Source organism: Blastochloris viridis, assembly GCF_001402875.1.
Taxonomy (GTDB): Bacteria; Pseudomonadota; Alphaproteobacteria; order Rhizobiales; family Xanthobacteraceae; genus Blastochloris; species Blastochloris viridis.
Genome location: NZ_CP012946.1, coordinates 2,053,701 through 2,169,043, shown reverse-complemented (window position 1 = coordinate 2,169,043; position 115,343 = coordinate 2,053,701). Strand labels below are relative to the sequence as shown.

Here is a 115,343-nt window from a genome sequence, read left to right as displayed (position 1 = left end):
TACGACCTTCCCATGTACGGGAGCTCTCACTTTCTGCGGGCGCGGGCGCTCAAATTGGTTCGGCGGACGTTCGGCGCGGACGTTTTCCTGATGTGGGCGCGGAGACGTGCCCGCGACAAGGGCTATGCCGCCGCCAACGATGGTCTGAAGGGCGTGCTCGATTCCCTGCCGGCACCTCAGCACCTCGTCGATTTTTTGCGGGCGTCAAAGCCTGATGTGATGATCATCTCGCCGCTGACGCCGATCGGGTCGGAGCAGAGCGGGTTCATTCTGGCGGCGCGCCAGTGCGGCATTCCCTCTTTGTACAGCATGTACAGTTGGGACAACCTGACCAACAAGGGCATGCTGCGACCGACGCCGGATTTCGGTCTGGTGTGGAACCAGTCGCATCGCACCGAAGCGTCTGAGTTGCATGGTCTGGACCAGGACCGGGTGGTGCTGACCGGTGCGCCCGGCTACGACATCTGGTTCGAATCCCAGCCGGTGCGCGAGCGGGGCGAGTTCTGCCGTTCCCTCGGCCTCAATCCGGACGAGCCGTTCATCCTTTACACCTGTTCGTCGGGCTCGATCGGCGGGCGTAAGGAGGCCAGCTTCGTCGAATCCTGGCTGACAGCGATCCGCACGAGTGGCGACGCTCGGCTGGCGCGCGCCGGCGTTCTGGTGCGCCCCCATCCGCAGAATGCGCAGATCTGGGAGACCAACGATCTGTCGAGATATGGCAACGTGGCGATCTATCCGCGTGCCGGTGCGATACCGTTCTCCGGCAATGCGCGCGAGGATTTCTACCTCTCGATCCACCACGCCGCCGCCGTGGTCGGGATCAACACCTCGGCGATGATCGAATCGGCGATCATCAACCGACCGATCGTTGCGTTCGAGGATGAGAAATTCGACGACGGCCACCTCGGGACGCCGCATTATTGTGAACTGCTGAAGCACGATTTCATGATCCGGACCCGCGACCTCGCGGCAAACATTTCGGTTCTGAGCCGGCTGGTCGGGAACGACGAGGCGCTGCTCAAGTGCAGCCGCGAGGCCAACGCCCGGTTCATCGACAACTTCATCCGCCCGCTGGGCCGCGATCAGTCGGCGACGCTGTGCTGGGCGAATGCGGTCGAGGCGGTGTCAGCGCGCGCCACCGCGGCGGTGTCGGCGCGGCCGAACCCGACCGCTGCGTGGTGGCAGGTCCGCCTTGCGTTGACGCTGGGGTGGCTTCACCTGTTCGTCGTGCATCCGACCGCAAAGTTTTTGCGGAAACGAGTCATACGGCGACGTTCGTTCCGCGGCTTGGTCTCGGGCGTGCTGCGACGCAGCGGACCGCTCTATTCGGCTGCGGTGTGGGGCCATCGAATGGCGTGGTGCGTTTTGAACGTTCGCCGTCGCGGTCTGCACAGCGTCCGCACTCTTGGGATTTTCGCCCTGCCGATTCCCATTCCGATGTTCGTCGAGGGGAAGAAAAGGCGTCTGCACGCGCTGGCAGAGCGGGGCATAGTGGCGCGACGCTACCATGACGGCGAATTTCGCCTTCTCGCAGAAATCGAGAGGGCGTTCGGCGTCGGCGGAACGACGCCCGATCATCTGATCCTTGGCGATTCGGTTCATTACCGCGTCCGCGGCGAGGACAAGGATGGCCGAACGCTGGCGGCGATGCTGGTCGATCAGCTCGGTGCAGGCAGATGCCTTGCGCTCAACGGCTCGGCGTTCCCGCCGACGCTGTTCCTGGAAATTCTCCGCTGCATCCAGCGGATGCCGCATCGGCCCCGCTATGTGGTGCTGCCGATCAACATGCGGTGCTTTTCGCCGCAGTGGCATCTGCGCAACGACAATCAGTACGAGAACGAAATCGCCGCGCTGCGGGCGCATCGGCCGGGAGCGCCGATACCCAGTCTTGAGCCCACTCCGGCGGATCTGGCGGCATTTCGCAAGATTTCCGTCCGCTACCCGGATTCACCGTTTGAGACCGTCGACGATTTTCTGAAGGTGATCGACGACCGTGCCGCAAAGGCGTCCGATGATTCCTGGCGAAGCCGGCAGATCGCCATTTTCCATTACATGCATCCGCTGACGGCGGATCATCCTTGGCTGGCGGCGCTGCAAGACACGGTGGATGCCGCTGCCAGCATGGGCATCACGCCGCTGCTCTACGTCACGCCGCTCAACCACATGTGGGGCGCGCGCGTGGTCGGCCCGCGGTTCCTGGAGGTGCTCGCAAGCAACATCGCCATCGTTCAGTCGGCCCTGCAACCACGGGTGCAGCGCGCTGGCGGCATGTTCGACGATCTCAGCCTCTCCTTTGCGGACAAGCTGTTTTTCAGCAAGAATGAGAAAACGGAGCATCTTGCCGATGCCGGTCGTGCCGAATTGGCCAATGCCATCGTGGCCGACCTCCTGGCGCTGGCGGCAACGCAAGACTCCAGCAATAAGGTCAAGGTGGTGGCGCGGTGAATGCACCATTCGACGCGCGCCGCTCGAGCGCTGTCTGCGTAAATTTGACGCTCCGAACCTCGGCGCGCAAGCGGACAGCGCCGCTGCAGAGGTGATGGCATTGTGAACGTTGTTGCTCTTGTGCCTGCGCGGTCAGGCTCCAAGCGGGTGCCCCACAAGAACATCCGCGTGCTGAACGGTCATCCCGTTCTGGCTTATACGATCTGCGCCGCGCGCGCGTCGGGGGTGTTCGACAGCGTCATCGTCTCGACCGACTCCGAGCTTTACGCCGACATCGCCCGCCATTACGGGGCGGAAGTGCCGTTTCTCCGTCCGGCTGAAATCGCCGGCGACCGCTCGCCCGATATCGAATGGGTCAGGCTGACCATCGAGCGGCTTGAGCAGGCGGGACGGAGCTTTGATGCCTTCTCAATCCTGCGGCCGACCTCGCCGTTCCGCAAACCGCAGACCATCCGGCGCGCCTGGGACCGGTTCCTGGGCGCGGAGGGCATCGACTCGCTGCGCGCGGTCGAGTGGGTCGAGCAGCACCCCGGCAAGATGTGGGTTGTGCGCGGCGACCGCCTGCTGCCGCTGCTGCCGCTGTCGCCGGACGATGCGCCCTGGCACAGCCAGCAGATGGCGGCGTTGCCCGCGGTCTATGTCCAGAACGCCAGCCTGGAAATCGCTTGGACCCGCGTGGTACGGGCCTCCACCATTTCCGGCACCGTGATGCTGCCGTTTTTTACCGAGGCTGACGAGGGCTTGGACATAAATCGGTCGAAAGACCTATGGTATGCCGAGCTCCTGATCAAAACCGGCGAGGCTCTGTTGCCGGAGGTTGATCGCGACCCGTACCCGATTGACCGATTGTCCGTTGACGCGTGAAAAATCCATTTCCTGAGGAGCTATACAGTGGGTGATCTTATCGGGTCGGTTGTCGACTCTGAGCTGTATTATATTCCGCAATCCGAGTTTGGCCGGGTTCGTCGCCTCAACAGCGCGAAGGCGACCATTGTTTCACTGTTTGCCGACATGGCGCGGCTCAATGCGCTTTATATGATCGCGCGGGCAGGCTCCGGCCACATCGGCTCCTCGTTCTCCTCGCTCGACATCCTCAGCCAGCTCTATCTCGCTGAGATGGCCGAGGGCGATCTGTTCTTTTCCTCCAAAGGCCACGACGCGCCGGGGCTTTATGCCGTGCTGATCGGGCTTGGCCGCATGGCCGAGGATAAGCTCCACGTGCTGCGGCGGCTGGGCGGGCTGCCCGGCCATCCTGACGTGTCCATCGCCGGTATGGTCACCAACACCGGCTCGCTTGGCATGGGCATCTCCAAGGCCAAGGGCATGCTGATGGCCGACCACCTGCTTGGCCGCCGGCGCCGCATCTTCGTGATGACTGGCGACGGCGAGTTGCAGGAAGGCCAGATCTGGGAGTCGCTACTCTCGGTTCCCAAGGACATTGCGGCAAACCTCACGGTGGTGGTCGACCACAACAAGTTCCAGTCGGACTTTTCGGTGGAGCGGACCTCCAGCCTCGGCGATCTCGCGGCCAAGTTCGCGGCGTTCGGCTGGCACGTGGTGCGCGCCGACGGCCATGATCCGCAGGTTCTGGCAAAGACCTTCGCCGAACTCTGCGATGTCACCGATAAGCCCAAGGTTTTCATCGCCGACACCGTGAAGGGCAAGGGTGTGTCGTTCATGGAGGGCACCTCGATCGACTCCGACGTCGAGATGTTCCGCTACCATTCCGGGGCGCCGAAGGCCGACGAATATCGGCAGGCGATCGAGGAGATCGAGGCGCGGCTGATCAAGCTCACCGCGGAGGTCGGGTCTGGCGCGATCGAGGTCCGGCGCACCGAAAAACCGGTGGTGACGCCGGTGCCGGCCGAGAGCGTGCGGCTGTTTCCGGCCTATACCGAGGCGCTGCTGGCCGCCGCCGGCCGCCACCCCGAACTGATCGTGCTCGACGCCGACCTTAGTCTCGACATGGGCCTTCTGCCGTTCCGGGAAAGTCACCCGGGTCGCTTCGTCGAATGCGGCATCGCCGAGCAGGACATGGTCAGCCGGGCCGGCGGCATGGCCCTGGCGGGCGCGTTGCCGGTGGTGCATTCGTTCTCGTGCTTCTTGTCGACCCGGCCCAACGAGCAGATCTTCAACAACGCAACCGAGCGCACCCGCATCGTTTATGTCGGCGGTCTGTCCGGGGTGCTGCCAGCCGGTCCCGGCCATTCCCACCAGAGCGTGCGTGAAATCTCCGCCATCGGTGGCATTCCCAATCTGGTGATGGTCGAGCCGTGCTGTCCGGAAGAGGTGGGACCGCTGTTCGACTGGTGCCTCGCCTATGACGGCCCGAGCTTCCTGCGGCTGGCGTCGATTCCGTTCGTCACCGCGGCCAGGCTGCCGGCCGGCTACCGGCCTGGGCTCGGAGCTGGCGTCACGCTGCGCGGCGGCCGTGACGCGATCATCGTCGCCGCCGGCCTGGTGGCGGTGGCGCAGGCGCTGGCCGCGGCCGAGCGACTGGAGAACGATGGCCGCTCGATCGGCGTCGTCAACCTGCCGTGGCTGAACCGGGTCGACGCTGGATGGCTCGCCGGGCTGGTCGCCGACGTGCCGGCGCTGATCACGCTCGACAATCACTTCCGGCCGGGCGGCCAGGGCCAATATGTCCTTGCCGCGCTCGCCGCCGCCAATGTGGAGCGGATGCCGCGCTGCCTGCAGATCGGTCTTGAGGACGTGCCGCCCTGCGGTCGCAACGACGAAGTGCTGGGCGAAATCGGGCTCGATGCTGCCGGGCTTGCCGATCGGATCGCCCACTTCCTCGGCGAGGCTCCGGCGCGCCGATGAGCCTCGACCTGCGCGCCTTCCTGCGGTCCTCTCCGAAAGCGCTCGGCGCGCGATTGTCGCGCCTCAACCTGCTGGCGCGCACCGGGCTGCATCAGGATCTGCGGCCGATCCTCGCCACCGACGCGCCCGGATGGCAGGCGGCGCGCGATCGGGCCCGAACCGGACCTCGGGTCGTGATCGCCACCAACAATGGCGGACAGTTCGGCCTGTCGGCGATCGACCGGCTGCTGGCGGTGGCGCTGACCCTGCGTGGCGCCTCCGTTCACACCGTGCTGTGCGACCGGGCGCTGCCGGCCTGCATGATGTGCGAGCTGAATTTGCAGCCCGATCCGGCGCGATTGGCCGCCAGGGGGCCGTCCCGGCTGTTGTGCGGCTATTGCCACGACCCCGCCGCCACCCGCCAACGTCAGTTCGGCCTTGCCGCCGAGCGGCTGGGGGACTTCATCACGCCGGAGGATCGCCGGAAGGCCGAACAGATCGCCGCCGGGCTCGACATCGACGCGCTCCGGAACTGGAGCTGGGATGGCCTGCCGCTGGGCGAGCACGCCTATGCCGGCACGCTGCGTTATTTCGCCCGTGGCACCCTCGACGATGAGCCGCACGGCCTGACCGTGGCGCGCCGATTCCTGGCGGCGGCGGTGGTGACGGCGGCGGCCTATCGGCGTCTGTTTGAGCGGCTGAAGCCGGACGTGGTGGTCGCCCATCACGGCATCTATTCGCCGCAGGGTGTGGTCGCCGCGGTGGCGCGGGCGCATGGCATCCGGGTGGTGACCTGGAACCCGGCCTATCGCCGGCATTGCTTCATCTTCAGCCACGACGACACCTACCACCACACCCTGATGAGCGAGCCGACCGGGCGCTGGGCCCAGACACCGCTGAGCGAGGCGCAGCGCTCACGGATCATCGATTATCTGGTGAGCCGGCGGGAAGGGCGGGAGGACTGGATCCGCTTCCACAAGGATCCCGATTACGCCACACGGGCGCGGCTGGCCGAGTTCGGCCTTGAGCCGGACAAGCCGCTGGTGGTGGCGTTCACCAACGTGTTCTGGGACGCTCAGCTCCACTACCCCACCAACGCCTTCGCCAGCCAGATCGACTGGCTGGTCGCCACCATCGCGTTCTTTGCCGGGCGGCCCGATTTGCAGCTCGTCATCCGCGTCCACCCGGCCGAAGTGTCGGGCAGCCCGGCCTCGCGCCAGCGCGCCGCCGATGAGATCGCCCGCCGCGTTCCGGACCTGCCGGCCAATGTCGCGATCGTGCCGCCCGAGAGCCCGCTGTCGTCCTACCAGCTCGCCGATCTTGCCAACGCGGTGCTGATCTATGCCACCAAGATGGGGGTGGAACTCACCGCCATGGGCATTCCGGTGGTCGCGGCCGGGGAAGCGTGGGTGCGCAACAAGGGCATCACCGAAGACGTTACGTCACCGGAGCACTATCAGGCGATTCTCAACCGGCTGCCGTTCGAGCGGGTTGACGATCCGGACCGGCGCGAACGGGCGCTGCGCTACGCTCACCATTTCTTCTTCCGCCGCATGATCCCGCTGGTATTCGTAATGCCGGAGCACGGGCCGCGGCGCTTCACCATTTCCGCGCGCGACCTGAGCGTGCTGCGTCCGGGAGGCGATCCTGGGCTCGACACGATTTGCAGCGGGATTCTCGAAGGTTCCCCGTTCGAGGCTTGATCAGGCCCGGCGAGGCTCCTATCAGCAAAAGTGTCTGCCAGTGGCAGGGAGGAAAGCCGTTGGAACGGGTTTTCGTGTTTGGCGACAAGAAGATCACGGATGATAGTTCTCCCTTCGTCATTGCCGAAGTGGGGCACAACCATCAGGGCAACCTCGAGCGTTGCAAGGCCATCTTCCACGCTGCTGCCGAAGCAGGGGCAGATGCGGTCAAGATCCAGAAGCGGGATAACCGAACGCTGTTCACTCGGGAAATGTACGATTCTCACTATGACAGTGAGAACGCTTATGGACCGACCTACGGCACCCATCGCGAGTTTCTGGAATTCGATGCCGCGCAGTATCGTGAATTGAAGGAATACTGCGACAAAATCGGAATCCTGTTCTTTTCGACCGCGTTCGACGATGCTGCGGCCGACTTTCTCGCGGAACTCGATATGCCGGGCTACAAGATCGCCTCGGGCGACTTGGCCAATATCGCGCTTCTCAAGAAGGTCGCCGCATTCGGCAAGCCGATCATCGTTTCGACCGGCGGCGCGACGATGGAGGATGTTCGGCGCGCCTATGATGCGATCATGCCGATCAACTCGAACCTTTGCATCATGCAGTGCACCTCGGGCTATCCGCCGCCGCACGAGGAGCTCAATCTGCGGGTGATCGAGACCTTCCGGAACGCCTTTCCGGACATCGTCATCGGCTTTTCCTCGCACGATTCCGGCATCGCCATGCCGCTGGTCGGCTACATGCTGGGCGCGCGGGTGTTCGAAAAGCACTTCACCCTCAACCGCGCCTGGAAGGGGACCGACCAGGCGTTCTCGCTGGAGCCGGCCGGCCTCAAGCGGGTGGTGCGCGACCTCGAACGCGCCCGCATCGCGCTCGGCAATGGCATCAAGACGCCATATCCGTCCGAGACCTCGCCCCTCAACAAGATGGTCAAGCGGGTGGTGGCGGCGCGCGAGCTTCCGGCCGGAACGGTGCTGAGTGCCGACGATCTCGCCTTCCGCATTCCGGTGAGCGCCAAGATCACGGCGGCGACGTTGCGACCGTTCGAGGCCGAGCAACTCGTCGGCCGCCTGCTGACGCGTAGCGTGTCGGCCGAAGAACTCGTCACGCTGGCCGATGTCGGGATCGGTGAGGGTGATGCAGTCGCCGTTTGACGTTCAAGGTCGGGTGATCGTGGTCACCGGCGGGCTGGGGCAACTCGGGCGCCGGTTTGCCGCGGCTCTGCTTGCTGGCGGCGCCCGCGTCGCGCTGCTTGACCAGACCGCCCCGGATGATCTGTCGCTCGGCGGCGCGGTGCCCGATGCGCTGCAGGCCAATCTCTTGGGGATCGCCTGCGACGTCACTTTGCGATCGGCGCTGGAGACTGCGCTGGCCGAGATCGAGCGGCGCTGGGAGGCGCCGTTCGGCCTGATCAACAATGCGGCGATCGACTCGCCGCCCAATGCGCCGGCCACCGAGAACGGCCCGTTCGAGACCTATCCGGAGGCCTCGTTCGATCGCATCATGGACGTCAACGTCAAGGGCGTGGTGCTGTGCTGCCAGGTTTTCGGCGGCCGCATGGCGGCGCTCGGCCGCGGCTCCATCGTCAATATCGGCTCGATCTACGGGGTGGTGGCGCCGGATCAGGCGCTCTACCAGTACCGGCGCGACCAGGGCGAGGTGTTCTTCAAGCCGGTGGCCTATTCGGTCTCCAAATCCGCGCTCTACAATCTGACGCGCTATCTCTCGGTCTATTGGGGGCCGAACAACGTGCGGGTGAACACGCTCACCTTCGCCGGCGTATTCAACCGGCAGGATCCGCGCTTCCTGGAGCGCTATTTGCCCAAGGTGCCGCTCGGCCGTATGGCCGAGGCGGAGGACTACACCGGACCGATCATCTTTCTGCTGTCCGATGCCGCTCGCTACATGACCGGCGCCAATCTCGTGGTCGATGGCGGCTTCACCGCCATGTGAGACCGATTGCGGTGGGCCGGCCGGACGTTCGGCGTCCCCTCGCCGAAATTCTGATCCAAGCCGGGATCTTCGGCGAGATCGCGTGCGGGATCACGGCGTGATCCTCCGGAAACCGTATGACGCAGGACGCAACCGATGACCCTGTTTCCCGACTTCGTGCCCAACCGCATCGGCGGCGTCGAGCCGCCGCGCGGCACAACGGCGGTGATCGATGTCGTCAATCCGCATGACGCCAGCATTCTTGCCGCCGTTCCGCGCTCTGGCGCCGGCGAGATCGACACCGCGGTGGCGGCGGCGCGGATGGCGCAGCCGGGCTGGGCGGCCACGCCCGGCGTGCAGCGCGGCGAGGTGCTGCACCGCATCGCCAACCTGATCGAGGCGAGGAAAGACGACCTCGCCCGCATCGTCGCGCTGGAGGCGGGCAAACGCCTGCCGGATGCGCAGGGCGAGGCCGCCGCCGCCATCCAGTGCGCGCGGTTCTTTGCCGGCGAGGGGCAGCGGCTGTTCGGCCGCACCACCACCAGCGGCATGGCGCTGCGCTGGGCGATGACGGTGCGCCGCCCGTGCGGGGTGGCCGGCCTGATCATCGCCGCCAACACGCCGGCCCCGAACTTCGCCTGGAAGGTGTTCCCAGCGTTGATCTGCGGCAATGGCGTGGTGCTGAAAACCGCCGAGGACACCCCGGTCTCGTCGTGGTTCCTGGCGCGCCTGTGCGAGGAGGCTGGGCTGCCCACCGGTGTGCTCAATGTCGTGCATGGCCTCGGCGCGGAGGCCGGGCAGGCGCTGGTGGAACACCCTGACGTCGACGTGCTGAGCTTCACCGGCTCGACGCGGGTCGGACGGATGATCGCCGAGGTTGCCGGCCGGCAGCTCAAGAAGGTGTCGCTGGAACTCGGCGGAAAGAACCCGTTGGTGGTGTGCGACGACGCCGACCTCGACAACGCCGTGCGTTGGGCGACGCTGGCGGCGTTCTCGAACGCCGGCCAGCGCTGCGCTGCGGCCAGCCGTATCATCGTGTTCGACAGCGTCTATGACGCCTTCGTGGCCAAGCTGGTCGCCGCCGTCGACGGCCTCAAGCTCGGCGTCGAGCCCGATTGCGACCTCGGCCCGGTGATCAACGCCCGTCAGCTTGCCAACATGCTGGCGGCGATCGAACGCGCCAAGGCCGAGGGCGCGGAGATCGTGTGCGGCGGCCGTCGGGCGGCGTCTCCGGACCTGGCGGCCGGCTTCTATCTGCAGCCGACCGTGGTTGCCGGAGTGGCGCCGGACGCGGAGATGTCACGCACCGAGCTGTTTGGGCCGATCACCACGCTCTATCGCGTCGCCGATTTCGAGGCAGCGGTCGCGCTGGCCAACAACACGCCCTACGGCCTCACGGCGGCGATCCACACCCGCGACGTCGACCGGGCGCTGACCTTCGCAAGCCGGGTGCGCAGCGGTGTCGCCACTCTCAATGGTGGCACGCACGGGTCGGAGCCGCACATGCCGTTCGGTGGCGTGAAGGCATCAGGCAACGGCACACGGGAACCAGGGACCGAAGCGCTCGACGTTTACAGCGAGTTGCAGGATGTCTATCTGAATGTTCGGTTGCCGCTTTAGAGTTTCTTCGATTCGATTGAGCAGACTGAAAATCCGATGTTTTTGGTCTGCTGTTTTTCTTGCCAATAACCGGCTTGCGCGTCTGCGGAACATGCACGAGTCCAATGGACAGCCGCTGATCGCGGGCTGCGCAGCTGCGAGGATGTCACGATGGTTCGGCTGACGGGTGGGCAGCGCTTGCGATCCGGCGAGGGGTGATGTCAGCGACGCACCGGGTTCTGTTTCTGTATTGGGGCCGCAAGGGAGCCTTGTCTCGCCTCACCCTTGAGGCAGCAAAGGCGGCCGAGGCGATGCACGATGTCGTCTCGCGTGTCAGCGTCTCCACCAGCAATGAGATCTATCGCGACTTCGAGCGGTCCGGTGTGAAGCTGGTGCCGGTCAGGACGTTTGAGTCCGCGGCGGGAACGTTTCGGCTCGACCGCTTGCTTGCGGCGCGCCGGCAGATCCGCGAGGTGATCGAGCGCGACCACATCAAATCTGTCGTCGTGCTGATGTCGCACATGTGGACGCCATTTCTCGCCGGAATGGTTCGGGCCGCCGGGGCAACCTATACCGTCGTCGTCCATGATGCCGACTCTCACCCCGGTGACGCTAAGGCGGTGGTGACCGACTGGCTGCTGCGCGACGCGAGGCGCGCGTCCCACGTCGTGACACTGAGCAAGCACGTCGCACGGCGGCTGGTTGCGCGCGGCATCGCGCCTCCGGATGCAATCACCACGCTCGCGCACCCGACATTCAATTACCAGCCGAAGGCGATGGCAGCGCCGGCTGTGGCTGGGTTCGGCTTTCTCTTTTTCGGCCGGATTGCCCGCTACAAGGGCCTCGACCTGTTCGTCGCCGCGGCGGAGCTGCTGCGCCAACGCGGAGCGAAGTTCCGCATCGGTGTGGTTGGTGAGGGCAACCTCGAACCGTACCGGGAGCGACTGGTGGCGCTAGGTGCGGAGATCGACAATCGCTGGGTTGGCGACGACGAGATCCCCTCGATACTCGCCCGGTATGACGCCGCCGTTCTCAGTCACCTTGAGGCCAGCCAGTCGGGTGTCGCCGTCGCGGCGTTCAATTGCGGGCTGCCCGTGATTGCGACAGCCGTTGGCGGGTTGATGGAACAGGTCCGCCACGAAGAGACCGGCCTTGTGGTCAAGAACATCAACGCCTCCGATATCGCCGACGCCATGGAACGGATGATGTCCGACCCGGAGCTGTATGCGAGATTGAAGTCCGGAATGTCAGAATATCTTGCCGATCTTTCGATACCGACTTTTGTCCGGAAAATGATCTCCGTTGCCGAGCGGTGATTTTCATCCTCGGCTTTGATGCCAATCGATAAATAATCGGCTCGCCGGCCTGATCGGCCGGAAGCCCTGGCCGCATGCGACCGTACTCTGCCAGCCACGGATGAAACCTCACCGCGTCAAGGCGCAAGCTCAAGTCCGGAAGGCCCGCGCTTGATGCGGGCATGCATTGCGGAGGGGCAGGGGGCTGGTTTTGTTTAGACGTGCTGGCCGCCGTTGATCATGATCTCCGCGCCGTTGACGTAGGACGACCATTCCGTGCACAGCATGTAGACGATCTTCGCCACCTCGTCGGGCGTGCCGAGCCGCTTCATCGGGATTTGTTCTTCGACGATCTTCTCGGTGCCCGGCGACAGGATCGAGGTATCGATCTCGCCGGGCGCGATGGAATTGACCCGCACCCCGAGCGGGCCGAAATCGGCCGCCATCTCGCGGGTGAGCGCCGCCAGCGCCGCCTTCGAGGTGGCGTAGGCCGCCCCGGCAAACGGGTGGACGCGCAAGCCGGCGATCGAGGTGACGTTGACCACCGCGCCCTGGCCGGCCTTCAGCTCCTCGACCAGGCCGCGCGCCAGCATGATCGGGGCGAAGAAATTGACCTGGAACACGCCCCGCCACATGTCGAGCGCGGAGTCCATGGTGCCGAGCCGGGCGCCGCCCGGCCCCTTGGGCGAGATCGCAGCGTTGTTGACCAGGGCGTGCAGTTCACCCAACGGCAGGCGGGCGCGAACTTCCTCGATCGCCTTATCGGTGTCGTCGGGGTCGGCGAGATCGACCTGGATGTGGTCCTCGGGCCCCATCGCCCACGGGCACTCCTCGGGGAAGGGCTGGCGCGAGCAGGTAATGACGCGCCACCCGGCAGCGCCAAACCGCTTCACCGTGGCGTGGCCGATACCGCGCGAGGCGCCGGTGAGCAACAGGACCCGGTTCGGCGGCTGGTTGGAGTGCGAGAAGCTCATCGGGCGCTCCGAGTGATGGCGATCGGCGAATCGACCGCGACGCTTAACCTGACCCTTAGCCTATTTGCCGAGCGCGCTGTGCGCGCGGCCGGCAAACACCGGTAACGCCTACGGGTAGAGGCGGGCCTTCTGCCAGCCGCGGCCGGACTCGCGGCGGAACTGGACGCGATCGTGCAGGCGGAACGGCCGGTCGTGCCAGAACTCGATCGAGACCGGCAGGATGCGGAAGCCGGTCCAGTGCGGCGGCCGCGGCACCGCGCCGAGGGCGTAGCGCGCGGTCGTGGTGGCAACCGCGGCCTCCAGCGCGAACCGGCTTTCCAGCGGTCGCGACTGCGCCGACGCCCAGGCGCCGATGCGCGAGCCGCGCGGCCTTGAGGCGAAATAGGCGTCGGCCTCGGCGTCGCTGACCTGCTCGACCGGTCCGCGCACCCGCACCTGCCGGCGCAGGCTCTTCCAGTGGAACACCGCGGCCGCCTTGGGCTGCCCGGTGAGCTCGCGGCCCTTCTGGCTTTCGGTGTTGGTGTAGAACACGAAGCCGCGGGCATCGATGCCCTTGAGCAGCACCATGCGCACGTTGGGCAGCCCGTCGGCGTCGACGGTGGCGAGCGCCATGGCGTTGGGATCGTTCGGCTCGCTGGCCTCGGCGTCGGCAAGCCACGCCTGAAACAGCCGAAACGGCTCTTCGGCCTCGGTGAAATCACCAGACGTTAACCAGGATGGCGTTTCCATCAGCAGCGGTCTTGTGGGGTTGAGGTGACTCGTGGGTGCCAGCCGTGCCTATCAGCCGACGCGGTCTTATAGTCGAGCGCGCCGGGGGAGCCAAACCGCACGTGCGATCGCCGGCCTCAGCCGGTGCGTGCTCGGCGTCGGGCTTGCGCTGCTGGTGTCCGGCTGCGCCGCGATCTCGATCCCGATGGGCGGCCTGTTCGGCGACGACAGCGACGACGAGATCGTCACCAAATCGGTCAAGCCGCTGCCGGTCGTGCCGGTCGCCACCGTGCCGGACGCCGACTGGCGCGCGGCCAAGGCGCCGTTCTCGCTGGCGATGAACCGCACCGACGCCGGCGCCAGCGTGATGTGGGACAACCCCGCCACCGGCGCCCACGGCAGCATCACCCCGCTGTCGAAGGCGGCCGCCTCCGACGCCGGCCGGACCTGCCGTACGTTCCTGCTGTCGCGGGTGGAGGGCGACACCGAATCCTGGCACCAGGGCGAAGCCTGTCTCGCCGGCAAGGCTGGCTGGAAGGTGCAGATGGTGCGTCCGCTCGCCGCCAAAACCTGACCATCGAGACCGAGCGGCCGAACTCGGTCCACCGGCGAGGCGCTGCCCGACCGGGCGGGCCGGGCCGGGCGCTGTGCCGTCGGCAGGATCGCCGTAAATCATTGTAAACCTGTCTGTCGCTCCCCACTTTGACGGTGAGCGACGCGGGACGGCGGCGGGCCGGTGGGGCGCGGCCGTTCCGGCAAGGAAATCGCGGGAGAAGTGTTTCGATGCGCGACCCCTATGACGTGCTCGGCGTCGGCCGCAAGGCGACGGCGGACGAGCTCAAGAAGGCGTATCGCAAGCTTGCCAAGAAGCTGCACCCGGACGCCAACAAGACCGATGCCAATGCGGCGACGCGGTTTGCCGAGCTCAACGGCGCCTACGAAATTCTCGGCGACGAGACCAAGCGCGGCCAATTCGACCGCGGCGAAATCGACGCTGAAGGCAAGCCGCGCTTCCACGGCTTCGAGGGTGCCCACCCCGGCGCCGGTGCGCGCGGCTTCGGTGGCGGTCCGGGTGGGTTTTCCGGCTTCGAGTCCTTTTCGTTCCGTCCGGAGGGCGTCCGCCGTCCCGGTGGCCGCGGCCCTGCCGGTGGTCCGGCCGGCGGCATGGACGATTTCCTCGGCGATATCCTCGGCGCCATGGGCGGCCGCGCCGCTGGCGGGCAAGAGCGCGGCTTCCACCCCGGTTTTGGCGCGGCCAGCGGGCGTGGCGACGACGTCAACGCCCAGGTCACGGTGACGCTGGCCGAGGCCGCCAAGGGTGCCAAGAAACGGGTGTCGCTGCCGACCGGCCGCGAGGTCGAGGTCGCCATTCCCGCCGGCATCGCCTCCGGCCAGACCGTGCGGCTGCGCGGGCTCGGCCATCCCGGCCCGTTGCGCCAGGGCGCGCCCGGTGACGCGCTGGTGACGGTGGAGGTAGCGCCGCACCCGACGCTGAAGCCCGATGGCGAAAACCTGCGGACCGAGGTGGCGGTGCCGCTGGCCGACGCCGTGCTCGGTGGCAAGGTGCGGGTCGAGACGCTGGAGGGCGCGGTGGACCTCTCCGTGCCGCCGATGAGTTCGAGCGGGCGCACCTTCCGCATCCGCGGCCGTGGACTGCCCAAGGCCGGCGGCGGCGTCGGCGATCTGTTCGTCAGCCTCAAGATCATGCTGCCCGAGACCGCCGATCCCGAACTCGACGCGGTGATGCGCAAGTGGCGCGCCCGCGCGGAGTAAACCGGCGATGACTCCGGGCCTCGGCCCAGGGTCTTAGGGTGGCCGGGGTTGGTGCCCCGGAGAACAGCCGGTGCGTGCGGTCCCACCATAGTCTATCCACCGCTACGCCCTGGCCGTTCGATGGTGGCTTGCTGCCGCCCGAGCGGCCGTGTCATAGGAAGCCAAAATTTCGGGCGGAGGCTGAGACGATGACTGTTTCGGGCGTAATGAATGGCCGACGTGGCCTCGTGATGGGGGTCGCCAACAACCGGTCGATCGCCTGGGGCATCGCCAAGGCCTGCCGAGATCAGGGCGCCGAACTGGCCTTCACCTTCCAAGGCGAAGCGCTGGAGAAGCGGGTGCGGCCGCTGGCGGCCGAACTGGACGCGGCGGTGGTCGGTCACTGTGACGTCACCGATCCCGCCACGATCGACCATGTTTTCGAGGAAGTGAACAAATTGTGGGGCGGGTTGGACTTTCTGGTCCACTGCATCGCCTTCTCGGACAAGGACGAGCTGACGGGTCGTTATATCGACACCACCGCGGACAACTTCACCAAGTCGCTGTTCATCAGCTGCTATTCGTTCACGGCGGTTGCCCAGCGCGCCGAGAAGCTGATGAAGCCCGGCGGCGCCATGCTGACCCTGACCTATTACGGCGCCGAGAAGTGGATGCCGCACTACAACGTGATGGGTGTCGCCAAGGCTGCGCTGGAGGCCTCGGTGCGCTACCTTGCCGCCGACCTCGGCCCGAAGGGCATCCGCGTCAACGCCGTCTCGGCCGGCCCGATCAAGACGCTGGCCGCCTCCGGCATCGGCGACTTCCGCTATATCTTGAAGTGGAACGAATATAACTCGCCGCTGCGTCGTACCGTGACCATCGAGGAGGTCGGCGACGTCGGTATGTACCTTGTGTCCGATCTGTCGCGCGGCGTCACCGGCGAGATCCATCACGCCGACGCCGGCTACCACGTTGTCGGCATGAAGAACCCCGACGCTCCCGACATCTCGAAGGCGAAGGACTGAATTCGCAGTGACGGCTCCGTCCGCGCCGGCCCGCACGGCGCCGGTTTCCGACTTCCCGACGCTCTATCTGGTTCGCCACGGCGAAACCGACTGGAACCGCGCCGGCCGCCTGCAGGGCCGGCGCGACATCCCGCTCAACGACACCGGCCGCAAGCAGGCGGCCGAGGCCGCCCGCCGGCTGCTGCGCGTGGTCGAGCCTGAGCGGCTGGCGGCGCTGTCGTTCGTCGCCAGCCCGCTGGCGCGGGCGCGCGAAACCATGGAACTGATGCGCGTGGCGCTGGGGTTGCCGCCGACCGGCTATGCGGTGGACGCGCGGCTGGCCGAGCTATCGTTCGGCCGCTGGGAAGGGCTGACCTGGTCGGAGGTGCGGCTCGCCGATCCCGTCGGCGCCGCCGCGCGCGACCGCAGCATCTGGGCCGCCACGCCTCCGGGCGGGGAGAGCTACGCCGACCTTGCCGACCGGCTGGAGGACTGGCTCACCGAATTCGCGCGCGACGCCGTGGTGGTCGCCCACGGCGGGGTGACGCGGGCGATGATGGTGCTGTCCGGCAGTCTGGCGCCGGCCGAGGCCTGCCGCTTCAGCATCCCGCAGGGGCGGGTGTGCGTGGTCGGCGACGGCTGGACCGAATGGCGGTAACGCATTGAGCAGGGTCGGGCGGCAGAGACCGCCGGCATGATGTGCCCCACGCCGACCGCCATCCGTTGAGGTTCCCACCGCCCCGGCGGTGCTCTATAGGAAGTAGGTCCCTTCGCCCCGGCTTGCCGGCCCGGATCCGGCTCATCAAGCGCATGTCCTTCAACACCTACGGCCACCTGTTCCGCGTCACCACCTTCGGCGAGAGCCACGGCCCGGCCATCGGCTGCGTCGTCGACGGCTGCCCGCCGCGCATCCCGCTCACGAGCGCCGACATCCAGGCCGACCTCGACCGCCGCCGGCCGGGTCAGAGCCGCTTCACCACCCAGCGGCGCGAGCCCGATCAGGTGCGCATCCTGTCCGGCACCTATGTCGATCCGGCCGACGGCATCGAGCGCACCACCGGCACCCCGATTGCGCTGCTGATCGAGAATGTCGACCAGCGCTCGAAGGACTATTCCGAGATCGCCGCGAAATACCGGCCCGGTCACGCTGATTTCACCTATGACGCCAAGTATGGCATCCGCGATCCGCGCGGCGGTGGCCGGTCGTCGGCGCGTGAAACTGCCTGCCGTGTCGCCGCCGGTGCCATCGCGCGAAAAGTGGTGCCAGGCATCACCATCCGCGGCGCCCTGGTCCAGGTCGGCCCCCACGCCGTCGACCGCGGCCGCTGGGACTGGGAGGAGACGGCGAACAACCCGTTGTTCTGTCCGGATGCCGAGGCCGCCCAGCTCTGGGAGAGCTATCTCGACGGGATTCGCGAGGCCGGCTCATCGATCGGCGCCATCGTCGAGGTGGTGGCGGAAGGGGTGCCGGTCGGCCTTGGCGCACCGCTCTACGGCAAACTCGACGCCGATCTCGCAAGCGCGATGATGGGCATCAACGCGGTCAAGGGTGTCGAGATCGGCGCCGGCTTTGCTGCCGCCGCGCTGACCGGCGAGAACAACGCCGACGAGATGCGCATGGGCCGCGACGGCGCGCCGCAGTTCCTGTCCAACAACGCCGGCGGCATTCTCGGCGGCATCTCCACCGGCCAGCCGGTGGTGGTGCGGTTCGCGGTCAAGCCGACCTCGTCGATCCTGACGCCGCGCCGCACCATCGACCGCGCTGGCCAAGACACCGAAATCCTCACCAAGGGGCGGCACGACCCTTGCGTCGGCATCCGCGCCGTCCCGGTGGGTGAGGCGATGATGGCGGCCGTGCTGGCCGACCATTTTCTGCGACACAAAGGACAAATCGGATGAGCCGGGGACGACCGGACGCCAAATTGGACGTCAGCTTGGAGGGCGCCATGACCGACAGCCAGGAGCGGGTGCGCACCGCGATCGAAGCGTTCCGCGCCGGGGCGATCGTCTTGGTCACCGACGACGACGACCGCGAGAACGAGGGCGACCTCATCGTCGCCGCCTCGCTGTGCACCCCGGAGAAGATGGCGTTCATCATCCGCAACACCTCCGGCATCGTCTGCGCGCCGCTGACCGCGGCCGACGCCCGCCGCCTCAACCTCGATCCGATGGTGGCCCGCAACGACGCGCCGCTCGGCACCGCCTTCACGGTGTCGATCGACGCTCGCCACGGCGTCACCACCGGCATTTCGGCCGAGGAGCGCACCACCACCGTGCGCGCGCTCGCCAACGGCAACATGGGCGCCGGCGATTTCGTGCGCCCGGGCCACATCTTCCCGCTGATCGCCCGCGACGGCGGCGTTCTGATGCGCTCAGGCCACACCGAGGCCGCGGTCGATCTGTGCAAGCTCGCCGGGCTGCCGCCGGTCGGCGTCATCGGCGAACTGATGAACGACGACGGCACCGTGATGCGCGGCGAGCAGATCAAGGCGTTCGCCGACCAGCACGGACTGAAGCGTCTCGCGGTTGCCGACCTGATCGCCTGGCGCCAGCGTCGCGACAAGCTGGTGCGCCGGCTCGCCGAGTTCCCGGTCGAGACCGCCTACGGCCGCGCCACCGGCATCAGTTACTGGACGCCGTTCGACAACGTCGAACACCTGGCGCTGGTGTTCGGCGATATTGGCGATGGCCGCGACGTGCTGGTGCGGCTGCACCGCGAGCACATCCTGCGCGACGTGTTCGGCGGCGACCGCTCGCTCGACCGCGCGCTGGAGCGCATCGCCAAACTTGGCCGCGGCGTGCTGATCTACCTGCGCGAGGGCACCGCCGGCGTGCCGCACGAGTCGCTGGGCGGGACGGAGGATTCCGAATCCGCCCGCAAGCGCGAGGAGCAATGGCGCGAGATCGGCCTCGGCGCCCAAATCCTCAAGGACCTCGGGCTGGTGTCGATCCGGCTGCTGGCGTCGAAATCGCGCACCTATGTCGGTCTCGCCGGCTTCGACATCGAGATCGTGGCGACCGAACTGGTGTGATCCGAACTCCGGCCGATCCGGCCGGAGTTCGTATTCCGGGGGGCTGAATCAGTGACCGGCCGAACGCCGAATGGTCGGTGTCCGGCTGATCGAGCCGGCACCGCCTAAGCGGCCGTCATCGGCCGCCGCTGCCGCCGACCTCGCCTCAGCGCTCGAACCGCGCCACCACCTCGACGTGCGGCGACCACGCGAACTGGTCGACCGGCACCACCCGCGTCAGCCGGTAGCCGCCGGCGACCAGCAGCTTGGCGTCGCGGGCGAAGGTCGACGGGTTGCAGGACACCGCGCCGATCGCCGGCACGGCACTGTCGGCCAGCCGCCTGGCCTGGGCTTCGGCGCCCTGGCGCGGCGGATCGAACACCACCACCCGGAACGGCTTCAGCTCGGCCGCCACCAGCGGCCGGCGGAACAGGTCGCGCGCCTCCGTCGTCAGCGGCTTCAGGCCCTGGGTGGCGCGCACCGCGGCGTCAAGCGCGGCGATGGCGGCGGCATCGCCGTCGACCGCGGTAACCCGCACCGTCTCCGCCAGCCGCAAGGCAAAGGTGCCGACCCCGGCGAACAGGTCGAGCACCGCGGCCTTGCCGGCGAGCTTGCCGGCCATCTCCCGCACCAGGGTGGCAAGTGTGATGTCGCCGGCGTCGGTGGCCTGCAGGAAGGCGCCGGGCGGCAGCTCGACCGACGCCCGGCCGATGGCGATGGTGGTCGGTCGGCGCTTGACGATCAGGTCGCCGGCCAGGGTGAGGCGTGCAAGGTCCTGCGCGCCGGCCATCCGCACCAGCGTCTGGCGCAGGCGCTCCGGCAGCCGGCTGCAGCCGCTCACGTCGACGTCGAGCCCGCCATCGGTGGCGGTGACCTGGATGTCGAGCGGCTTGCCGGTGGCGGCCAGCGCCTCGGCCACCGCCCAGCACGCCGTCACTGCGCCGGCGAGGCCGGGATCGAGGATCGGGCAGTCGTCGATCGGCACCACGCGGTGGGCGCGCTGGGCCATGAAGCCGACCGCCAGCACGTCATGGGCGGTGCTGCGGGCGTGGAAGGTGGCGCGGCGGCGGCCGCGGCCGTGCGCCGGCACGATGTCGGCCACCTCGACGTCGAGGCCGGCGTCGGCCAGCGCCGAGACCACGATGCCATGCTTGAAGGCGCGGTAGGCCGGCTCGGCCATGTGCTGCAGCGCGCAGCCGCCGCACACCCCGAAATGGGGGCAGAACGGCTCGACGCGGTCGGCGCTCGGCCGGATCACCTGGACGAGGTCGGCGCGGTCCTTGCCCGGCACGCGCTGCACCTCGACCTCCTCGCCCGGCAGGGTGAAGGGCACGTAGAGCGGGCCGTCGGCGGTCTGGGCGCAGCCGTCGCCGCGATGGCCCAAGCAGGCGATGGTCAGGCGTTCGGTCGTCATGTATGCGCCACCAGCAGGAACTCGCGGTTGCCGTCGCCGCCGGCGATCGGGGAGGGGATGATGCCGTCGACCGTCCAGCCCAGCCTGGCGACGGCGGCGGCGACCTTATCGCACACCTCGGCATGAATGGCGGCGTCGCGCACCACGCCCTTCTTCACCCGGTCGCGGCCGGCCTCGAACTGCGGCTTGATCAGGGCGACCAGCCGCGCGCCTGGCGCCGCCACCGCCAGGGCGGCGGGCAGCACCAGCGTGAGCGGAATGAAGGCGACGTCGATGACGATGAGGCCGGGCGCCGCGCCGAGCAAATCCAAGGTGACGTCGCGGGCGTCGACGCCCTCGCGCGAGACCACCCGCGGGTCGGCGGCGATTTTCGGGTGAAGCTGGCCGTGGCCGACGTCGACGGCATAGACGCGGGCGGCGCCCCGGCTGACCAGCACGTCGGTGAAGCCGCCGGTCGAGGCGCCGAGGTCGAGGCAGATCAGCCCGGCCGGATCGACCCCGAAGGCGTCAAGGGCGTGGGCGAGCTTGACGCCGCCGCGCGACACCCACGGGTGCGGCGCCTCGGCGATGATGTCGGCGCCGGGGGCGATGGCGTCCGACGCCTTGGTCAGAACGATGCCGTCGGCCTTGACCAGCCCGGCCTCGATGGCGGCCTTGGCGCGGGCGCGGCTTTCGAACAGGCCGCGCTCGACCAGCACGACGTCGGCTCTGCGGCGCGGCGTGGTCACCGTTACATCTCCGGACTTCGAGTGGACAAGCGGGCAAAATGGCCCAACTCTGCCGCAGGGAATCGCGCGTCAGGGGGGCTGTCGTGCAGCAGACCGTCGAGACCACGATCACGTCGGACGCTGCCGCCGCGCCGGTGGTGCGGCAGTTCCGCCAGATCCTGATCTGGCCGCTGCAACTGATGCCGCTGAAGGAGGACGCCGCCGTCCGGGCCCATTGGGAATTGCTCGAGCAGCAGCAGGACGCCGACGCGCCGGTGTGGACGGCGCTGACCGACGAGTTCCCCGACGATCCCGCCGCGGTCCAGGAGCGGCATTACCGCGAGTTTGTGACCTTCCTGCCGCACGCCCAGCGCTTCCTTTACGGCGAGCGCGCCTCGCGCACCACCCGCACCTCCTACGGCGACTCGCCCATCAAAATCTACCGTCGCCGCGACGTGCGGGAGGTGCGGGTGACGATGACGGCGGGGGCGCCGCCGCTGACGCTGACGATCGCCCACATCGACCTTTATTTCTTCTTCGACGTCGACGTCGTGATGCTGGTGTTCGAGATGGCGGGCGCCGACCTTCCGCTCAGCACGGCGCACGACCTCATCCACCGCTTCGGCCGCGCCTATCCGTCCGGCTGGGCGGCGAGCGGGGAGGGCGCCAACTGTCCGGCCAAGGTGGAGTGGCTGGATGAGCGCGGGAAGGTGCTGGCGGTCTCCGACTTCGATGACCGCGCCAAGTTCACCGCGGCGGTCTGCCGCTCGATCGCACCCGCCATTGCTGCGCACTGGGAGTTTCTGCTCAAGCCGCTGCGGCTCAACCACGAGGACATCACCGGCACGCTGCGCTATCGCCAGCTTGAGCACTACCGCATGCCGATGATGGTCTATCTCGCGGTCGACAATCCTCGCGGGCTGACCCGCGCCGACTACGTTCGGCTCGGCCTTGCCGTACCGGCCTTCAACCGCACCGGGCTGCCCTATTCCGAGGCCTTCCTGCGCGATTTCGAAACGCGTTACTGTTACGACCGTTACCACGATCCTGCCCGCGGCGGCGATTGGGTCGATACCCGCGTCATCTGCACCGGACACACCCTGGTGGCGGTGGGCGACGTCGGCGAGGCGGTGTTCACCGACCCCGAGCGCGGCTTCCTCGCCCAGTTCCGCCACCAGATCTTCCTGGTCGGCATGATCGCGCACTTCCACCGCGCCGCGCTGCTGATGATGTCCGACCGGCTGGTCAGCATCATCACCCGGCTGGACGTGCGCGACCACGACTCGGTGCGGAGTTTCCGCCGCGACATTCGCGAGATGCAGGAGGTGTTCCTGCGCTTCAGCCATCGCTACTGGTTCTCGGAGGTGTCCGACCAGGCCATGGTGCGCGACCTGTCGCGGATGTGGTCGGACCACCTGGCGCTGAAGAGCCTTTATGCCGGGCTGCGGGACGAGATCGGCGACATGAGCCACTACCTCGACTCCGACATGCTGCGCCGGCAGTCGACCACCATCGTGCGGCTGACGGTGGTGACCATGCTCTCGATCCTCGGCACGGTGTCGACCGGCTTTCTCGGCATGAACCTGTTTGCGATGGCCGACCAGCCGGCGTCGTTCCAGCTCTCGGTGTTTTTCGTGGTGCTCACCGTCACCACGCTGCTCACCTATGTGGTGCTGCGGCGATCGCAGCCGCTGTCGGAGTTTCTCGATGCGGTGTCCGACCCCCGCGCCGGGGTTCGGGCGCACCTGTCGGCGCTGGTCCGGGTGTTGTGGTCGAAGCGGCGGCGATGACGCCGTCCGCTGCAAGCTGCCGACGTTGGCCTTACGCCGTCCGCGCCTCGGTGAAGTCGCGGCCCAGCGCCTCGAACACCTTCGCGACGATGCCGCGGGAATCCAGCCCGGCCTGGGCATATTGGCGCGGAATGGCGTCGTGGTCCTGGAACAGGTCCGGCAGCGTCATGGCGCGGACCTTGAGCGTGCCGTCGAGCAGGCCCTCGTCCGACAGCGCCTGCAGCACGAACGAGCCGAAGCCGCCGACTGCGCCTTCCTCCACCGTGATCAGCACCTCGTGGTGCAGCGCCAGCCGGCGCAGCAGCGCGCGGTCGAGCGGCTTGGCGAAGCGGGCATCGGCGACCGTGGTGGAAAGGCCGTAGCGCTCCAACTCGTCGGCCGCGGTGAGGGCCTCGGCGAGGCGGGTGCCGAGCGTGAACAGCGCCACCTTGGTGCCCTCGCGCACGACGCGGCCGCGGCCGATCTCGAGCGGAATGCCGCGCTCCGGCAGCGGGATGCCGATGCCGTCGGCGCGCGGGTAGCGCACCGTGCACGGCCCATCGTCATGGGCGGCCGCGGTGGCGATCATGTGGACCAGCTCGGCCTCGTCGGCCGGCGACATCACCACCATGCCGGGCAGGGCGCCCATATAGCCGACGTCGAACGCGCCGGCGTGGGTGGCGCCGTCGGCACCGACCAGGCCAGCCCGGTCGATGGCGAAGCGCACCGGCAGCTTCTGGATGGCGACGTCGTGGATCACCTGGTCGAAGGCGCGCTGCAGGAAGGTGGAATAGATGGCGCAGACCGGCTTCATGCCGTCGGCGGCGAGGCCGGCGGCGAAGGTCACCGCGTGCTGTTCGGCGATGCCGACGTCGAAGCAGCGCTTGGGATGGGCCTTGGCGAACAGATCGAGCCCGGTGCCGCTCGGCATGGCGGCGGTGATGGCGACGATCTTGGAATCTCGGTCGGCCTCCCTGATCAGCGCCTCGGCGAACACCTTGGTGTAGGACGGCGTGGCCGGCTTGGCCTTGGCCTGGGAGCCGGTGGCGACGTCGAACTTGACGACGCCGTGATACTTGTCGGAGGCACACTCCGCCGGGGCGTAGCCCTTGCCCTTCTGGGTGACGACGTGCAGCAGCACCGGGCCGACGCCGGCGTCGCGCACGTTCTTCAGCACCGGCAACAGGCTGTCGAGGTCGTGGCCGTTGATCGGGCCGACGTAATAAAAGCCGAGCTCCTCGAACAGCGTGCCGCCCATCAGAAAGCCGCGGGCGTGCTCGACCGCGCGGGTGATGGTGCGGTCGATGGTGCGGCCGAACCGGCGTGACAACTGCTTGCCGATGTCGCGCAGCGACAGGTAGGTCTTGCCCGAAAGCAGGCGCGACAGATAGGCCGACATCGCCCCGACCGAGGGCGAGATCGACATGTCGTTGTCGTTCAGCACCACGATCAGCCGCGAATCCATCGCGCCGGCGTTGTTGAGCGCCTCGTAGGCCATGCCGCCGGACATCGAGCCGTCGCCGATCACGGCGATGACGTTGTTGGGCTCGCCCTTGAGGTCGCGCGCCACCGCAAAGCCGAGCGCGGCGGAGATCGAGGTCGAGGTATGGCCGGCGCCGAACGGATCGTACGGGCTCTCGGTGCGCTTGGTGAAGCCGCTGAGGCCGCCGCCCTGGCGCAAGGTGCGCATGCGGTCGCGCCGGCCGGTCAGCATCTTGTGTGGATAGGCCTGGTGGCCGACGTCCCAGATCAGCTTGTCGAACGGGGTGTCGAACACATAATGCAGCGCCACCGTCAGCTCGACCACGCCGAGGCCGGCGCCGAGATGGCCGCCGGTCTCCGATACCACCTCAATCATCTCGTCGCGGACTTCCTGCGCGAGCTGCGCGAGCTGGTCTTCGGTCAGCTGGCGGAGGTCGGCGGGGGTGCGGATGCGATCGAGCAGGGGGGTTTTCGACACGGTGGACACCAGAAGCGACAGATTGGCGCCGTAACGGCCTCGCCTTGGCCGCAGGGCACCGAGTTCCCGCCGGAACCGACGTTTCCGGCGAACGGACGACAAAACACCATCCCGCGCGGCCAGAGACCGCTCGAGGCGACGGATCTCGCGAGGCAGACTTAGCGGGCTCCACCGGCCGGCGCAATGCGGGGTGGCCCCTTAAGCGTGCTGCGGTTCTAAGGAAAACGCCGAGGCGGACTAAGCAATTGGCCAAACGGAGTGTTTTCGTAAAATCCAACGCCGCTTCCGCCCCTCGCGCGGCAAGGCCGCAGCAGCCCGCCGCCCGCTCCGGCAAGTGGGCCGTCAGTCGAAAGTGTTATGCCGACGACGCGCAACATTGGCCGTCGGGCCGCGGAACCGGGCGGGCTCCGAACAGCCACGTCATTGTTTTGTCATGGGAATAGCGAGCGGCCCGCCGCGTTCGTCCCCTCCAAGTCCCAGCGTCGCCGCCCTCGTGCGGCGCGCGGGCCAGCGCGCACGCAGTCGTGACCACGGTGGAGAACGACGGGCCGGCGGCGCGGCCGCCCGCATCGCCCAACTGCGGCGTTAGGCCCCAACGGGTTGGACCGGCCGATGCCCCGGACTTGCGCCGGCGCCGGGTCGAACGCGCTCACTCAGGGTCGAGCGGGGCGGTGCCGGTGGGCTTGCCGTCGGCGTTGAGCGTGATGCGCTCGACCCGCGCCTCGGCCTCCGCCAGCAACTGGCTGCAGCGCGCCTTCAGCGCCTCGCCGCGCTCATAGATGGCGATCGATTCCTCCAGCGGAACATCGCCGCGCTCCAGCCGGCCGACGATCTTCTCCAATTCGCCGAGCGCCGTCTCGAACGACAGGGTGGTGATGTCGGCATGCGGCTGGGTGGTCACAGGCGCCTCCTGGGGATGCAAGAGCCGCGAGTGATAGCGGGCGAGAGGGAGGGGGGCAATGGCGGGGGGATGTGTCGATCGGGTGGTTGAAACGTCAAGCGCGCTGGCCGAGCGACGTGCTCGTCGTCGCCACCTTCTCCGCCGGCACCTCGTGCACCGCGCGGCCGGTGGTCTCGAATGCGGTGAGGTTGGCCATCGTGGTCTCGGCGATGTTGCGCAGCGCCTCCGCGGTGAAGAAGGCCTGGTGGCCGGTGATCAGCACGTTGGGGAAGGTGAGCAGGCGCGCGAACACGTCGTCCTGGATGACGCGGTTCGACCGGTCGTCGAAGAACAGGTGCGCCTCCTCCTCGTAGACGTCGAGGCCGAGGCTGCCGATGGTGCCATTCTTGAGGCCGCGGATCGCCGCCGCGGTGTCGATCACGGCGCCGCGCGAGGTGTTGATCAGCATCATGCCGCGCTTGGTCCGCTTCAGCAGCGCATCGTTGACGAAGTGGCGCGTCTCGGGCGTCAGCGGGCAGTGCAGGCTGACGATGTCGGACGACGCGAACAGCGCGTCGCGCTCGACGTAACGCACCCCCATCGCCTCGCAGGCCGGGTTGGGGCGGACGTCGTGCGCCAGGATGGTGCAGCCGAACCCGATCAGGATGCGCGACACCAGCTCGCCGATCTGGCCGGTGCCGACCACGCCGGCGGTCTTGCCGGCGAGATCGAACCCGAGCAGGCCGTCGAGGGCGAAATTGCCCTCGCGCACCCGGTTGTAGGCGCGGTGGGTTTTGCGGTTCAGCGTCAGAATCAGCGCCAGCGTGTGTTCGGCAACGGCGTGCGGCGAATAGGCCGGCACGTGGGCGACCGGCAGCTTCAGACGATGGGCCGCGGCGAGGTCGACATGGTTGAAGCCGGCGCTGCGCAACGCGATCAGGCGGACACCGAGCCCGGCCAGCGCCTGCAGCGTCTCGGCGTCCAACTCGTCGTTGACGAACGCGCACACCGCATCCGCACCCGTGGCGAGCGGCGCGGTCTCGGCCGACAGGCGGGCATCGAGGTAGCGCAACCGGTGGCGCCCGCCATTGGCGGTGTCGAGAAAGCGACGGTCGTAGGGCTTGGTCGAGAACACTGCGACCTGCATCAGCCTGCCTCAAGCGCCGGGCCGGCTCGGCGCAGTTGGGGGTGAGGGCGCGGCGCCGGTGCGGTCGCATCGGCGCTGCAGGCGATCCGCTCCGGCGGGCGGGCGGCGAAAATTCCGGTCCGGCGATGATTATCGCCCCGATTCTCCGATCGTGAAGAGTGGCGCCGTAGCGTCCCGGCACTGGTCTGCAACGCGCTGCCGGACACGGCGGGGCCAAGCTGTTGCTGAGGCGGCAAGGATCGCGTACGGCAGAATAAAACCAATTTTCGGAAACAATAATTAATAACGTAAAATATATTCCTATACATCAAAGGCAAAATCGGAAAAGCAGCGTTACATGGGAAGTTACCTGCCATCGAAGATAACGCCGCCGAGGTAACCTCAGTCCATACATCATCCAAACTGGGGATGACGCCGAGTTGGCAAGCTCACACAGTCAGCCTTCATGCAAAAGCAGCGGATGGCAGCGATGATGCGGGCTGACGTTACGCAAATTGTCTTAGAGGCCTATGACCGATGGTGGCGAGGCGACACCGCCGGCGCGCGGCGGTGTTTTCACGCCAACGCGCGGATTACGGTGTCCGGCGACCCTGAAACGGTGCCGCTCGCCGGCGACTATCGCGGCGCCGCCGGAGTGATGGCGTTTCTCGCCCGGCTCGACGCCACCGCTCGGGTCCTGATGCCGACCTTGCAGGATCTGCTGATCGACGGCGATTGCGCGGTGGTGCGGTGGACGATGCCGGTCCGCAGCGGCTCGGTCCAGGCCGAGTTGCAGTGCGTCGACATCCTGCGGCTTCGTCAGCACCGGATCATGGCGCTGGAACAGGTGTTCGACACCAGCGCTGCCGCCAAGCTGTTCGGGACGCAAACGCTGCCGCGTACGCTGCAGCCGGACCCGGTGTGCCAGAACGGCGCCGCCGCTTCGGCCGTGGCCCGCGACCGGCCGGGCGACCCCGGCTCGTAGGCGCGCCGCCGGCGTTGCCGTCCGTCTTGGTGCGCCAAACGCCAGTGGCTGCTCAGTGCCGGAGGGTCTCCGGCACCATCTGCCGGACGCCTCGCGATCCTCCGCAGGTCCGATCATGTGTCGACGTCGTCCTTGGTGCGCTTTGCGCTGCCGGTGGCCTGTCGCTGCACCCGGGCGACGAATTCGATCTGGCCGCCGACCTCGGCCTTGGCGAAGATCGCCTTCAGTTGCGACCGCACGGTGCTGATCGACACCCCGCGCTGCGCCGCGATCTGCGCGGGCCGCTCGCCACGCAGCAGCGCGGTGGCGATGTCGAGCTCGGCCGGCGTCAGCGCCGGCAGCAGCGGCCGGACGGCTGATGGCGCCGGACCACCTTCGAACACCACCAGCGTCGCGGCGGCAAAACCGGCGGAGAACCGGTTGCGTGGAAGCGCCGTCACCCGCAGGCGCAACGCCCGTCCGACGCCTTGCAACTCGGCCGCGACCGGCGGCGGCGGCGGCGTCATGGTCTGGAACGGCGCGAGCAACGTCTCCAGCGCGCGCTCGGCATGAACGGTGGCGCCGTGCAGCCGCCGCTGCCGCGTGCCGATCACGCCGCCGTCGCGCAGCACCGCTTCGGCGGCCGGCGAGACCGCGATGACGCACCCGAACCCGTCCAGCGCCACCGCTGCAATCGCGAGCGCATCGAACGCGCCCGCCAGCACCCGGCCATTCTCGCGGCCGATCATCTGCGACAGCAGCACCGCCTCGCGCCAGCCGCGCGCGATTGCGAGGAACGCGGCGCGATCCTCTGCCCCGACCGGGCCGGCCCGCGCCGACCGCGTAACCGCGAGCGTCAGATGCGACATCGGCACATGCCGGTCGCGCCACACCGGTGTGAAGCAAACATGCGGCATGTCGTAGGGTTCATAGAACTCTTGCCAGATCGGCAGCGTCCTGCGGGCGTCGGCCGACACCACCTCGTCGTCCGTGACCACCCGCAGCTCGGGCGTCCGCACGCCGACCCGCACCAGTGGGTTGATGTCGGGGTTGGCGCCGCCGAGTTCGACCCAGCGCTCGATCATGCGGTCGGGCTCGTTCCAGCTCAGGTTGGCCGGCAGCCGGGCCGGGTTGGTCCAGCCCACCAGATGAGCGAACGTGCCGCCCGTCGCCGCCGCCAACAGCCGCAGCGCGTCGTGCCACTGGCCGTCGGCAAATGGCGCCTCGGCCAGTCGCGCCAGCGCGGCTGCAATGTCGGTCCGCCGGTTCATCCAGGCCTCGGGGAGCTTTCGCCGGATCACTCAATCCGCCGGACGTCGCCATCTGCGGGCGACGTATCGTCGCGGTTTCACGGCGGGAGCGACCTTGTGCCCTCCGTTGTTGCAACCGTATTCCGCCACGGTCTAGCCGAGCTCCCGTAAGTTGTCTTGCAAATATTTCGGGTGGGATCGCTAAATCGCTGGTTTAGTGCGCTGGCGCTGGCGCTCGCCGCATCTTCCGGCGCCAACGCCGTCCCCGCGCCGGACGCGCGTGCCCCGGCGCGGTCCCGGCCCAAGCCCGCGGCCCTATCTGGGCCGGCACGCCATGGTTGCGCAATTTTCGCGATAGATCGGTGGTTTCGGGGGCCACGCCGCTGCCATTGCTCGCGGCGAGGGCCGCAATGGGCGGCTCGCCGAAAGGGCTCGTCGCGCCGCGCTCACCTTGGCAAGGACGCGGCGGCGCGGGCCGCGCCCTCGGCCCTCAGCTTCGCAGGCCCGGCGCTTCGTGGCCGGTGCGCGCCACATATTCGCTGTAGCCGCCGCCATACTGGTGGATGCCGTCCGCCGTCAGCTCCAGCAAACGGTTGGAGAGAGCCGCCAAGAAATGGCGGTCGTGCGAGACGAACAGCATGGTGCCCTCGTAATTCGAGAGCGCGGCGATCAGCATTTCCTTGGTCGCCATGTCGAGGTGGTTGGTCGGCTCATCCAGCACCAGGAAGTTCGGCGGGTCGAACAGCATCTTGGCCATGACGAGGCGCGCCTTCTCGCCGCCCGACAGCACCCGGCAACGCTTTTCGACGTCATCTCCCGAGAAGCCGAAGCAGCCGGCGAGGGTGCGTAGCGCGCCCTGGCCGGCGTGCGGGAAGGCATCCTCCAGCGACTCGAACACGGTGCGCTCGCCGTCGAGCAGATCCATGGCGTGCTGGGCGAAGTAGCCCATCTTGACGCTGCCGCCGATCGTCACCGTGCCGGCGTCGGGCTCGGTCGCGCCGGCCACCAGCTTCAGAAGAGTCGACTTGCCGGCGCCGTTGACGCCCATCACGCACCAGCGCTCGCGCCGCCGCACCATGAAGTCGAGACCGTCATAGATGCGCTTCGAGCCATAGCCCTTGTCGACGTTCTTCAGCGCCACCACGTCCTCGCCCGAGCGCGGCGCCTGGGGGAAATCGAACGCCACGCTCTGGCGCCGCCGCGGCGGCTCCACCCGCTCGATCTTCTCCAGCTTCTTCACCCGGCTTTGCACCTGGGCGGCGTGGGAGGCACGCGCCTTGAAGCGCTCGATGAACTTGATCTCCTTGGCCAGCATGGCCTGCTGGCGCTCGAACTGCGCCTGCTGCTGCTTTTCGGCCAGCGCCCGCTGCTCCTCGTAGAATTCGTAATTGCCGGAATAGGTGGTGAGCGCGCCGCCGTCGATCTCGACGATCTTCGAGACGATGCGGTTCATGAACTCGCGGTCGTGCGAGGTCATCATCAAGGCGCCCTCGAAGCCCTTGAGAAAGCTCTCCAGCCAGATCAGGCTTTCGAGGTCGAGGTGGTTCGAAGGCTCGTCGAGCAGCATGACGTCGGGGCGCATCAACAGGATGCGGGCCAGCGCCACCCGCATCTTCCAGCCGCCCGACAGCTTACCGACGTCGCCGTCCATCATCTCATCGGAGAAGCCGAGCCCGGCCAAGACCTCGCGGGCGCGGCCCTCCAGCGCGTAGCCGTCGAGCTCCTCGAAGCGGTGCTGCACCTCGCCGTAGCGGGCGATGATGTCGTCCATGTCGTCGGCCCGGTCCGGGTCGGCCATGGCATGCTCAAGCTCTTTCAGTTCGGCCGCCACCTCGCTCACCGGGCCGGCGCCGTCCATCACCTCGGCCGCCGCGCTGCGGCCGGCCATCTCGCCGACGTCCTGGTTGAAGTAGCCGATGGTGAGGCCGCGATCGACCGACACCTGGCCCTCGTCGGGCTCGTCCTGGCCGGTGATCATGCGGAACAGCGTGGTCTTGCCGGCGCCGTTGGGGCCGACCAGCCCGATCTTCTCGCCCTTGAGCAGCACGGCCGAGGCCTCGATGAACAGGATCTGGTGGCCGTTCTGCTTGCCGATGTTGTCGAGGCGGATCATGGGCTTCCGGGGTTTCGATCTTGGCGCACGAGCTTCGTCCGCCGCCGGCTTGGGGGCGCGAAGGTCCTGCAGGGACGGGGAGGGGCGCAGCGTCACGGGCGCCGCGCGTCGGATGGTCGCGTCCGCTTAGGGCATAAGGGGCGTCGGCGGAAGGGTGTTCCGCACGCCACCAAGAGGATTGCAGTCTTCCGCGGGGGAGGCGACGAAGGCGCCTAGAGGTGGCCCCGCTTGTTTGAACAGTGTGGGCTGGTCCGATAAGAGGGTTTCCGCCTCGTCGATCAAGCGCCGCGAGGAGCGGCGGGTGGTTGAAGTACGCATGGTCCGGCGTGCGCCGGTCAAGGCTCGAATGGGGACGGGTCCCGTTGTACCAGGCCAGATACCGGCCGATCGAGGCCCGCGCCTCGGCGACGCTGTCGTAGGCCCTGAGGTAGACCTCCTCGTACTTGACCGTTCGCCACAGCCGCTCGACGAAGACGTTGTCCCGCCAGGAGCCCTTGCCGTCCATGCTGATGGCGATCTTGGCCTCGGTGAGCACGGCGGTGAAGGCCTGCGACGTGAACTGCGATCCCCCCGCCTTCGCGGGGGCAGGCTCTGGTCGGTGTTGAAGATTTCGGGCCGGCCGTGGCGGGCCAGCGCCTCCTCGATCGCCTCGATGCAGAACGCGGCCTCCATCGTGATCGAGACGCGCCAGCTTAAGATCCGCCGGGAGAACCAGTCGACCACGGCGGCGAGGTAGACGAAGCCTCTCGCCATCGGGATATAGAGCCTGTCCTCGGGCTTGACCCGAGGATGATGTCCATCGCCCAGACCTGGTTCGGCCGCTCGATCGTCATGCCCCGCAGACGGTAGGGATAGATCGTGTGGTTTGGCGCGGGCTTGGAGGTGTTCGGCTTGCGGTAGATCGCCTCGATCCCCATCCGCTTCATCAGCGTGCCGACGTGACAACGACCGATCGCGACGCCCTCGTTCCTCAGAAGGGCCGCCATCATGCGGCTGCCGGCGAACGGGTGGTCGAGGTGGAGTTCGTCCATCCGCCGCATGATCGCCAGATCGGCGGCCGGCACCGGCCGAGGCGCGTAGTACACGCTGCCACGGCTGATCCCCAGTGCCCTGGCCTGCTGGACGATCGGCAAGGCGTGGGTCCGGTCGATCATCGCTTTGCGCTCGCAAGGCCGGCCTTGGCGAGCGCGCCGGCTAAAAAATCGTTGGTGAGCGTCAACTCACCGATCTTGGCGTGCAGCTCCTTCACGTCGACCGCCGGCGTCGCCGCATCGGCCTTGCCGTCCGGACCGAACACCCCGGCAGCGCCTTCGAGGAGTTAAGCTTTCCAGGCCGTGATCTGGTTGGCGTGGACGTCGAACGCTTGAGCCAACTCGGCGAGCGTCTTCTCGCCCTTGACGGCGGCCAGCGCCACTTTCGCCTTGAAAGCCGGGGTGTGGTTCCGGCGCGGTCGTCGGGGCATCGTCTCTCCTGTTCGCCAAGCCAGCTTGGCTGTTCACAGGCGAAAACGCCACTTATCGGACCTGTTCAGATTGCCGGAGCCACTTCTCTGGTCGAGGGTGTCAGATTCGCCGACGGGTACGAGGTCACCGACACGTCGTCCACAAACGCCGCCTGATCGCCCATCACCCCAGTTTCCAGCATAGCTCTACTTGGCCGCGCTACATGCGTACCGTCGGTCGGCCACGTTCGGCCAGTTTCGCAAGCGTCTCGAAGCCGCGGGTAAACCGGTGAAGGCCGCCCGCATGGCAGCCGCCCGAAAGCTGTTCACCGTCTCGAACGTCATGCTTGCAGCCGGCGCCGACTTCGCGCCAGACGCCCATGCCTGAATACAGTTGCCGGCAAACCCAGGGCGGGTCAGACGATACCCGTAAACGCCCGACCGCTGCCTAATCAGACACATCTCGGGCTTGCGTTAGGCCACATCGTGCGCCAATTGTCGGCGGTTGGACGGGTGGCCGAGTGGTTGAAGGCAGCGGTCTTGAAAACCGCCAGAGGTGCAAGCCTCTCGTGGGTTCGAATCCCACCCCGTCCGCCACTTCAGTCCCTGAGTGGGCACTGAGTTTACGCTGCTTCCTACCACGAGCGTCTGAAGCAGCCGGGACTTCGATCCCATGATCCTGACCTCGCCATCGGCAACTCGACGCGCTGCGCCAACGCGCGCAGATGGTCGCGGCGATAGCCGCCGCCCTCAAGCCGAATGTGCTGGCGGGCGGTGTCGGCGAAGGCGCGGGCCATTTGCAGCGTGACCGCCTTGGCTCCCGAGTTGTCGAGCATTGCCTGTGCCCGTTCGGCGTCGGCGCTGGCCTGATCCCGGATTGCCTTGAGACCGTCGATGCGGTCTTTCAGCGCCGGATCGTGAATATCGGCAACGCTCGCCTCAATGGCGTCATAGAGCCGCTTGAGGCGCAGTTCCGATTCGGCGGCGCGCTTGTTGAGTTCGGCGATATGGATATGCTCGCGGCGGCGCTCGCCCTGTTCCTGCCTGCGGTCGAGGACGTTGCCCAGGATGGCTTCCAGCCGCTCGGGCCGTAGAAGCTGGCTCTCAAAAGATGGTCGGACCAGAGCCGCGATCCGCTTGGCTTCACAAGGAGGTAGAGCCCACCGCCGTCGGAGAGCTTGTATTTGGTCTCCCGACCCTTGGCGACGCGGCACACCGTATCTGTCAAGGCCATTGATGCCTCCCGCTGTTGGCCTCAGGCCAGCAGATACCGGGACGAGGCCAACATCAAGGCCAACAAATCCGTCGGATCGGGCGATATCCGATGATGCAGACTGAGACGGCAGCAGGCGTCGCAAGCCAGTTTTGTGCCGCCTTTTCAATACTTTATGAGGCTGTGCGAGACATCCTGGAATGCTAGGACATAAGGGTAATGGTGCCCAGGGGCGGAATCGAACCACCGACACCGTGATTTTCAGTCACGTGCTCTACCAACTGAGCTACCTGGGCTCGCATGGCGCCGGCCGGTGCCGGGCATCGCGAAGTGGTCGGGTTATACGGGCAGGTTTTCGCGCTGTCCAGACGCTGTGTGAAGGTTCGTACACGGGGTGTGGATAGATGACGGTACGACCGCTTCGCCTCTTGATGAGCGAAGGTCGGATCGGATCGACGGGCCGATCCGCTGGCGCAAATGATACGAATTCCGGGAGGTCCCTTCGTGATTGCGGAAGGCTCAATTCGCGTTAGCTTGGGATGGCGACCCTGAGCTGTGGTCCGATGGCGGCATTGAGGCAAACGCGTGGTGTGGGGCCATTTCCGATGCCGGCGAGGTGGAACCAACGCAGGTAGTTGGCGAGATATACCGCGACTCCGAAGGATTTGGATTTTTCGGTTTTCCTGGCGCGGGTTTGGTGATTCCCTGTCGGCATGGCAGGGCTGGTTCTGACGGCTGAGGACCGATCGTATTTCTTGAAGCTGATGCGCCGGCAGATCAACAGCGCGGTGCATCGGCGCGTGAACGTGCTGCTGCTGCTCGACGATGGCTGGACGCCGGCTGAGATCGCCGCCGCGCTCTATCTGAACGAGAGCACGGTTCTGGAGCACCGGGCGCTTTATGCCGAGCGCGGCCGGGCCGGGGTGGAGGCGCTGGCCTATGTCGGGCGGCGCTCGCCGCTGGATGCGGACCAGCAGGCGAAGCTGGGGATGGCGACGATCCCGCTGGGAGCCCACCAGGCTGGCTGATTTCTCGTCGGCAGCGCTGTCCTAATCCGATACCGGTCGCCACCACGACCTGTGCGGCCGCCGCCGGACTGCTCTTTCTTTTGGGGAGGGTGAGCCCCACGCTGCAGTCTAGCGGCGCGTTTAGTCCATCCGGGATCGCGCCAGGAGGGGCTGAGGGCCATCGCCTGGCTGTTGGCGTGGCCAAGCTGCCGCGGGGGCAATCGTGCACTACGGATTCGCCCGGGGCATTTTTCGACTGTTGGCTGTTGCCCTGGGCGTTGCCTCGAGCACGCCAAGCGCTGGGCAACATCTCCAATTTTGGGCTAAGTGCCTGAAAAGAATGGCTCCCCGGGCCGGATTCGAACCAGCGACCAACCGGTTAACAGCCGGTTGCTCTACCGCTGAGCTACCGGGGAATGGCACTCGTTGCGCTTCGAGGCGCGGGATATAGCAAGCACTTTGGGCGTTGCCAAGAACCGTGTGACAAATCCCACAGGGGTTTTTCCGAGACAGCGAGGAGCAATGGCACGAGAAATCCGACTGGCTGGCCGCCGCATCCGGCTGCCTGACGACCACCGCCTGCGGATTGGCCTGGGGCTGGGGTTGATCGGCGGCGGCATTCTGGGATTCCTGCCGGTGCTCGGCTTCTGGATGATTCCGCTCGGCGTGCTGGTGCTGTCGCAGGATGTGCCCGCGGTCCGTCGCCTCCGCCGCCGCGTCCAGGTGTGGTGGGAGCGCCGACGGCGTCGGGGCTGAGGCCACGCCGGAGTTGCGAGCCCGCCGCACCGGAACTCCAAGAGGCGCGACTGTGAACCGTCCCGAGTTTCCGGAGGCTCCAATTCCTGAGAAGGCGGAGCCATGAGCAAGCCGGCGAACAGGGTTTCATCCGAGGTTCGCGAGCGTACGATCTTGGTGGTATTTTAGTGCCAAGTCGAACGCGCCTCGCAGTGGGCGGCGATCGCCTCGATCGCACTGAAGTTCGGCTGCGCTGCGGGCCGTAGCCCTCGTTCGAGGCCGTCGAGTTCGCCACGCTGGATGGGTCGGCTGGTCCAACACCCGGTGGCTGCTGAAGCCGATCGGCTACGTCCCATCCGCCGAGGCCGACGCGAACGATTACGCGCCCCTTGAACACTCCAAAATGGCCGCGTAGGACTCAAACATAGCCGCCTCCGGAAAACCCGGCACGGTTCAGTGCGTCTCTGGGCTTGGACGTGAGGCGCGGAATGCAGCCGGTGGCGTATGCCGAAGACCACGTTCGAACTCGGCTTTCGACGTCTCTGCAACGGCGTGGATAGCCGGGACGAGCCATGACGACGGCAGGTCATCGGCTCGCCGGTCGCCTGATGCGTGGGACTGCGACCTTTGGAATTTGTCCGTGCAGCTTGCCGAATTCGACTATGATTTACCGGAAGGGCGCATCGCGTTGCGCCCGGCCGAGCCGCGCGATGCGGCGCGGCTGCTGGTGGTGCGGCCCGGCAGCGGTCTTGAGGACCGTGCGGTGCGCGACCTGACGGAGTTGCTCCGGCCCGGCGACGCGCTGGTGTTCAACGATACCAAGGTGATTCCGGCGGAACTGGTCGGCGTGCGGGTGCGGAGCGAGGCGGTCGCGACCGTCCATTTCAATTTGCACAAGCGCATCGCGCCCGACCGCTGGCTCGCCTTCGCCCGGCCGGCCAAGCGGCTCAAGATTGGCGACCATGTGCGGTTCGGCACCGTGTCCGAGGCCATCGTCTGCGAGATGGCAGGCCTTGACGCCGAGGTGGCGACCAAAGGCGACGGCGGCGAGGTCGAGTTGCGCTTTGCGTTTTCCGGTGTCGCGCTGGACGAGGCGATCGCCCGCCACGGCCACGTGCCGCTGCCGCCCTATATCGCCTCCAAGCGTTCCGAGGACGCCCGCGACCGCGCCGACTACCAGACGGTGTTCGCCCGGCACGACGGGTCGGTGGCGGCGCCGACCGCCGGGCTGCACTTCACGCCGGAATTGCTGGCGCGGCTGGACGCACGCGGCATCAGCCAGCATTTCGTCACGCTGCACGTCGGCGCCGGCACCTTTCTGCCGGTGAAAACCGAGGACGTGCACGCGCATCGCATGCACGCCGAATGGGGTGAGGTCTCCGCGGCCACCGCCGAGGCGCTGGCGGCGACGCGGGCGCGGGGCGGGCGCATCATTGCGGTTGGCACCACCTCGGCCCGGCTGTTGGAGACCGCGGCGAGAAGCGGCACGCTGCAGCCCTTCGCGGGCGAGACCGACATCTTCATCACGCCGGGCTACCGGTTCCGCGCCGTCGATGCCCTGATGAGCAATTTTCACCTGCCGAAATCGACGCTGTTCATGCTGGTGTCCGCCTTCAGCGGCCTTGCCACCATGCGCGCGGCCTACGCCCATGCCATTGACACCGGCTATCGCTTCTATTCCTACGGCGATGCCAGCCTGCTGTTCCCAGCCCGAGCCTGACCCATGACCGCCTTTTCCTTCCGCGTGCACGCCACCTGCGGCACCGCGCGCCTCGGCGAAATCTCGACGCCGCGCGGACGTATTCGCACGCCGGCCTTCATGCCGGTCGGCACCCAGGCCACCGTCAAGGCGATGTACCCCGAGCAGGTGCGCGCGCTTGGCGCCGACATCATCCTCGGCAACACCTACCACCTGATGCTGCGGCCGGGGGCGGAGCGGGTGGCCAAGCTCGGCGGCCTCCATGCCTTCATGGACTGGCCGCACCCGATCCTGACCGACTCCGGCGGCTTCCAGGTGATGTCGCTGGCCTCCTTGCGCAAACTCGACGAGGGCGGCGTCACCTTCCGCTCGCACCTCGACGGCTCCGAGCACCGGCTGACGCCGGAGCGGTCGATCGAGATCCAGAGCCTGCTCGGCGCCGACATCCAGATGCAGCTCGACGAGTGCCTGAAGCTGCCGGCGCCGCGGGAGGACATCGCCCGGGCGATGGAGCTGTCGCTACGCTGGGCCGAGCGCTCGAAGAAGGCCTTCGAGGGCCAGCCCGAGGGGCGGGCGCTGTTCGGCATCGTCCAGGGCGGCGACCAGCCGGACCTGCGGGTGGAAAGCGCCCGCGCGCTGGCCGCCATGGACTTTCACGGCCTCGCCGTCGGCGGCCTCGCCGTCGGCGAGCCGCAGGACGTGATGCTCGCGATGATCGAGACCGTCGAGCCGCACCTGCCGGCGGCCAAGCCGCGTTATCTGATGGGGGTCGGCACCCCCGACGACATCCTGGAGGCGGCCTCGCGCGGCATCGATATGTTCGATTGCGTGATGCCGACCCGGGCGGGCCGCCACGCCACCGCCTTCACGCGGTTCGGCAGGATCAATCTGCGCAACGCCCGCCACGCCGAGGACACCCGGCCGCTCGACCCCGACAGCCCGTCCGAGCCGCTCCGGCGCTGGAGCCGGGCCTACCTCCACCACCTGGTGCGGGCGGAGGAGATGCTGGCCGGCATGATCCTGACCGCGGTCAACATCGCCTATTACCAGGAACTGATGGCGGGCATCCGGGCCGCCATCGCCGAGGGGCGGCTCGCGGCGTTCCGCGATGAGGTCAAGGCCGGGTGGGCGGCGGGCGATTTGCCGGCGCTGTGACCGCAACCGAGTCGGCGGACCATCATCCAGGGCCGGCTTGCCGGGGACCGGGGAAGGCGTCTTTAATGGCAACGACCATTCCCCAGGCCGGCGCGGCGCGCCTAAAGTCCGGTTTCCGGGTGATCAAGCCTTTGAAGCGAATGCCGATCGTCGAAAAACCGTCTTCCAGACAAGGATATTCGACGAGGCTGTTTCCTGAGATCACAGAGGGGATCTGCCGGAAACTGTATCATCGTCAAGACATGGAATGGTGCGAATGATTCGCGGTCTCGACCACGTCGTGCATTGCGTCCGCGATCTTGAGGCCGCCGGGGCGACCTACCAGCGGCTCGGTTTCCAGGTGGGCGTCGTCAACCGTCACCCTTGGGGCACCTGGAACCGGGTGGTGCAGATCCCGGGCTTCTTCATCGAGCTGCTCAGCGTCGGCGAGTCCGACAAGATCGTGCCGCCGCAGCCGCGCCATGTGTCGTTCGGCGCCTACAATCGCGATTGGGCGCTTCGCAACGGCGAGGGGCTGTCGTGCCTGGTGCTGGAGACTGACAACGCCCGCACCGCGGCGCAGGGGTTCCGCGCCTCGGCGGTGGGCGATTACGAGCCATTCCACTTCAGCCGCCAGGGCCGGCGGCCCGACGGCAGCGCGGTAACGGTGGCGTTCACGCTGGCGTTCGCCGCCGACACCGGCTCGCCGGACGTCTGCTTTTTCGTCTGCGAGCAGCACTTTCCCGAAAATTTCTGGAACCCGGCGTTCCAGGTGCATCCCAACGGGGCCACGGCGGTACGCGGTATCGTGCTGGTTGCCGACAACCCCAGCGATCACCATGGCTTTCTCGGCAGCTTCAGCGGCCGGCGCGAGATGCACGCCACCAGCCTCGGCATCGTCATCACCACCGCGCGCGGCGAGATTGCCGTGATGGAGCCGGCGGTGTTTGCAAATGTGTTCGGCTTCCCGCCGCCGGCTTCGCGTGGCGGGATGCGGCTGGCGGCGATCCGCCTCGGCGTCGCCGATCTGGCGCAGGCCCGCGCCGCGCTGGGGCGCTCAGGCGTCGCGGTCGGTCGCGACCGTCTCGCCGTGCCGCCAGCCCACGCCCACGGCGCGGCGCTGATCTTCGAGGCGGAGTGACAAGGGTGGACGAAGCGCCACGCCGTCCCGGCCGAGCCGGGAGAGCCGGGCGATTCCTGGTCTTTGCGCTGCTGGCCGTCACCGGCGTGGTGATCGCGTTCGGCATGTGGCGGGGCGAGTGCCTGGGCGGCAGCGTGGTGGCCAGCGAGCAAGCCTGCGCCGCCGCCGGCCTGCCGCCCGGCGTCTGCCGCATGGCGTTCGTGCAGGCGGATAAGGTGGCGCGCAGCTCCGGCCCCCTCTACAACGACCAAGCTCGGTGCGAGGAGCGTTATTCCGCTTGCCTGGAGGCGCGGCCGGCCACCGGCTGGGTGCCGCGTCCGGCCGGCTTTTGCGTCGTTCCGGACCGCTCGGGTGGGGTCGGACGTTTGACGGCGGTCTATCGCGTCCGGGAGGAGGGTCGATGAGCACAATCAATTCGGTGGTCGAGGTCGGCGGCGTCAGGTTCGGCAATGGGCTGCCGCTTGCGGTCATCGCTGGTCCCTGCGCCATGGAGAGCCGCGACCACGCGCTCGAGGTCGCCTTCGCGCTGAAGGACATTGCGACCCGATTGAACCTGCCGCTGGTGTTCAAGGCCTCGTTCGACAAGGCCAACCGCACCAGCGCCAGCGGTGCCCGCGGCGTCGGGCTTGAGGCGGCGCTGCCGGTGTTCGCCGAGATCAAGGCGAGGACCGGCCTGCCGGTGCTGACCGACGTCCATGATGCCGGCCAGTGCGCGCCGGTGGCCGAGGTCGTTGATATTCTTCAAATTCCGGCCTTCCTGTGCCGGCAGACCGATCTGTTGCTGGCGGCTGCGGCCACCGGCAAGGTGGTCAATGTCAAGAAGGGCCAGTTCCTGGCGCCGTGGGACATGGCCAATGTGGTGGCCAAGGTTGCCGGCGCCGGCAACCCCAACGTGATGGTCACCGAGCGCGGCACCTCGTTCGGCTACAACACTTTGGTCACCGACATGCGGGCGCTGCCGCAGCTCGCTGAGACCGGCGCGCCGGTGATTTTCGACGCCACCCATTCGGTACAGCAGCCGGGCGGACGCGGCACCGCCTCCGGCGGCCAGCGCGAGTTCGTGCCGGTGTTGGCGCGCGCCGCGGTGGCGGTCGGCGTCGCCGGCGTGTTCATCGAGACCCACCCCGACCCCGACCGCGCCTTTTCCGACGGTCCCAACATGGTGCCGCTGGCGGCGTTCGAGGGCCTCATCGCCGAACTGATGGCGTTCGATGCCCTGGCCAAGGCGCGTCGCTCCGCCTGAAGCCACACCGAGCCCATGACCGCATCCCCCGCATCCCCCGCACCCGGCGCGTACCCGACGCGGCTCATCGTCATTTTGGGCCTTGCCGGCTTTGCCTCCGCCTTCACCATGCGGGCCACCGATCCGGTGGTGCCGATCCTGGCCGACGTGTTCGGCCAGACCGTCGGGACCGTGGCGCTGCTGTCCACCGCCTACGGTATCACCTACGCCATCGGTCAGCCGATCCTGGGACCGATCGGCGATGCGCTCGGCAAGGCCCGAATGATCAGCATCGCGACCGCGGCGCTGGCGGTGGCGCTGGCGCTGTCGGTGTTCGCGCCGAACTTCGAGAGCCTGGTCGGTCTGCGCATCCTGACCGGGCTGGTCGCCGGCGGGATCATTCCGCTGTCGCTGGCGGCGATCGGTGACCGCGTCGAACTGGCGACCCGGCCGATCGCGCTCGGACGGTTCATCTCGGCGGTGATCCTCGGCCAGATGGTCGGCGGCGCCAGCGCCGGCGTGATTGCCGAACAGTTCGGTTGGCAGGCGGTGTTCGGCTCCGCCAGCGTGGTGGCGGCCATCGCCGCGGTTCTGGTCGGGCTGAAGCTCCGCCCGCGGCAGGGCGTGGTGCGGCAATGGCCGAACCGCGCCGGCATCGCCCAGAGCTACCGCGCCGTGCTGTCCAATCCGCGGGCGTTGGTGCTCTACGGCTGCGTGGCGCTGGAGGGCGCCTCGATGTTCGGCGGGTTCCCCTACATCGCCGATTTTCTGATCAGCCATGGCGGCGGCGGCCCGACCGAGGCCGGCCTCCTGATCGGCGGCTTCGGGGTTGGCGGTATCGTGTTCAGCGTGATCGTCGGCATTCTGATCCGTCGACTCGGCCCGGCCGCGTTGATCCGCATCGGAGGCATCGGCATGGCCATGATGCTGGCGGTGCTGGTCATCCCCAAGCCATGGTTCATCGACATCGTCACCCTGATGGTGTGCGGCTGCCTGTTCTATTTCATGCACAACATGTTCCAGACCCAGGCCACCGAGCTTGCGCCGACGGCGCGCGGGCTGGCGGTGTCGCTGTTCGCCGCCGCTTTCTTCGTCGGCAACGCGATGGGGCCGGTGCTGTTCGGCCTGACCCACGCCGCGTTCGGCTATCCGGTGGCGTTCCTTGCCTCCGGCATTGGGCTGCTGGTGCTGGCGGTGGTGGCGCCAAGGGTGCTGCCGAACAAATGATGCGGCAAAGCCGCCGGCCCGGCTTGCGGCCGGTGGCAGGATCGCCGATGTTTGGAACGCCTGGGGTGCCGCGCTGTCCGTGCGGCTGAGATCACACCCATCGAACCTGTCTGGGTCATGCCAGCGAAGGGAGGCGCAGATGCCAGCGAAACAACGCTCGTCGTTACAGCGCTTGTCTGCATGCCGCCGGTCGCGGTCAGGCCCGCCGGAGACCATTCATGGCTGAACCAACCATCCGCCTGAACGGCGTGGAGGCGCCGCTGCGCTCAGCCTCGCTCGCCGCCCTGATCGCCGAGCATGTCGACATTCCCGAGGGCGGCCGCGGCGTCGCGGTCGCGGTCAATGGCGCGGTGGTCCGGCGCGCCGACTGGGACCAGGTGACCTTGGTGCCGGGCGATGCCGTCGAGATCGTGCTGGCCCGGCAGGGCGGCTGAGGTGGCACACCTCGCAGCTCACTTGCGTAATACGCAGCAAATACCTGTGAAAGAAGAAAAATGACCGACACGTTGACCATTGCCGACCGCACTTTCACCTCGCGGCTGTTTCTCGGCACCGGCAAGTATCCGAGCAACGACACGCTGCTGGAGGCGCTCAAGGCCAGCGGCACCGAGATGGTGACACTGGCGATCCGCCGCATGAACCTCGCTGGCGAGGACGCACCGCTGATCGAGAAGCTGGCCGGCTATCATTTCCTGCCCAACACCGCCGGCTGCTACAGCGTCGATGAGGCGGTGCTGACCGCCGAGCTGGCGCGGGAGGCGCTCGGCACCAACTGGATCAAGCTGGAGGTGATCGGCGATAAGGAGCTGCTCTATCCGGACGTCGAGGGCACCATCGCCGCCACCCGCATCCTGGTCGACCGCGGCTTCGTGGTGCTGCCCTATTGCAACGAAGACCCGGTGAGCTGTCGCAAGCTCGCCGACGCCGGCGCGGTGGCGGTGATGCCGCTGGGCTCGCCGATCGGCTCCGGCCACGGCATCAAGAACCCGGCTTTGATCGAGGTGATCTGCGCCCGCTCGGCCGTGCCGGTGATCCTCGACGCCGGCCTCGGCACCGCGTCGGACGCCGCCCAGGCGCTGGAGCTTGGTTGCGCCGCGGTGCTGCTCAACACCGCCGTCGCCCAGGCCGCCGACCCGGTGAAGATGGCGGCGGCGATGAGGGCGGCGGTGGAAGGCGGCCGGCTTGCCCGGCTCGCCGGCCGTATTCCCCGCCGCTTCCAGGCCAACCCGTCGAGCCCGACGGCGGGTCTGGTCGGGTCGTGAGGCTGCCCGACCCGCCATTGCTGCTGATCACCGACCGCAAGCAGGCGGTGCGCCCGCTGGACGAGGTGCTGGCGGCGGCGTTTGCCGCCGGCTGCCGCTGGGCCAGCCTGCGCGAGAAGGATCTGCCGGCGGCCGAGCAGGCGGCACTGGCGCGCGCGCTGTTGCCGTTGGCGCGCAGCTTTGGCGCCATGCTGACTCTGCACGGCCAGCCCGAATTGGCGGCAGAGGCGGGGCTCGACGGCGTTCATCTGCCGGAGGGTGGCGACGTATCACACGCCCGCGCCGTGCTCGGGCCCGGCGCGCTGGTCGGGCTGTCGCTGCACCGGCCCGGCGTGGCGGACCCGGCCGCCGATTATGTCATCGCCGCGCCGGTATTCCTCACCCAGAGCAAGCCGGGCTACGGCCCGGCGCTGGGGCACGCCGGCCTTGCGGCGATGGTGGCCGCTGCCGGCCGGCCGGTGATCGCGCTCGGCGGCATTGCGCCGCAGCAGGTGCCGGGCTGCCTCACGGCCGGCGCCGCCGGCATCGCCGTGATGGGCGGCGTGATGCGGGCCTCCGACCCTGGCGCGGACGTGCGGGAACTGTTCGCATCCATGAAGCGTCCCGCCGGCGTCTCTTCGGGCCGGCCCGGGTGACCTTCGCGCCCTCTATTCTGCCCGATGCAGAATCCTGCAATCCAGCCTGTCGGGGCAAGGGCCGCAGGCCCGCGCCCCGGGGCCGTCCGAAGACATCTGACGCGAACCTCACCGCCCGCGATATGGCGGCACGCCCTGGTCGGGGATGAACAGGCCCTGCGGCGGCGCGGCGGTCTGCCAGAAGATGTCGATCGGCATGCCCCCGCGCGGAAACCAGTAGCCGCCGATCCGCAGCCAGCGCGGCTCCAGCAGGCTCGCCAGCTTCTTGCCAACCGCGATGGTGCAGTCCTCGTGGAAGGCGCCGTGGTTGCGGAACGAGGCGAGGTAGAGTTTCAGCGATTTCGACTCCACCAGCCAGTCGCCGGGAACATAGTCGATCACCAGGAGCGCAAAGTCGGGCTGGCCGGTCACCGGGCACAGCGAGGTGAATTCCGGGCAGGTGAAGCGGGCGACGTAGTTGGTATCGGCGTGGGGGTTCGGCACGCGCTCCAGCAGCGCCTGGTCGGGCGAGGCGGGCAGGGCGACATGACGGCCGAGCTGAAGATGTGTTTCTGTTGTCATGAACCCGTCCTATCCGACAGTTCTGCTCCACGAAAGCAGGGTTTTGGGGACGTCCGGCACGCTGAATGCGTGGGATGCCAAGGGCGTACGGGTTTCCTCGGCGTTTGCGATCCTGTATGAGCCCACATACGCCTTCGTGTTTCCGATTATCGAACCATTCAACTAGGCAGGCGCGCCATGACCGCGATCGTCGACATTATCGCCCGCGAAATTCTCGACAGCCGAGGCAATCCGACCGTGGAGGTCGATGTGCGGCTGGAAGATGGCTCGCTCGGCCGCGCCGCCGTCCCGTCGGGCGCCTCGACCGGCGCACACGAGGCGGTCGAACTGCGCGACGGCGACAACAGCCGCTACCTCGGCAAGGGCGTGCTGCAGGCGGTCGAAGCGGTCAACGGCGAGATTTACGACGCGCTCGGCGGCCTCGACGCCGAGGATCAGGTCAAGGTCGACGAGATCATGATCGCGCTCGACGGCACGCCCAACAAGGCGCGCCTCGGCGCCAACGCCATCCTCGGCGTGTCGCTGGCGACCGCGAAGGCCGCCGCTGCCGCCAGCGGCCTGCCGCTCTACCGCTATGTCGGCGGCACCTCGGCGCGCCTGCTGCCGGTGCCGATGATGAACATCATCAATGGCGGTGTGCACGCCGACAACCCGATCGACTTTCAGGAATTCATGATCCTGCCGGTCGGCGCATCCACCATCGCGGATGCGGTGCGGGTGGGCTCCGAGGTCTTCCACACCCTGAAGGCGGCGCTGAAAAGCGCCGGCCACAACACCAATGTCGGCGACGAGGGCGGCTTTGCCCCCAACCTGCCGTCGGCCGAGGCCGCGCTCGACTTCATCGTCGCCTCGATCGAGAAGGCCGGCTTCAAGGTCGGCGACGAGGTGGCGATCGGCCTCGACTGCGCCGCGACCGAGTTCTTCAAGGATGGCGCCTACGTCTATGACGGCGAGGGCACCAAGCGCTCGCGCCAGCAGCAGGCGGAATACCTCGCCAAGCTGCTTGCCGGCTACCCGATCATCACGATCGAGGACGGCATGGCCGAGGACGATTTCGAGGGCTGGCGGATCCTCACCGATCTCATCGGCTCCAAGGTCCAGCTGGTGGGCGACGACTTGTTCGTCACCAACGTCGACCGCCTCGCCGATGGGATCGAGGGCGGCCTCGCCAACTCGATCCTGATCAAGGTCAACCAGATCGGCTCGCTGACCGAGACGCTGGCCGCCGTCGAAATGGCGCACAAGGCCGGCTACACCGCGGTGATGAGCCATCGTTCCGGCGAGACCGAGGACTCCACCATCGCCGACCTCGCAGTCGCGACCAATTGCGGGCAGATCAAGACCGGCTCGCTGGCGCGCTCCGACCGGCTGGCCAAGTACAACCAGCTGATCCGCATCGAAGAGGAACTGGGCGCCCAGGCCCGCTACGCCGGGTACGCGGCGTTCAAGGGGCTGGCCTGAGAACGGCGAGCGCTGCTGATCCAAGCGCGTCATCCCGGGCGCGGCGAAGCCGAGACCCGGGATCGTCAGCAGAACAAGGCACCTCTTCCTGCCGTAGATCCCGGATCGCGCGGCTTCGCCGCCTGTCCGGGATGACAGCTCTCTCCCGGGTCGTGCTGCTTCGCGGCTTGCCCGGGACGACGATCTTTGATCCCGGTCGGGCGAAGCGCGAGCCGGGGTTCGTGTCCGGATTTGTTAACGGGGGGTCAACCGCGGCCTGCGAAGTTGAGCCATGGTCGTCCGCCCCCTGCTTCGCCGCATCCTGTCCATCCTGCTGCTGTATAGCGTGACGGCGGCGGGTATCGCCTATTTCGCCTTCCACGGCTGGAACGGCGATCACGGCCTGCAGGCCAAGCGCGGCTTCGAGATCGAGATGGCCCGGCTGCACGAGGAACTCGACGCGGTGCGGGCGGAACGTCTGGCGATGGAGAAGAAGGTCGCGCTGCTGCGGCCGCAGAGCCTCGACCCCGACATGCTGGACGAGCGCGCCCGCGATCTGCTCAACTGGGCGCACCCGAACGATCTGGTGCTGGTCAAGCGGCCGTCCGCGACCGGCGTAGCCGAGCGCAACGCCGCCGTCCGCTGAATCCCGCGTGGGCAGACCGCCGTTCAAGGATTGGTTCCGTCGCAAAACGAACTATAACTTCCGATGGTACATTCCCGGGAGAACCGCATGGCTGTCGCCAAACAGAGCGCCGCAGGAGCCACGCCCGCCCGCGACAAGGCAGCCAAGCCGGCCGCCGCGCCAATTTCCGATTCGGCTGACGGAACCGGGGCCGCCGCGGCCGCCGCGCCGGCCGAGTTCAGCCGCGAGGAGGATTTTGCCGCCTACCGCGAAATGCTGCTGATCCGCCGCTTCGAGGAGAAGGCCGGCCAGATGTACGGCATGGGCCTGATCGGCGGGTTCTGCCACCTCTATATCGGCCAGGAGGCGGTGGTGGTCGGTATGCAGATGTGCCTGAAGCCCGGCGACCAGGTCATCACCGGCTATCGCGACCACGGCCACATGCTGGCCGCCGGCATGGACGCCCGCGGGGTGATGGCCGAGCTGACCGGACGCCGCGGCGGCTATTCCAAGGGCAAGGGCGGCTCGATGCATATGTTCTCGATCGAGAAGGGCTTCTATGGCGGCCACGGCATCGTCGGCGCCCAGGTCTCGCTCGGCACCGGCCTCGCCTTCGCCAGCCGCTACCGCGACAACGGACGGGTCAGCCTGACCTATTTCGGCGACGGCGCCGCCAACCAGGGCCAAGTCTACGAGAGCTTCAACATGGCGGCGTTGTGGAAACTGCCGGTGGTCTACATCGTCGAGAACAACAAATACGCCATGGGCACCTCGGTGAACCGCGCCTCGGCCCAGACCAACTTCTCCCGGCGCGGCATCTCGTTCGACATCCCCGGCGAGCAGGTCGACGGCATGGACGTGCGGGCGGTGCGGGCCGCCGGCCTGCGCGCGGTCGAGCACGCCCGCTCCGGCCAGGGTCCGTTCATCCTGGAAATGCTGACCTACCGCTATCGCGGCCACTCGATGTCCGACCCGGCCAAATACCGCGCCAAGGACGAGGTGCAGAAGATGCGGGATGAGCGCGACGCCGTCGAGCAGGTGCGCGCCCGCCTGATCGACAATGGCTGGGCAAGCGAAGACGGCGTCAAGAAGATCGACGCCGAGGTGCGCGCCATCGTCAACGAGGCAGCCGAATTCGCCACCCACGATCCGGCGCCCGATCCGTCTGAACTGTACACCGATGTGCTGCGGTGAGCGTTCGCGCGTCAGGCGGGTCGGAGCGCGACCGGCCCGACCGACGCGGAGGGGTGCTCCAAGTGTTTCGTTTGTCGCATTTCCTTTCGCAGAATCGGTTCCTGCTGTTGCGGAAAATGCTCTAGCTTTCATCTCCATCGCACGGGTGTTTCGTCATGCCCACCACTATCCTGATGCCCGCGCTCTCGCCGACCATGGAGAAGGGCAACCTCGCCAAATGGGTCAAGAAGGAAGGTGACCGCGTCAAATCCGGCGACGTCATCGCCGAGATCGAGACCGACAAGGCGACCATGGAGGTCGAGGCGGTCGACGAGGGCGTGCTCGGCAAGCTGCTGGTTGCGGAGGGGACGCAGGACGTCGCCGTGAACACGCCGATCGCGCTGCTGCTCACTGATGGCGAGGACGCTTCGGCGCTGGAGGCCGCGGCCTCGCCCTCGGCGCAGATGAAGGCGGGGCAGTCGGCCGCACCGGCCGAGGCGCGGGGCGCGGCGCCGGTACCGGCCGAAGCCAAGCCATCGCCGCCGGTGGTCGAGGTGACGCGGGCTGAAGGTGACAACGCCTCCGGCGAAATCCCGGCCGGCACCGAGATGGTGACGATGACGGTGCGGGAGGCGCTGCGCGACGCCATGGCCGAGGAAATGCGCCACGATCCCGACGTGTTCATCATCGGCGAGGAGGTCGCCGAATATCAGGGCGCCTACAAGGTCACCCAGGGCCTGCTGCAGGAGTTCGGCGCCCGGCGGGTGGTCGATACCCCGATCACCGAGCACGGCTTCGCCGGCCTTGGCGTCGGCGCGGCGATGGCGGGCCTGAAGCCGATCGTCGAGTTCATGACCTTCAACTTCGCCATGCAGGCGATCGACCAGATCATCAACTCGGCGGCCAAGACGCTTTATATGTCGGGCGGGCAGGTGACGTCGTCCATCGTGTTTCGCGGTCCCAACGGTGCCGCCGCCCGTGTTGCCGCCCAGCACAGCCAGGACTACGGCTCGTGGTACGCCCACATTCCCGGCCTCAAGGTGATCCAGCCGTTCTCGGCCGCCGACGCCAAGGGCCTGCTGAAGGCGGCGATCCGCGACCCCAATCCGGTGGTGTTTCTGGAGAACGAGATTCTCTACGGCCACTCGTTCCCGGTGCCGAAACTCGCCGACTTCGTGCTGCCGATCGGCAAGGCCAAGGTGGCGCGCGCGGGCACCGACTGCACCTTGGTGTCCTGGGGCATCGGCATGACCTATGCGCTGAAGGCCGCCGAAGAACTGGCCAAGAACCAGATTTATGCCGAGGTGGTGGATCTGCGCACGCTGCGGCCGATGGACATCGAGACCGTGGTGGCCTCGGTCAAGAAGACCAACCGCTGCGTGGTGGTGGAGGAGGGCTGGCCGCAATGCGGCGTCGCCGCCGAGGTCGGCATGCGCATCATGGAGATTGCGTTCGACGATCTCGACGCCCCGGTGAAGCGCGTCTCGGGCAAGGACGTGCCGATGCCCTACGCCGCCAACCTGGAAAAGCTCGCGCTGCCCACGGTGCAGGACGTCATCGACGCCGTGCGGGCGGTGACCTACAGGTAGAGAGCACCATGCCCATCGACATCCTGATGCCCGCGCTGTCCCCCACGATGGAGAAGGGCAACCTCGCCAAGTGGCTGAAGAATGAGGGCGATGCCGTCAAGACCGGCGACGTTCTCGCCGAGATCGAGACCGACAAGGCCACCATGGAGGTCGAGGCGGTCGACGACGGCGTGCTCGCCAAGATCGTGGTGCCGGCCGGCACCACCGACGTGCCGGTCAACCAGTTGATCGCCATTCTGGCCGGGGAGGGCGAGGATGTCGCAGCGGCGGCGTCGGCCGAGCCCAAGGCCGCGCCAAATTCGGCCGCTCCCGCCGGCGATGGTGCGGGCCAGCCCGCCGCAGCCGCGCCCCAGCCGGACGCGCCAGACGCAGCGGTCCCGCCGGCAAAGACGGCCAAGGCCGCCCCGGAGGCTGGCACCGCCAAGCCCAACGGCCGGGTGTTTGCTTCGCCGTTGGCGCGCCGGCTGGCGCGCGAGGCCGGCCTCGATATCGGCACGGTCGCCGGGTCAGGACCGCACGGCCGCATCGTGATGCGCGATGTCGAGGCGGCGCGGGCCGCCGGCCCGGCCTCGCAACCGGCGGCGGCCCCGGCTCCGGCAGCCCCGGTTCAGGCGCCGCCGGCCGGGCCGTCCGACGCGGCGATCCGGAAGCTGTTCGCGCCGGACTCGTTCGAACAGGTGCCGCACGACAATCTCCGCAAGGTGATCGCGCGGCGCCTCACCGAGGCCAAGACCACCATCCCGCATTTCTACCTGACCCGGGATGTCGAACTCGACGCCCTGCTCAGCTTGCGCGAGACCATCAACGCCAACGCCCCGAAGGGCCAGGACGGCACACCGGCCTTCAAGCTGTCGGTCAACGATTTCATCATCAAGGCCTTGGCGATGGCGCTGCTGCGGGTGCCGGACGCCAACGTGACCTGGACGGAAGCCGCGATGCTGCGCCACAAGCAGGCGGACGTCGGCGTCGCGGTCGCGATCCCCGGCGGGCTGATCACCCCGGTGGTGCGCGATGCCGGGCGAAAGTCGCTATCGGCTATTTCGAACGAAATGAAAGATTTGGCAGCAAAAGCCAAAGCAAGGCATTTGTTGCCGGAGGAGTACACTGGCGGCTCGACCGCGGTGTCGAACCTCGGCATGTTCGGGATCAAGGCATTCGCTGCGGTGATCAACCCGCCCCACGCCACCATTCTGGCGGTCGGCGCCGGCGAGCCGCGCCCGGTGGTGCGGAACGGCCAGCTCGCGGTCGCCACCATGATGAGCGCCACGCTGTCGACCGACCACCGCGCTGTCGACGGCGTGATCGGCGCCAAGCTGCTCGACGCCTTCAAGCGCTACATCGAGGCGCCGGTGACGATGCTGGTCTAGGAGCAACCGCGGCCCCTGGACCAACTGGAACGCAAAGCCGCCGCTTTGGAAGCCGAGCGCTGACCCGGCCGCGAACCCGGAGCCCCCATGCCCCCCTATGACGTCCTGATCATCGGCGCCGGCCCCGGCGGCTACGTCACCGCCATCCGCTCGGCACAACTGGGCCTCAAGACCGCGATCGTCGAGCGCGAGCACTTGGGCGGCATCTGCTCGAACTGGGGCTGCATCCCGACCAAGGCGCTGCTGCGCTCGGCCGAAGTGCTGCGAAACATCCAGCACGCCAGGGAGTTCGGCCTTTCCGCCGAGCGCGCGACATTCGACTTTCCGGCGGTGGTCAAGCGCTCGCGTGCGGTGGCGAGCCGCATGAACGCCGGCGTCGGCTTCTTGATGAAGAAGAACAAGGTCGATGTGATCTGGGGCGAGGCCAGGCTCACCGCACCCGGCGAGATTGAGGTCGCCGCGCCGTCGAAGCCCGCCGTCGAGCCGCAGACCCCGCCGCCCAAGGGCGTGCTCGGCCATGGCACCTACACGGCGAAGCATATCATCATCGCCACCGGGGCTCGGCCGCGCGCTTTGGCGGGCCTTGAGCCCGACGGCAAGCTGGTGTGGAGCTATTTCGAGGCGCTGAAGGCTGCCAGCGTGCCGAAATCGCTGCTGGTGATCGGCTCCGGCGCCATCGGCATCGAGTTCGCCTCGTTCTTCTGGGCATTCGGCGCCGAGGTGACCGTGGTCGAGGTGCTGCCGCAGATCCTGCCGTTCGAGGACGCCGAGATCGCCGCCTTCGCGCGAAAGGCGTTCGAGAAGGCCGGCATCACCGTCATCTCCGGCGCCAAGGTGACGAAGCTCGAAAAAGCCGAGGACAGCGTCACCGCCCACATCGACGATGGCACCGCGCCGCGCACCGCGACCTTCGAGCGGGTGATCGCGGCGGTCGGCGTGGTCGGCAATATCGAGAACCTCGGCCTGGAGGCGCTGGGGGTGAAGACCGCACGCGGCACCATCGTCACCGACGACATGTGCCGCACCAATGTCCCCGGCCTCTATGCCATCGGCGACGTCGCCGGCCCGCCGATGCTCGCCCACAAGGCCGAGCACGAGGGTGTCATCTGCGTCGAGGCCATTGCCGGCGGCTATCCCCACCCGCTGGACCGACGCATGGTTCCCGGCTGCACCTATTGCCACCCGCAGATCGCCTCGGTCGGGCTCAGCGAGGCCAAGGCCAAGGAGCAGGGCTTCGAGGTGCGGGTCGGGCGCTTTCCCTTCGTCGGCAACGGCAAGGCGGTGGCGCTGGGCGAGGACCAGGGTTTGGTCAAGACCATCTTCGATGCCAAAACCGGGCGGCTTCTCGGCGCCCACATGGTCGGCGCCGAGGTCACCGAGCTGATCTCGGGCTTCGTGGTGGCGATGAATCTGGAGACGACGGAAGAGGAGCTGATGCACACCATCTTCCCGCACCCGACGCTGTCCGAAACCATGAAGGAATCGGTGCTGGATGCCTACGGCCGGGCGCTGAACATTTGACATGAACCGAGTCGCGGCCTCGGCTGATCGAACGGCGGAGCGGTACGTGGTCGCGTGTCCTTGCCGCGGCGGTGGCGCGAACTTATGACAGTCGGACCTTGAGCGTGCGGAGCGCGCTGAAAGGCCGGCGCCGCCCGGCGGGAGTATCCTGATGGTCGTGCTTATCGACGCGCTGAACGCGCCACCTCCGCGCCATCCCGAAAAAGCGCACCGTCCGGACCAGCCGGTCCAGCGCAAGCCGGAGTGGATCAGGGTCAAGGCACCGGGCTCGGCCGCCTGGGCCAAGACCAACGCCGTGGTGCGCGGCAACCGGCTGCATACCGTGTGCGAGGAGGCCGGCTGCCCCAACATCGGCGAGTGCTGGGAGCACAAGCACGCCAGCTTCATCATCATGGGCGACACCTGCACCCGAGCCTGCGCGTTCTGCAACGTTCGCACCGGGCTGCCGGGGCCGCTCGATTCGGCCGAACCGGACAATGTCGCCAACGCCGTGGCCGATCTCGGGCTCGCCCACGTCGTGATCACCTCGGTCGACCGCGACGATCTGCCGGACGGCGGCGCCAGCCATTTCGCCGCGGTGATCCGGGCGATCCGCGTCCGGGCGCCGGCAACCACCATCGAGGTGCTCACCCCCGATTTCTTGCGTAAGAACGGGGCGGTCGAGGTGGTGGTCGAGGCGGGGCCGGACGTCTTCAACCACAATCTGGAGACCGTGCCGTCGAAATACCTCACCGTGCGGCCCGGGGCGCGCTATTTCGCCTCGCTGCGGTTGTTGCAGCGGGTCAAGGAGATCAATCCGGCGATGTTCACCAAGTCCGGCATCATGCTCGGCCTTGGCGAGGAGCGCAACGAGGTGCTGCAGGTGATGGACGACCTGCGCGCCGCGGATGTGGACTTCATCACCGTCGGCCAATATCTCCAGCCCACCCGCAAGCATCACCCGGTGGCGCGGTTCGCTCCGCCGGAGGAATTCAAGAGTTTCGAGACCGTCGCTTATGCCAAGGGCTTCCTCATGGTCTCGGCCAGTCCGCTGACCCGTTCCTCGCACCATGCCGGCGACGATTTCGTGCGGCTGCGGGCGGCGCGGGCGGCCAAACGATGACCTGAGATCGCGATGCCGTCGTATAGTACCGTTCGCCGTGTCCGGCATTCCGCCCTGGACATGTTCAAGCTGGTGGCCGACTGCGAGAGCTATCCGCAGTTCCTGCCGTGGTGCCAGTCGTGCCGCATCCGCCGCCGCATGCCCGGCCCGGAGGGGATCGAAACCATCGTTGCCGACATGACGGTCGGCTACAAGGCGATCCGCGAGACCTTTACCACCAGGGCGCGGTTCGACGCGCCGCACATGCGCATCCTGGTCGAGTACCTCGACGGGCCGTTCCGTCACCTTGAAAATACCTGGCATTTCAAGGCGGTCGACGACAAGACCACCGACATTCAGTTCTTCATCACCTACGAGTTCCGCAACCGCGCGCTCAGCCTGCTGATGGGGGCGATGTTCGACGCGGCGTTCCGCAAGTTTGCCGAGGCGTTCGAGCACCGCGCCGACCAGCTCTACGGCCGAACCTTTCACACCGCTTCCGGCTGATACGCGGCGGAATCGCGCGCGAAATCAGGGTCCGCCCGCGAGGTCCTGGAGCATCGCCAGTGCCACCGCCGCCGCGGCATGGCGCACGGCGGCGCGGCCGATGTCGCCGAACCGCTCCTCGTGGTGAAGGCGGCGGCCGCCGCGCTTGGCCGCGGCGAAATGCACCAGCCCCACCGGCTTTTCGTCCGAGCCGCCGCCGGGGCCGGCAATGCCGGTGATCGCGACGACGAGGTCGGCCAGCGACTGGTCGAGCGCCCCCTCGGCCATCGCCGTGGCGGTCTCGCGGCTGACGGCGCCGAACTGGGCGAGCAGGCCGGGCGGCACGCCGAGCATCTCCGACTTGGCGTCGTTGGAATAGGTGATGAAGCCGCGGTCGACCACCGCGGATGAGCCGGCAATGTCGGTCAGCGCCGCCACCACCAGCCCGCCGGTGCAGGACTCTGCCGTTGCGACCGTCAGCCCCCGCTTGCGGCAGCTGTCGAGCAGCCGTGCGGCGGCCGCGCCGAGGTCGGTGGTGGTCATGCCGCGGCCCAGGGCAGGCGCACGGTGGCGCTGGCCAGCGCGGCGATGCCCTCGCGCCGGCCGGCGAAGCCGAGCTGCTCGGTGGTGGTGGCCTTCACCGACACCCGCTCGATGGAAAGCCCGGTGATCTTCGCGATCGACGCCCGCATCGCCTCGCGATGGGGGCCGATCTTGGGCGCTTCGCAGATTACGGTGGCGTCGAGGTGGGCGATCAGGCCGCCTTGCGCCTTTACCAACTCGACGGCGTGGGCGAGGAACTGGTCGGAGGCCGCACCCTTCCATTTGGGGTCGGACGGCGGGAAATGGAAGCCGATGTCGCCGGAGCCGATCGCGCCGAGCACGGCGTCAGTCAGCGCGTGCAGCACCACGTCGGCGTCGGAGTGCCCGGCGAGGCCCTGGCTGTGGGGAATGCGGTGGCCGCCGAGGATAACGTGGTCGCCGGGGCCGAAGGCATGAACGTCGAAGCCGCTGCCGGTGCGCACGTCGGCGAGGGCGGCGAGCAGGCGGGCTTCGGCGAGGGTGAAGTCGTCCGGTGTCGTCAATTTGGTATTCCCTGGCTCGCCGGCAAACACCTCGACCGAAAGTTCGGCCCACTCGGCGAGCGCTGCATCGTCGGTGAAATCGTCGCGGCCGGCCGCGGCCGCGCGGGCGTGAAGGTCTTCGATGACCTGGAACGGAAACGCCTGCGGCGTCTGCACCGCGCGCAGCCGCGCACGGTCGACGGTGGCCTCCACCGTCTCCGCGCCATCGACCGCCTTGATGGTGTCGGTCACCGGCACGCCGGGCACCGCCGGGCCGCGGCATCCGGCCTGGATGGCGCGCGATACCAATGCCGGCGAGGCGAACGGGCGGGCTGCATCATGGATGAGCACAACGTCCGGTTTGTAGTGCGCCAAGGCGGCAAGCCCGGCGCGGACCGAGGCTTGGCGGGTGGCGCCGCCGGTCACCGGCGGAAGCACTGCCGCAGGCGCATTCGCCAGCTCGGCGTAAAGCGCATCGTCGGCGGTGCCGATGACCGGCTGCACCAGGTCGACCTCAGGATGGGCCGCGAACAGCGCCAAACTGCGGGCGAGGGCGCACTGCCCGAGCACCGGCTTGAATTGCTTGGGGATATCCCCGCCGGCACGCACCCCGCGGCCGGCGGCGACGATGAGGGCGGCCGTTTTCGGCCGATGGGACGAAGCGAGCGACATCATCCGCCCTGTAGCTCATTTTGACGGTGACGTCAGCGCCGATGAAATGGGCGGCGAACGGACTTGATTGCCGGGCCGTTCTGACTAAACTCTGGGCACAGGCAACATCAGCCTAGTTCATAGGCAATTTATGGTCGCAGTGGCCTCATCATCAAGCACCCCGACGTTACGTATCGGCGGGCTCGCTTTGCCAAGCAATGTGCTGCTGGCGCCGATGGCCGGCATCACCGATGCGCCGGTGCGGCGGATTGCGCTCGCCTATGGCGCCGGGCTGGTGGTGTCGGAAATGATCGCCTCCGGCTGGCTGATGCGCGGCGAGGTCGAGGCGATGCTGCGCACCGAGCGGGTTGAGGGCGGGTTCCATGCCGTGCAGCTAACCGGCTGCGACCCGGCACAGCTTGCCGCAGCGGCAGAAGTCGTCGCGGGGGCCGGCGCCGATCTGATTGATCTCAACATGGGGTGCCCGGCTCGAAAGGTAACCGGCGGCGAGGCCGGTGCGGCGCTGATGCGCAATCTCGACCATGCCGAGCGATTGATCGTGGCGGTGGTCGAGCGGGTGAAGGTGCCGGTCACCGTGAAGATGCGGCTGGGCTGGGACGAGACCTGCATCAACGCGCCAGAACTGGCGCGTCGGGCCGAGGCCGCGGGCGTTGCCGCCGTCACCGTTCATGGCCGCACCCGCCGCCAGTTCTATTCCGGCCGTGCAGATTGGGCAGCCATCGGCCGGGTGAAGCAGGACGTGTCGATCCCGGTGATCGCCAATGGTGACGTCGCCACGGCACAGGACGCCGCCGCCGTGCTCGCGGTGTCCGGCGCCGACGGCGTGATGATCGGGCGTGCCGCTCAGGGCCGGCCGTGGCTGCCGGGGCGGATCGCCCGGCAACTCGCCACCGGTATCCCGGCGGATGATCCCTCGCTCACCGATCAGCTCGAGGTGCTGCGCGGCCTCTATCAGGCGCTGCTTGCCCATCACGGCCGCGCGGTCGGGGTGCGGGTGGCGCGCAAGCATCTCGGCTGGGGACTCGCGGTAGCGGCGGCCACCGCGGATGCGCCGACCGACGTGGTGGCGGCGTGGCGCCAGCGTCTTCTCACCACCGATGATCCCGACCACGTTCACGCAGGACTGGGCGACGCTTTTGCGGCGTTCGCCTGGAAGGAGGCCGCATGAGCGCCGCCGAAAACCGCAAACCGGTCGAACGGGCCGGCCCGACCAACGGCCCCGATGTCGTGCTCAACGCGCTCCCCCACGCCGTGCTGACGGTGGGGCGCGAGGGCTGCATTCTCGACGCCAATGTCGCGGCCGAAGCGTTCTTCCACGTTTCCAAGCCGATGCTGCGCCGCCATCGCCTGAGCGAGCTGGTGCCGTTCGGCAGTCCGCTGTTGTCGCTGGTCGAGGACGTGCGATCGCGCCGCTCGCCGGTTGCGGAGTATCGCGTCGACCTCGGCAGCCCGCGCACCGGCGAGCGCGTGGTCGACATCTATGTGTCGCCGATGCCGGAAGACCCGGGCTGTGTGGTGGTGATGCTGCAGGAACGTACGATTGCCGACAAAATGGACCGCCAGCTTACCCACCGCGGCGCGGCGCGGTCGGTGACCGCGCTGGCTGCGATGCTCGCCCACGAGATCAAGAACCCATTGTCCGGCATCCGCGGCGCCGCGCAGTTGCTGGAGCAGTCGGTCGAGGACCAGGACCGCGCGTTGACCCGGCTGATCTGCGACGAGGCCGACCGCATCGTGAAGCTGGTCGACCGCATGGAGGTGTTCGCCGACGAGCGCCCGGTCGAGCGCGAGCCGTTGAATATCCACGTTATTCTCGAGCACGTGAAGCGGCTGGCGGTGTCGGGCTTCGCCCGCAGCATCCGCTTCGTCGAGGACTACGATCCCTCGCTGCCGCCGGTGTTCGGCAACCGCGATCAACTGGTCCAGGTGTTTCTCAACCTGGTCAAGAACGCGGCGGAGGCGATCGGCCCCGACACCGGCGACGGCGAGATCGCGCTCACCACCGCGTTCCGGCCCGGCGTGAGGCTCACCATCCCCGGCACCAAGACCCGGATCGGGCTGCCGCTCGAATTCTGCGTCCGCGACAACGGTCCCGGCGTGCCGGAAGACCTGCTGCCGCACATGTTCGATCCGTTTGTCACCACCAAGCCGACCGGAACCGGCCTGGGTCTTGCATTGGTGGCGAAGATCGTCGGCGACCATGGGGGGATCATCGAATGCGACTCCCAGCCGCGCCGCACCGTGTTTCGCGTCCTGATGCCGATCTACACTGGGGGCCGTTCCGCCCCGGCACGCCGCTAAGGAGTTTTCGATGCCCGCCGGCAGCATTCTCGTCGCCGACGACGACGCCGCGATCCGCACCGTGCTGAACCAGGCGCTGTCGCGCGCCGGCTACGAAGTCCGCTCCTGCGGCAACGCGGCGACGCTGTGGCGATGGGTCGCCCAGGGCGAAGGCGACCTCGTCATCACCGACGTGGTGATGCCGGACGAAAATGCCTTCGACCTTCTGCCGCGCATCAAGAAGGTCCGCCCCGATCTGCCGGTGGTGGTGATGAGCGCGCAGAACACCTTTCTCACCGCCATCCGCGCCTCCGAGCGCGGCGCCTATGAATATCTTCCCAAGCCCTTCGACTTGAAGGAGCTGATTGCCATCGTCGGCCGCGCGCTGGCCGAGCCCAAGCGTGGACGCCACGTCGAGGAGACTGGCGAGCCGACTGACAATATTCCGCTGGTTGGTCGCTCGGCGGCGATGCAGGACATCTACCGCGTGCTGGCGCGGCTGATGCAGACCGATCTGACGGTGATGATCACCGGCGAATCGGGCACCGGAAAGGAATTGGTGGCGCGGGCGCTGCACGACTATGGCAAGCGCTCGTCCGGACCGTTCGTCGCCATCAACATGGCGGCGATTCCGCGCGACCTGATCGAGTCCGAGCTGTTCGGCCACGAAAAGGGGGCGTTTACAGGCGCCAATGCCCGCTCCTCCGGCCGCTTCGAGCAGGCCGAGGGCGGCACCCTGTTCCTCGACGAGATCGGCGACATGCCGATGGAGGCTCAGACGCGACTTTTGCGCGTGCTGCAGCAGGGCGAATACACCACGGTCGGCGGCCGCACGCCGATCAAGGCCGACGTGCGCATCATCGCTGCCACCAACAAGGACCTGCGCCTCCTGATCCAGCAGGGGCTGTTTCGCGAGGATTTGTTCTTCCGCCTCAACGTTGTGCCGCTGCGGCTGCCGCCATTGCGCGAGCGGGCCGAGGACATTCCAGACCTGGTGCGCCACTTCTTCATGCGGATCGAGCGCGAAGGTTTGCCGGCAAAGCAGCTCGATGCCGGCGCGGTCGACCGGCTGAAGCGCTACCGTTGGCCGGGCAACGTCCGCGAGTTGGAGAACCTGATTCGCCGCCTCGCTGCGCTCTATCCCCAGGACACCATCACCGCCAACCTGATCGACGCCGAGCTATCGCAGCCGGAAAGCGAGCCGGGCGTCGACCAGCCCAAGGCCGACGACACCCTGTCGGGCTCGGTCGAGCGGCATCTGGCGGCCTATTTCGCCGGGTTCGGCGACCGCCTGCCACCGCCCGGTCTCTACCACCGCATCCTGCGCGAGGTGGAGTATCCGCTGCTGTCGGTGGCGCTGGCGGCGACCCGCGGCAACCAGATCAAGGCAGCTGAGCTACTCGGGGTCAATCGCAACACTTTGCGCAAGAAGATCCGCGATCTCGACGTCCAGGTCGTCCGTACCAGCCGGTAGCGGTGCGGCGAGGGCAGGCGGAATCGTGAACAGCCCGCGTGATTCCGTACCCGGAATCACCGAAGATCAAATCATCGAAAATCGTTGTGCGAAAACGGGATTTTCGACGGCTGGATCGCTGGGGCGCCGGCCGAAGTGGTCGGCTGCTGCCCGAAGCGGTCCGGCAGGCTTTGATGCTGGGTCGGGACCGGCAGGTGAGGGCGGATGACGAAGTACAATTTCGGCTGCGGCAACTTTAAGAAGCCGGGTTTCATCAATGTCGATGTCCGGCCCGATTCCGCGGCCGACGTCGTCGCCGAGGCGTGGGACACCAGCCAGTTTCTCCAGGGTGCCGCCGAGTTCGTCTATTCACGCCATATGCTGGAGCACCTCGACCCCGACGACGCCCGGCTGACCCTGCGGGCGTGGCTGGGACTGCTGCGGCCGGGCGGCCTCCTCAACGTGATCGTGCCCGACGTCGCCTTCCACGCCCGCCAAATCCTCGGCCTGGCGACCAGTTCGTTCCCGAATCAGTTCGACCACGCCTGCGCCGGATTCTGGGGGTGGCGGGACGAGGCACGCGGCGGCAGCCGCGAGGACGCACACCGCTGGGGCTATACCGAGCACTCGCTGTCCGCCGAACTGCTGAGCGCCGGCTTCGTCCAGGTCCAGCGGGCAACGGAAGGCCCCGACCGCGAGGCTTGGCACCTGAATATCGTCGCGCTGCGGCCGATTTGACCGGATGTGCTGGAGCGCGGCGCCCACCGAAAGGCGTGGATGATGTTGCTCGCCGCGCCAGTTTCCCAAATCTGTCACATTTTTGCACCGGTGTTGTCGGAAAGCATCGACAGTGCCCGGCCGTGTTACAGCATTCGACCGCGACCGTGGCATTGCGGAGATAGTTGGCACCGGAGCAACATGTGACGGCGCAACAGACCGATACCGTTCCCGCTGCGACCGGCGGCGAGACTGCCAGCTTCCCACCCGTGCCGCGGCGGCTGTGGGTGCGTCTGCTCGGCCCGCTCGCGGTCGGCTTGGCGCTGTTGTCGGCGCTCGCCACCTTCCTGGTGCTGGCCGGGCTGACGCCGATCGCGCCGACCCACGAGATCGTCGTCACCCTGCTCGGCACCAACGCCATCACGGTGGCGGGGTTGCTGGCAGTGATCGTCCGCGAGGGGATGTCGCTGTGGGTGGCGCGAAAGCGCGGTCGCGCCGGCGCGCGGCTCCATATCCGCGTGGTGTCGCTGTTCAGCGTGATCGCGGCGCTGCCGGCGATCCTGGTCGCGGTGGTGGCCTCGATCACGCTCGACCGCGGGCTGGACCGCTGGTTTTCCGAGCGGACCAAGCTGATGGTCGAGACCTCGATCGGGATCGGCCAGGCCTATGTCCGCGAGCACGCCGGCTCGATCCGCGGCGAAATCCTGGCGATGGCGCAGGACTTCAACCGCCTGCACCCGATCTATGACAGCGACCGCGAGCGGTTCCGCCAGATCATGACCGGGCAAGCGACGCTGCGCGGCCTGCCGGTCGCCATGCTGATCAAGCGCGACCTCACGATCATCGAACGCGCCAACATTCAACTCGCCCGCGAGATCCTGATTCCGGCGACCCTGGCCATTGGCGATGCGACCGAGGAGCAGCCGCTGATCCAGATCATCGGCCAGAACGACATCGTCGCCGCGGTGATGCCGCTCAAGGCCTATGAGGACACCTATCTGCTGGTCGCCCGCCCGATCGATCCGCGCGTCATCGACTACCTGCAGAAAACCCAGGCCTCGATCGACGAGTTCCGGGTGCTGGAGGAGCGGCGGTTCGGCGTGCAGGTGGCGTTCGCGCTGATGTACGTGGTGATCGCGCTGATCGTGCTGCTATCGGCGGTGTGGATCGGGCTCGCCTTCGCCAACACCCTGGTTGCCCCAATCCGCCGGCTGATCGGCGCGGCCAACCTGGTCGCCGCCGGCAACCTCTACGTCCAGGTGCCGGTGCGCCGCCCCGAGGGCGACCTCGCCAATCTCGGCGAGAGCTTCAACAAGATGACGCAGGAATTGCGCAGCCAGCGCGACGACCTGATCGGTGCGCGCGACCTGATCGACCAGCGCCGACGTTTCACCGAGGCGGTGCTGGCGGGAGTTTCGGCCGGGGTGTTCGGCCTCGACGCGGCCGGCAACATCACCATCGTCAACCGCTCGGCCGAGGGGTTGCTCGGGCTCGACGCCGCCGAGGCCGTCGGCAAGCCGGTCGCCGAGGTGGTGCCGGAACTGGCGTCATTGGTCGAGGATGCCCGCGCCGGCGGCAACCGGCTGGTGCAGGGCCAGGTTACGCTGGTGCGAAAGGGCCGTGAGCGTACCCTGCTGGTGCGCGTTACCAGCGAGACGGCGGCCGACCCCAACCGCGGCTTCATCGTCACCCTCGACGACATCACCGACCTTGTCACCGCCCAGCGCACCTCGGCGTGGGCGGACGTCGCCCGCCGCATCGCCCACGAGATCAAGAACCCGCTGACGCCGATCCAGCTGTCGGCCGAACGCCTCAAGCGAAAATACGGCAAGGTGATCCAGACCGACCGCGAGGTTTTCGAGCAGTGCACCGACACCATCATCCGCCAGGTCGGCGACATCGGCCGCATGGTCGACGAGTTCGCCTCGTTTGCCCGCATGCCCAAGCCGACGCTCGGCGAGCACGATGCCGTCGACATGGTGCGGCAGGCGGTGTTCCTGATGAAGATGGCGAGCCCCGACATCACGTTTGAGAGCCATCTGCCCGACACCCCGGTGATGGCGCGGTTCGATCGCCGCCAGCTGTCCCAGGCCGTGACCAACATCGTCAAGAACGCCACCGAGGCGGTGGCGGCGGCGCCGCCGGACGCGGTCCACCCGCCCAAAATCGAGATTTCGCTCGGCCGTGACGGCGACGACGTGGTGATCGACGTCATCGACAACGGCATCGGCCTGCCGGCGGAAAACCGCCAACGCCTGCTGGAGCCCTACGTCACGACGCGCGAGAAGGGCACCGGCCTCGGCCTCGCCATCGTCGGCCGGATTCTGGAAGACCACGGCGGCGGAATCGAGCTCGCCGACGCCCCGGCAGTCGCCAGCGGCGGGCGCGGCGCCTGGGTCCGCCTGAGGTTCCAAGCCGATCCACCGACACCCGCCGCTCAGCCGGCAGCTGCTCACGACTCACGGCAGAGGTGAATGCATGGCCTCCGACATCCTGATCGTCGATGACGAAGCCGACATCCGAGACCTCGTTGCCGGTATCCTGGAAGATGAGGGCTACAACGCCCGCACCGCGGGCGACAGCGACAGCGCGCTGGCTGCAATCGAACAACGCCGGCCGCACCTCGTTCTACTCGACATCTGGCTGGAAGGCAGCCGGCTCGACGGGCTTCAACTGCTCGACGTCATCAAGCAGCACCACCCCGACGTGCAGGTGGTGATGATCTCCGGCCACGGCAACATCGAGACCGCGGTGACGGCGATCCACAAGGGCGCCTACGACTTCATCGAGAAGCCGTTCAAGGCCGACCGCCTGGTGCTGGTGGTCGAGCGGGCGATCGAGACCCTGCGCCTGAAGCGCGAGGTCAAGGAACTCAAGACCTTCGCGCCGATCGCCCAGCATCTGGTCGGCTCCTCGCCGGCAATGAACCAGTTGCGGACCTCGATCGACCGCGTCGCGCCGACCAACAGCCGCATCCTCCTGGTCGGGCCGTCGGGCGCCGGCAAGGAGCTCACCGCCCGCATGATCCACTCTCAGTCCACCCGCGCGAACGGGCCGTTCGTCGCCACCAACGCGGTGATGATCACGCCTGAGCGGATGGAGACCGAACTGTTCGGCGTCGAGGGTGGCGACCAGCGCGGTCGCACCGTCGGCGCACTCGAAGAGGCCCACGGCGGCACGCTGTTCCTCGACGAGATCGCCGACATGCCGCGCGAAACCCAGAGCAAGATCCTCCGCGTGCTGGTCGACCAGAACTTCGTGCGGGTCGGCGGCACCACCCGCGTGCACGTCGATGTGCGCATCATCTCGTCCACCAGCCGCAACCTGGAAGCCGAGATCGCGGCCGGCCGTTTCCGCGAGGACCTCTATCACCGCCTGTCGGTGGTGCCGATTCGGCTGCCCTCGCTGGCCGAGCGCCGCGAGGACATTCCGGAACTGATCGCCTATTTCATGGAGCAGATTTCGCAGACAACCGGTCTGCCCAAGCGCACCATCGGCGAGGACGCCATGGCGGTGCTGCAGGCCCACGATTGGCCGGGCAACGTCCGCCAGCTCCGCAACAACGTCGAGCGCCTCTTGATTCTGGCCGGCGGCGATTCCGACGCCACCATCAACGCCTCGATGCTGCCGCAGGATGTCGGCGCGCTGATGCCGGCGATGCCGAACGGCCACGGCAGCGACCAGATTCTGCGTCTGCCACTGCGCGATGCCCGCGAGATGTTCGAGCGGGAATATCTCGCCGCCCAGATCAGCCGGTTTTCCGGCAACATTTCGCGCACCGCCGAGTTCGTCGGCATGGAGCGCTCGGCGCTCCACCGCAAGCTCAAGACGCTCGGCATCGGTTGAGGTCACGATGGCTTGAGCGCGGTTGCCCGGCACCGCGTCCGGCCTGGAGCCGGGCGGGACGGCGTGCGAGATTGCGCGCTCCATCCAGAGCCGATGCCCCGCAGGCGGCTGCGGCCTTGCGTGGGCGCCACGCTCGAACAAACCTGAAGGCACGCGGCCGTTCCATCCCGGCGCCATGCGCTCCAGCGAGTCGAAAGGACTACACCTACCCATGTCGCGCATAGCTTACGTCAATGGCCTTTATGTTCCGCATGGAGAGGCGGGGGTTCATATCGAGGACCGCGGGTTTCAGTTCGCGGACGGCGTCTACGAGGTCTGCGAAGTCCGGGACGGCCACCTGATCGACGAGACCCGCCACATCAGCCGGCTGATCCGCTCGCTCGGCGAACTGCGGATGGCGATGCCGATGAGCCGTGCCGCGCTCGGCCTCGTTCTGCGCGAGGTGGTGCGACGCAACCGCGTCCGCGATGGCTTGGTCTATCTGCAGGTGACGCGCGGCGTGGCGCAACGGAACTTCCTGTTCCCGGCCAACACCACGCCGACGCTGGTGGTGACGGCGCGCGCGACCAGCCGTGCCGAGCTGGAGCAGCGGGCCGAAGCCGGCATCTCGGTCATTACCGTGCCGGACAATCGCTGGGATCGGGTCGACATCAAGACCGTCGGGCTGCTGCCCAACTGCCTGGCGAAGGAGGCGGCCAAGGCCGCCGGCGCCCGCGAGGCGTGGTTCGTCGACCGCGACGGTTACGTTACCGAAGGCGGCTCTTCCAACGCCTGGATCGTGTCGGCCGAGGGCCGCCTGATCACCCGGCCGGCTGAATTCGGCATCCTGCGCGGCATTACCCGTACCGTGACGCTGGAGGTGGCGGCGCGGCTGAACCTCCAGGTCGAGGAGCGGGGATTTACGCGGGAGGAGGCCTACGCGGCGGTGGAAGCTTTCGTCACCTCCGCAACGCTGGGGGTGATGCCGGTGGTGCGCATCGACGGCCGCGCCGTCGGCGATGGCAAGCCCGGCCGTGCGGCGCGCGAACTGCGGGCGACGTTCCATAGCGTGGCCGAGGTTGCGCCATAGCCGCTGCTGGCCGACGAACCGGGTGGTTCGCCGGTTCGTGAACGGCGGCCGGCGTGATTTTTTGCTGCAGGACACAACCCGGCTTGCGTGCTAGCCCCGGTTTGCCATCTAATGTTCCGTGTCCACCTCTGCGTCGCAGCCTGATCTGCGCCGCCCGCTGCAGGGCAAAACAAAAGCCGATTCCTTCCAGCCGAATCGACAGACAATGGACCAAGAAAATGCCGGCTGAACGTGCTCAGAATTTACAGGACACCTTCCTCAATCACGTCCGCAAACATAAAGTACCGCTGACAATATTCCTCGTGAACGGTGTGAAGCTGCAGGGGGTGGTGACATGGTTCGACAACTTTTGTGTTCTCCTGCGGCGGGACGGACACTCGCAGCTTGTCTATAAGCACGCCATTTCCACGATCATGCCGGGCCAGCCCGTTCAGTTGTTCGACGCAGCTGACGAGGCGGTTCCTGCCGAGAAGACGTAATTGAGTTTCTTTGATGAGTCGCGCCCCGGTGCCCGCGGCGCCGCCCACGACACCAGGGTGGCGCCGACCCGCGCCGCGGTGCTGGTCCCTGTGCGCAGCCGCGACCGATCGCGTGCCGGTGCAGCCGGATCGACGCGCACGCCGGACGCCCGGCTGGACGAGGCGACCGGCCTTGCCGCCGCGATCGACCTCGACGTCGTGGTCGCCACGCTGGTGCCGCTGGCCGACGTGCGTCCCGCCACCTTCCTCGGCAAGGGCAAGGTCGAGGAACTCGCCGGCCTCATCGAGGCCGAACGGATCGACCTCGCCTATGTCGACGCCAGCCTCTCGCCGGTTCAGCAGCGCAATCTGGAACGGGCGTGGAAGACCAAGGTCATCGACCGCACCGCGCTGATTCTCGAGATTTTCGGACGGCGCGCGCGCACCCGCGAGGGCACGCTGCAGGTCGAACTCGCCCACCTCAACTATCAAAAGAGCCGGCTGGTACGGTCATGGACCCATCTTGAACGCCAGCGCGGTGGCTTCGGCTTCCTCGGCGGCCCCGGCGAGACCCAGATCGAGACCGACCGTCGCCTGATCGGCGAGCGCATCATCTCGATCGAACGCGAGCTGGAGCAGGTGACGCGCACCCGCGCGCTGCACCGCAAAAGCCGCGAGCGGGTTCCGTTCCCGGTGGTTGCGCTGGTCGGCTACACCAATGCCGGCAAATCGACGCTGTTCAACCGGCTGACGCGGGCCGAGGTGTTCGCCGAGAACCTGTTGTTCGCCACGCTCGACCCGACGTTGCGGGCGGTCGGTCTGCCGCATGGCACCCGCATCATCCTGTCCGACACCGTCGGCTTCATCTCCGAGTTGCCAACTACGCTGGTGGCGGCGTTCCGCGCCACACTGGAAGAGGTGATCGAGGCCGACCTGATCCTGCACGTGCGCGACGTTGCCCATATCGACACCGCCGCTCAGGCCGCCGACGTCGCCGATGTGCTGGGCGAACTCGGCATCGATTCGGACGACCATGCCCGTATCGTCGAGGTGTGGAATAAGGTCGACCTGATCGAAGGCGAGGCGCGGGCGCAGCTCGACGCCGAGGCCGCGCGTCGGCCGGCCGAGCAGCAGCCGGCGCTGGTGTCCGCCTTGAGCGGGGAGGGGGTCGAGGCGCTGCTCGACCGCATCGAGACGCGCATCACCGCTGGGCGCATCACCCGCACGGTGTCTTTGGCGCCCGAGGACGGGCAGGGGCTGGCCTGGCTCTATCGCCACGCCGACGTGATCGAACGCTCAGGCGACGCGGAGACCGGGCGCACGCTGGTCACGGTGCGGGTATCGCCCGAGCGGCTGGAGGAGATCGACCGACGGTTCCCGCCGAACCCGTGATCAGGTTCCATCACCTCGCAATTCCGGAAGCGACCACGCCGAAAGCGCTGGGTGCGAACCAGGGCTTTCGGTGAACCGACCGCGGCTCGAAGTCTGGACGCCGGGAGCTGTTGGACGGGGCCACCGGTGTGTTTTTTCTCCGCGATTGCTCTAAGCCTTTGACGTAACGTTTAATATTTCGCAAAACGCCGGTATCCGCCGTTGCGGAGAATGCTCCAAGCGATGGAAGACGCGGGATCTCGCATGCGGCGCGGCATCGGCCATTCGACCAACCTCGTGGGGCGGCCCTCGGAGTGGCTGGAGAGTTGCGCTTTCAACGAAGCGCCGGTTCCGCTGCACATCTGGGGCGTATGCGAGATGAACCGCAGCCTGTTCAGCATGCTGGAGCGGGCGGGCGACCTCGCCGAGGCGGGTGAAGCGTTCTTCTGCTACATGATGGCGATGTTCGGCATCGATCCCGAACAGCGCGACGCGGCATCCTGCGGAAAGCGCCGCTATCGCTCGTCGTTCCTGCGGCTGATCACCGGCTGGAGCTTCGACAGCAACGGCCCGGAAGGCGCCGTGCTGAAGGGCTGGGTCGAGAGCCGGTTCGGCGTCTGCCCGTCGTTCCACAAGGAAATCATCGAGCAGGTTTCGAGTCCCGCCTGGGCCGCCTATGTCGACGAGAAGATGTCGAGCCACTTCCATGACAACGCGATCTGGGTGCAGCTCGATCTTCTGTTCGAGTTCTGCCAATGGGCCATTCAGCGTTTCGCGTTTCCGGGCGAGACGCATCTGACGCTGTTTCGCGGCGTCAATGACTTCGATGAGCATTGGATCGTGGAGCGGACGGACAAGCACGCGGCGGTGATCCGGCTCAACAACCTTGTGTCGTTTTCGTCCGACCGCGGCGTCGCTGACTGCTTCGGCGACATGATCCTCACGGCGCGCGTTCCTGTCAGTAAAATCCTGTTTTTCAACGGCCTGTTGCCCTCGTATCTCTTGAAGGGCGAACGCGAGTATCTGGCGATCGGCGGCGAATTTCGGGTGAGCGTGGACTATGTTTGAGGAGACGGTCGCATGCCCGCGCTGACTGTGGAGAGCCGCGCGCTCGCGGCCTATCTTGGCTTCGCCATCGGCGACGCGCTCGGCGCCACGGTCGAGTTCATGACCAGGAGCGAAATCGCGGCGCAGTATGGCGTGCATCGCGACATCGTCGGCGGCGGCTGGCTGAGGCTCAAGCCGGGGCAGGTGACCGACGACACCGAGATGGCGCTCGCGCTGGGGCGCTCGATCATCCGCAAGGGTGGGCTGGACGCCCGCGACGTCTGCGACGAATTCGCGGCGTGGCTGAAGACCGGGCCGGCCGATGTTGGCAACACCTGCCGGCGCGGTATTCGGCGCTATGTCGTGGAGGGCACCGTCGAAGGCTCGTTTTCCGAAGGCGACGCCGGCAACGGCGCCGCGATGCGCATTCTGCCCGTGGCGCTCGCGACATTTGGCCAGCCCGGCACGGTGGAATCGTGGACGCTGGCGCAGGCGCACGCCACGCATCATCATCCGCTGTCGGACGACGCCTGCCTCGCGCTCGTGCGCATGGCGCATGGCCTCCTTGAAGGGCAGGGGAAGGACGTCGTGCGCAAGGAGGCTGAAATCCTCGTGGGCAAGCACAGGGCATTTCGCTTCGAGCCCTATCCGGGCCAATGCTCGGCCTTCATTGTCGACACCATGCAAACCGTGCTGCACCACTATCTGTGCGCGGACTCCTTCGCCGAGTGCGTCGTCCAAACCGTCAATCAAGGTGGTGACGCCGACACCGCAGGCGCAATTGCCGGCATGCTTGCGGGCGCCACCTATGGGCTGGAGGCGATCCCAGCGCGCTGGCTGGCAAGGCTCGACCGCGACGCAGCGGACGCCATCCGCGCGCAGGTGCCGCGGCTGCTGGCGATGTCGCGGGGCGCCAGCACCGAAGGCGTTTAAGCCGCCCGCCGCTCAGGCCACGCGCCTTGCCATGTCGGCTTTGCGGGCGATCATTTTTTCGGCAAGCGAGCTGCTGCCGCCATTCTCGGCGACGACCCTCCGAATCGCAGCGTCCGGAATTCGTGTCACCACAGCGATGGCATCACCGATCTCGGCAGGGCCGATGTCGCCGAACAGCCGGACCGCGTGAGTGTTGTCCGCGTCGGTGCGCAAGGTGTCGAGCTCGCGAACGCTCGCCCCGAATGCTCTGCCTTTGGGGTCCCCCTGCGCCCGAAACTCGAGCGCGCCGCCGACATCGAGCGTCAAGACGACCCCGCCGGCGACCCCCTGGTTGTCGCCGTCGAATCCGGCTGCGTCCCAGTTCGCTGTCCAGGCGTGCACCCCGAACCAGCGCTGCGCCTGCCGGCGCTCGCCGTCGCTGAGCTGCGAGACATGCTTCTTGTCGAGGTCGACAAACACGGTCGCCACCTCGTTCGGCTCCTTCGCGCTCACATAGGTCAGCGTCGGCGCCCCGGCCAGCTGGTAGAGCTTCGCCGCAAGGATCTCGTTGCGCGCATGCGCGGGCGATTCCAGCGACTTCACGTAGAACCGCCGGCCGCTGCTGTCCTGATAGACGCCGGCCGGATTGCTTCCCATCCGGCCGCCGACCTTCTGCATGGTCGCGGTGTCGATGGCGTCGGCATCCGTGGAGATAATGGCCCTCGTCCGCCTGACCAGCGCGAGCTGCGCCGGGGTCTCGATCGCGCCTTTGCGGGCGCGGCGGACGTCCTGGATTGCCTGCTCCGGCGTCAGGCCGAGTTCGATGAGAAGCCGGGCGGCAATCATGCCAGCCCGGCCGAGCCCGCCCTTGCAATGCACCACCACGTCAGTGCCGCCGCTTATCAGCGCGCGAATGTCCCGGCCGTGGCTCTGCCATTCTCGCTCGAAGGCCTCGGTCGGTACCGAGTAGTCCGCGATCGGCAGGTGCCGCCAATCGAGCCCCCGGCTTCGGATTTCCGCGCCGAGATGGGGCACCTTGAGCGCTGCGAGCTCGGCCGGCTCGACCAGCGTCAGCACCAGACCCGCGCCCCATGCTTTGATGACGTCGAGATCTGCCGTTAGGTCGCGTGCCCAAGCCCCCGTGCTCGCGGCATTGTCGTGCTTGCCGGGGCAGAATGTAATCCCGATCCGCCCCTGCGAGGGGCTGGCGCGCACCTCCGCGATCTGAAGGGGGTGTGTCTGGCTTGTCCGCGCCCCGGCCATCCTGCATTCCCGAAAACAAAGTCGCATCCTGAGCGAAAGAATACCGCAACAGCCGATCGTTCGCCACGCGGCGGAGGGCAAGGGATCGGGTCGCGTCCCGCTTGACGGTGTCTCGCTCGGCGAAAGGTGATCCGCCTGCGAGCGGCGCCCTTTGGTGGCGGCGAAGCGAGCTCTTGCGGCCCTGGCGACTGTCCGGGTTCGAAGGAACGACGAGTGGGGCGGCCGATCTCACTCACGGTCTCCAACGACCCAGGCGGCTTCGGTCTCCCACCCGTTACCGCACCGGGTAGCTTACCCGATCGCGGCGCATTCAAGTTACAGGGCGGACTTGAGAAGCTGAGGTCGGCCCCATGCTTCGAGACGGCTGCGGAGCCTGGCATCGGGCGCGCCTGCGGCGCGACCCGGTGGCAGCCTCCTCACCATGAGGCCGAGAAAGGTCAGCCTTCAGGGCCTCGGGTATCAATCATATCTACGGGGCCTGCATCGCCACTCGCGATGCTGTCATCCCAGAGTTTGCGCAGGTGATTGATTTTTTGCTGCCGCAGTTCCCGTTTGGCCGGCCGGTCCCGAATAGCATCACGGACGACTTCGCCTGTGGTCGCCTACTCGCCGCCATCAACAGCGGCGCGGATCGCAAACACTTGTTCGCCGGTGAGTGCGCCGCTGATCTTTTCAAGATTTGGCATAACCGTTTTGTTGATTTACCGTTTTTTCTTATGAAAATTACTACTTTCTCGCACCGGCTGCCGGTGTGTCCCGCTGTGGCGCAGCCTCACGCCCCCATCAACGTCATCACGTGGGCGGCAGTAGAGCGGGCGAGGCCTTCGAGGTCGTAGCCGCCCTCCAGGATCGACACCACCCGGTTGCCGCAGGACTCATCGGCGATCTCCATCAGCCGTTTGGTCACCCAGGCGAAATCGGCCTCGATCAGATTGATGTTGGCGAGCGGGTCGCGGACGTGGGCGTCGAACCCGGCGGAGATGATGATGAGGTCGGGTTTAAACAGCTTCAGCCGCGGGAAGATGATGCCGTCATAGGCAGCTTTGAACTCCGGGCCGCCGTCGCCGGCGGCGAGCGGCACATTGACGATGTTGCCGACCCCGGTCTCGCTCGGCGCCCCGGTGCCGGGATAGAGCGGCATCTCGTGGGTGGAGCAATACATGACGCTCGGATCGCTCCAAAAGATCTGCTGGGTGCCGTTGCCGTGATGGACGTCGAAATCGACGATGGCGACGCGGCCGGCGCCATAGGCGGCCTGGGCGTGGCGGGCGGCCACCGCGGCGTTGTTGAGGTAGCAGAACCCCATCGGGGTTGCGCTCTCGGCGTGGTGGCCGGGCGGCCGGATGGCGACGAAAGCGTTGGTGACCTTGCCGGTCATCACCTCGTCGACCGCCATCACCGAGCCGCCGGCGGACAGCCGCGCCGCGTGCCATGTGCCCGGCGACAGCGAGGTGTCGTTGTCGATCTGCACCATGCCCTCGAGCGGGGAGGAATCGTGCAGCATTTCAAGGTAGTGCATCGGGTGGACGCGGGCGGCGACGTCGATCTCGACCGGCTGGGCCGCCTCACGCGCCAGCACCTGGAAGCGCTCGTGCTCGAGGATGCGTTCGACCACCCGCAGCCGGTCCGGCCGCTCGGGGTGGCCGAGCGGCGTCATATGATTGAGGCACAGTGGGTTGGACACCAACAGGGTGGACATGAACCGAACTGCGCCTCCGTACAACTATAGTTTTATCGACCATCTGACCACGCCCGCCCGTGGACTGTCTATCGTTATGGATCACCTTGGTCCGCCGGCCATCCTGACACTTCGTCGGGGGCTGTGTGGCGTCACGCGGGGCCGGATGCCGTCGAAATCTGGTGTCCTGATGCAGCCCGGCGCGCGAAGGCCCGATCGATTGCTGCCGATGAAACGAAAAAGGCCGCCCGGTGGGCGGCCTTTGATCTTCATTCGTCCCGGGCATGCGCCGAAGGCAGGCAATCCGGGACCGTAGAATTCGGTTCCCCAGCTTGATCGCCCGGAAACCGTTTCAGAACACGGGATCAACTCTTCCGACGATCCCGAGGACTCGGCGTCGCCGCTCCCGGACCGAGGAGAGGGCCTCACGCCATCATGGTGCCGCTATCGATGTAGCGTTGGTGCCAGGACAGCGCCTCGTCCAGCAGCGTCGGCGCGTGCATGCCGAACGAGTGCTGCTTGGCGCGCTGATAGTAGTCGATCAGCATCGGGCGGTAGTCGGGATGCGCGCAATTGTTGATGATCAACTCGGCGCGCTGCTTGGGCGACAGCCCGCGCAGATCGGCGAGGCCGTACTCGGTCACGATCACCTGGACGTCCTGGGTGATGTGGTCGACGTGGCTGGCGTGCGGCACGATCGCCGAGATCTTGCCACCCTTGGCGGTCGAGGGCGTCATGAAGATCGACACATAGGCGTTGCGGGCAAAGTCGCCCGAGCCGCCGATGCCGTTCTGGATGCGCGAGCCCATGACGTGCGTCGAGTTGACGTTGCCGTAGATGTCGGCCTCGATCAGGCCGTTCATGGCGAGGCAGCCCAGGCGGCGCACCACCTCGGGGTGGTTGGAGATCTCCTGCGGTCGCAGGATGATCTTGTTGCGATAGCGGCTGATGTCGGCGTTGAGCTTTTGCGCGGCATCGGGGCTGAGCGAGAACGCGGTGGCGGATGCCATGCGCAGCTTGCCGGTGTCGAGCAAGTCGAGCATGCCGTCCTGCACCACCTCGGTGTAGGAGGTCATGTTCTCGAACGGAGCGTCGAGCAGACCGGTCAGCACCGCGTTCGGGATGTTGCCGACGCCGGACTGGATCGGCAGCAGTTCGGCCGGCAGCCGGCCCTTGGCGACCTCGTGGCGCAGGAACTCGATGATGTGACCGGCGATCTTGTAGGCCACCTCGTCGGGCTGGGTGAAGGGCAGGTTGCGGTCGGGGGCGTGGGTCTCGACCACGGCGACCACCTTGTTGGGGTCGCAGCGCAGCGTCGTCTGGCCGATGCGGTCATCGGCGCGGGTGAGCGGGATCGGCACCCGGTTCGGCGGTAGCGCCGTTCCGTAATAGATGTCGTGCATGCCCTCGAGGTCGGTGTTCTGCCAGTTGTTGACCTCAATGATGATCTGGCGGGCACGGTCGAGCCAGGTCTTGTTGTTGCCGACCGAGGTGGAGGGCACCAGCGAGCCGTCCTCCTTGATCGCGGTGCACTCGATCACCGCGGTGTCGAGCGGGCCGAGAAACCCCTGCCAAGCCACCGGCGCGACCTGGCTGAGGTGCATGTCGATATAATCCATCGCGCCGCGATTGATCTTGTCGCGAACGGTGGGGTCGGAGTTGTAGGGCAGACGGAATTCGATGGCGTCGACCTTGGCGAGCGCGCCGTCGAGTTCGGGGCCGGTCGAAGCGCCGGTCCAAACCTTGACGCGGAACGGCCGGCCGGCGGCGTGCTTGGCGTCGATCCGTTGGGCCAGCGCGGTCGGGACAGCCTTGGGATAGCCCGAGCCGGTGAACCCGCTCATGCCCACGGCCGAACCGCATTCGATAAGTTCAGCCGCAGCCTCGGCGCTCATCACCTTGGAGCGCAACCGGTTGCAGGCGATACGATTTGTGTCTGCCAATGTTCCTCTCCGTCAGTCCGGTGGTCTTCTCGCCCACTTTCGCTGTCGAGGATTTACGGCACGTCGAGCGAGTGCGGGAGGGTGGATGTCGACAATAGGCATAATACTTGCGGATAATGACGGAGGTACTTTGCTGATAATCGTTGCGACCGAGTTTATTTTGCTCGGTTTCGCCTGAAAAAGACAATCAAATGCGCGTGGCGCTGCGGCTCGGGCGATCGTTGGCGACCGGCTCAGCAGTCACGGCCGCAAACCGTCGTGAACTTTCCGCTATGGCCGTGCTATAGGCGACGTATGCAAATGCGTACTGTGACTGGTTTCGCGTTGGCGCTGGCCCTCGGATCGAGTGGTGCGGCTTTGGCGCAAGGCAGCGCGCACATTGAGATCGTGCCGCCGCTGCCATTGCACAAGGCGGTATTTTCATTTTCCACATTGCCGGTTGAAACCGGGCTGCCGGTCGACATTGCCGCCGCCGGCGTGGTGCCGCTGCCGCCGCAGCACGCGCTGTCACCCTGGTCGATCGCCGGTGCGCCGCCCAAACCGGTGACCGCGCTGGGCGCGATCGCCGCGGTGGTGCCGTTGCCGCCGCGCCGGCCGACCTTGCCGCCGGCCGGTTTGGCGTTGACGTCGGTCGGCGTCCAGCCGGCCGATCTCGGCGTCCCGCGCAACCTTCCAGCGTCGCCCGACGGCCACTGCCGCAACGTGTTTGCGCTGGGTTATGCCGTGGCCAAGCCGGTGCCGCCGGTCAAGGGAGTCGGGACCTGCGGCGCCGCCGAGGTGGTGGAATTGTCGGCGGTGGTGCTGGCGGACGGCAGCCGGGTCGCCATCGAGCCGGCGGCGACGCTGAACTGCCGCATGGCCGAGGGCCTGTCGCGCTGGGTGCGCGAGGATTTGGCGCCGAGCGCGGCGCGTGTCGGCCACCCGTTCAAGGCGCTGAAGAACTTCGCCAGCTACGACTGCCGCGGCCGCAACCGCAATCCGCTCGCCAAGATGAGCGAGCACGGCCACGCCAACGCCATCGACATCCGCGGCTTCGAGAGCCGGGACGGCCAGTGGCGCTTCATCGACAACCCGGACATGCCGCAAGCCCTGCTCACCGAAATGAAGCGTGGTGCCTGCGAACGGTTCATGACCGTGCTGGGGCCTGGGTCGGACGGCTATCACGAGAACCACATCCACGTTGACCTCGCCGAGCGCGCCAGCGGCCGCAGGCTGTGCAGTTGGCGGATGGACGAGCCGGTGGTGGCGCAGTCGCCGCGGTCGGCCAAGCCGGCCGACCTCGCACGCACCTTGATTCCGGTCCAGCCGCGACCTCCGGCGCCACCGTCGCCGTCCCGGCCGGTCGAGACCGGCGAGGACGCCCCGACCCCATCGCTGGCCGAAGTGCCGGCCGACACGCCGGAGCGCGCCGGCTTCGCCGAACCGCCCGCACCTTCGCTCCGCGGCGGCCAGTGACGCCGGCGGCTTCGGGTGGCGTATTTTCCTCCTGACCCGCAAGCGACGGGGGAAGAATTGAGCCGAGCGGATCGCTGGATTTCGTAGGACAACGGGACAGGGGCGGCGACCGCATCACCGTGCCGTGAGGTTGCAGCAAGGCCTGCGGGCTTGGTGGCGCCGCGGCGGGCGGGTACAACAGCGCCTCGCCAGCCGCCCGGAGCCGGAGACCTAGATGCTCACCAATCTGCAGACCCGCGACGTCGAGACCCTGGTCCACCCCTACACGCATCTTGCCAAGCTGCGTGAGACGGGACCCTTGGTGCTCGAGCGCGCCAATGGCATCCATGTCTACGACGTCGACGGCAAGGCCTATATCGAGGGGCTGTCCGGCCTGTGGTGCACCGCGCTCGGCTATGGCAACGAGGAGGTGGTCGAGGCCGCTGCCAGCCAGATGCGCAAGCTGTCCTTCACCCATCTGTTCGGCGGCAAGAGCCACGATCCGGCGATCGAGTTGGCGGAAAAGCTGAAGGAGATGGCGCCGGTGCCGATCTCCAAGGTGTTCTTCGCCGGGTCGGGATCGGAGGCCAACGATAGCCAGATCAAGCTGGTCTGGTACATGAACAACGCGCTGGGCCGGCCGCAGAAGAAGAAGATCATCTCCCGCCAGCGCGCCTATCACGGCGTTACCATCGCCTCGGGATCACTGACCGGACTGCCCGCCAACCACACCGATTTCGACCTGCCGATCGCCGGCATCCTGCACACCGCCGCGCCCTATTACTATCGCGGCGCCGAGCCGGGTGAGAGCGAGGACGATTTCGCCACCCGCCTCGCCGGCGAGCTTGAAGCGCTGATCCTGAAGGAGGGGCCGGAGACCGTCGCCGCCTTCATCGCCGAGCCGGTGATGGGCGCGGGCGGGGTGATTGTGCCGCCGGCGAGCTACTTCCCCAAGATCATGGCGGTGTGCCGCAAGTACGACGTCTACATGATCGCCGACGAGGTGATCTGCGCGTTCGGCCGGCTCGGCTCAGCGTTCGGCGCGCCGGTGCTGGGCTATTTGCCCGATTCCATCTCGGTGGCGAAGGCGCTGTCGTCGGCCTACTTCCCGATTGCCGCGGTGATGGTGCCGGAGGTGATGCACCAGGCGCTGCTCGATCAGAGCCGCAAGATCGGCTCGTTCGGCCACGGCTTCACCTATTCCGGCCACCCGGTGGGCGCGGCGGTGGCGCTGAAGGTGCTGGAGATCTACCAGCGCGACAAGATCTTCGAGCAGGCGGCGGCCAAGGCGCCGCAATTCCAGGCCCGGCTCAAGGCGCTGGCCGACCACCCGCTGGTCGGCGAGGCTCGCGGCGTCGGCTTGATCGGCGCCGTCGAGATGGTGGCCGACAAGGTGACCAAGCGTGCCTTCGACCCCAAGGCGGGCGTCGGCGCCAAGGCCATGGCGATCGCCCAGGAGGAGGGCGTGCTGATCCGCTCGCTCGGCGATGCGGTGGCGGTGTGCCCGCCGCTGATCATCACGCCGGCGCAGATCGACGAGCTGTTCGACCGCCTGACCCGAACGCTCGACCGCACGCTCGACTGGGTCAAGCGCGAGAACCTGTTCCCAGCATGAGAACCTGCTGGCGGAACGCCCCGCCTTGCTGCGGGTGGACGGGGTGGGATCGCAGCGCCGGGGGGCAGGGACGCGGGGCGCGGCCGAGCCGTGTGGGCTGCCGATGATCACCCGGCGTGGCGCGCTGAAAACCATGTTCGGGCTCGCCGGTGCCGGCGTTTCGACGGCGGCCTACGGTTTGTGGCTGGAGCCGGTGCGACGCCTGGATGTGACCGAGTATCGCATCGCGCCGCCGCACTGGCCGAGCGGAGTCAGGATGCGCGTCGCGCTGGTCGCCGACATCCATGCCGGCGACCCGTTCATGCCGATCGATCGCGTTGCCGAGGTCGTCGCCCGCACCAATGCGCTGAAGCCGGACCTGATCGTGCTGCTCGGCGACTACCGCGCCGACCACCGGTTCGTCACCCGCGCCATCGAGCCGGACGAGACCTTTGCCCGGCTGGCGGAGCTTTCGGCGCCGCTCGGGGTCTATGGCATCCTCGGCAATCACGATTACTGGCACGGCGTCGTACCGTTCCGCGCCGCTTTCACCGCCACCGGCATTGCGCTGTTGGAGAACGGCGTGGCGACGGTGCCGACGCCGGCTGGGCCGGTGTTCCTGATCGGCACCGCCTCCATGATCGCGGTGCCGCTCGGCCGCGGTCGTTTCCGTGGCTTCGACGACCTGCCTGGCACGCTGGCGAAGGTGCCGCTCGGCGCTCCGGTGCTGCTGGCCGCCCACGAGCCGGATTTGTTCGTGCGGGTTCCTGACCGGGTGTCGCTGACGATGTCGGGCCACACCCATGGCGGGCAGGTGCGGCTGTTCGGGTTCTCGCCGCACGTGCCGTCCAAGTACGGCAACCGCTTTGCCTACGGCCACGTCGTCGAGGACGGCCGCCACCTCGTGGTGTCCGGCGGGCTCGGACTGTCGACCATCCCGATGCGGATCGGCGTGCCACCGGAAATCGTGCTGCTAACGTTGGGCTAGAGCATTTTCCGCACAAGTGGGATCCGGTTGTGCGAAAGAATAATGCGAAACAACAAAGACCTGGATTATCCGACATGAAGCAGTCAAGTCGGATAATCCAGACCGTTTTCCGTGTGCGCGCGATTGGCGGTGCGGCCAAGTCAACCCGCAAACGAAAACCCCCGCTGAAGCGGGGGTGATCTTCCGAGTCCGCCAAGGCTTGGCCGGATTACATCACGATGACCTTCGCGCCCATCGGAGTGCGGTTGAAGAGGTCGATGACGTCGGCGTTCAGCATGCGGATGCAGCCGGAGGACACGGCCGAGCCGATCAACTCCGGCTCGTTGGTGCCGTGAATGCGGAACAAGGTGTCGCGGCCGTTCTCGTAGAGATAGAGCGCGCGGGCGCCGAGCGGGTTCTCGGCCGAGCCCGGCATGTGGCTCGGCAGCCGGAAGCCGGCCTGACGCATGCGGCTGTGGATGCCTTCGGTCGGCGTCCAGCCCGGCCACTGCTCCTTGCGGCCGACCTTGGCGACGCCGGACCACGCGAACGCCTCCTTGCCGGTGGCGACGCCGTAGCGGATGGCCTTGCCCTCCGGCAGCACGAAATAGAGCCAGCGGTTCTGGGTGTCGACCACGATGGTGCCCGGCTTTTCGCGGGTCGGGTCGGTCACGATCTGACGCAGGTGCTCCGGCTCCGGCAGCACGTTGGTGAACGACTGTCGGGAGAACTCCTGCTTGTCACGCGACGTGAAGTTGCTCTCCGGAACGGGGTCGTACGACACCGAATTGCATCCGGCCGCGAGCGCTGCTGCCAGCAACGCACCTGCAATCCGCATCAGCATCGGTTCCTCCACCTTCGCCCCGACCATGTCACGATGGCTTTGGGCTTAACCGATCGACCGCCTGCATGCCAGGGCAGCCCTTGCCTGAGGATTTAAACAAATCAATGTGTTACCGATCTGCCACAGTAGAGACGGCAGATGGCCCCACGATTGTCCGACGACGCCGGACGCCGGTGATCGCGCCCGATCGATGCGTTCAAGATAAGGGGCGCTGATACGGTTTCCGGAACATCGCGGTGTAACCCCAGAGGCGATTTTGCCGGACGCCGTTGTTCGGTCACAGGATTTTCGGGGGCGGGCGACGATTCTCCGGCCGACCGGACGGAGTCCCCCAGCACAAGCCCACAAACCGTTCACGCCTTCTTAACGGCGGCCGACTATCCCCGTGACCGTTCGCCGCGTTGAACGGCTGCGTTTCCATGCGGATACCTGCCTAGTTTCGCCGCAGTTAAAGCTCAAACGTTGAGCGGGCGCCCGGCGTATCCCGGCGTCGAAGACGGAGCAGGATTATGACTGACAGCCGACCGGTGACCGCCGAGCCCTCGCGCGAGCCTCTTCCGGAGATGACCAATCTCGACGAGAAGTACCAGAGCATCGGCATCTCCGCCGTTGCCGCCGCCGCTCGTTTCGCCGGACCGTTGCGCAATAACGATCATGCGCCGGCCCCCGAACGGCGCACGCTGACCACCGACGAAATCCTCCTCCTCGGCTGATCTGTCGGCGCGGCGCTCGGGCGCTGGCCACTCGACCGGGTCGGCCCGTTGCGGGCCGACCAAGACCGATCTGGCGAGGGCCGACGGCCCCCGCTACGGCGTTACAGTAACGTCATGCAAATCAAGGCATGAAGAGATCGCGACCTCCCCGGTTGGTGCCACGGGCCGAGTAGGATAAGCCTGCCGCCTGCCGGCCGACCCCCAAACCAGCGATCCGAACCATGCTTGCCGTCTTCACGCCCAACGGCGCTTCGCTCGTCCGCTCGGACTTGGTTCGGTCGGATCTCGATATGACCGACCCGGAAAGCCGCAGCGCGGCGGACCAGGGCTTCGAGACGCTCGCCCCGGACACGCACACCTCGGCTTCGGATGCGACGCAGTCTTATCTGCAAGACGACGATCCTGCGTCCTCCGCGCAGGAGTTGCTGCGGGGCCAGGACGCGCTTCGCAGCCAGGACTTCATGCTGGCGCAAGTCGCCGAAAGCAGCGACGCCCAGGTCCAGAGCGAGGCCGCACCCGACGGTGCCGGCCCGGCCGCCGGCCGGCCTGAGCCGGGCGGCAGGAGGCGGCAGATCACCCTTCCGGAACTGCCGTCGAACGGGGTGTGGTTCGACCTGATCTCGCCGACCCCGGCTGAGGCCAAGGCGGTCGAGGCACTGCTCGGCTTCGAGGTGCCGACCCGCGAGGAAATGCAGGAGATCGAGCCGTCCAGCCGGCTCTACGAGGAGAGCGGCGCCCGCTACATGACGGCGACGCTGCTTTGCCAGTCGGAGACCGCCCAGCCGCGGCTGTCGCCGGTCACCTTCATCCTGCGAAGCGGCAAGCTGATCACCGTGCGCTACGACGAGCCGCGGCCGTTCGCCATTCTCGGCGCCAAGCTGGCCCGCAACTGCCCGGCCACGGTGACCGGCCTTCACGTGTTCATGGACCTGCTGGAAGCCATCGTCGACCGCTCCGCCGACACGCTGGAGCGGCTATCGGCGGAAGTCGACAACACCTCGACCCGAGTGTTCGCCACCACCCGCAGCGGCACCGGAAAGGTCGATTTCAAGCACATCCTGCGCGGCGTCGGGCGGCGCGGCGACCTGTGCTCGAAATCGCGCGAGTCGCTGGTGTCGATCGGCCGGCTGCTGCTTTATATGCAGAACGAGGGCGACACGCTGAAGCTCACCAAGGATATGCGCGCCCAGATCAAGTCGATGAGTCGCGACGTCACCTCACTGACGGACCATGCCAGTTATCTCGGCGACAAGGTGCAGTTTCTACTCGACGCGACGCTCGGCCTCGTCACCATCGACCAGAACGACGTCATCAAGATCTTCGCGGTGCTGTCGGTGGTGTTGATGCCGCCGACGCTGGTCGCTTCGATGTATGGCATGAACTTCAAGTTCATGCCTGAGCTCGAGTGGCACTTCGGCTACCCGATGGCGGTGGTGTTGATGCTGCTCGCCGCCGCGCTGCCCTACCTGTTCTTCCGCTGGAAGAAGTGGCTGTAGGTTTTGCCGAAACGCTTGGAAAATCAAACGGTTCCGGCCTGAACCGGACTCTGATTCAAAACGTGAGGACGGCCTCTGTCGCCAGCGGCGGCGGCACGAAGGCCGACCCGCGCTGCTCCAACACCGCGGCGATCGCCACCGCCATGCGGTCGTTGCCCTCGGCACAGACGATCTGCACTCCGCGCGGCAGGCCGTCCGGCCCGCGCTCCACCGGGGCCACCGCAGCCGGCAGGTGGGCGAGACTGGCGAGCGAGGACCACAGCAGGAAATCGAGCCAGGGCCGTGCCATGCCGTCGACGTCGAGGGTGCGGCTCGCCAGCTCGCCGGTGCCGGGATGCGGCACCGCCCCGACCGGGGCGGGTGGCAGCAGGATGGCGTCGTAATCGGCGAAGAAGCGCTGCCACGCCCGCATCATCGCCTGCCGCCGCGCCGTCATCAGCAGCCAGTCGTGAAACGACAGGCCGGCGCCGCGCGCCTGCAGCGCGGCGTGGGAGATGTCGTCGGGCGCGAACTCGTCGATGCGCGAGGCAAGGCGCAGCCTGAGCCGGTCCGGCACCTCGGCGGTGAACTGCGCGGCGTTGAGAATGGCGTAAATCTCGTAGCACTCGGCCAGCGACACCGCCGGCCGGGCCAGATTGACCACGGCGCCGGCCTCCGCCAGCCGCCCGGCCGCGACCGAGATGGCGTGCGCCACCGCGGAGTCGACCGGGGCGAAGCCGTCGGCATCCCACAGCGCTATGGAAAGGCCCTTGGCGTCGCGCTGGCGGGGCTCGGGCAGATCGAGCGTGAAGGCGCCACGCCGGTCGCCCGCCGGCGCCAACACGTCCAGCACCAATTCGAGGTCGCGGGCGGAGCGGGCCAGCGGGCCGATTGCCCACAGGTCGAGTTCGGGCAGGCGGTCGTGCGCCGGCGGAACGATGCCGGCCAGCGGCACGGTGCCGTAGCTGGTCTTGAGACCGAACAGGCCGCAGGCGTGCGCCGGCCAGCGGATCGAGCCGCCGAGGTCGGAGCCAAGCTCGAACGCGCTGAGGCCGCAGGCCACCGCCGCCGCGGCGCCGCCGGAGGAGCCGCCGGGCGAGCGGCGAAGGTCCCACGGGTTGGAGGTGCGGCCGAAGATCGGGTTGTCGGTGACGAAATCGCCGGAGTAGGGCGGCACGTTGGTCTTGCCGAGGATGATCGCGCCGGCGCCGCGCAGCCGTGCCACCGCAGCGGCATCCTGCTCCGGCACGTAGGCCGACAGTGCCGGCACTCCGCCCGTCGTGCGCAACCCCTTGACCGCGAAGGCATCCTTGATGGTGATCGGCAGCCCCTCCAATGGGCCGGCCTGGCCGGCGGCCCGCCGGGCATCGCTCTCGCGTGCCGCGGCGCGGGCGCCGATGGCGTCGCGCGTCACCACCGCATTGAGGTGGGGGTCGAGCGCTTCGATGCGGGCAAGTGCCGCCTCGGTCAGCTCCACCGCCGAGGCCTCGCCGTGGCCGAGGCGATCGAGCAGCACATGCGCGGGGACGAGCAGCAACGGATCGAGGCTCATGAATGGTCTCCGCACAAGGCATTCGCCGCAAAGGCGCCTGCGTGTTGCCGGAGGCGTCGCGATGGTTGTCCGACTTTAGAGCGTTTTATCGGGCCTTGGCATCTGTTTTGCGTGCCCGAGACCGGCCGCCGGACACTTGGCCTTACGCGTCGCCGTCGGGGCTCTGGCTCCCGGCAGGTCCGATCGCTTAAGATGCCGCCATGTCCATCCAGGCCGTGCTGTTCGACAAGGACGGCACTCTCGTCGATTTCGATGCCACCTGGGGTCCGGCCGGGCTCGCGATCATGCGCGACCTGGCCGGGGCGGACGAACACGGGCTGGCGCGACTGATCGAGGTGTCGGACTACGACGTTGCGACGCTGCGCTTCCGCGCCACCTCGCCGGTGATCGCCGGCTCCACCGGCGACTACGGTCCGGACTGGGCGGCCGCGGTGGGGCGGGCGGCGGACGGGGCGTTTTTCGCCGAGATGGACCGATTGTTCCTGGTTCACGGCCTGGCCTGCCTCAAGCCGCTCGGCCGGCCGGCGCGGGTGTTCGATGCCATTGCCGAGCGCGCCATGCCGATGGGCATCGCCACCAACGACACCGAGGCCAGCGCGCGGGCGCAGATGGCCGCGCTCGACCTCGACCGTCATCTCGCCTTCTATTCAGGCTGGGATTCCGGCCACGGCCGCAAGCCGGGTCCAGGCCCGGTCACGGCCTTCGCCGACGCCATAGGGCTTGCGCCGCACCAGATCGCGCTGGTCGGCGATTCCCTCCACGACTTGCACGCGGCCCGCGCCGCCGGCGCGCTGGCGGTGGCGGTGCTCACCGGCCCACGCGGGACGGCCGCCAGGGCGGAATTGGCGCCGTTTGCCGACGTGGTGCTGACGGCACTTGACGAACTGCCGGCGGTGCTGGCGTGAGCCATTCGCCGGTTCGTGCCGCGGCGCTCGAATCGGCCTACACCCGCTGGGCGCCGGAATTCGGCGGGCTGGCAGGAACGGCTTGATGGTCCGACGCAGGGCGATACCGGTCGAGCGCTATTCGCAACTGGCGATCTGGAGCCAGCGGTTGGCGCTGTTCTCGCTGCCGGTGGTGGCGCTGGGCATCCTGATGTCGCGCCTCGGCCTCGTCGAGACCGTCGCTGCGCTCGGCGTGTTCGCCGCTGGCGTGGCGGTGGCGGCGTTGGCGGTGCTGGTGGCGCTCGCGGCGCTGGCGGCGATCTGGAACGATGGCTATCGCGGCCTCGGCCGGGCGGTGGCGGGGCTGATGATCGGGCTGCTCGTGGTGGTAGGACCCGCGGCGATGGCGGCGTTCGCCTACCGCCTGCCGGCGATCCACGACGTCACCACCGATCTCAACGAACCGCCGAGCATCATCGCCGGCGCGGTGGCGCGATCGCCCGACGCCAACCCGCCAAACTATCCCGGCCCGGAAACCGCGGCGCTGCAACGGGCCGGCTATCCGGACCTGAAGCCGCTGCTCAAGGATTGGCCGCCGGAACAGGCTTTTCAGGCTGCCCGCGATGCGATCGAAAAACGGCGCTGGCGTGTGCTCGACCAGGTGGCGCCCCGCCCGGGCCGCGACGGCCGCATCGAGGCGGTGGTGCGAACGCTGGTGTTCGGCTTCCGCGATGACGTGGTGGTGCGCATCCGCGCCACGGCCGAGGGCTCGCGAATCGACGTGCGCTCGGCAAGCCGCATCGGCCTGCACGACCTTGGCGCCAACGCGCGCAGAATCAAGAGCCTGCTCGCCGACATCGACGAATGGCAGCCGCCCCGGCGCTGATCGCCGCGCGGAATCGCAATCTGAGCCGAGTGCGTTAGGCCTTTGGCCAGACAAAACATTTCGTCGCGGTGTCGGATTTTGCCGCTGCTGTATTGCATTTTGTCGATGTGTCCGCTCGCTGACGGCGGGCTCGAATGCTATGTGAGGCGACTATGTTGATCGTCGAAATCGGCTTTGTCGTCGCTCTGATCATTCTCAACGGCCTCCTCGCCATGTCGGAGCTGGCGGTGGTGTCGTCGCGGCCGGCGCGGCTGCGGATGATGGCGGAACGCGGTGTTCCCGGCGCCGAGCGGGCACTGCTGCTGGCCTCCGACCCCGGCAAGTTCCTGTCGACGGTGCAGATCGGCATCACCTTGGTCGGCGTGTTGTCGGGCGCGTTCTCGGGCGCAACCATCGGCCTCAGGCTGACCGATTTCCTCCTCGGCTTCGGCGTTCCGAGCGGCGCCGCCGACGCGCTTGGCGTCGGCATCGTGGTCGCGCTGATCACCTACGGTTCGCTGATCATCGGCGAACTGGTGCCCAAGCAGTTGGCACTGTCCAATCCCGAGGCGGTGGCGGCGCGGGTGGCACCGGCGATGCGTGTGCTCGCGGTGGTGTCCTCGCCGGTGGTGGCGTTGCTCAACAAGTCGGGCAAGGTGGTGCTGCGGCTGCTTGGCCACGACAGCGAGATTGTCGAGCGCGTCACCGAGGAAGAGATCAAGGCGCTGATCGCGGAGGCCGAGAGCGCCGGCGTGCTGGAGCCCGGCGAGCGGCAGATGATCGCGGCGGTGATGCGGCTCGGCGACCGCCCGGTGCGGGCGGTGATGACGCCGCGCCCCGAAGTCGACATGATCAATCTCAGCGACGACCTGGACACCATCCGCGCCGACATCATCGCCAGCGGCCACTCGCGGCTCCCGGTCTATGACGGCACCCCGGACGAGGTGCTCGGCGTCATCCAGGCCAAGGACCTCGTCAACTCGTTCATGGACCGCAAGCCGCTCGATATCCGCGCCTTGGTCCGTCCGGCGTTGGTAATTCCGGAAACCGCCGATGCCCTGGCGGTGGTTGAACTGCTTGGCCACTCGCCGATGCATATTGGGCTGGTTCATGACGAGTACGGCTATTTCCAGGGCGTGGTCACCAATGCCGACATCCTGGAATCGATCGTCGGGTCGCTGCAGGCCGACGCCGGCCCGGCCGAGCCCGACGTGGTGCGGCGCGAGGACGGCTCCTATTTGATCTCGGGCACGCTGCCGGTCGACGAACTCAGCGACCTGATCGGCCTGCCGCTGCCCGACAACCGCGATTATCACACCATCGCCGGCTTCCTGCTCGACCGCTTCGGCCACCTGCCGGGGGTCGGCGAGCACATCGATGCCAATGGCTGGCGGTTCGAGGTGGTCGACCTCGACGGCCGCCGCATCGACAAGGTGATGGTGTCGCGTGTGCCCAAGCGCCACCGGGTTGCGTGAGTTGCCGCCCGCTGTCGGAGAAAGGTTAGCCGTCAGCGCCTCGGGTATTACGCCACCCAATACCGCCCGCTCACCGAGGGCACGCCCTCGGTGACGACGACGCCGCGCGTCACCAGATCCTCCAGGTGCGCCAGCACCGACAGGCCGGCCGGGCCCATCAGCCGCGGGTCGATGCCGATATAGATCGCCCGCACCAGGGTGGGGATGTCGGCCTCGCCTTTGCGCAGCCGGTGCAGGATCGAGGCTTCGCGGCCCTGGCGGTGGCGGATGTAGCTTTCCAGGAACCGCGGCGCCTCGCGCGCCGGCGCGCCATGGCCGGGCAGGTAGATGGTCTCGGGCCTGCCGCGCAGCTTGGCGAGCGAGGCCATGTAGTCGCTCATCGCGCCGTCGGGCGGCGCCACGATCGAGGTCGACCACGCCATGATGTGGTCGGCGGTGAACAGCGCGCCGGCTTCCTTCAGCGCGAACACCATGTGGTTGGCGGTGTGGCCGGGGGTGGCGATGGCCTCGACGGTCCAATCGGGGCCGGTGACCACCGCGCCGTCCGGCAACTCGGTGTCGGGGCGGAAATCGTGGTCGGAGGACGCATCGAGCGGGTTGATCTCGCCGATATGGAGCGGCCGCGCCGCCTGATGCGGGCCGGCGGCCATCACGTCGGCGCCGGTCGCCGCCTTGAGTGGCGCAACCCCGTCAGAATGGTCGCGGTGGGTGTGGCTGACGAAGATGTGGCTCACCGTCTCGCCGCGCACCGCCTCCAGCAGGCTGGCGATGTGGGCCGGATCGTCCGGTCCCGGATCGATGATCGCGACCTTGCCGCTGCCGACGATGTAGGAACAACTGCCGGTGAACGTGAACGGGCCGGGATTGGCGGCGATCAGGCGGCGCACGCCGGGCGCCACGGTCTCGACCTTGCCGGGCGCCACCGGGGTCTTGTCGAAGGCAATGTCGTCGGGCGGGGGCTGTTTCATTGGCGGGGGTCTTGATCTGTCGGGGCGAACCAAATGCAATACAGGCTTGGGGCGCCGTCGGCAAAAGCGGGGGCGGACCGCGAGGCGGCGGGTCGCAAGAATTTGAGTCTGGAGATGGAATCCGGCACTTGGTGGCTGGCGTTCGATTTCAGCCGCAGGTCGGCTGTCGGCGAACCGGGAGAGCGTGAATGTATGGCCATCGACTGCTGGTGGATATCCTGTGGCCGCCGCGCCACCTGCGCCGGGAGCGCCGCTTTGTCGCGCTGGCGCTGATCGGGGCGGCGACGCTGGCGGCGTCGGCCAAGATCACGCTGCCGCTCGGCGCGGTGCCGATGAGCCTGCAGTCGCTGGCGGTGCTGATGCTGGGCGCGGTCTATGGCGTGCGGCTCAGCGTGGCCAGCGTGGCGCTCTACGTCATCGTCGGCGTCGCCGGCCTGCCGGTGTTCGCCAACGCGACGCTGGCAACTGCCGGACCGCAATATCTGCTCGGGCCCACCGGCGGCTTTCTCGCCGGCTTCGCGCTGGCGGCCGCCAGCGTCGGGCGCTTTGCCGAGCGCGGCTGGGACCGCTCGCTGCCGAAGCTCGGCGCGGCGATGCTGATCGCCCACCTTGCGCTGCTCGCCGCCGGCGGGGTGTGGCTGGCGTTTGGCGCCCATCTGCCGAATGGCGGCACTGGCGTCGGCATCGAGCGCGCGCTGGCGGTGCTGGCGCCGCTGCTGCTCGGGGCGGCGGTCAAGGTGGCGATCGCCGCGGTGGCGGTGCATGCCGTGCGGATGCGACTCGACCGCAGCGCCCAGAAGGCCAGGAGCTACAGGGTCAACACGCCCGCCGCGCCGCCCCCGGTGCCGTAGACCAGGGTGGAGCCCCGCGCCGCCCACGCCAGCGCGGTCACCATGCCGGCGCCGGGCGGCTTGACCAGGATCTCGGCACCGTCCGACAGCCGGACCAGCAGGATCAGCCCGTCTTCGAAGCCGATCGCGGTGATCTCGGTGGCCGGATGACAGGCCACCGCCGAGATGCGGCTGGCGGCCGACGCGAAGATCGCCGGCTGCTTGCCCATCGGCCCGTCCTTGCCGGTGAACGGCCACACGATCAGCGATTGTGCCCCGGCGCTGGCAAGGCCGTTGCCCGTGGCGGTCCAGCTCATCTGGCGCACCCGTCCGGGGTAGCCCGCCATCCGCATGTTGGCGCCGTCGGCGACCCGCCAGCCGTGAAGCTGCGGCTCGTGCATCGCGGTGACGATAAAACGCCCGTCCGGGCTCCAGGTCACCGGCAGGTGCGAGCCCTTCCACTCCAGGCGCTCCGGCTTGGTCGAGGCGTTGGGGAACCACAGCGTCACCCCGCCATAATGGGCGATGGCGAGCCGCAGCCCTTTCGGCGCGAAGGCAATCCCGCCGGGGGTGGACGGCGCCACCAGGGTTTTCGGCTCGCCCTTTCCCGTCAGCGCATAGACCGTCTTGCCGGCCGACCACGCCGCCGCCCCGGACGGGCCGAGCGCGACGGTGTCGACCCAGGCCTTGCCGGAGAACAACTCGCGGGTGGTGCCGTCGGCGATGGTTTCAACGACGCGGCCGTCGTCGCCGCCGGTGAGGAGGCGGCTGCCGTCCGAAGCGGCGGCGAGGATCACCCCGCCGGGGTGCGCCGTCACCCGGCGGGCCTCGGTGCCGGCGAACAGCAATTCGCCCTCGCCGAGGGCCAGCACTGGCGTTTCGCCGAGGACCGCGCACGCCACCACGGCGTCGCCCGGCTCGATCACCCGCACTCGGTCGACCACCGAGGGGGTCGGAGCGTTCGGCTCGGTCGACATGGTCACGCGGCGATGCAGGCGGAGAAGCCAGCCTCGATCTTGGCGCGGTCGAGCTTGCGGCCGATGAAGACCAGGCGGCTGGAGCGCCGCTCGCCCTCGGCCCACTCCCGCTGGTGGTCGCCGTCGAGGATCATGTGGACGCCCTGGAACACGAAGCGGTCGGGGTCGTCCTTGAACGACAGGATGCCTTTGGAGCGCAGAATGCTGGGGCCGTCGACCGCCACCATGTTCTGGATCCAGGGGAAGAATTTCTCGGGGTCGAGCGGGGCCTCCGTTTCGAGCGCGACCGAGTCGATCTCCTCGTCGTGGACGTGCTTCAGGCCGCCGTGGCGGTGAACGATGCGGCCGGCCTCGTCGCGCTCGCTGCAGCCGCAACCACAGTCCTTGTCGTCGCTTTTGTCATGGCCGTGCTCGTGGCCGCAGCCGCAGTCCTCACCATGCCCGTGATCATGGTCGCAGCCGCAGGCGTGATCCTGCTCGTCCTCGCCCTCCAGGAAGTCCGGCTCCAGCGTCAGGATGCGGTCGAGGTCGAAGGCACCGCGCCCCAGCACCTCATTCAGCGGAATGGCGCAGCGCTGGGTGCGATGCAGCCGGGCGAAGGGGTTGAGGCCGCGGATGCGCGCCTCGACCTCGGCCAGTTCGTCGGGTGTCACGAGGTCGGTCTTGTTCAGCAGCACCACGTCGGCAAACGCGATCTGGTTCTTGGCCTCCGGCGCGTCCTTGAGGCGCTCCGACAGCCACTTGGCGTCGGCCACCGTCACCACCGCGTCGAGCCGGGTCCTGGCCTGGACGGTGTCGTCGACGAAGAACGTCTGCGCCACCGGCGCCGGGTCGGCGAGCCCGGTGGTCTCGATCAGGATGGCGTCGAACTTGCCCTTTCGGCGCAGCAGTCCGTCGATGACGCGGATGAGGTCGCCGCGCACCGTGCAGCAGATGCAGCCGTTGTTCATCTCGAACACTTCCTCGTCGGCGCCAACCACGAGGTCGTTGTCGATGCCGATCTCGCCGAACTCGTTGACGATCACAGCGAAGCGCTGGCCGTGCGGCTCGGACAGAATGCGGTTGAGCAGCGTGGTCTTGCCGGCGCCGAGGTAGCCGGTGAGGACGGTGACGGGAATCTTGTCGGACATCGGGGCTTCCAAAGGTTTCGGAACCGTCAGACGGTTTTAGGGCGGGAGGCTCTGGCGCGGCAAGCCGCAGCGGAACAGGTCCAACGGCCCGCTGCGTCAGCATCCAGGGCCGTTGGTATCATATTATCGGCGTCGGCTCTCAAGACTGCTGCTTTGCAGCCTCTCACCATGAGGCAACAGCGTCGATCGTCACGGCTGAGGGATCAGCTCGCAGCCAGCGTGCCGGTCAGCATCTCGATATTGTGCCGCATCATATCGATGTACGTGGGCGCGGCGCCACCGGTGTCGGTCAGAGCGTCGGAGTACAGCGTTCCGCCGACCTTGGCGCCGGTCTCCTCGGCAATGCGCTTGATCAGGCGCGGATCGGTGACGTTTTCCAGGAACACCGCCGGGATGTTCTGCTTTTTGACCTGAGTGATGATCTTGGCCACCGCCTTGGCCGAGGCCTCGGAATCGGTGGAGACGCCGGTCGGCGCGATGAACTCGACACCGTAGGCCTTCTCGAAATACTGGAAGGCATCATGCGAGGTGATGATGCGGCGCCGCTCGGCCGGGATGCGGGCGATGGCGGCCTTCGCCTCGTCCTCCAGCGCGTCGAGCTTCAACAGAAAGGCACTGGCATTGGCCTCATAGGCGTCCTTGCCGGCCGGATCAGCCGCGACCAGCGCATCGCGGATGTTGGCAACATAGACCTTGGCGTTGGCGACCGACTGCCAAGCATGCGGGTCGAACGCGCCGTGGTCGTGGTCCTTGTGGCCATGATCGTGATCGTGGTCGTCGTGGTGCTCGGACTTCAGCGGGGCGATGCCGGTGGTGGTGGTGACGACGGTGGCCTTGGTGCCGGACGCCTTCACCAGCCGGTCGAGCCAGCCTTCGAAATTGAGGCCGTTGACGAACACGATCTTTGCTGCCGCCAGCGTCTTGGCGTCGGCCGGGGAGGGCGCATAGACGTGGGCGTCGCCATTGGCGCCGACCAGCGTCGTGACCTCCAGCCGGTCGCCGCCGACCGTCTTCACGAAATCGCCAAGGATCGAGAAGCTGGCCACCGCCTTGATCTTCGGCGGGTTGGCCGCCGCCGCGGTGTCCTCGGCCGCGACGGGACCGGTGGCGAGCAGCACCGAGGCGACGGTGGCAAACAGCACGGAGCGTCGGTCGAACATCGAATTCTCCTGTGAGGGTCAGGCTTCGAGGTGATGGCTCGGCACCAGCCGGCGGAGCACGCCGCCGACCGGGCCGAACAGGATCGAAACGAGGCAGATGCCGCCTGCGACCAGGATGATGGCGGGGCCGGACGGCAGCTCGGTGGAAAAGGAGATCAGCAGGCCCGCATAGCCGGACGCCATGCCCACCACGACGGCGATGGCGGTGAGGGCGGTGAGATCGCGCGCCCAGAACCGCGCGGCCGCCGCCGGCAGCATCATCAACCCGACCGCCAGCAGTGTGCCGAGCGCGTGGAACGCCCCCACCAAATTCAGCACCACCAGCGCCAGGAAGGTGAGATGCACCGGCCCGCCGGCGCCGGACACCGAGCGCAGGAAATTGGGGTCGACGCACTCCATCACCAGTGGCCGCCAGATCACCGCCAGCGTGAGCAGCGAGATCGACGCCACCGCGGCGAGCAGCATCATGGTGGCGTTGTCGAGCGCCAGCACGCTGCCGAACAGGATATGGAACAGGTCGACATTGGAGCCGCGCAACGAGACGATGACGACGCCGAGCGCCAGCGACACCAGATAGAACACCGCGAGCGAGGCGTCCTCTTTCAGCTCGGTACCGCGGGCGACGAGGCCGGCCAGCACCGCCACCACCACGCCGGCGATCAGTCCACCCGCCGTCATTGCGAACAGGTCGAGCCCCGACACCAGAAAGCCGACCGCCGCGCCCGGCAGGATGGCGTGGGACATCGCATCGCCGGTGAGGCTCATCCGCCGCAGCATCAAGAAGACGCCAACCGGTCCGGCGCCGAGCGCCAGCGCCAGCGTGCCGACCAGCGCCCGCCGCATGAACTCGAAGTCTTCGAAGGGGGCGATGAAGAGGTCGTGGAGCATAAAAATGGATCAAACGAAAGCGGGCGCGGCGAAGCCGCGTTCTTCCCTCTTCCCTTGCGGGAGAGGGTGGCGAAGCCGTGCGTCAAGCGAGGTCGAGCCGGGTGAGGGGTGTTTGTCGTCGGCGGATAAAATCCCATCACCCGCCCTCGCTCCGCTCGGGCACCCTCGCCCGCAAGGGGAGAGGGAAGATAAGAAAATGCCGCTCACGCCGCCCGCTCGCAGACGCCGGCGCGGTCGTCCCACGCTTCGGTGATATGCTGGGCGCGCCGCATGTTGTCGGGTGTCAGCACCTCGTGCGTCGGCCCCCAGGCGATGGCTTCGCGGGCGAGCAGCAGCGTGGTGGGGAAATTGGCCTTCACCGCTTCCAGGTCGTGCAGCACGGCGAGCACGGTGCGCTGCTCGTGGTGCCAGCGCTTGACCAGCGCCATCAGGTCGGCGGCGGTACGGGCATCGATGGCTGTGAATGGTTCATCGAGCAGGATCAGCTTGGCGTCCTGCAGCAGCAGGCGGGCGAACAGCGTGCGCTGCATCTGGCCGCCCGACAGCGTGCCGATGGCGCGTTTCTCAAAGCCTTCCAGTCCCACCGCGGCGATGGCCGCTTTGATGCGGTCGCGGTCGGCGGCAGTGATGGCACCGAACAGGCCGGTGCGGCGCCACAGCCCCATCGCCACCATGTCGTAGACCGCGATCGGAAACGAGCGGTCGAGCTCGGCGATCTGCGGCAGGAAGGCGACATCGCGGGCCTTGAGGCCGGCGCGGTCGACGCGGCCTTCCAGCGGCTTCAGCGCGCCGGCGATGCCCTTGAGCAGGGTCGATTTTCCGGCGCCGTTGGGGCCGACCACGGCGAGCAGCTCGCCCACGGCGACCGAACCGGTGAGGTGGTGAACCGCAGGGTGGCGCTCGTAACCGAGTGTCAGCGCGCAAAAGGTCAGGACCGACATGTCTCGTCCATCACGTCATCGCCCACAGCACCGCCGACCAGATCGCCGCCACCAGCACGGTGGCAACGCCCAGCCGCGCCGCGATCGACATCCGCAGCAGCGACGGCGACATACGAACGACGCCGCGGGACGGGTGAGAATGCCCGGCGGAGTGCGCGGTCATCGGCGAGCCATCAGCAACATGGCTTCTCTGTTATACTATAACATGGCGTTTGTCGAGTGTGGTGATGGGAGGCACGAGCCGCCTCGGCCCGTCGTCCCCGGCGAGCGGCGCCTTTGCGCCGCAAGGGAAGGCGACCCAGGGACCATGACGCCTGGGGACGATGCGCCCGGCCAAAGCTGCAGCGGTCCTTCGCATCTTGCGGATCAATGCGGTGTCTTGGGTTTCCTTCCCCTCGCCGCTTGCGGCTCGGCCGGGAACGACGGGCGTGACACTCACAGCCCGCTTTTCCACCGCTTCAGCAGCAGCGAGTTGGTGACCACCGACACCGAGGACATCGCCATCGCCGCGCCGGCCACCGCCGGGGTGAGGAACCCGAGGGCCGCCAGCGGCAGGCCGATGACGTTGTAGATGAACGCCCAGAACAGGTTCTGCCGGATCTTGGCAACCGTGCGCCGGGCGATGTCGAGCGCTGCCGGCACCAGCCGCGGGTCGGGTCGCATCAAGGTCACCCCGGCGGCGGCGATGGCGGCGTCGGTGCCGGTGCCCATCGCGATGCCGAGCGAGGCGCTCGCGAGCGCCGGGGCGTCGTTGATGCCGTCGCCGACCATCGCGACGTGGCGGCCCTCTTTCTCCAGCGCCGCCAGGGCGGCGGTCTTGCCGGCCGGCTTGACCTCGGCGTCGAAGCCGTCGAGCCCGGCCTCAGCGGCAATGGCGGCGGCGACGGAGGGGTGATCGCCGGTCAGCATGTGCACGGTGGCGCCGCGGGCCTTGAGCGTGGCGACCGCCTCGGCCGCACCCGGCCGCAGCGGGTCGGCGAAGCCGAGCACGCCGACCGCCTGGCCGTCGATGGCGACGATGGCGGCGGTACGGGCCTCGTCCTCGATCTGCTCCAGCGCGCCGGCGACCGCGGCCAGGTCGACACCGCGTTCGGCCATCAGGTCGCGGTTGCCAATGGCGATGGTGCGGCCGGCCACCTGGCCGACCAGGCCGCGGCCGATCGCGGCGGCGGCCTGCGACGCCGGCTTGAGCGTCAGGCCGCGGGCCTCGGCTGCCGCGACCACCGCGCGGCCGAGGGGGTGCTCACTCGCCGCCTGCAGCGAGGCGGCGACCGCGAGCAGCGCGCGCTCGTCGCCGTTGACCGCGACGATGTCGGTCACCGCCGGGCGGCCCAGCGTCAGCGTGCCGGTCTTGTCGAACACCACGGTGTCGACGGCGCTGGCGCGCTCGAGCGCCTCGATGTCCTTGACCAGGATGCCGGCCTTCGCGGCGGCGCCGGTGCCGGCCACCAGCGCGGCCGGGGTGGCGAGGCCCAGCGCGCACGGACAGGCGATCACCAGCACCGCGACCGCGATCATCAGCGCCTCTTCGAAGGTTGCGCCGCCGAGTAGCCAGCCGATCAGTGCGCCGAGCGCGATCGCCACCACCGCTGGCACGAAGATGGCGGCGACGCGGTCGACCAGTCGCTGCACCGGCGCCTTGCCGGTTTGCGCCGCCTCGACCAACCGGGTGATGCGGGCGAGCGTGGTGTCCTCGCCGACCGCGACCGCCCGCACCATCAACCGGCCGGCGCCGTTGAGCGCGCCGGAGGCGACGCCGTCGCCCGGATGCTTCGCCACCGGCAGGCTCTCGCCGGTGATCAGCGACTCATCGGCCTCGCTGGCGCCGTCTTCGACGACCCCATCGACCGGAAAACGTGTCCCTGGCCGGACCACCACGATATCGCCGCTTGCCACCTCATCGATGTCGACCTCGCGCTCGGCGCCGCCGCGCAGCACCACGGCCCGCTCGGGCCGCAGCGTCATCAGCGTGCGAACCGCCTCGGTGGTGCCGCGTTTGGCCTTGGCCTCCAGCCACTTGCCGAGCATGACGAAGGTGATCACCGCGGCGGCGCCCTCGAAATAAAGGTGGCCTTGGACGTGGCGGCCGTGGATGGCGATCATCCATAGGCTGAAGATGAAGGCGGCCGAGGTGCCGAGCGCCACCAGCACGTCCATGTTGGCCGAGCCGGCGCGTAGCGCCTTGTAGGCGCCGCGATAGAACCGGGCGCCGACCACGATCTGCACCGGCGCCGCCAGCGCCAATTGCACGCCGGGGCCGAGGGCAAGGTCGAGCCCGAGCGGGGCGGCGAGCATCGGCGCCACCAGCGGCAGCGTCAGCGCGGCGGAGAAGATCAACTCGGCGAGGGTCCAGCGTTCGCTGGCGCGGCGCTTGGCCTCGCGCTCGGCCTCGGCGGCCTTGCGGGCGGCAGCGTCGTGAAGGCGCGGCGTGGCGCCGAACCCGGTGCGCTCGACCGCCTCCACCAGCGCGGCGACGTCCGGCCCGCCGGGGGCAAGGCGGATATCGGCGCGCTCGAGCGGCAGATTGACCGACACCGCCTCGACGCCGGGCAGGCGGGACAATACCCGCTCGAGCCGAGCCGAGCAGGCGGCGCAGGTCATGCCGCTGATGTCGAGCACGATCGTGCCGGCAGAGGCGGCGTCGGCAGGGGACAAGCGCTGGGCAATGGTCATGGCACCTATCATATAGGCCGGCAGCCGCCGCGAGCCACTGCTCGGAAGGCCGCAGATTCGCGGCCGTAGGACGGGCCGAACCTCCGGCCGTCTGCCGCTGCCCTTGGTATGACCTGCTCCCCAGAAATCATGCCATTGGCAAGTTAACTCGCCATATGGAGACGAGTGATGCGGCGCAGGTGTTTGCCCGAAACAACGGCCGGCCACGACCACGGCCGTTCAAATGCAACGTCAGTTGGAAGCCGAGCGTCTTCGTCAACCGCAGGAAACGGCCTTGCGGAAGGACGTGCGAGGATTCAGGGGTTGAGAGCATTCTCCGCAAAAGCGGATACCGACTTTGCGGAGAATGCGATAACTCAAAGGCTTAGAACCCCCTGCCTGGTTTGATCGGATTTTGCCTGCTCAGTTGGACCGTTCTGCGTCCGCCTGTGCCTTGGCGATCTGCTCGACCAGGCTGACGATGGCGGCTTGGGTGTTCTCGCAGCGAATTTGCGCGAAGGCACGGGCGAGCAGCAGGGCGCGGGCGCTGGTCAGGAATTCGAAGTTGGTGTCGAGCGATTCCTGCGTAGGGGGGAAGAAGAACGACGGCGGAACGTGCAGCGCCTCGGCGATGCGCATCAGCCGGCTGGCGGCGACGCGGTTCGCGCCAGACTCGTATTTCTGCACCTGCTGGAAGGTGAGTTCGAGCTGGACGGCAAGGGCGTTGAGCGACAGGCCAAGTTCGAGCCGGCGGGCCCGAATGCGGCGCCCGACCTCAATGTCCTGCGGATCACGCGATAATCTCGGCATGCGTTTCGGTCCAAGTCCCTGTTCGTTCAAATCAGGATCGGCCAAATCGGGCTTGCCCCAAATCCGGCATGGCCCAAATCCCTGCGCATCTTGGGCCGCGTCGGAGCCCGTCTCCGTGTCCAGTCCAGTCTGCGTTTGTCACCTTCGAGCGTCATCCAGCGGAAACGGTCCGAGCGTGGTGCCAGCCCGCTGTCGTTCGTCGCTCAGTTTGTCAGTCCGAATCCGAGTCAGTCGATCCGGAAGAAAACCGCGTTTCCGTTACGTCGTCCGCTCCGAAGAAGCCTTCAAACAGACTTACCAGTGGTTTTCCGCCGAAATCCTTCGGGAAATCACGCGGGTGGACAAAGTCGTCCCGAAACCAAGGGTATTTTTCCGGGTCGAATGATTTCATGATCCATTCGATCAGCCGGCGAACGCGGGGGATTTTATTCGCATCGGAATGATAGGTCAGCCAGATATCGCACTGCATGCGCAACGGCAAGTCGACCGGGACGACGCGGGCGCTGATCGCTTGCGCATAGGTCGGAAGCAGTCCAAGCCCGGCGCCCTTGGCGATCGCCCAATAATGCGTGCTGCTGACATTGGAGCGGATAGCCACGAAGCCGGGCTGGGGCACGCCCGCGAATATCTCATTATAGTCCGCCTGCGCCGCAACCTGATCGGCAAGCTGCAGCACGATGCGGTGATTCAGCAGATCCTCCACGGTCTGCGGGCATCCGTAAACGTCCAGGTACGATTTGGCGACGAACGGCATGACGTGGAGGCGGCCGATCTTGACCACCTTGAGGTCCTTCGCGGTCGGCCGGGTGAGCTGGATGGCAACGTCAGCCTCCAGCCTCAGTACATCTGCTGATTGCATGGCGCACGATATGTCAACCAGAAGACGCGGGTAGCTGCGCTGGAACTCGACCAGCCGCGGCACCACCCAGAACGTGCCGAGCCCCTCGGTGACGGCAAGGCGGACCTCGCCGGCGATCGCCGGTTCGATCTGGTCGCGGGCGCGCACCAAGCCGAACGAGGCCTGTTCCATGCGTTGCGCCGCCGCGAGGATATGCTCGCCCTCGGCGGTGGCGCGAACGCCGTCGACGTGGCGGGTGAGCAGCTTAACGCCGAGGTCGCTTTCGAGTTCGTTGATGCGCCGACGCAGCGCGTTGACCGACAGCCCGAGCAGCTCTGACGCCGAACGAAAGCTGCCCTGGCGCGTCACCTCCAGAAACAGCCGGATGGCCTCCCAGTCGGGCGGTGCGCTGATCGGCGTCGGCCGCTTGTGTTCCGTTCCCGGCACACGCCGTTCGCGCCGCGCATACATACAGTACACCTCCTTTATTTATATCTTGGCAGTATGAACAAGATTACAGCCCAGGGGTAGTCCCATGACAGCCCATGATCCCCGTATTGTTAAGCTTCATGCCAAGAGGGGACAAAGAATACGGCCGTCGCGCCGTATCGTGAACGAACTTGATCCTGCCGTCCTCGCCCAAGGGCTGGTTGCTTTCATGCCGAGCCTGCAGGTGATCGGGGCGCTGATGGCCAAGGCCGAGCACGACCTTGCAGGCCTCGCCAGCCTCGACATCGTGCGCAGCGTAATGTCGCACAATCCCGATACCCTTTGGGCGTTGGCGCGAAAGAACGGCTACGACGCTGCGGCACCGGCGGGCGATGGCTTCGTGGCGGTGCTGCCGCTTAACGAGGCGGGGCTGCGGCAGCTGGCCGAGGGCAATTTCGACGCCTCCGACCCCGACCTTGCCTTGGTCTGCCGGCAGAACGAGAAGCCGGCCGGCATCTACATCTGGGCCATTCACGCCCGCGGCGCCCTGGCCGGCGGCATTGCGCTGGTGATCGACAAGTTCAAGACGCCGCTCCACGCCGACGTTAATTTCTATGCCCGCGCCGCCACCGCCGACGGCCGCCGCTTCATGGAGGGGCTCGGCTTCCAGTCCGGCGCCACCGTGTGCGGCCTCCACGCGCCGCACCTTCACGTCTTCCGTCGCTCCGGCCACACCGACGCGCCGCTTTTCGACAGCTACCACCCGGCCACTCCCGCCAACGCACTGTCGGTCACTGTGGCGCGGTCGATGGAAGACCTGATGCGTGTCGCCAGTGTCCGCAGCGCTGTCTACATCTCCGAGCAGGAATGCCCCTACGCGGAGGAGTTCGACGGCAACGACCTGTCGGCAACCCACCTCATCGGCTATGTCGGCCACGAGCCGGCCGGCTGCCTGCGCATCCGCTGCTTCGCCGACTTCGCCAAGCTGGAGCGTCTGGCGGTGCGGCGCGAGTTTCGCAACACCCGCTTGTCGTTCCAGCTGGTGCGCGCCGCCATCGAGCTGTGCCGGGTCAAGGGCTACCAGCGCCTCTACGGCCACGCCCAAAAGCGGCTGGTCAATTTCTGGGGCCGGTTCGGCTTCAAGACCTTCGAGTCCGGCCGCGAGCTGGTGTTTTCCGATTTCGACTATGTCGAGATGGTGCTGGATGCCTCGCGTCACCCGCAATCGATCACCATCGGCGTCGACCCCTACCTGATCATCCGCCCCGAAGGCCGCTGGCACATGCCGGGCGTCCTGGAAAAATCGGCCACACGGCGGGTGAGCCGGCAATTTCAGGAGCTGGGCGCGTGACATCGGTGATCGATCTTCGTCATTATGCCGATCCGACCCGGATTCCGACGCTGGTGCTGCTCGATCTCCAGCAGGAATACCTCGCCAGCCCACGGGTGCTGGCACTGCCGGACGCCGAGGCGGCGATCGAAAGCTGCCGTTCTGCGCTTCACCATGCCCGCGCCATGGGCTTTCCCATCGTGTTCGCACGGTGGCGGGCACGCTCGCCGCTGTTCAACCCCGCCACCCGGTTTGCCAAGTGGATCGAAGGGTTCGAGCCTCACGGCACCGAACTGGTGTTCGAGCGCGACCGCCCCTCACTCTACGCCTCCGGTGCCTTCACCGAGGTGATGAACCACGGTGACGGCAGCTTCGTGCTGGCTGGCTTCGCCGGTGAATCAGCCTGCCTGTCCACCGTGATCGACGCCTTCCACCGCGGCCACCGCGTCACCTTCCTCAACGATGCGTCGGCCAGCCATGGCCTTGAGGACATCGGGCCGGCCGAGGTGCACCGCACCGTGTCGCGGCTGGTCGGCCTCTATGGCGAATCGATCTCGACCCGGATGTGGATTGAGCGCACGGCGCGGCCGCGCCGTGTGGTGGGTGAACGGCCATGACACCACATATGCTCGAAAAGCTCGATACCATCTGCCGCACGCTCGGAGATTACATCTCGACGATGCGGGAGCACGATCTCGACGAGATCGCCATGTTTCTCGCCATGGCTCGGCTGTCGGTCCAAATGAAGATGCACGAAATCTCGAGCGGTGAGCTCAAGGCGCTGTGCGAGGCGATCGAGACCACCCGCTGCAGCACCCGCCAATAGGCGGCAAGCCGCGCTGGCCGCCGGACGGCGGCGCTTGGGCTGGGTCGATTGGCAAGCTTGGGCAGGGGGGGCTTGGCCGGGCTCGGATCGTCCGTCAGGCGGCGCCGCTGGCGTGTCCAAGAGCCGGCGCGTCCAAGAGCCGCCGATTCCAAAAGCCGGCGTTCAAGAAGCCAGCGCGTCCAACACCAGCCCTGGCCGCCAGCCAGTGTACGGAATCGACCGATCAGGCCGGCGTTTGGGCGCTCGATCTCCGGAAAACCGCTTTCAGATCAAGGCGTTTCGGCAAAGGTTGTGGGGTCAGGCGGCCACGAGCCGGCGCCGGTCGATCGGCTGGCGGACCGCGCTATCGGCAGTGCCCGTGAGGCAGGGCAATCGGGTGAAAAATCACGCTGCCAGGAGACTTGCGAGGAAGTCGTCGTCCCAGGCGGCGACTTTTCGCTTGAGGCGGAGAGAATCCTTGCCCGGGGCCTTGCGGATGAGATTGAGGGCCATGTGCTTGAGGGTGGTGAAATTGGCGGGGGCGTGATCGGTGCGGACGCGGCAGTCGTCATCGCGGAACACCATGTCCATGATCCAATGCAGGCTGTTCTCCACCGCCCAATGGCTGCGGATGACGGGTCCGAGCTGGTCGGCCGGGGACGCCAGCGAGGCGATGTAGAAGCGGGTCTCCTGCTCGCACTTGGCGCCGATCTCGCGCATGCTTTCGACCATGACGACACTGGTCAGGCCGGGCCAATCGTGACGGTCTCGGAGCCAAGCCACGTCGTGCATCACCGTGGTGGTGCGGGTCTCGATGCGGCCGTGATCGCCATCGACGCTGTGATGGCGGCTGATCGCTGTGTCCTTGAAACCATTGGCTTTCTGCTCGGCGGCGAACAGCTCGACGTCCTCTCGCAAGCTGCCCTGGTTGCCTTTCAGGGCCAGCACATAGTCGGCCTTCTGGGCGAGGATTTGTGCGGCGATGGCGCGCTGGCAGCCCATGGCGTCGATGGTGACGATGGCGCCCTCGATCGACAGCAGGGAGAGCAGTTGGGGGATGGCGACGATCTCGTTCGACTTGTCGGCCACCTTGACCTGGCCGAGCACCAGGCGCTGGCGCGCCGCGAAGGCGGACACCATGTGGACCGCCGCCTTGGCGTCCCTCTTAGCCGAGCGGCGCAGCGTCTTGCCGTCGATGGCGATCACGTCTGCGGGCGCCCCGGTCACCGCCGCCACCCAGGCGACGAAGCAACGCTGGAACTGCGCAGCATCGAGGGTGGCGAGGATGTCGCCGAGGTGGTCGTGCGAGGGGGTGCCATGGAGAAACGTGCGGAACCGGCGCAGCAGGTCGAGCTTCGTCTCGCCGAACCTTGCGATGTCGACGAAGGTCTCGGCGCCGGCCAGCACCGCCAGCAGGCACAGCAGCAGCACCTCCTCCAGCGAGTACATCACCTTGCCGCGCTGGCGCGGGTCGGGCATGTCCTTGAAATAGTCCAGGAAAACAAGAGCTTCCCCAAGCGCGGCAAAGTCCGGTTCCGCTGGCTCCATCGCCCATCCTCCGCATCCGAATCGGAGGAACCGACAGATTCAGCACTTCAGGCCTTTGTCACCCCTTTCTTCACCCGATCGCCCTGGCCCGTGAGGACAGGCTGCTGGACAGGCCGCCGTGAAGATGGTCCCCTCGGCGCGATGAATCAGATTGTTGTCCGCATCCTGCAGGTGGCGTCGATCGCCGCCATTACCGCGACCCTCCTAGGCTTGGCGGCGGGGCCGGTGTCGCAGAGCTATTTCGGCGCGGCGCTGGTGGTCGCGGTGGTGCTGACTGGCTTCGGCACCTGGTTTCTCCAGTGGGCGAAGCGGCGCTGGCGGGGCGGCGCCGGCTGACCGTTCCGGGAAAAGCGCGGCGTCGTTCACAACAAGGCAGCCTGGGCGATGGGCCTCGTCCTTGACACCCGTTCCGGCCCTTCCTTATATCCCAACTCCGCGGGCCACTTGACCCAAGTGGCACGGGGCGGAGTAGCTCAGCTGGTTAGAGCAGCGGAATCATAATCCGCGTGTCGGGGGTTCGAGTCCCTCCTCCGCTACCAACATTCCCCCCGCAAGTCTGGCCTGGGGGAACAAACCAGAGCCGGTCAGTCTGGCCAGTGATCCGTTGAGGACCAAGTCCGGTAGCGTCTCGGCCGGCGCGAGCTCCACCACGACACTCTCGATCATCCCGCGCACCGCATCGGCCAGCCCGGCGTCCTGCGCGTCCCGGTCGTCGGCGATGAGGTCGGCCAAAGTGTCGATCGCCTCCAGATAACGGCCGACGGCCGTTGGATGCAGCGACAGCACCTTCGGGACCTGCGCGATATTGACCGACATTCGTTTCGATCCACGCCCTCGCGTGAGGAGCGACTGGTCTCCGGCGGCGTGATCGTCGGCGCGGTCACGTTTCGATCCACGCCCCGCGTGAGGGGCGATTGGATGATCGCCGCATGCCCGATCCGCTTTCGCAATTGTCGGCAGCCAGCAACCCGACCGCGGAGGGCATGGCCTCCGAACGCACGTGGAGAATGGCCAGAACGTGTGGCCACCGCCCACAACGCCCCGTCGGCTTCTGGAACTGGGTCAACACCCTACCGTATTACCTTATGCCGTCGTATTTTTTGGTATTGAGCAATGTTGACGACTCACGCACAGCCAATTAGCATGCTTGACCATAGTACCTGCGTTTGGCGCGAATTTCGCCACCAATCAACAATTATCCCCAGGCGATCGCCGCTTTCGTCCGAGCCGCGAAACAACTCATGCTGTTTCCGCAGCGCTCGCATCAAAGCGCGTCAGAATGAAGAGGTGCGTCGTGCGCAGTGCAGCATTTGAGCGGGCGCTTAGGCCCGATCCATCCGGTTCGCCGCAGCCTACAGTGCTTTCCGCGCTGCCCGGCGGACGGATTCAACAACGTTCGCCGAGGTTCGTCATCAACTGCTGGCGTGCAAAGTATTTAACGTCCGCAGCGCTTGCGAATTTTGCCGTCACGGCCATTTTTGCAACGGCCTTTCTTCTGCCTTCGGTTTCGTCATTTGCCGATGGCGGCGACGGTGGCGACGGTGGTGGCGGGATCGCTGCCGGTGCCGGCGGCACCGGCGCAGCTGGAACCGGCGGCACTGGAAGCGCGGGCGCTGGCGTTAACGGCGGCGGCGGCGGCGGTGGTGGCTCTGGCGATGGTGCGGGCGGTGGCGGTGGTGATGGCGGTGGCGGATTGGGCGGCGGCGGCGGCATACCCGGCGGGGTCGGCTCCGCTGGCGCGGTCGGTGCCGTCAACCTTGGCGGTGGCGGTGGCGGTGGCGGCGGCGGCGGCGCCAGCGGCAGCACCGCGGCGACTCTTCCCGGCGGTGTGCTGACCGGCGTCACCGGTGGTGCCGGTGGTGCCGGTGGTGCCGCATCTGGCATCGGAAATGGCGGCGGCGGCGGCGGCGGCGGTTCCGGCGGCTTCGGCGCCACCGTGACCGGCGCAACGAACAACACCAACTCCGCCACCATTACCGGCGGTGCGGGCGGCATCGGTGGCGCCGGCGGTGCGGCCGTTACCGGCATTGGTGGCGATGGCGGCGCTGGCGGTGACGGCGGCGTCGGTGTCTTTTTCTCCGCACCCGGCGCCACTCTTACCAACACAGGTACCATTCAGGGTGGCGCGGGCACCGTCGGTGGGGCGGGCGGAGCCGGCACCACGGCGGGCACCGCGGGAGCCGGTGGCGCCGGCGGAGTGGGCGTCGTCGGCAGCGGGCTTGCGATCATCAACAGCGGCACGATTGCAGGCGGCTTCGCCAGCGATGGGGTCACACGCGCCAACGCGATCACGTTCACGGGCGGCGTCAATAGCCTGACGCTCCAAAGTGGCTTTTCGATTTTGGGCAACGTCGTCGCGGTCAGCGGTGGCACCGACACGTTCGGGCTCGGCGGCGCCACCAACGGCTCCTTCGATACAACGCTGATCGGCACCCAGTATCAGAACTTCACGGCTTTCAGTAAGACGGGCGCGAGCCAGTGGACACTCACTGGAACGCCAGGCCAGACAACGCCGTGGGTGATTTCGGACGGGACGCTGCTGGCGGGCGCCGCGACCAACGTGTTTGGCGCGACCAGCGCGATTACGGTCAACTCGCCCGGAATACTCGATCTCGGTGGCTTCAACCAGACGATTGGCTCGCTCGCCGGCAGCGGGACCGTGACCAACAGCGGCGGCGTCGGTGCCGCACTGACGACGGGCGATGCGACCAACACCCTGTTTAGCGGCGTCATTCAGGACGGTACTGGCCCGACCGCTCTCACCAAACAGGGAACAGGCGTGTTCTCGCTGAGCGGGATCAACACCTATACCGGTGCGACCACGATCAATGGTGGCACGCTGGCGCTGACCGGCGTCGGCAGCATCGCGAATTCGAGCGTCGTAAACGTCGCCAGCGCGTCCGGCATCTTCGACATTTCCGGCACCACCACCGGCGCCGCCATCACGACACTTGCGGGCGTGGCCGGCAGCAATGTCGTGCTTGGCGACCAGACGTTGACGTTGTCGAATGCCTCGACCACCTACAACGGCATCATCAGCGGGACCAACGGCGCGTTGACGCTCGCCGCCGGCACGCAGACGCTGACGGGCACCAACACCTATACCGGTGCGACCACGATCAATGGTGGCACGCTGGCGCTGACCGGCAGCGGCAGCATCGCCAATTCGAGCGTTGTGGACGTCGCCGGCGCTTCCGGCATCTTCGACATTTCCGGCACCACCGCCGGCGCCACCATCACGACACTTGCAGGCGTGGCCGGCAGTAACGTCGTGCTCGGCGAGCAGACGTTGACGTTGTCGAATGCCTCGAGCACCTACGACGGCATCATCAGCGGGACCAATGGCGGGTTGACGCTCTCCGCCGGCACGCAGACGCTGACGGGAGCCAGCACCTATACCGGCCCGACGACAATTGACGGCGGCGCGCTGCAGGTACTTGGCTCGATTGCGCCCTCGTCTCTGACCACGGTCAATAGCGGCGCCCTCCTGTTCGGCACCGGAACGGTCGGAAATACCTTCGTCGCCAGCGGCGGTACGTTCCAGCCGGGGTCCGGCACCCCTGGCTCGTCAATGACAGTGACCGGTAATCTTGGTTTCGATTCGGGAAGTGTTTACGCCGTCAACGTCAATCCCGCGACGTCGTCATTCTCCAACGTCTCCGGTACGGCGACGCTCGGCGGCGCAACGGTGAGCGCGAGTTATGCCGGTGGCACCTATATCGCCAAGCAATACACTATTCTCAGTGCCGGCAGCGTCAGCGGTACGTTCGGTTCGCTGGTAAATACCAATCTTCCAGCAAATTTCGACGCCAGCCTAGGCTATGACGCCAACAACGCTTACATAAACTTGAGCCTTAATTTCGTTCCATCCGGCGGTGTTCTGAACGTAAACCAGCAGAACGTCGCATATGGGCTAACAAATTCCTTCAACGCCAATGGCAGTATCCCGATCGTCTTTGGTGAAGTGACGCCCGACGGGCTGACCCAGCTTTCCGGCGAGGTCGGAGCGAACGTTGCGCAGGTTGCCTTCCAAGCCGGCACGGCGTTCCTGAACTTGATGTTCAGCCCATCGCTCGAAGGGAACTGTTCTTCCGGAAGATCCGGCTCGGCCGGCAATGCCGCCGATGCGAGGCCAGAGGCGGCGGTATGCGATTCTCGCTTCGCGACCTGGGGCTCGGCTTATGGAACCACGGGCAAAACCAGCGGCGACAACATCACCGGCTCTCATGGCACCACCAGTCGGACCTACGGCTTCGCCGGCGGTCTCGACTATCGCGTGACACCGGACACACTCGTCGGCGTCGCGCTCGCTGGCGGCGGCACCCATTGGAACCTCGACCAAGGCTTGGGGAGCGGAGACTCCGACATGTTTCAAGCCGGGGTGTACGGCAAGACCCGCTCAGGCCCAGCCTATCTCGCCGGCGCCCTCGCCTATTCCTTCCATGACGTGAGCACTGACCGAACCGTTACGATCTCGGGCAGCGACATATTGGAAGCGAACTTCGACGCCAACGTCTTCAGCGGGCGCCTGGAAGGCGGTTATCGCGATGCGATGCCATGGCTCGCGGTGACCCCGTACGGGGCGATCCAAGTCCAATCCATCTCACTGCCTGATTATGGCGAGAGCGTTATCGCCGGATCATCGCAATTCGCCTTGAACTATGACTCGCAGACGGTGACGACAACACGCACCGAATTGGGAGCGCGGTTCGACAAACGGTACCTGTTCGACCGGGGCGAGATTCTGACGTTGTATTCGCGGGTTGCGTGGGCACACGACTTCGACAACAACGCGTACGCAAACGCCATGTTCCAAACGTTGCCGAACTCCAATTTTACTGTGAACGGCGCTACACCTGCTCGAGATGGCGCTTTGGTGACCGCTGGCGCCGAGTATTATCTGACGAATGGCTGGTCGATGCTCGCAAAATTCGACGGCGAGTTTTCCGACACCACTTCGATCTATTCAGGCTTGGGAACGATTCGGAAAGTCTGGTGAGGATGATTCACTGCTGCGCCGTTGAATTCTTAGAGCCGATCCGGAAAGAAGTTGAGTCTGTGGAGTCGTTTGTGATTCTGTAACGAGGGGGCGCTTTGCGAGCAGATCACGATGTGGACGCCCGACCACCGCCGGACGGCGGATCGCCGTGGGTTGCGCTATCCGAGTGACCTGACCGAGGCTGAATGGGCGCTGGTCTCGCCGCTGATCCCGCCGGCCAAACGCGGTGGACGTCGACGCACGGTGGATGTCCGCGAGGTGAGAAGCCGAAAACCTGAATGGGCAAACGATCGAACAGATCCGGACGGGAAAACCAGGCGTTACGCCAGAGCATCGAGCTCGGTTCATAGATTTGACCCGTTCTGCGGATCACCATACCGGCCAGCGGCATGTGAAGGCCGCAAAAGCAGGCCTGACACAAGACCGCGCTCGATCACATGCTTATCGGTTGAAAAAACTTCTTGCGCCACGGGCGGCAACCACACAAGGCGCGGCGCGCTCGCCAAGGCCGGCCTTGCGAGCGCAAAGCGATGATCGACCGGACGCACGTCTTGCCGATCGTCCAGCAGGCCAGGGCGCTGGGGATCAGCCGTGGCAGCGTGTACTACGCGCCTCGGCCGGTGCCGGCCGCCGATCTGGCGCTGGCTGGCCTGGCCGAGTTCCCGCCAGTGTGTCACGAAACGGTCGGCGCGCCGGGCCGGGGGGCATGGGCACGGATGCCTACGCAAAAATGTTACAGTCCACGATTAGGATAGCCGGATCGTCACGCTGAGCCAGTTTTCGGCCCGTCTGTTGTCATCGGGGGAGCAGGCCCCGAAAAAGCAACTGTGCACCAGTTTGAGTCGTCCATCGCGCGGTTGATCAATGGTGAGAAGGTCAATCTGCGCTTTATGGTTGGCCGTTGTTATGGGGGCGACCGCACAAGCGGCTAACGCCGAACAGCCGAACAGCCTTGAACGCGCAGGCGAGTTCTATTTCGATATCCCGGCGCAGCCGCTCGGCGATGCGTTGGAGCAATTCGGTGCGGTCACGGGGCTGGGTCTTTTTTACGATGGTGTGTTGGCGGCCGGCCATCGGTCGGCGCCGATAAAGGGAGTGTTTCCGCCCATGCTCGGCCTTGAAACGCTTCTGCATGGAACCGGCTACGTGCCGCGGCGGACGGGGTCGGGGGCTGTTTCGATTGTGCCCTTGCGACGATCGGCGGCCGCATCGGACCCGGAGCTTCAGCGCTATGGCGCGTTCTTCGCTCTGCTGCAAAGTCGGGTCTCGCATGCGCTCTGCTCCCGCGAGGTCACGGACGCAGACAGTTCCCCGATCATCTTCAGATTTTGGTTGGCGCCGTCGGGCGTAATTGCGCGTGCCGAAATCGTCGGCCCCGGCGGCGATCCTGCCCGCAATCTAGCCCTCACCGCAGGTATCCGCGGAATAGAGGTTGCGCCACCGCCGCTGGGATTGCCGCAGCCCGTGACGATGGCCATTCTTCCCCCCTTGCCGGGAGAGTCGTCCAGATGCGACGGCAAGCCATGAACCCCGGAGCCGCCAAAACGATGCATCAGCGCTTGTCCGCCGTTGGGCCGAGCGCACCAATCAGCGCATCATGACGAATACCGAACAAAAGCTGCTGCGGCATCTGCTTGCGGTCGAGTATCAGGCGCTGAAAAGCTCGTTGACGTACCGCCTCGGTTCGGCGGAGCTGGCCGGCGAGGCCCTTCAAGAAGCCTGGGTCCGGCTGGAACGGCACCAGCCCCGCGAACCGGTTCGGAAACCTCAGCCCTATCTGCTTCGAATCGCTTATAATATCGGGCTGAAACTCTTGCGTCGGGAGCGGCGGACCGTGACGCTGACCGATACCCGGATCGCGCTTGACCTGATTGACGAGGCGCCCGATCCTGGGGCGGTCGTCGAAAATCGTTCGGAGTTGGAACTGCTCAAGCGTGCCCTGGAGGAACTCACGCCGCGCCAGCAGGATATCCTCCTCGCCTCGCGGCTGGAGGGCAAATCGTTGGCAGATCTCGCGCGCCGTCATGGGATATCGCAGCGCTGGGTCGAGCGGGAGTTGCGGTTTGTCGTGATGCATTGTGCCCAACGCCTCGACCGCAAGGTCGTGCAGCGGTTCGGTCCGAAGTCGGCACAGGAATCAAAGAAAGAGAAGTCAGCAGGGCGGCATGACAATGAGGGACGAGCCACGCCGAGGATCGGCCGGGCCGGCAAATCTGCGGGATGATGGCAGGCATCCCGTTCGAGCGGGCGAGTTCCCGCCGCTCGAACGCGAGGCCTATGAATGGGTGATGCGGTTCAGGACCGGCGCGGCCGGGCCGGCCGACCTTGCTGCGTTGAAGCGCTGGTCGGAAACCAGCCCGGCACATCTGGAGGCTTACGATCGCATGAGCCGCGCATGGATCGCGCTCGGCGCGGTCGCAGAAGAACTGTCCAGCGCCAATTCTGTCGCGCGGTATGCCCGGACGGCGCCGAGCGCCGCGTCGCCGGGAGAAGCAGCGGTCACGCGGCGTGCCTTGATCGGAGGAGCGCTCGCCGCGTCCGTGGCGGGCGTTGCGCTGTCGGTGCATCCCCCTTTCGGTTTCTGGCCGTCCTGGTCCGAGTTCGCCGCCGACTACCGAACCGCGACCGGCGAGCAGCGGCAGATAACCATCGACGACATCGGCATCGATATGAACACCCGCACCAGCATCGCGCTGCGGCCTGCCGCCGGGGTGGTGCGACGGATCGAACTGATTGCCGGCGAAGCTGCGCTGTCGAGCCCTGCAGAGGACGTGCTAACGGTGGAGGCCGGCAATGGTCGCGTAGTCGCCGCCGGAGCCCGTTTCAACTTGCGCCACGACGGTGGTCAGGTCCGGGTGGCCTGCCTTGATGGAGACGTGCGTGTCGAATGTGGCGGAGATGCGCGCGTGCTGGGGCCGGGCCGGCAGGTGCTTTACTCCGAGCACGGGGTCGGTCAGGCCGTTGCGGTCGATACCAATGCGGTCACGGCTTGGCAGGGCGGACTCGTTATCTTCCGATCGACCCCGATCTCTGACGTGGTTGAAGAGATCAACCGCTATCGCCCCGGCCGGGTCATTCTGACCAACAAAGACTTGGGGCGGCGCCAGCTCAGTGCCCGATTTCGCATCGCGGAGATGGACCAAGTCGTAGGTCAGATCGAACAGGTCTTTGGCGTCCGAGCCACCATGCTTCCGGGAGGTATCGTGCTGCTCGGCTGACGGTGCTCGAAAAAAAGCACTCCAAACAGAATTTCTGTTGACCGGTCGCGGGCCGCGCCGGGGACCAAAGAGGCAGGAGAGGCGTTCGGCGACAGAAGCCTGTCGCCGCGCTGGCGTTTCTTTGGGGACAGGTCATGACCGGATCGAGCACGACGGCCCATCATCGCGGGCGTTGGCGCAATGCGCTATTGCGGGGCAAGTCGTGATGGGGCTCGGGCCACGGCTTGGGTTTCCCCGGCATGCATTGCTGGCGGGAACGAGCGCGATCGCGCTGATCCTGGCAGCTCCCCAGGAGGTGGCTGCGGGAGCGTTAAGGGGCGCAACGCAGGGGGCCTCGCCGGTGGCAGCCGCGGTCGCAGCGCAGCAGGCGGCGGCGGCACAGGCCGCAGCCTCGACGGTGCAGGCACAGGCATCGCTCGCGCGCGCGGCGGGAGCGATGCAAGCGATCCGCAGGTCCCAGGCTGCCGCAAGCGCGCTCGCGGCGCAGTCGCCGAGTTCGATTCCCGACGGGCTGCGCGCGGGAGGCCTGATGCCCGACCCGAACATCGCAGCCGACCCGAGCCTGTGGCAGAACGCGACGCTGCCAACCGAACGGCTGGTCAACGGGCGTACGTTGGTCGATGTCACTCAGACACAGTCGAAGGCGATCCTCAATTGGCAGACCTTCAATGTCGGCCGCAATACCACCTTGACCTTCAATCAGGACGCGGCCGACTGGACCGTGCTCAATCGCATCGACGCCTCGATCGGGCCGAGCACGATTCTCGGGCAGATCAATGCCAAGGGCGGCGTCTACGTCATCAATCGCAACGGCATCATCTTCGGTGCCGGTGCGCAGATCAACGTGCACGCTTTGGTGGCCTCGACGCTCGATGTCGGCGCGCTCACCAATGACCGCGTCACCCGCGATAATTTCTTTCTCACCAACGGCATCGCCAACGCCAAATCGTTCTCGATTTTCGATCCGACAGCCAGCGAGGCGCGCTACACCTCGCTTGGCGGCGACGTCAGGGTCGAGGCCGGCGCCTCGATCACCACCAGCATCGTCGATCTGGATTCGCCCGGCTTCGTCTATCTGTTCGCCAAGAACGTCAGCAATGCCGGCAGCATCACGGTTCCGGCCGGCGAAGCGGCCATGGTCTCCGGGCTCTCGATAGAACTGGTGCCGAACGGCTTTTCGCTGTTTCCGACCGCGGTCGTCCCCAGTGGTTCCACGTTCCGCGGCACGGAGTTTCGCATCGGCGGCTTCCCGTATTTGAATCCGAACGGGGCGATCTCATACGGGTTTCCGTCGGGGACCGGCGTGATCAGCAACAGCGGGCTGATCGAGACGCCGCGCGGCATCGTCGCCATGACCGGCGATCGGGTGACGTTCGAAAGCGGGGGCGTGATCTCGGCCGATACCAGCATCAGCCGTAACAGCATGGTGCTGGTGCATGCCGTGAGCAGCATCGACATGAATGGTACGATCAGCATGCTGCCGTTCGACGACGGCAACACGTTGCCGATCGGCGGGACGTCGAACGGCAGCGTGCAGAGCTTCACTCCGGCCTATGTCGAGATGACGGCCCAGACCAGCGTGACGCTCGGATCGAGCGGGCTGATCTCGGCGCCATCGGCCGCCGTGAACCTGCGGCAGGGCGGCGGCGTTTACCAGGTGGACAGCTACGGTCAGACGCTCAACGGCACGATGTTCCTGGTCAATCCAAGCACGTCCATCGCAATTTTCCCGAATAACATTGAACTCCCGGGCCGGGTGCTGCTCAGCCCTGGCGCAACGATCGACGTCGCCGGCCTGCAAGATGTCACGCTCCCGGTCAGCTACAACTTCATCAAATTTCAGCCGCGGGCGGAATTCGCCGACATGCCGCTGCAGCGCGATGGCGCGCTCTATGGCCAGACCTTGTGGATCGACATTCGCGCCACCGGCACGCGCAGCGACGGCACGACCTGGGTGGGGACTCCGCTCGCCGACGCCAGCGGAGTGGTCGGTGCGGTTGGCCGCAGCATCTACCAGCTGATGACCGCCGGCGGCACTGTCAGCCTCGGCACCGAAACCGGCGAGAACCTGGTCAACGGTGTTCAATACAACTACGATGTCGTGCTGCAGTCCGGCGCGGTGATCAATCTCGCGGGCGGCTCGGTCAAGTTCATCGGCGGCAAGGTTCCGGTGACGTGGCTGGTGGGAGCCGACCGGCGCCTCTACAACATGCAGAACGCGGACCCGAACCGGATCTATCTGGGCGTGGCCGGAAGCGTCGTTCTCGACCATGCCCATTGGAACATCACCGAGACCTACACCAGCCCGCTGTTCTCGTCGCGGTATGAGCCGGGCTACAGCGAGGGGCGTGACGCGGGCGGCCTCACGATCACCACCGCGACGCCTTATCTCGCAGGGAATCTGCTGTTCGGTTCGGTCGCGGGCGAGCGGCAAATCTTGTCCGGCCGGGCGCCCTCCGACAAGATCGATTACACCAGCGGCAGCGCGGTCGGTCGCCTGACGCCGCTGCAGGCCAGCGGCGACGAGCTGCCCTCGCAGGGCTACCTGAAGCTGGTGACCAGATCCGCGATCGTGATCGATGACGACACGCAGAGCCTGCCGGCTGACTTTGATCCCGACACCGTGCTGCGCATTCCGGCGACACCGGACGCGATCCCTTCGGCCAACTTCCAGTCGGTGTTTCCGTTCGGCTCGGCACCCTTCATCACGGCGAGGCTGTCGAGCGAAACTCTCTCCAGCTATGGGCTCAGCCTGCTCGACATCAACGCCAGGAGCCTTGTGCTCGCCGCCGACAACAGCGTCCGTCTGGCCGCCGGCGGCGCGTTCTCGGTGTTGACCTCGGGGGCGATCGACATCGCCGGCAACGTCTCGGCCGCTGGCGGCAGGATCAGCCTGTCGACCGACGTCGCCGCCAACAAGATCAGCCTGCCGACCGATGTCAGCGGCGACCCTGCGTATTCGAAGAACGCCGCCGGATACACCGCCGATATCTTTGTCGGCGGCACGCTGGATGTCAGCGGTCGCTGGGTCAATGATTTCGGGCATGCCGACGCGGATCTGGCCGGCCCCGGCTATATCGACGGCGGCAGCATCACCATCTCGACGAGCAAGAGAAACTTCGAAAATCCGAAAAACGACGATGCCTCCGGCAGCATCCGGCTGGCAACGGGGAGCCTGCTCGACGCCTCCGGCGGCGGCTACATCTCGCAGCGGGGCGTGGCCAAGACCACCGCCTCCGGTGTGATGGCCGGGAAGGGCGGCAGCATCTCGCTGCTTCTCTATCAAGGCACCACGGATTGGTATGATCCTGAACAGCTATCGATTCCGACACGCCCGCAGCACGGCAGCTTGGCGGCGATCGTGCTTGACGGCACCTTGCGTGCCTATGGCTTCCAGCAGAACGGCACCTTGCGGCTGGGCGGCGCCGATACGATCCGGATCGGGGGAGTTCTGCAGCCGGGTGAGCGCTCCGCGTTCTGGCGCAACGGCCAGAATATCACGGCGCCGCTCGATCTGCTCACTGGTGGCGGCTTCGGGGCTATCGTGCTGGAGACGCTCCCCGATGGCTATTCCAAGCTCGCCGATGGGTCGGCGACGCCTGCAAGCATCATCATCGCCACCGACCTCACGCTGCAGCAACGCAACCTGTCCAGTGTCGACAGCTATCTCGATGTCGGCACCGGAACGAAAATCGCGACCGCGGCAGCGCTGGTCACCTTGCCGGACGATCAGCGCAGTCCGGTCGATCTCACTCTGAAGGCAAACAACATCCTGCTCGATACCGGCGCACGGATCGTGACCGACCCGAAGGCCACGATCAGGTTGGCGGGAAGCCGGATTCTCAAAAACACCCCCGACGTCGCGAAGGATCAGCGCGCCGCCAGCGTGCGATTGCTCGGCTCCATCATCGACCATGGCGGGACGGTGGCGATCAACGCCCTGAAGACCGTACTCGGATCGCAGGCATCGATCGACCTGTCCGGCCTGTTCATCGCCAATTCGCGCTTCGGTGAGCCGGGCGGACCTGCGACCAGCGGCACGCTGCTGCCGGGTGGCACGTTCGCCGTCGAGGCAGCGCAGCCGCTCGACGCGCTCGTGTTCTCATCGTCGACCGGCGTTTCCTACAACGCCAACCCGAGCCTGTCCGGCAGTTCCGTAATGGCAGAGACCGGCGCCGTGGTCGATGTCTCGGGGACCGCCGGCGTGATCGAGGTTTTGGACGACCATCGCACCAACGCATCGACACCGCTTTGGTCGTGGAGCGATGCTGGCACGGTCAGCGTCGATGCCAGCGCGTTCCTGTGGGGTGGAACGCTGAAGGCCGCCGGCGGCGATCCACGCGCCAACAATGGCACCATCATCCTCGGCGGCGGCAGCGTCCGGCTCACGCAGGATGCCCAGATCGTCACCGCGACAACCAGCCCGGGCGCGCTGATCGTCGCGGCGGCCAACCAACTTGCGGCCTTCGACAATATCTTCCTCTATGCCGGCAGTTCGCGCGGCGGTGCGGCGCGCATCTTCACCGACCTTGCGACCGACGCGTTTCATCGGCCGGTCGACACCTACGGGATGATCGCGCCGACATTCTACAACCTCGTCGTCGACGACAATCTCAACGCCAGCTTCGGCAGCAGCCGGCTGCATATCGCCGCATCGACCATCTCTTCACTCGCGCCCGGCAGCAACAGCAATGCCAGCATTAATGCCGCCTATGTGCTGCTCACCGGCGGCGGCGGAACGACGGCAGGCGGCAGCAGCGCGCTGACGATCTCGGGCCGCACCATCGATATCGAAGGCGCCGCCTTCAACGGTTTCGGCCGCGTCAGCTTCAAGAGCGCGGGTGACATCCGCTTCAGCACGCCGAAAGTTGCCAACGGTGTCATCACCGTCGCCAACACCCTTGCGGCCGACAATGCGCGGTTCGCCGGCAGCCTGGCCCTGCAGGGGCAGTTGTGGCTGCAGGCCCAGCGGATCTATCCGGTGTCGGCCGTCGACTTCACCATCGACGCCGGCGCGACCGGGTCCGTGACCTTTGCAAAGCCGGCCGCCAGCAGGACGGACATCCCGCTCTCGGCCGCCGGCACGCTCACCGTTTCGGCGGCGCAGATCGAGCAGGACGGAAACCTGTTCGCGCCGCTCGGCAAGATCACGCTTGGCGTTTCGGGAACGACCCAGACCGTCACGCTGGGGGCCGGCAGCCTCACGTCAGTGACGCTCGCTGACACCACCGTGCCGTATGGCGAAACGCCCGATGGCACCAACTGGTATTACAATGCGAGCGACAAGCCGCTCGCCCAGCCGCCGTCCAAGGGCCTCGTGCTCGCAGGCGCGGTGGTGAATGTCAGCGCCGGATCGACCATCGATGTGCGCGGCGGCGGCGACCTGCAGGCGATGCAATTCATCGAGGGCACCGGTGGATCGCGCGACGTGCTGGCGACCGCGACCACCGGGCAGTCGGTCTACGCCCTGGTTCCCGCGTATAACGATTCGGTCGCGGCCTTCGACGTTCACTTCACGGTGCCGCGCGCCCGCACCGTCAAAGCCAACGGCGCCTATTTGGCCGCGCAAACGCCACTGGATTCCTATCCGCTGGTCGGCACCCAGATCACGATCGATGGCGGCAACGGCATTCCGGCCGGAACCTACACGCTCTATCCTGCGCATTACGCGACCCTGCCCGGAGCGCTGCGCGTGGTCTATTACGGCGACAATGTCGTCCGCAACATCGCGTCCGGCACGACACTGCCGGACGGCACTGTGCTGGTGACGGGGCACTATGGCAGCTCGCTGGCGTCGGTTCGACAGTCGTCCGGAGAAGGCCTGTTCGCGGTCCAGACCGGCGCGGTCTGGCAGCAATACAGCGAGTATGAGTTCAATCGCGCCAACAGCTATTTTGCCGAGAAGGCGGCGCATGACGGCGTCAGCGTGCCACGGCTGCCGATCGACGCCGGACGCCTCGCCACCATCGCCCAGCAGCAGCTCCTGCTCCTCGGCAGGGCGTTGACCTTGCCAGCGCCGGGAGGACGGGGCAGCGAGCTCGATCTTTCGAGCAGCAAGATTGCCGTGCTCGGCCATGAGCAATTCGTCAGGCAGCAAGGTCCGGCCGGCTATGCCTCCGTCGATGTCACTCAGCTCAATGAATTTGGATTTGAAAGCGTACTTGTCGGCGGCCTGCGCAGCGACACCACGACCGGAACCCTGATCACGCCGACGGCCAATTACGTCGAGATCGACACCGGCGGCGCGGCGTTCACGGCGCCGGAAATCCTGCTGGTG

The 115,343-nt window shown here is 67.1% G+C and carries 94 protein-coding genes, 4 tRNA genes, 6 pseudogenes and 1 riboswitch (2 of these 105 cut by a window edge); of the genes and pseudogenes, 72 read left to right on the top strand and 32 right to left on the bottom strand.

The genetic code is table 11. From position 1 onward, the window contains the following. The 8 genes from BVIR_RS09585 to BVIR_RS09550 form a co-directional block, all read left to right on the top strand. Window positions 1-2,445: the 3' portion of a hypothetical protein gene (locus BVIR_RS09585; RefSeq protein ID WP_145912007.1), read on the top strand. The gene continues 252 nt to the left of window position 1, outside the view; the window shows 2,445 of its 2,697 coding nt (coding positions 253-2,697); the start codon falls outside the window, past its left edge; it ends in the stop codon at window positions 2,443-2,445. Window positions 2,446-2,547: 102 nt separating this feature from the next. Then, on the top strand, window positions 2,548-3,309 hold the full coding sequence (locus BVIR_RS09580) for an acylneuraminate cytidylyltransferase family protein (RefSeq protein WP_197604426.1): 762 nt from the start codon (window positions 2,548-2,550) through the stop codon (window positions 3,307-3,309). Window positions 3,310-3,336: 27 nt separating this feature from the next. After that, complete coding sequence (locus BVIR_RS09575; protein ID WP_055037464.1) at window positions 3,337-5,268, top strand: transketolase family protein; 1,932 nt, start codon at window positions 3,337-3,339, stop codon at window positions 5,266-5,268. Next, window positions 5,265-6,950 (top strand): capsular polysaccharide export protein, LipB/KpsS family, encoded by a 1,686-nt coding sequence (locus tag BVIR_RS09570; RefSeq protein WP_055037463.1) that lies wholly within the window; start codon window positions 5,265-5,267, stop codon window positions 6,948-6,950. Before BVIR_RS09575 ends, BVIR_RS09570 begins: the two co-directional genes overlap by 4 nt. Continuing rightward, window positions 6,947-8,104 (top strand): N-acetylneuraminate synthase family protein, encoded by a 1,158-nt coding sequence (locus BVIR_RS09565; protein WP_236823584.1) that lies wholly within the window; start codon window positions 6,947-6,949, stop codon window positions 8,102-8,104. Before BVIR_RS09570 ends, BVIR_RS09565 begins: the two co-directional genes overlap by 4 nt. Beyond that, complete coding sequence (locus tag BVIR_RS09560; RefSeq protein ID WP_055037461.1) at window positions 8,088-8,903, top strand: SDR family oxidoreductase; 816 nt, start codon at window positions 8,088-8,090, stop codon at window positions 8,901-8,903. The genes BVIR_RS09565 and BVIR_RS09560 overlap by 17 nt, the downstream gene beginning before the upstream one ends. A gap of 135 nt (window positions 8,904-9,038) precedes the next feature. Then, complete coding sequence (locus BVIR_RS09555; protein WP_055037460.1) at window positions 9,039-10,502, top strand: aldehyde dehydrogenase family protein; 1,464 nt, start codon at window positions 9,039-9,041, stop codon at window positions 10,500-10,502. A gap of 197 nt (window positions 10,503-10,699) precedes the next feature. Next, on the top strand, window positions 10,700-11,797 hold the full coding sequence (locus tag BVIR_RS09550; protein WP_055037459.1) for a glycosyltransferase family 4 protein: 1,098 nt from the start codon (window positions 10,700-10,702) through the stop codon (window positions 11,795-11,797). 194 nt (window positions 11,798-11,991) lie between these two features. Here BVIR_RS09550 and BVIR_RS09545 read toward each other — a convergent pair whose 3' ends face one another. Both BVIR_RS09545 and pdxH read right to left on the bottom strand, forming a co-directional pair. Continuing rightward, on the bottom strand, window positions 11,992-12,750 hold the full coding sequence (locus tag BVIR_RS09545) for an SDR family NAD(P)-dependent oxidoreductase (protein ID WP_055037458.1): 759 nt from the start codon (window positions 12,748-12,750) through the stop codon (window positions 11,992-11,994). A gap of 108 nt (window positions 12,751-12,858) precedes the next feature. After that, window positions 12,859-13,479, bottom strand: a complete 621-nt coding sequence (gene pdxH / locus BVIR_RS09540; RefSeq protein WP_055037457.1) for a pyridoxamine 5'-phosphate oxidase — start codon at window positions 13,477-13,479, stop codon at window positions 12,859-12,861. 127 nt (window positions 13,480-13,606) lie between these two features. Here pdxH and BVIR_RS09535 point away from each other — a divergent pair, with 127 nt between their 5' ends. The 6 genes from BVIR_RS09535 (at window position 13,607) to ribB (ending at window position 19,246) form a co-directional block, all read left to right on the top strand. Continuing rightward, window positions 13,607-14,032 carry an RT0821/Lpp0805 family surface protein gene (locus BVIR_RS09535; protein ID WP_055037456.1) on the top strand — a complete coding sequence of 142 codons (426 nt, stop codon included), beginning with the start codon at window positions 13,607-13,609 and terminating at the stop codon, window positions 14,030-14,032. A 209-nt stretch (window positions 14,033-14,241) separates the two neighbouring features. After that, entirely contained in the window at window positions 14,242-15,231 is a 990-nt protein-coding gene (locus BVIR_RS09530; protein WP_055037455.1) for a DnaJ C-terminal domain-containing protein, read from the top strand. A 188-nt stretch (window positions 15,232-15,419) separates the two neighbouring features. Then, entirely contained in the window at window positions 15,420-16,235 is an 816-nt protein-coding gene (gene fabI / locus BVIR_RS09525) for an enoyl-ACP reductase FabI (protein WP_055037454.1), read from the top strand. A 7-nt stretch (window positions 16,236-16,242) separates the two neighbouring features. Continuing rightward, complete coding sequence (locus BVIR_RS09520; protein WP_055037453.1) at window positions 16,243-16,872, top strand: histidine phosphatase family protein; 630 nt, start codon at window positions 16,243-16,245, stop codon at window positions 16,870-16,872. 152 nt (window positions 16,873-17,024) lie between these two features. Further along, window positions 17,025-18,113, top strand: coding sequence for a chorismate synthase (gene aroC, locus BVIR_RS09515; RefSeq protein WP_055038805.1), 1,089 nt, complete (start codon window positions 17,025-17,027; stop codon window positions 18,111-18,113). A gap of 47 nt (window positions 18,114-18,160) precedes the next feature. Continuing rightward, window positions 18,161-19,246, top strand: coding sequence for a 3,4-dihydroxy-2-butanone-4-phosphate synthase (gene ribB, locus BVIR_RS09510; protein WP_055037452.1), 1,086 nt, complete (start codon window positions 18,161-18,163; stop codon window positions 19,244-19,246). A gap of 145 nt (window positions 19,247-19,391) precedes the next feature. On the opposite strand, the gene BVIR_RS09505 is transcribed toward ribB, so the two are convergent. Both BVIR_RS09505 and BVIR_RS09500 read right to left on the bottom strand, forming a co-directional pair. Further along, window positions 19,392-20,639, bottom strand: coding sequence for a class I SAM-dependent RNA methyltransferase (locus tag BVIR_RS09505; RefSeq protein WP_055037451.1), 1,248 nt, complete (start codon window positions 20,637-20,639; stop codon window positions 19,392-19,394). Then, on the bottom strand, window positions 20,636-21,367 hold the full coding sequence (locus BVIR_RS09500; RefSeq protein ID WP_055037450.1) for a TlyA family RNA methyltransferase: 732 nt from the start codon (window positions 21,365-21,367) through the stop codon (window positions 20,636-20,638). Before BVIR_RS09500 ends, BVIR_RS09505 begins: the two co-directional genes overlap by 4 nt. An 83-nt stretch (window positions 21,368-21,450) precedes the next feature. On the opposite strand from BVIR_RS09500, the gene BVIR_RS09495 reads away from it, so the two are divergent. After that, window positions 21,451-23,136 carry a CorA family divalent cation transporter gene (locus tag BVIR_RS09495; RefSeq protein ID WP_197604424.1) on the top strand — a complete coding sequence of 562 codons (1,686 nt, stop codon included), beginning with the start codon at window positions 21,451-21,453 and terminating at the stop codon, window positions 23,134-23,136. 31 nt (window positions 23,137-23,167) lie between these two features. Here BVIR_RS09495 and dxs read toward each other — a convergent pair whose 3' ends face one another. From dxs to BVIR_RS09480, 3 genes are all read right to left on the bottom strand, one after another. After that, the gene (gene dxs / locus BVIR_RS09490) at window positions 23,168-25,084 is read right to left on the bottom strand and encodes a 1-deoxy-D-xylulose-5-phosphate synthase (protein ID WP_055037449.1); all 1,917 of its coding nucleotides are present in this window, start codon (window positions 25,082-25,084) and stop codon (window positions 23,168-23,170) included. A gap of 640 nt (window positions 25,085-25,724) precedes the next feature. After that, window positions 25,725-25,976 carry an exodeoxyribonuclease VII small subunit gene (locus tag BVIR_RS09485; protein WP_055037448.1) on the bottom strand — a complete coding sequence of 84 codons (252 nt, stop codon included), beginning with the start codon at window positions 25,974-25,976 and terminating at the stop codon, window positions 25,725-25,727. Window positions 25,977-26,070: 94 nt separating this feature from the next. Beyond that, a complete protein-coding gene (locus tag BVIR_RS09480; protein ID WP_055037447.1) occupies window positions 26,071-27,102 on the bottom strand; it encodes a 2-hydroxyacid dehydrogenase in 1,032 nt (343 codons plus the stop codon). Window positions 27,103-27,571: 469 nt separating this feature from the next. Here BVIR_RS09480 and BVIR_RS09475 point away from each other — a divergent pair, with 469 nt between their 5' ends. Beyond that, complete coding sequence (locus BVIR_RS09475) at window positions 27,572-28,066, top strand: nuclear transport factor 2 family protein (protein WP_169788597.1); 495 nt, start codon at window positions 27,572-27,574, stop codon at window positions 28,064-28,066. Between the two features lie 113 nt (window positions 28,067-28,179). Here the strand turns inward: BVIR_RS09475 and BVIR_RS09470 are convergent, their stop codons facing one another. The 3 genes and pseudogenes from BVIR_RS09470 to BVIR_RS09460 form a co-directional block, all read right to left on the bottom strand. Beyond that, window positions 28,180-29,316: a helix-turn-helix transcriptional regulator gene (locus BVIR_RS09470; RefSeq protein WP_055037445.1), complete on the bottom strand. Its 1,137-nt coding sequence runs from the start codon at window positions 29,314-29,316 to the stop codon at window positions 28,180-28,182. A 469-nt stretch (window positions 29,317-29,785) separates the two neighbouring features. Beyond that, the gene (locus BVIR_RS09465; protein WP_055037444.1) at window positions 29,786-31,408 is read right to left on the bottom strand and encodes an ABC-F family ATP-binding cassette domain-containing protein; all 1,623 of its coding nucleotides are present in this window, start codon (window positions 31,406-31,408) and stop codon (window positions 29,786-29,788) included. 283 nt (window positions 31,409-31,691) lie between these two features. Then, window positions 31,692-32,870: pseudogene (locus BVIR_RS09460) on the bottom strand (IS3 family transposase); the annotation flags it as partial. A 190-nt stretch (window positions 32,871-33,060) separates the two neighbouring features. Between BVIR_RS09460 and BVIR_RS16845 the strand changes: the two are divergent. The 3 genes from BVIR_RS16845 (at window position 33,061) to BVIR_RS17045 (ending at window position 33,943) form a co-directional block, all read left to right on the top strand. Continuing rightward, on the top strand, window positions 33,061-33,237 hold the full coding sequence (locus BVIR_RS16845) for a hypothetical protein (RefSeq protein ID WP_156331038.1): 177 nt from the start codon (window positions 33,061-33,063) through the stop codon (window positions 33,235-33,237). A gap of 119 nt (window positions 33,238-33,356) precedes the next feature. Continuing rightward, window positions 33,357-33,446: transfer RNA gene (locus BVIR_RS09450), tRNA-Ser, on the top strand. A gap of 128 nt (window positions 33,447-33,574) precedes the next feature. Beyond that, window positions 33,575-33,943 (top strand): hypothetical protein, encoded by a 369-nt coding sequence (locus BVIR_RS17045; protein WP_055037443.1) that lies wholly within the window; start codon window positions 33,575-33,577, stop codon window positions 33,941-33,943. Between the two features lie 62 nt (window positions 33,944-34,005). Here BVIR_RS17045 and BVIR_RS17215 read toward each other — a convergent pair. Further along, a pseudogene (locus BVIR_RS17215) lies at window positions 34,006-34,083 on the bottom strand (hypothetical protein); the annotation flags it as partial. A 199-nt stretch (window positions 34,084-34,282) separates the two neighbouring features. After that, window positions 34,283-34,358: transfer RNA gene (locus tag BVIR_RS09440), tRNA-Phe, on the bottom strand. Window positions 34,359-34,775: 417 nt separating this feature from the next. Here BVIR_RS09440 and BVIR_RS09435 point away from each other — a divergent pair. Then, the gene (locus tag BVIR_RS09435; RefSeq protein WP_055037442.1) at window positions 34,776-35,090 is read left to right on the top strand and encodes a helix-turn-helix domain-containing protein; all 315 of its coding nucleotides are present in this window, start codon (window positions 34,776-34,778) and stop codon (window positions 35,088-35,090) included. A gap of 320 nt (window positions 35,091-35,410) precedes the next feature. Here the strand turns inward: BVIR_RS09435 and BVIR_RS09430 are convergent. Then, window positions 35,411-35,485 (bottom strand) — tRNA-Asn (locus BVIR_RS09430). Window positions 35,486-35,591: 106 nt separating this feature from the next. Here BVIR_RS09430 and BVIR_RS09425 point away from each other — a divergent pair. From BVIR_RS09425 to BVIR_RS09380, 11 genes and pseudogenes are all read left to right on the top strand, one after another. Beyond that, window positions 35,592-35,825: a hypothetical protein gene (locus BVIR_RS09425; RefSeq protein ID WP_055037441.1), complete on the top strand. Its 234-nt coding sequence runs from the start codon at window positions 35,592-35,594 to the stop codon at window positions 35,823-35,825. Window positions 35,826-36,073: 248 nt separating this feature from the next. Continuing rightward, a pseudogene (locus BVIR_RS17210) lies at window positions 36,074-36,219 on the top strand (IS3 family transposase); the annotation flags it as partial. Between the two features lie 225 nt (window positions 36,220-36,444). Then, entirely contained in the window at window positions 36,445-37,524 is a 1,080-nt protein-coding gene (gene queA, locus BVIR_RS09420) for a tRNA preQ1(34) S-adenosylmethionine ribosyltransferase-isomerase QueA (protein ID WP_055037440.1), read from the top strand. A 3-nt stretch (window positions 37,525-37,527) separates the two neighbouring features. Beyond that, a complete protein-coding gene (gene tgt / locus BVIR_RS09415) occupies window positions 37,528-38,658 on the top strand; it encodes a tRNA guanosine(34) transglycosylase Tgt (protein ID WP_055037439.1) in 1,131 nt (376 codons plus the stop codon). 256 nt (window positions 38,659-38,914) lie between these two features. Continuing rightward, a complete protein-coding gene (locus BVIR_RS09410) occupies window positions 38,915-39,778 on the top strand; it encodes a VOC family protein (RefSeq protein WP_055037438.1) in 864 nt (287 codons plus the stop codon). Window positions 39,779-39,783: 5 nt separating this feature from the next. Then, complete coding sequence (locus tag BVIR_RS09405; protein WP_055037437.1) at window positions 39,784-40,182, top strand: DUF1190 domain-containing protein; 399 nt, start codon at window positions 39,784-39,786, stop codon at window positions 40,180-40,182. After that, window positions 40,179-41,021, top strand: a complete 843-nt coding sequence (gene kdsA / locus BVIR_RS09400) for a 3-deoxy-8-phosphooctulonate synthase (protein WP_055037436.1) — start codon at window positions 40,179-40,181, stop codon at window positions 41,019-41,021. The genes BVIR_RS09405 and kdsA overlap by 4 nt, the downstream gene beginning before the upstream one ends. 15 nt (window positions 41,022-41,036) lie before the next feature. Beyond that, window positions 41,037-42,227 (top strand): MFS transporter, encoded by a 1,191-nt coding sequence (locus BVIR_RS09395; RefSeq protein ID WP_082416909.1) that lies wholly within the window; start codon window positions 41,037-41,039, stop codon window positions 42,225-42,227. Between the two features lie 51 nt (window positions 42,228-42,278). Next, a riboswitch (TPP riboswitch) is annotated at window positions 42,279-42,376 on the top strand. 69 nt (window positions 42,377-42,445) lie between these two features. After that, complete coding sequence (gene thiS / locus BVIR_RS09390) at window positions 42,446-42,661, top strand: sulfur carrier protein ThiS (RefSeq protein ID WP_055037434.1); 216 nt, start codon at window positions 42,446-42,448, stop codon at window positions 42,659-42,661. Window positions 42,662-42,721: 60 nt separating this feature from the next. After that, entirely contained in the window at window positions 42,722-43,489 is a 768-nt protein-coding gene (gene thiG / locus BVIR_RS09385) for a thiazole synthase (RefSeq protein WP_055037433.1), read from the top strand. Beyond that, window positions 43,486-44,124, top strand: a complete 639-nt coding sequence (locus BVIR_RS09380) for a thiamine phosphate synthase (protein WP_055037432.1) — start codon at window positions 43,486-43,488, stop codon at window positions 44,122-44,124. The genes thiG and BVIR_RS09380 overlap by 4 nt, the downstream gene beginning before the upstream one ends. 108 nt (window positions 44,125-44,232) lie before the next feature. On the opposite strand, the gene queF is transcribed toward BVIR_RS09380, so the two are convergent. Continuing rightward, entirely contained in the window at window positions 44,233-44,685 is a 453-nt protein-coding gene (queF, locus tag BVIR_RS09375; protein ID WP_055037431.1) for a preQ(1) synthase, read from the bottom strand. A 177-nt stretch (window positions 44,686-44,862) separates the two neighbouring features. Here queF and eno point away from each other — a divergent pair, with 177 nt between their 5' ends. The 8 genes from eno to BVIR_RS09335 all read left to right on the top strand — a co-directional run bounded on the left by eno (window position 44,863) and on the right by BVIR_RS09335 (window position 53,988). Beyond that, complete coding sequence (gene eno / locus BVIR_RS09370; protein ID WP_055037430.1) at window positions 44,863-46,146, top strand: phosphopyruvate hydratase; 1,284 nt, start codon at window positions 44,863-44,865, stop codon at window positions 46,144-46,146. Between the two features lie 271 nt (window positions 46,147-46,417). After that, window positions 46,418-46,771: an FtsB family cell division protein gene (locus tag BVIR_RS09365; RefSeq protein ID WP_055037429.1), complete on the top strand. Its 354-nt coding sequence runs from the start codon at window positions 46,418-46,420 to the stop codon at window positions 46,769-46,771. A gap of 87 nt (window positions 46,772-46,858) precedes the next feature. Then, window positions 46,859-47,944 carry a pyruvate dehydrogenase (acetyl-transferring) E1 component subunit alpha gene (gene pdhA, locus BVIR_RS09360; protein ID WP_082416907.1) on the top strand — a complete coding sequence of 362 codons (1,086 nt, stop codon included), beginning with the start codon at window positions 46,859-46,861 and terminating at the stop codon, window positions 47,942-47,944. 155 nt (window positions 47,945-48,099) lie between these two features. Next, window positions 48,100-49,512, top strand: a complete 1,413-nt coding sequence (locus tag BVIR_RS09355) for a pyruvate dehydrogenase complex E1 component subunit beta (protein WP_055037428.1) — start codon at window positions 48,100-48,102, stop codon at window positions 49,510-49,512. A gap of 8 nt (window positions 49,513-49,520) precedes the next feature. Next, window positions 49,521-50,879, top strand: coding sequence for a pyruvate dehydrogenase complex dihydrolipoamide acetyltransferase (locus tag BVIR_RS09350; RefSeq protein WP_055037427.1), 1,359 nt, complete (start codon window positions 49,521-49,523; stop codon window positions 50,877-50,879). An 87-nt stretch (window positions 50,880-50,966) separates the two neighbouring features. Further along, a complete protein-coding gene (lpdA, locus tag BVIR_RS09345) occupies window positions 50,967-52,400 on the top strand; it encodes a dihydrolipoyl dehydrogenase (RefSeq protein ID WP_055037426.1) in 1,434 nt (477 codons plus the stop codon). Between the two features lie 151 nt (window positions 52,401-52,551). Further along, window positions 52,552-53,502, top strand: coding sequence for a lipoyl synthase (gene lipA, locus BVIR_RS09340; RefSeq protein WP_055037425.1), 951 nt, complete (start codon window positions 52,552-52,554; stop codon window positions 53,500-53,502). Between the two features lie 12 nt (window positions 53,503-53,514). Continuing rightward, window positions 53,515-53,988, top strand: a complete 474-nt coding sequence (locus tag BVIR_RS09335; protein WP_055037424.1) for a type II toxin-antitoxin system RatA family toxin — start codon at window positions 53,515-53,517, stop codon at window positions 53,986-53,988. Here BVIR_RS09335 and BVIR_RS09330 read toward each other — a convergent pair. Together BVIR_RS09330 and BVIR_RS09325 are read right to left on the bottom strand one after the other, a co-directional pair. Then, a pseudogene (locus BVIR_RS09330) lies at window positions 53,876-54,510 on the bottom strand (CinA family protein). The gene BVIR_RS09335 and the pseudogene BVIR_RS09330 overlap by 113 nt on opposite strands. Then, window positions 54,507-55,703 carry a bifunctional 2-C-methyl-D-erythritol 4-phosphate cytidylyltransferase/2-C-methyl-D-erythritol 2,4-cyclodiphosphate synthase gene (locus BVIR_RS09325; protein ID WP_055038802.1) on the bottom strand — a complete coding sequence of 399 codons (1,197 nt, stop codon included), beginning with the start codon at window positions 55,701-55,703 and terminating at the stop codon, window positions 54,507-54,509. The pseudogene BVIR_RS09330 and the gene BVIR_RS09325 overlap by 4 nt, the downstream one beginning before the upstream one ends. Window positions 55,704-55,833: 130 nt before the next feature. Between BVIR_RS09325 and dusB the strand changes: the two genes are divergently transcribed. The 11 genes from dusB to draG all read left to right on the top strand — a co-directional run bounded on the left by dusB (window position 55,834) and on the right by draG (window position 68,877). Further along, a complete protein-coding gene (gene dusB, locus BVIR_RS09320; protein ID WP_082416905.1) occupies window positions 55,834-56,871 on the top strand; it encodes a tRNA dihydrouridine synthase DusB in 1,038 nt (345 codons plus the stop codon). Next, a complete protein-coding gene (locus tag BVIR_RS09315) occupies window positions 56,868-58,004 on the top strand; it encodes a two-component system sensor histidine kinase NtrB (RefSeq protein WP_055037422.1) in 1,137 nt (378 codons plus the stop codon). The genes dusB and BVIR_RS09315 overlap by 4 nt, the downstream gene beginning before the upstream one ends. 10 nt (window positions 58,005-58,014) lie before the next feature. Then, complete coding sequence (ntrC, locus tag BVIR_RS09310; protein WP_055037421.1) at window positions 58,015-59,457, top strand: nitrogen regulation protein NR(I); 1,443 nt, start codon at window positions 58,015-58,017, stop codon at window positions 59,455-59,457. Window positions 59,458-59,661: 204 nt separating this feature from the next. Next, the gene (locus BVIR_RS09305) at window positions 59,662-60,174 is read left to right on the top strand and encodes a class I SAM-dependent methyltransferase (protein ID WP_055037420.1); all 513 of its coding nucleotides are present in this window, start codon (window positions 59,662-59,664) and stop codon (window positions 60,172-60,174) included. A 182-nt stretch (window positions 60,175-60,356) separates the two neighbouring features. Continuing rightward, window positions 60,357-62,627 (top strand): sensor histidine kinase NtrY-like, encoded by a 2,271-nt coding sequence (locus BVIR_RS09300; RefSeq protein WP_082416903.1) that lies wholly within the window; start codon window positions 60,357-60,359, stop codon window positions 62,625-62,627. 4 nt (window positions 62,628-62,631) lie between these two features. Continuing rightward, on the top strand, window positions 62,632-63,999 hold the full coding sequence (gene ntrX / locus BVIR_RS09295; protein ID WP_055037419.1) for a nitrogen assimilation response regulator NtrX: 1,368 nt from the start codon (window positions 62,632-62,634) through the stop codon (window positions 63,997-63,999). A gap of 211 nt (window positions 64,000-64,210) precedes the next feature. Next, window positions 64,211-65,068: a D-amino-acid transaminase gene (locus tag BVIR_RS09290; protein WP_055037418.1), complete on the top strand. Its 858-nt coding sequence runs from the start codon at window positions 64,211-64,213 to the stop codon at window positions 65,066-65,068. A 218-nt stretch (window positions 65,069-65,286) separates the two neighbouring features. Further along, the gene (hfq, locus tag BVIR_RS09285; RefSeq protein WP_055037417.1) at window positions 65,287-65,547 is read left to right on the top strand and encodes an RNA chaperone Hfq; all 261 of its coding nucleotides are present in this window, start codon (window positions 65,287-65,289) and stop codon (window positions 65,545-65,547) included. Then, a complete protein-coding gene (gene hflX, locus BVIR_RS09280) occupies window positions 65,548-66,918 on the top strand; it encodes a GTPase HflX (RefSeq protein WP_055037416.1) in 1,371 nt (456 codons plus the stop codon). Window positions 66,919-67,161: 243 nt separating this feature from the next. After that, a complete protein-coding gene (locus tag BVIR_RS09275) occupies window positions 67,162-67,965 on the top strand; it encodes an NAD(+)--dinitrogen-reductase ADP-D-ribosyltransferase (RefSeq protein ID WP_335338111.1) in 804 nt (267 codons plus the stop codon). A gap of 12 nt (window positions 67,966-67,977) precedes the next feature. Further along, the gene (gene draG / locus BVIR_RS09270; RefSeq protein ID WP_055037415.1) at window positions 67,978-68,877 is read left to right on the top strand and encodes an ADP-ribosyl-[dinitrogen reductase] hydrolase; all 900 of its coding nucleotides are present in this window, start codon (window positions 67,978-67,980) and stop codon (window positions 68,875-68,877) included. Between the two features lie 12 nt (window positions 68,878-68,889). Here draG and BVIR_RS16410 read toward each other — a convergent pair whose 3' ends face one another. The 3 genes from BVIR_RS16410 to BVIR_RS09250 all read right to left on the bottom strand — a co-directional run bounded on the left by BVIR_RS16410 (window position 68,890) and on the right by BVIR_RS09250 (window position 73,692). Continuing rightward, on the bottom strand, window positions 68,890-70,119 hold the full coding sequence (locus tag BVIR_RS16410; protein WP_082416901.1) for a cyclin-dependent kinase inhibitor 3 family protein: 1,230 nt from the start codon (window positions 70,117-70,119) through the stop codon (window positions 68,890-68,892). Between the two features lie 772 nt (window positions 70,120-70,891). Continuing rightward, on the bottom strand, window positions 70,892-71,818 hold the full coding sequence (locus BVIR_RS09255; RefSeq protein ID WP_055037414.1) for a histone deacetylase family protein: 927 nt from the start codon (window positions 71,816-71,818) through the stop codon (window positions 70,892-70,894). A gap of 404 nt (window positions 71,819-72,222) precedes the next feature. Continuing rightward, complete coding sequence (locus BVIR_RS09250) at window positions 72,223-73,692, bottom strand: acetyl-CoA hydrolase/transferase family protein (protein ID WP_055038797.1); 1,470 nt, start codon at window positions 73,690-73,692, stop codon at window positions 72,223-72,225. 348 nt (window positions 73,693-74,040) lie between these two features. Here BVIR_RS09250 and BVIR_RS09245 point away from each other — a divergent pair, with 348 nt between their 5' ends. From BVIR_RS09245 to BVIR_RS09235, 3 genes are all read left to right on the top strand, one after another. Then, complete coding sequence (locus BVIR_RS09245) at window positions 74,041-75,195, top strand: extensin-like domain-containing protein (RefSeq protein WP_169788596.1); 1,155 nt, start codon at window positions 74,041-74,043, stop codon at window positions 75,193-75,195. A 214-nt stretch (window positions 75,196-75,409) separates the two neighbouring features. After that, window positions 75,410-76,789 carry an aminotransferase gene (locus BVIR_RS09240; RefSeq protein ID WP_055037412.1) on the top strand — a complete coding sequence of 460 codons (1,380 nt, stop codon included), beginning with the start codon at window positions 75,410-75,412 and terminating at the stop codon, window positions 76,787-76,789. Between the two features lie 103 nt (window positions 76,790-76,892). Then, the gene (locus tag BVIR_RS09235) at window positions 76,893-77,756 is read left to right on the top strand and encodes a metallophosphoesterase (protein WP_055037411.1); all 864 of its coding nucleotides are present in this window, start codon (window positions 76,893-76,895) and stop codon (window positions 77,754-77,756) included. A gap of 208 nt (window positions 77,757-77,964) precedes the next feature. On the opposite strand, the gene BVIR_RS09230 is transcribed toward BVIR_RS09235, so the two are convergent. After that, window positions 77,965-78,579, bottom strand: a complete 615-nt coding sequence (locus BVIR_RS09230; protein WP_055038796.1) for a L,D-transpeptidase — start codon at window positions 78,577-78,579, stop codon at window positions 77,965-77,967. A gap of 509 nt (window positions 78,580-79,088) precedes the next feature. Between BVIR_RS09230 and BVIR_RS09225 the strand changes: the two genes are divergently transcribed. After that, window positions 79,089-79,292 (top strand): hypothetical protein, encoded by a 204-nt coding sequence (locus tag BVIR_RS09225; RefSeq protein ID WP_145912009.1) that lies wholly within the window; start codon window positions 79,089-79,091, stop codon window positions 79,290-79,292. Between the two features lie 290 nt (window positions 79,293-79,582). Next, window positions 79,583-80,788 (top strand): magnesium transporter CorA family protein, encoded by a 1,206-nt coding sequence (locus BVIR_RS09220; RefSeq protein WP_236823583.1) that lies wholly within the window; start codon window positions 79,583-79,585, stop codon window positions 80,786-80,788. A 55-nt stretch (window positions 80,789-80,843) separates the two neighbouring features. Here the strand turns inward: BVIR_RS09220 and BVIR_RS09215 are convergent, their stop codons facing one another. After that, entirely contained in the window at window positions 80,844-82,319 is a 1,476-nt protein-coding gene (locus BVIR_RS09215; protein WP_055037409.1) for an amidase, read from the bottom strand. 200 nt (window positions 82,320-82,519) lie between these two features. On the opposite strand from BVIR_RS09215, the gene BVIR_RS09210 reads away from it, so the two are divergent. From BVIR_RS09210 to BVIR_RS09200, 3 genes are all read left to right on the top strand, one after another. After that, the gene (locus BVIR_RS09210) at window positions 82,520-83,224 is read left to right on the top strand and encodes an HAD family hydrolase (protein WP_055037408.1); all 705 of its coding nucleotides are present in this window, start codon (window positions 82,520-82,522) and stop codon (window positions 83,222-83,224) included. Between the two features lie 85 nt (window positions 83,225-83,309). Then, window positions 83,310-84,089: a DUF1499 domain-containing protein gene (locus tag BVIR_RS09205; RefSeq protein WP_055037407.1), complete on the top strand. Its 780-nt coding sequence runs from the start codon at window positions 83,310-83,312 to the stop codon at window positions 84,087-84,089. Between the two features lie 152 nt (window positions 84,090-84,241). Continuing rightward, window positions 84,242-85,543 carry a hemolysin family protein gene (locus tag BVIR_RS09200; RefSeq protein ID WP_055037406.1) on the top strand — a complete coding sequence of 434 codons (1,302 nt, stop codon included), beginning with the start codon at window positions 84,242-84,244 and terminating at the stop codon, window positions 85,541-85,543. Window positions 85,544-85,590: 47 nt separating this feature from the next. On the opposite strand, the gene BVIR_RS09195 is transcribed toward BVIR_RS09200, so the two are convergent. Beyond that, entirely contained in the window at window positions 85,591-86,511 is a 921-nt protein-coding gene (locus tag BVIR_RS09195; protein WP_055037405.1) for an MBL fold metallo-hydrolase, read from the bottom strand. A gap of 188 nt (window positions 86,512-86,699) precedes the next feature. Here BVIR_RS09195 and BVIR_RS09190 point away from each other — a divergent pair, with 188 nt between their 5' ends. Further along, the gene (locus BVIR_RS09190; protein ID WP_055037404.1) at window positions 86,700-87,362 is read left to right on the top strand and encodes a biotin transporter BioY; all 663 of its coding nucleotides are present in this window, start codon (window positions 86,700-86,702) and stop codon (window positions 87,360-87,362) included. Here BVIR_RS09190 and BVIR_RS09185 read toward each other — a convergent pair. The 9 genes from BVIR_RS09185 to BVIR_RS09150 form a co-directional block, all read right to left on the bottom strand. Continuing rightward, window positions 87,320-88,318 carry a WD40 repeat domain-containing protein gene (locus tag BVIR_RS09185; protein WP_055037403.1) on the bottom strand — a complete coding sequence of 333 codons (999 nt, stop codon included), beginning with the start codon at window positions 88,316-88,318 and terminating at the stop codon, window positions 87,320-87,322. The two genes, BVIR_RS09190 and BVIR_RS09185, sit on opposite strands and share 43 nt — an antisense overlap. 2 nt (window positions 88,319-88,320) lie before the next feature. Further along, the gene (locus BVIR_RS09180) at window positions 88,321-89,448 is read right to left on the bottom strand and encodes a CobW family GTP-binding protein (RefSeq protein ID WP_055037402.1); all 1,128 of its coding nucleotides are present in this window, start codon (window positions 89,446-89,448) and stop codon (window positions 88,321-88,323) included. 203 nt (window positions 89,449-89,651) lie between these two features. Further along, the gene (locus tag BVIR_RS09175; RefSeq protein ID WP_055037401.1) at window positions 89,652-90,608 is read right to left on the bottom strand and encodes a metal ABC transporter substrate-binding protein; all 957 of its coding nucleotides are present in this window, start codon (window positions 90,606-90,608) and stop codon (window positions 89,652-89,654) included. An 18-nt stretch (window positions 90,609-90,626) separates the two neighbouring features. Continuing rightward, window positions 90,627-91,496, bottom strand: a complete 870-nt coding sequence (locus tag BVIR_RS09170; protein WP_055037400.1) for a metal ABC transporter permease — start codon at window positions 91,494-91,496, stop codon at window positions 90,627-90,629. Between the two features lie 203 nt (window positions 91,497-91,699). Further along, window positions 91,700-92,437 (bottom strand): zinc ABC transporter ATP-binding protein AztA, encoded by a 738-nt coding sequence (gene aztA, locus BVIR_RS09165; protein WP_055037399.1) that lies wholly within the window; start codon window positions 92,435-92,437, stop codon window positions 91,700-91,702. Window positions 92,438-92,447: 10 nt separating this feature from the next. Further along, entirely contained in the window at window positions 92,448-92,600 is a 153-nt protein-coding gene (locus BVIR_RS16835; protein WP_156331036.1) for a hypothetical protein, read from the bottom strand. A gap of 272 nt (window positions 92,601-92,872) precedes the next feature. Then, entirely contained in the window at window positions 92,873-95,110 is a 2,238-nt protein-coding gene (locus tag BVIR_RS09160; RefSeq protein ID WP_055037398.1) for a heavy metal translocating P-type ATPase, read from the bottom strand. 402 nt (window positions 95,111-95,512) lie between these two features. After that, window positions 95,513-95,944 carry a helix-turn-helix domain-containing protein gene (locus BVIR_RS09155; RefSeq protein ID WP_236823582.1) on the bottom strand — a complete coding sequence of 144 codons (432 nt, stop codon included), beginning with the start codon at window positions 95,942-95,944 and terminating at the stop codon, window positions 95,513-95,515. 166 nt (window positions 95,945-96,110) lie between these two features. After that, window positions 96,111-97,208, bottom strand: a complete 1,098-nt coding sequence (locus BVIR_RS09150; RefSeq protein WP_082416897.1) for a LysR family transcriptional regulator — start codon at window positions 97,206-97,208, stop codon at window positions 96,111-96,113. 187 nt (window positions 97,209-97,395) lie between these two features. Here BVIR_RS09150 and BVIR_RS17380 point away from each other — a divergent pair, with 187 nt between their 5' ends. From BVIR_RS17380 to BVIR_RS09135, 3 genes are read left to right on the top strand one after another with little or no spacing between them, the layout of a single operon-like run. Continuing rightward, on the top strand, window positions 97,396-98,517 hold the full coding sequence (locus tag BVIR_RS17380; RefSeq protein ID WP_335338110.1) for a GNAT family N-acetyltransferase: 1,122 nt from the start codon (window positions 97,396-97,398) through the stop codon (window positions 98,515-98,517). Further along, the gene (locus BVIR_RS09140; RefSeq protein WP_055037396.1) at window positions 98,514-99,113 is read left to right on the top strand and encodes a cysteine hydrolase family protein; all 600 of its coding nucleotides are present in this window, start codon (window positions 98,514-98,516) and stop codon (window positions 99,111-99,113) included. Before BVIR_RS17380 ends, BVIR_RS09140 begins: the two co-directional genes overlap by 4 nt. After that, window positions 99,110-99,322 carry a hypothetical protein gene (locus BVIR_RS09135; RefSeq protein ID WP_156331035.1) on the top strand — a complete coding sequence of 71 codons (213 nt, stop codon included), beginning with the start codon at window positions 99,110-99,112 and terminating at the stop codon, window positions 99,320-99,322. Before BVIR_RS09140 ends, BVIR_RS09135 begins: the two co-directional genes overlap by 4 nt. A 384-nt stretch (window positions 99,323-99,706) precedes the next feature. On the opposite strand, the gene BVIR_RS09130 is transcribed toward BVIR_RS09135, so the two are convergent. After that, window positions 99,707-100,849, bottom strand: a complete 1,143-nt coding sequence (locus BVIR_RS09130) for an ISAs1 family transposase (protein WP_082416579.1) — start codon at window positions 100,847-100,849, stop codon at window positions 99,707-99,709. A gap of 141 nt (window positions 100,850-100,990) precedes the next feature. Here BVIR_RS09130 and BVIR_RS09125 point away from each other — a divergent pair, with 141 nt between their 5' ends. The 10 genes and pseudogenes from BVIR_RS09125 to BVIR_RS09090 all read left to right on the top strand — a co-directional run. Further along, the gene (locus BVIR_RS09125) at window positions 100,991-101,185 is read left to right on the top strand and encodes a hypothetical protein (RefSeq protein ID WP_055037394.1); all 195 of its coding nucleotides are present in this window, start codon (window positions 100,991-100,993) and stop codon (window positions 101,183-101,185) included. Window positions 101,186-101,311: 126 nt separating this feature from the next. Beyond that, window positions 101,312-101,388, top strand: a tRNA-Met gene (locus BVIR_RS09120). Between the two features lie 981 nt (window positions 101,389-102,369). After that, window positions 102,370-102,684 (top strand): hypothetical protein, encoded by a 315-nt coding sequence (locus tag BVIR_RS09115; RefSeq protein ID WP_055037393.1) that lies wholly within the window; start codon window positions 102,370-102,372, stop codon window positions 102,682-102,684. Beyond that, on the top strand, window positions 102,678-105,848 hold the full coding sequence (locus BVIR_RS09110; RefSeq protein ID WP_055037392.1) for an autotransporter outer membrane beta-barrel domain-containing protein: 3,171 nt from the start codon (window positions 102,678-102,680) through the stop codon (window positions 105,846-105,848). Before BVIR_RS09115 ends, BVIR_RS09110 begins: the two co-directional genes overlap by 7 nt. Window positions 105,849-105,959: 111 nt before the next feature. Beyond that, window positions 105,960-106,109: pseudogene (locus BVIR_RS16395) on the top strand (IS5/IS1182 family transposase); the annotation flags it as partial. A gap of 230 nt (window positions 106,110-106,339) precedes the next feature. Beyond that, window positions 106,340-106,492, top strand: a pseudogene (locus tag BVIR_RS16830) (IS3 family transposase); the annotation flags it as partial. Between the two features lie 262 nt (window positions 106,493-106,754). Next, window positions 106,755-107,375, top strand: a complete 621-nt coding sequence (locus tag BVIR_RS09105) for an STN domain-containing protein (RefSeq protein WP_055037391.1) — start codon at window positions 106,755-106,757, stop codon at window positions 107,373-107,375. A 70-nt stretch (window positions 107,376-107,445) separates the two neighbouring features. Beyond that, a complete protein-coding gene (locus BVIR_RS16385; RefSeq protein ID WP_082416892.1) occupies window positions 107,446-108,072 on the top strand; it encodes an RNA polymerase sigma factor in 627 nt (208 codons plus the stop codon). Beyond that, window positions 108,014-109,066, top strand: a complete 1,053-nt coding sequence (locus tag BVIR_RS09095; protein WP_082416890.1) for a FecR family protein — start codon at window positions 108,014-108,016, stop codon at window positions 109,064-109,066. Before BVIR_RS16385 ends, BVIR_RS09095 begins: the two co-directional genes overlap by 59 nt. Before the next feature lie 205 nt (window positions 109,067-109,271). Beyond that, window positions 109,272-115,343 carry the start of a filamentous haemagglutinin family protein gene (locus BVIR_RS09090; protein WP_082416888.1) on the top strand. It continues 7,839 nt past the right edge of the window, so only the first 6,072 of its 13,911 coding nucleotides appear in the window; its start codon is at window positions 109,272-109,274; its stop codon lies off the right edge, out of view.

Bases quoted from the DNA above. Each gene is read 5' to 3' on its own strand.
- BVIR_RS09570 (WP_055037463.1), top strand. From the start codon at position 5,265: ATGAGCCTCGACCTGCGCGCCTTCCTGCGGTCCTCTCCGAAAGCGCTC.
- BVIR_RS09560 (WP_055037461.1), top strand. From the start codon at position 8,088: ATGCAGTCGCCGTTTGACGTTCAAGGTCGGGTGATCGTGGTCACCGGC.
- BVIR_RS09555 (WP_055037460.1), top strand. From the start codon at position 9,039: ATGACCCTGTTTCCCGACTTCGTGCCCAACCGCATCGGCGGCGTCGAG.
- BVIR_RS09550 (WP_055037459.1), top strand. From the start codon at position 10,700: ATGTCAGCGACGCACCGGGTTCTGTTTCTGTATTGGGGCCGCAAGGGA.
- BVIR_RS09545 (WP_055037458.1), bottom strand. From the start codon at position 12,750: ATGAGCTTCTCGCACTCCAACCAGCCGCCGAACCGGGTCCTGTTGCTC.
- pdxH (WP_055037457.1), bottom strand. From the start codon at position 13,479: ATGGAAACGCCATCCTGGTTAACGTCTGGTGATTTCACCGAGGCCGAA.
- BVIR_RS09530 (WP_055037455.1), top strand. From the start codon at position 14,242: ATGCGCGACCCCTATGACGTGCTCGGCGTCGGCCGCAAGGCGACGGCG.
- fabI (WP_055037454.1), top strand. From the start codon at position 15,420: ATGACTGTTTCGGGCGTAATGAATGGCCGACGTGGCCTCGTGATGGGG.
- aroC (WP_055038805.1), top strand. From the start codon at position 17,025: ATGTCCTTCAACACCTACGGCCACCTGTTCCGCGTCACCACCTTCGGC.
- ribB (WP_055037452.1), top strand. From the start codon at position 18,161: ATGACCGACAGCCAGGAGCGGGTGCGCACCGCGATCGAAGCGTTCCGC.
- BVIR_RS09505 (WP_055037451.1), bottom strand. From the start codon at position 20,639: ATGACGACCGAACGCCTGACCATCGCCTGCTTGGGCCATCGCGGCGAC.
- BVIR_RS09480 (WP_055037447.1), bottom strand. From the start codon at position 27,102: ATGCAGGTCGCAGTGTTCTCGACCAAGCCCTACGACCGTCGCTTTCTC.
- BVIR_RS09475 (WP_169788597.1), top strand. From the start codon at position 27,572: ATGATGCGGGCTGACGTTACGCAAATTGTCTTAGAGGCCTATGACCGA.
- BVIR_RS09470 (WP_055037445.1), bottom strand. From the start codon at position 29,316: ATGAACCGGCGGACCGACATTGCAGCCGCGCTGGCGCGACTGGCCGAG.
- BVIR_RS09465 (WP_055037444.1), bottom strand. From the start codon at position 31,408: ATGATCCGCCTCGACAACATCGGCAAGCAGAACGGCCACCAGATCCTG.
- BVIR_RS17045 (WP_055037443.1), top strand. From the start codon at position 33,575: ATGGTCGCGGCGATAGCCGCCGCCCTCAAGCCGAATGTGCTGGCGGGC.
- BVIR_RS09435 (WP_055037442.1), top strand. From the start codon at position 34,776: ATGGCAGGGCTGGTTCTGACGGCTGAGGACCGATCGTATTTCTTGAAG.
- BVIR_RS09425 (WP_055037441.1), top strand. From the start codon at position 35,592: ATGGCACGAGAAATCCGACTGGCTGGCCGCCGCATCCGGCTGCCTGAC.
- tgt (WP_055037439.1), top strand. From the start codon at position 37,528: ATGACCGCCTTTTCCTTCCGCGTGCACGCCACCTGCGGCACCGCGCGC.
- BVIR_RS09410 (WP_055037438.1), top strand. From the start codon at position 38,915: ATGATTCGCGGTCTCGACCACGTCGTGCATTGCGTCCGCGATCTTGAG.
- kdsA (WP_055037436.1), top strand. From the start codon at position 40,179: ATGAGCACAATCAATTCGGTGGTCGAGGTCGGCGGCGTCAGGTTCGGC.
- BVIR_RS09395 (WP_082416909.1), top strand. From the start codon at position 41,037: ATGACCGCATCCCCCGCATCCCCCGCACCCGGCGCGTACCCGACGCGG.
- thiS (WP_055037434.1), top strand. From the start codon at position 42,446: ATGGCTGAACCAACCATCCGCCTGAACGGCGTGGAGGCGCCGCTGCGC.
- thiG (WP_055037433.1), top strand. From the start codon at position 42,722: ATGACCGACACGTTGACCATTGCCGACCGCACTTTCACCTCGCGGCTG.
- queF (WP_055037431.1), bottom strand. From the start codon at position 44,685: ATGACAACAGAAACACATCTTCAGCTCGGCCGTCATGTCGCCCTGCCC.
- eno (WP_055037430.1), top strand. From the start codon at position 44,863: ATGACCGCGATCGTCGACATTATCGCCCGCGAAATTCTCGACAGCCGA.
- BVIR_RS09365 (WP_055037429.1), top strand. From the start codon at position 46,418: ATGGTCGTCCGCCCCCTGCTTCGCCGCATCCTGTCCATCCTGCTGCTG.
- pdhA (WP_082416907.1), top strand. From the start codon at position 46,859: ATGGCTGTCGCCAAACAGAGCGCCGCAGGAGCCACGCCCGCCCGCGAC.
- BVIR_RS09355 (WP_055037428.1), top strand. From the start codon at position 48,100: ATGCCCACCACTATCCTGATGCCCGCGCTCTCGCCGACCATGGAGAAG.
- BVIR_RS09350 (WP_055037427.1), top strand. From the start codon at position 49,521: ATGCCCATCGACATCCTGATGCCCGCGCTGTCCCCCACGATGGAGAAG.
- lpdA (WP_055037426.1), top strand. From the start codon at position 50,967: ATGCCCCCCTATGACGTCCTGATCATCGGCGCCGGCCCCGGCGGCTAC.
- lipA (WP_055037425.1), top strand. From the start codon at position 52,552: ATGGTCGTGCTTATCGACGCGCTGAACGCGCCACCTCCGCGCCATCCC.
- BVIR_RS09335 (WP_055037424.1), top strand. From the start codon at position 53,515: ATGCCGTCGTATAGTACCGTTCGCCGTGTCCGGCATTCCGCCCTGGAC.
- BVIR_RS09325 (WP_055038802.1), bottom strand. From the start codon at position 55,703: ATGTCGCTCGCTTCGTCCCATCGGCCGAAAACGGCCGCCCTCATCGTC.
- dusB (WP_082416905.1), top strand. From the start codon at position 55,834: ATGGTCGCAGTGGCCTCATCATCAAGCACCCCGACGTTACGTATCGGC.
- BVIR_RS09315 (WP_055037422.1), top strand. From the start codon at position 56,868: ATGAGCGCCGCCGAAAACCGCAAACCGGTCGAACGGGCCGGCCCGACC.
- ntrC (WP_055037421.1), top strand. From the start codon at position 58,015: ATGCCCGCCGGCAGCATTCTCGTCGCCGACGACGACGCCGCGATCCGC.
- BVIR_RS09305 (WP_055037420.1), top strand. From the start codon at position 59,662: ATGACGAAGTACAATTTCGGCTGCGGCAACTTTAAGAAGCCGGGTTTC.
- ntrX (WP_055037419.1), top strand. From the start codon at position 62,632: ATGGCCTCCGACATCCTGATCGTCGATGACGAAGCCGACATCCGAGAC.
- BVIR_RS09290 (WP_055037418.1), top strand. From the start codon at position 64,211: ATGTCGCGCATAGCTTACGTCAATGGCCTTTATGTTCCGCATGGAGAG.
- hfq (WP_055037417.1), top strand. From the start codon at position 65,287: ATGCCGGCTGAACGTGCTCAGAATTTACAGGACACCTTCCTCAATCAC.
- BVIR_RS09275 (WP_335338111.1), top strand. From the start codon at position 67,162: ATGCGGCGCGGCATCGGCCATTCGACCAACCTCGTGGGGCGGCCCTCG.
- draG (WP_055037415.1), top strand. From the start codon at position 67,978: ATGCCCGCGCTGACTGTGGAGAGCCGCGCGCTCGCGGCCTATCTTGGC.
- BVIR_RS16410 (WP_082416901.1), bottom strand. From the start codon at position 70,119: ATGGCCGGGGCGCGGACAAGCCAGACACACCCCCTTCAGATCGCGGAG.
- BVIR_RS09255 (WP_055037414.1), bottom strand. From the start codon at position 71,818: ATGTCCACCCTGTTGGTGTCCAACCCACTGTGCCTCAATCATATGACG.
- BVIR_RS09250 (WP_055038797.1), bottom strand. From the start codon at position 73,692: ATGAGCGCCGAGGCTGCGGCTGAACTTATCGAATGCGGTTCGGCCGTG.
- BVIR_RS09245 (WP_169788596.1), top strand. From the start codon at position 74,041: ATGCGTACTGTGACTGGTTTCGCGTTGGCGCTGGCCCTCGGATCGAGT.
- BVIR_RS09240 (WP_055037412.1), top strand. From the start codon at position 75,410: ATGCTCACCAATCTGCAGACCCGCGACGTCGAGACCCTGGTCCACCCC.
- BVIR_RS09235 (WP_055037411.1), top strand. From the start codon at position 76,893: ATGATCACCCGGCGTGGCGCGCTGAAAACCATGTTCGGGCTCGCCGGT.
- BVIR_RS09230 (WP_055038796.1), bottom strand. From the start codon at position 78,579: ATGCTGATGCGGATTGCAGGTGCGTTGCTGGCAGCAGCGCTCGCGGCC.
- BVIR_RS09225 (WP_145912009.1), top strand. From the start codon at position 79,089: ATGACTGACAGCCGACCGGTGACCGCCGAGCCCTCGCGCGAGCCTCTT.
- BVIR_RS09220 (WP_236823583.1), top strand. From the start codon at position 79,583: ATGACCGACCCGGAAAGCCGCAGCGCGGCGGACCAGGGCTTCGAGACG.
- BVIR_RS09215 (WP_055037409.1), bottom strand. From the start codon at position 82,319: ATGAGCCTCGATCCGTTGCTGCTCGTCCCCGCGCATGTGCTGCTCGAT.
- BVIR_RS09210 (WP_055037408.1), top strand. From the start codon at position 82,520: ATGTCCATCCAGGCCGTGCTGTTCGACAAGGACGGCACTCTCGTCGAT.
- BVIR_RS09205 (WP_055037407.1), top strand. From the start codon at position 83,310: ATGGTCCGACGCAGGGCGATACCGGTCGAGCGCTATTCGCAACTGGCG.
- BVIR_RS09200 (WP_055037406.1), top strand. From the start codon at position 84,242: ATGTTGATCGTCGAAATCGGCTTTGTCGTCGCTCTGATCATTCTCAAC.
- BVIR_RS09195 (WP_055037405.1), bottom strand. From the start codon at position 86,511: ATGAAACAGCCCCCGCCCGACGACATTGCCTTCGACAAGACCCCGGTG.
- BVIR_RS09190 (WP_055037404.1), top strand. From the start codon at position 86,700: ATGTATGGCCATCGACTGCTGGTGGATATCCTGTGGCCGCCGCGCCAC.
- BVIR_RS09185 (WP_055037403.1), bottom strand. From the start codon at position 88,318: ATGTCGACCGAGCCGAACGCTCCGACCCCCTCGGTGGTCGACCGAGTG.
- BVIR_RS09180 (WP_055037402.1), bottom strand. From the start codon at position 89,448: ATGTCCGACAAGATTCCCGTCACCGTCCTCACCGGCTACCTCGGCGCC.
- BVIR_RS09175 (WP_055037401.1), bottom strand. From the start codon at position 90,608: ATGTTCGACCGACGCTCCGTGCTGTTTGCCACCGTCGCCTCGGTGCTG.
- BVIR_RS09170 (WP_055037400.1), bottom strand. From the start codon at position 91,496: ATGCTCCACGACCTCTTCATCGCCCCCTTCGAAGACTTCGAGTTCATG.
- aztA (WP_055037399.1), bottom strand. From the start codon at position 92,437: ATGTCGGTCCTGACCTTTTGCGCGCTGACACTCGGTTACGAGCGCCAC.
- BVIR_RS16835 (WP_156331036.1), bottom strand. From the start codon at position 92,600: ATGACCGCGCACTCCGCCGGGCATTCTCACCCGTCCCGCGGCGTCGTT.
- BVIR_RS09160 (WP_055037398.1), bottom strand. From the start codon at position 95,110: ATGACCATTGCCCAGCGCTTGTCCCCTGCCGACGCCGCCTCTGCCGGC.
- BVIR_RS09150 (WP_082416897.1), bottom strand. From the start codon at position 97,208: ATGTATGCGCGGCGCGAACGGCGTGTGCCGGGAACGGAACACAAGCGG.
- BVIR_RS17380 (WP_335338110.1), top strand. From the start codon at position 97,396: ATGCCGAGCCTGCAGGTGATCGGGGCGCTGATGGCCAAGGCCGAGCAC.
- BVIR_RS09135 (WP_156331035.1), top strand. From the start codon at position 99,110: ATGACACCACATATGCTCGAAAAGCTCGATACCATCTGCCGCACGCTC.
- BVIR_RS09130 (WP_082416579.1), bottom strand. From the start codon at position 100,849: ATGGAGCCAGCGGAACCGGACTTTGCCGCGCTTGGGGAAGCTCTTGTT.
- BVIR_RS09125 (WP_055037394.1), top strand. From the start codon at position 100,991: ATGAATCAGATTGTTGTCCGCATCCTGCAGGTGGCGTCGATCGCCGCC.
- BVIR_RS09115 (WP_055037393.1), top strand. From the start codon at position 102,370: ATGGCGGCGACGGTGGCGACGGTGGTGGCGGGATCGCTGCCGGTGCCG.
- BVIR_RS09105 (WP_055037391.1), top strand. From the start codon at position 106,755: ATGGGGGCGACCGCACAAGCGGCTAACGCCGAACAGCCGAACAGCCTT.
- BVIR_RS16385 (WP_082416892.1), top strand. From the start codon at position 107,446: ATGACGAATACCGAACAAAAGCTGCTGCGGCATCTGCTTGCGGTCGAG.
- BVIR_RS09095 (WP_082416890.1), top strand. From the start codon at position 108,014: ATGACAATGAGGGACGAGCCACGCCGAGGATCGGCCGGGCCGGCAAAT.